Raw genomic sequence first — 112,203 nt, 5'->3', positions numbered from 1 at the left:
TACTTTCGGTTGCGCGTGAAGAATCATCGGCGCGCGGTGCAGGGTGGCCGCAATCACGGCTTTTTCACCGTCTGGAGGCGGAAGTTCCGTCTTTGTTCGTGGTTGGGGCGAGAGATTGAGGGTTTTGGCCCTATCTACCTGGCCCACATTGGAGTAGCACGACGGAAACATCACTGGAGAGCGACCCATGACCCCCGACGAGAAGAACCAGATCATCGTCAATGCTTTCCACAATCCGCGCTACGGAATTTCCCCGACTGCCACGCGCGGTGCCGTCGAAAGCCATTCCAAGAAGCACGGCCTTGCCGGCCAGGAATACAAGGACGCCCTGGCCGCCGCCATGGAAGCCGGGCTGATTGCCCAGATGGCCGACTCGGCCCTGTCCATCCGCAATGCCGGTCGCGCCATGCTGCCGAGACGATAGTCGACAGACGAGACAGCATACGACCTTTCGGCTGGTCCTATTTCAGGAAAGCCGCGCCCTCGGTGCGGGCGAAATAGATCAGGTCCAGCGTAATGCTTGGGCCGCCGACCGCCGTCAGCATGCCATGACACTGACCCCGATGGTGGGTCTGGTGGTTGAAGAGATGCGCCAGCGCCGGGCCGAGCGGATGGCGAACGATCGCCGGGTTGGTGAGCGGGCTGTAGGTGAAATCGGCCGCGATCCTTTCCTCCGTCAGCGAATCGGCAAAGGCTGACAGCCGCGCATCCTCCACCTGCCGCGCCGCCTGCAGGCCCGCGAAATCCTCGTGCAGGATGGTGTCGAGGCTGCTGGGCGCATCGCCTTCCCCGGTAAAACGCTTCATCCAGATACGGTCTGCGGTCAGCAGATGGTTCAGCGTACGGTGCAGCGAGCCGAAGAACGCGCCGAGATTCTGGCGATAGGCGGCATCGTCGAGCTTGCCGACTTCTTCGTAGAGGACGCGGTTGGCCCAGGCATTGTAGGCGGCAAGCAGGCGGTAGTGGTCGCGCATTGAGGTCTCCCTGATCGCTGGACCATAGCGGAAACCCGCATCGGCGGCGTGAATGTCATCCATGAAATTATCTGATTTGCACAGTCGGCCGCGCTGCTTTTCAATAGACGAAAGCAAATGAAGAGGCCCTGATGACCCGACTGCTCTATGCGCTCTCCGGCGCCGACAGGACACGCCAGTTTTCACCCCATGTCTGGAAGACGGTGATGTCGCTTGCGCACAAGGGCCTCGACTACGAGACAGTGCCGGTCTGCTTCACCGAGATCCCGGCCATCGAGGGCGGCGGCGCGGCGACGGTGCCGCTGCTGCGCGACGGCGAGCGGCTGGTACACGACAGTTTTGCCATCGCGCTCTATCTCGACGAGGCCTATCCCGACCGGCCGTCGCTGTTCGGCGGTGAAGGCGGCAAGGCGATGGCCCGTTTCATCGAGAACTGGTCGCAATCGACCCTGCACATGGCCATCACCCGCATCGCCATCCTCGACATCCACAATCTGCTCGGCCCGACGGACCAGGCGTACTTCCGTCGGAGCCGGGAGGAGCGCCTCGGCGCCTCGCTCGAGGACATCGCCGCTGCCGGCAAGGCGGAGATCGCGGATTTTGCCAAAAAACTCCAACCATTGCGCAACATGCTGAAGATCCAGCCCTTCATCGGTGGCGAAAGCCCGCTTTTCCCGGACTACATCGTCTTTGGCGCGCTGCAATGGCTGCGCACCACGGCAGGCACCAGCGTGCTCGCCGAGGATGACCCGGTGGCGGACTGGTTCCGCCGCTGCCTCGATCTGCACGATGGCGTCGGCCATCGTGTGACGGCTGCGTGAAACTTTACCCCTGACATTGCCAATCACCGCTCCCCCCTTGTTTTGCCGGGCGTTGGCGGCTATGGAACCGCCACTTTCACCGGACAAAACCAAGGGAAATGTGAAAATGGCGATTGAACGCACCTTTTCGATGATCAAGCCGGACGCAACGAAGCGCAACCTGACCGGCGCCATCACCAAGATGCTCGAAGATGCAGGCCTCCGCGTCGTTGCTTCCAAGCGCGTCTGGATGAGCACGCGCGAAGCCGAAGGTTTCTACGCCGTTCACAAGGAACGCCCGTTCTTCGGCGAACTGGTTGAAGGCATGACCTCCGGCCCGACGATCGTCCAGGTTCTCGAAGGCGAGAACGCGATCCTCAAGAACCGCGAAATCATGGGCGCCACCAACCCGGCCAACGCCGACGAAGGCACGATCCGCAAGACGCATGCGCTGTCGATCGGCGAAAACTCGGTTCACGGTTCCGACGCTCCGGAAACCGCTGCCCAGGAAATCAAGTACTGGTTCTCCGACACCGAAATCGTCGGCTGAATCGGATTGTCCGGCCACGGTCGGAACGCATTGAAATGATTCTGGAGCCGGGGCCGCAAGGCTCCGGTTTTTCATTGTGCGGGATCGAACTTGAAGATCGGTTGGCCGGACAGCAGCATCGCCTCCGCCGGATGATGCAGGACGCTCGCGCAGGTTCGATCGAGCCGCATGGCAAGATCCGTTGCCAACGCCAGCCTGATCTCCACCGGCTCCGTGGTGAGAACGAAATCGGCAAGCCGCGCAGGATCGCCGGCTGCAAACAGCAGTTCGGCGACGACGGGCGCCTTGCCGGCGTCCTTTGCGAAAGCTGCCAGCGGTGCGGTTTTCAAGGCCCCGGCCAGTTCCAGCCAGAGTGGCCATTCCGTTCGAAATTTCGCGCTCAGCTCTGCCGGCATATCCGGTACGGCGTCGGCGTCACCCTTTACAAAGGGGGTGAGCGTCTCGATCGCAATCAGCCGGTCGATCATGTCACGCACCGAAACATCACCGGACGGACGCTGGGAGCGCACGCCATAAAAGGGGATGCTCGCGAGCCCCTCATCGAGCGCGTCGGTGTTTTCCGAGGCTGCCCGGAGTGCGCGGTATGCCGTCAGCCAGGCCGCATCGAGCGTGTCGTCCGGCTTGATGCGCCCGGTATCGATGTCCGCGATAAGAGCTTGTGCCGCTTTCACCGTGGCGGCGACGTCGCCGGACTGGTTGAGATGGGTCATGAGGAAATCGCGTTCCGGTTCCCGGGCCGCGGCGATCGATATGATATGGATGTTTCGCCGCATGGCTTCGGATGCTGCATCCAGCACCGGAACGCGCGGCAAGGCCATGTTACCCACCAAGGCAGGCGCCCAGCTCCATACCTGCGTCAGATCCCGCAGTTTCGCCGGTTGCGCGAAGCCGGCCACGAAGGTGGACCAGGCGGTGCGGTCGCGCTGCATCGCAACGAGCCCGGCCTGGAGGAAGAACAGGCCATGGCGACCCGCCGATGCGGCAAGGGCGGCCTTCTGTTCATCCGGCCAGTCCACGATCGCCGGTACGATCGGCTGGCTGATGCGGATTTGCCTCTCGGCCGGTAGGGCGGCAATCATGGCCAGCAGTTTCTCCCCGTCGCCATGCTGGAGGATCGCGCGCAGGGTCGAGATCTGCGCCCCGAGTTGGGCGGGGTCGCCGGCATCCTTCGATACCGCATCGAAACCGCCCCGCACGGCATCGATGGCGCCGGCGAGATCGGCCGCCTCGCGCACACCGGCATCGCTGAGGCCATGGGCGAGTTTAGCTGCCGCGTCCATGGCAAGGCCGCCATAGCGGATCTTGAGGTAGGCTGCCTCGGCCCCCACGCCTCGTGCTTTCAGCCGCGACAGTTTCTGCCGGTCGATGAGCACCGTGTCCGCAAGCATCAGGATTGCGGCTCTTGCCGGGCAGGCGGGCGGTTCTTCGGCCCGGACACCCAGTGGCAGCAAGAAGAGACCGATCGCCAGAGCAGGCAGCAACCTCATGCGTGTATCCTCCCGGTCGGAACCGTTTCAGACGGGACGCGTGAGCTTTGCCGAATATTCGTCAGGCCCAATATTCATTAGGTTGGGCAGGTAGACATTTCAAAATGCTCCGGCGCCCTGCCGTCCTTGAAGACCTCCGGATTTTTCTCGTAGCCGGGGCCGACGACGAGCGCCTTGGCTGGCAGGATGCTCTGGTCGGCGCTGGAGGTCACCTGCGTCTCCAGCGATTGCAGGCTGCCGCCGTCGGGACCGATAACGGCGATAGTGACCTTATAGGGCGGGCCTTTTTTCACACAGGTGATGTCCGGGCTTTCCAGCACGACCCTTGGCAGGTTGGGGAAAATCTTGCGCTCCAGTGTCAGCGGCGCACCGCCGGCCGGGTTCTCGAATTCGGCCTTCACGACGGAGCCTTCCGGCAGGGGTTCGGTCTGTTCCAGGGTGACGAGATAAGTCGCATAGGCGAGACGGTAGTTGAAGACGAACATCTTTCCGGTGAGCTTCAGCGGATCCGGCCCCGTCTCGCGCTGGCAAGCCGCGAGAAGAAGAACGAGCGGCAGCGCGATCAGCAAAGACTTTCTCATAACCGTGGCTCCTCGCGGTTGCGGTGATAATGGCGGCTGGCCTTCGCCCGGTTGCCGCAGACCGCCATGTCGCACCAAGCGCGCGAACGGTTGCGGCTGCGGTCGAGAAAGAGCCATTGGCAGTTCGGGCAGATTTTCAGCCGCTCCGGCTCGGGCCGCGCGACCAGCATAAGCGCGGAGCGGGCGGTCGCGGTGTCGAGCGCCTGCGGGCGCATGCCGGATAGCCGTATGGACGCCGAAATAGCATCCAGCAGATCGGCCAGCAATGTGGGCGTACCGCTCTCCAGAATCTCGGCGCGAAAATGCCGGTCGATCGCTTCGCGCAGGTCGATCAGCCCCGTGCGGGCGTGCGCGCTGACCGGCTCAAGCGCGCCGAAGACATCGCGCTCACCCCCATGCCTGTTTGCCCCGGCGGGAAAGGCGTCCATCACGGCGGGATCGGCAAAACGATCGATCCGCCGCTCGGGATCGGCGCGCAGCACGACGGAGTTCGCCACATCCAGCGCAAGTGCACCGCCGGAAAAACGATGCGGGGTCCAGGAAAAGGTCATAAGCATATTCTAACTGGTAAAAGGCGTTTTGTCAGTTATATTTCATCGCATGAAAGAGACGCAAAGTTCGCTCTCTTCGAAATTGCGCGAACGCGGAAGGCATCCGGACCCGATGGCCTATTTCCTGCAGCAGATCGCCAATGCCGTGCCTGTCGCCGCGCTCTATGCGGCGCTTGCCTTCGGCTACTCGATCGCCTTTGCCGTGACGCGCCGGGCGGATATCGCCTACGGCGCGCTCTTCGCTTTTGCCGCGCAGATGTTCGTGCTGTTTGCCGGTTTCGGCTGGACGCAGTTGTGGCTCGTTCTGCCCGCCGCGTTGGCCTTTGGTGCAGCAGTCGCCTTGTCTTACGGTGTCGGCGCCGGCCTCGTCATCGGGCGCCACGTCATGCGACCGCTCGCGTTCTCTTCCGACAACACTGTTGTGGTGGCCGCGCTTGGCGTCGTGCTGGTGTTGATGGAGACGGCGCGGCTCGCCTCCGACACACGCAGCCTCTGGCTACCCCCGCTGCTCGCGACGCCGGTGGTGTTCTGGAACGATCCCGCCTTTCCCGTCGTCTTGACCGTGTTGCAACTGGCAAACACGCTGGCCATGGCGGCAATCGTCGTCATCGGCCACATGTTTCTCGCCCGCTCCGCCTGGGGTCGCCGCTGGCGGGCGGTTTCGGAAGACCGGCTGGCGGCAGAGCTGTGCGGCGTCGATGCCGCGGGTGTCTACCTCTCCGCCTATGCGGGGGCGGCGCTGATCGCCAGCCTCACCGGCATTCTCGCCGTCTCCTACTATGGCAACATGGATTTCGGCGCCGGTCTGGTCTTCGGCGTGAAAGTGCTGTTCATCGCCGCGATTGGCGGGGCAGGGGCGCCGCTCTTGTCAGCGCTCGGTGGTGCGGCGATGGGGCTCGCGGAAACGCTCTGGGGCGCCTATGGCGATTTTCTCTGGCGGGACCTAGTGATCTTTTCCGCGCTCGTGCTGCTGCTGGTGATCTTTCGGCGCGAAAGGCCGCTGCCGTAAGGTCCTAAGACCACTTCGCCCGCGCCCGGTCGTCGCTGTCCTTGGCGTCGACCCAGCCGCCGGTGCGGCCGTCGGCAAAATGCTCTTTCTTCCAGAACGGCGCAGACGTCTTCAGGTAATCCATGACGAAAGATGCGCCGTCGAAGGCAGCGTGACGATGGGGGGCGAGCGCGATGACGAGCACGATGTTTTCGCCAGGCCGGATCTTGCCGACCCGGTGGATGGCAGTGAGCCCGAGAAGTGAAAAACGCGCCACGGCCTCTTGGCAAATCTGGCCGATCTCGGCCTCGGCCATGCCGGGATAGTGTTCCAATTCCAGTGCAGCAAGCCGGCCGCCTTCGTCGCGGCAAAGCCCGGTGAAGGTGACGATCGCACCGGCATCCGCCCGCCCGGCCGTAAGACGCGCGGTTTCAGCTACCACGTCGAAATCGTCGTGCTGAACGCGGACGATGACCGGTGCCGCGGTGGCCACGGGTCAGCCCCCCGTCATCGGCGGGAAGAGGGCGATCTCGCGCGCACCGGCGATCGGTTCGTCGTGCTCGACATGTTCCTGGTTGATCGCAATGCGGATGACGTTCTCATGCTCCAGCGCATGGGCATAGTCGTCGCCGAGCGTCTTCAGGTGCCGGAGAAGGTCGCTGCCGGTCTTGACGGAGGCGGGAAGGTCGATCTCTTCTTCGCCCTTGCCGATCCGTTCCCGCACCCAGGCGAAATAGACGAGCTTCGTCATCTCAGTCGTCCACGATGTGCTTCAGGCCGGCACGGAAATAATCATAGCCGGTATACATGGTGATGAGCGCTGCGATCCACAGCATACCGATGCCGATTTCGGTCGTGTAGGGCAGCACCTTGTCGCCGGCGGGGCCGGCAAGCAGGAAACCGATCGCCAGCATCTGGATCGTCGTCTTCCACTTGGCAATGCGCGTCACCGGCACGCTGACCTTCAGGTCGGCGAGATATTCGCGCAGGCCCGAAACGAGAATCTCGCGGCACAGGATGATGATCGCAGCCCAGATCGTCCAGCCGGCAATCGTGCCGTCGGCGGCCACCAGCAGCAGCACGGAAGCGACCAGCAGCTTGTCGGCGATCGGGTCGAGCATGCGGCCGATATTCGACGTCTGGTTCCAGATCCGGGCGAGATAGCCGTCGAGGTAATCCGTGATCGACGCCACAGCAAACAGGCCGAGCGCCGTCCAGCGTGCAAAGTCCGACGATTGCAGCCGGCCTTCGATGAAGAAGCAGAGCACGATCAGCGGAACCGCCAGGATACGGGCGTAGGTGAGGAGATTCGGGATGTTGTATGCGCGGGAGGCCATGGATTCTTCAGTCTCGACTGTGTTGCCGGCTAGATGAGGTCTTTGTGACAGCGCCGTCAACCTTGTTTCCGGCAATTCTTGGCGAATTTACGGTGGCAGCCTTACTATCCCGCCGCATCGTCGTGGAAGTGGTTGTAGACGAGGCGGGCGACGCTTTCGGAAATGCCTTCGACGGCCATCATATCGGTCATCGCGGCGCGGGAAACGGCCTTGGCGGTGCCGAAATGCTGGAGCAGGGCGCGCTTGCGCGTCGGGCCGATGCCGGCGATCTCGTCGAGGGGGTTTTTGACCATTTCCTTCTTGCGCCGTGCGCGGTGCGAGCCAATGGCGAAGCGGTGCGCCTCGTCGCGCAGGCGCTGCACGAAATAGAGCACGGGATCGCGGGGCGGCAGCGAGAAATCCGGGGTACCGCGCATGAAGAAGCGCTCGCGCCCGGCCTCGCGGTCAGCGCCCTTGGCGACGCCGATGGCGATCACCTGGTCGGTGATGCCGAGGTCTTCGAGGATGGCGCGCACCGCTGTCATCTGGCCCTGGCCGCCGTCGATGAGGATGACATCCGGCCAGGCGGGGAAGGGCAGGTCGGCAGCTTCCGCGCCGGTATCGGCAGCGCTGCGGTCCGGCAGGCCCTCTTCCTTGATCAGGCGGGCGAAGCGCCGGGTCATCACTTCCTTCATCATGCCGAAATCGTCACCGGGCGTGATGTCGGTCGATTTGATGTTGAATTTTCGGTACTGCCCCTTCACGAAGCCTTCCTGCCCCGCCACCACCATGCCGCCGACGGCATTGGTGCCCATGATGTGCGAGTTGTCGTAGATCTCGACGCGGCGCGGCACGGTGGGCAGCTTGAAGGTCGCGGCAAAACCTTCCAGCAGGCGCGATTGCGAGGCGGTTTCCGCCAGCTTGCGGCCATGCGCTTCACGGGCATTGGCCACCACATGGTCGACGAGGTCCTTCTTCTCGCCGCGCTGCGGCACGGAGATCGTCACCTTGTAGTTCGAGCGTTCGGAGAGCGCCTGCGCCAGCAGCTCCATCTCCTCGACCGTCTCCGACAGCAGGATTTGCCGGGGACAGGGCTTGTCGTCGTAGAACTGCGCGAGGAATGCGTTGAGCACTTCAGCGCCCGTCAGTTGCGGGTCGGCCTTCGGGAAATAGGCGCGGTTGCCCCAGTTCTGTCCGGTGCGGAAGAAGAAGACCTGGATGCAGGACACGCCGCCCTCATGATGGATGGCGAAGATATCCGCCTCCTCGACGCCCGCGGGATTGATGCCCTGGTGGCTCTGCACGTGGCTGAGTGCGGCCAGACGGTCGCGATAGACGGCGGCGCGTTCAAAATCGAGGTCCTCGGCGGCAGCGTTCATGGCCTCCGCCATATGCGCCTTGACCTTCTGGCTCTTGCCGGAAAGAAAGTCCTTCGCCTCCTGCACCAGTTCGCCATAGTCCGCGTCGCGGATCTCGTGCGTGCAGGGACCGGAACAGCGTTTGATCTGGTAGAGCAGGCAGGGGCGCGTGCGGCTTTCGAAGACGCTGTCGGTGCAGGTGCGCAGCAGGAAGGCGCGTTGCAGCGAGTTGATCGTGCGCCCCACCGCACCGGCGGAGGCGAAGGGACCGAAATAATCGCCCTTGCGGCTGCGCGCGCCGCGATGTTTGAAGATCGCCGGTGCCCGGCTGTCGCCGGTGAGAAGAATATAGGGAAACGACTTGTCGTCGCGCAGAAGCACGTTGAAGCGCGGGCGCAGGCGCTTGATGAGGTTGGCTTCGAGCAGCAGCGCCTCGGTTTCGGTGCGCGTGGTGACGAACTCCATGTTCGCCGTCTGGCGCACCATCTGGGCGATGCGGTTGGAATGGACGCGGCCCTGCGCATAGTTCGTCACGCGCTTCTTCAGGCTGCGCGCCTTGCCGACATAGAGCACGTCGCCGTCGGCATTGAACATGCGGTAGACGCCGGGGCTGTTCGGCAGGCGCTTGACGAAAAACTCGATCAGCTCGGCGCCGAGAACACCTTCCGGCACGTCGCCGCCTTCGTTCCAGTCGATGCCGGGGGTGGCGATGACGGGCGCGACGGCAGCTGCCGCCGGGCTTTCTAGAAGCTCGTCCTCGTCGTCTGTTTCGTTCTCGTCATAGAGGATGCCGCCATCCTCCACCTTCCGGCCAGTCATTCCGCGATCTCCGCGACATCGGGGGTTTCCCAGGCGAGATGCTGCCCGCCATCGAGGGCTATCATTTGCCCCGTTATGGATGGCGTGTCGAACAAAAAGCGAACTGTGCGGCCGAATTCCGAGAGATCCGGCCCGCGGCGCAGAATGAGGCCCTCCACCTGCGCCTGGAAATCGGCGTCGTCCTGGCGCTCGTTGGGGAGGGAAGGGCCAGGACCGATGGCGTTGACGCGCACGCGCGGCGCAAAGCTCTGCGCCATGGTGCGCGTCGCCATCCACAGCGCCGATTTGGAAAGCGTATAGGAGTAGTAGCGCGGCGTCGGGTTCCAGACCCGCTGGTCGATGATGTTGACGATCGAGCCGGCCATGCCCTCCGGAAGCTGGCGCACGAAGTCGCGTGCAAGAATCGACGGCGCCTTCACATGCACGGCGAAATGCCGGTCCCACAGTGCGTCGTCGAAGGCCGTGACCGTATCGGGCTTGAAGAGGGAGGCATTGTTGACGAGAAGGTCGAGCGGGCCGATTGCTGCAATGGCCGCCGCAATAAGCCTGCCCGTTGCCGCGCCGTCCGAAAGGTCGCATTGCACGACAGCGGTCGTCACGCCCTGCGCGCGCAGGTTGCGGGCCAGTGCCTCGGCGTCCTCGAGGGATTCGTTTGCATGGATGGCGACGGCAAAGCCGTTCGCCGCCAGATCGTCCACGATGGCTTTGCCGATGCGTTTTGCGCCGCCCGTCACCAGGGCCGTCTTCAAGGGCTTTTTCAACAAAAATCCATCCTGCCGATTCATTTGATTAACCGGCCAAAGATATAGCCATCCTTGCGCAGGCTTAAACTCCCCCGGACAATTGATTGCGGAAAAATTAACCGCAAAGGCGACTTCAAAGTAATTTGAAGTACATTTTACTGAATTTCCGACTAGTTGAAATCATGGTTAACGAATGCCCTGTTGTGCAAAAGGCACATCCAAATTGTGCCGTGGCCATGCCACAATGATTTCACATTTTGGCTCTTTCAATTCCTCAATCTTTATTCAATTTCACCTCAACCGGGCGGGACTGAATTAGAAATGACGATGCCCGAACGCCTCCCAAGGGAGGGCGTCGTTTAGTATAGGAGAATATCATGCGTACACTCATCGCCACCCTCATTGCTTCGACCGTTTCGATGGTCGCTTTCCAGGCAGCTCACGCTGCTGATGCCATCGATGATATTCCGCAGGCTCCGGCTGCTGAATATTCCGAGCCGGTTGCAACCGGCAACTGGGCCGGCGCCTATGCCGGTGGTACGGCCAGCTGGCAGCGCGGTGACTTCAGCCACCAGGGCAAGGCCAAGGCCAACGGTTTTGGCGGTGGCGTCTATGGCGGCTACAACATGCAGCAGGGCCAGCTGGTTTACGGCGGCGAAGCCGACCTGAACTATTCGGGTGTTGACTCCAAGCACGGCGGCACGACTGCCAAGCAGGGCGCCAACGGTTCGATCCGCGCTCGCGTCGGTATCGACTTGAACCCGGTCCTGCTCTACGGCACCGCCGGTATTGCCGGCACGAATGCCGAGATGAAGAACGCTGCCGGCAAGGACGACCGCAGCATGGTTGGCTGGACGGCCGGCGTCGGTGCCGAAGCCTTCGTGACCAACAACATCACGGCACGCGTCGAATACCGCTACAGCGACTACCAGAAGAAGAACTTCAACCTCGGCGGCACCAAGGTGAAGTCCGGCTTCGACGACCAGAGCGTTCGCGTCGGTCTCGGCGTGAAGTTCTAAGCCAGACAGCTTTGAAATTGGAAAGGCCGGGCGAAAGCCCGGCCTTTTTTGTGCTCAATCCTTGAACTGCGCGTAGTCCGGAAACACCGCTTCGAAGCGTGCGAGATAGCGTTTCAGCTTCGGGCGGCCGCGCTGCCACTTTCCGGCAAAACGCAGTTCGATGTAGCGCAGCAGGGCGGCGAGGGCGAAGTGGCCGGCATTCGGCTTCTTGCCGAGCCGTGGCATGTTGGCTTCCAGGTGATCGAGCCCGCGCTCCGCCTTCTGCCACTGCCGGTCGATCCACGGCTGATGGACCTTTTCTTCCGGCCGCGAGCGCCGCTCGTAGACGATGGCGAGCAGGCAGTCGCAGATACCGTCCGCCGCCGCCTCCAGCACATCCACCTCGGTGCGCTTGGCCGCATTGCGCGGATAGAGCGAGCCGCGCGTCTGGCGGTCGATATAGTTCATGATCGCCCGGCTGTCATAGACGGCGAGGCCGTCATCCGTCAGCAGCGCCGGGATCTTTCCGAGCGGGTTGGCGGCCAGCAGTTCGGCCGGGTCCGCGTTGGTGTCGACGGCCACCAGTTCCGCGGGCAATCCGGCAAAGTGCGCGGCCATGCGCACCTTGGTGGAGTAGGGCGACGTGGTGGAATAGAAAATCTTCATGGCATGGTCCTGTGTTCTTTGGATTTAAGGGGTCACGCTAGCGGATGGGCGGTTGTTCGATGGACTTGGCGCGGCAGGATGCGCGGTCGACTTCGGGGCAGGGGCGGAGCGACAGGTCCGGGTTCATGCAGATGCGGACCTCTTCGAGCTGCCCGTCCTCGCATGTAACGGCAATGCCCTTGCGCTCGAGGCCCGGATTGGCCGCGATGAAGGCCTGCTCCACCGCATCGGGTGTGAGGCGGTTGCCGTCTCGGCGGGACTCCAGTTCGGCCGGAACCGCAATTCGCTGCCGGGCTGCACGAACGACAGCGAAATAATCCTTCTGGCTGAGACCCGAACAACTGCCGTGTTTACGCCACTGGTGGCCGATCAGGCCCATCGACGGGATGATGTCGAGCACGCTGCGGCCGAGCCCTTCGGGCACGCGGTCAGGCTCGCGGGTCGGACAGAAGTCCGGGTAGCCCCGGTCGTTCTGCGGCCAGAGACCGTGCACGATGAAGCCGTTGTTCTCGCCCCGGCGGCATTGCTGCGTCCGCCCGCCGGCGTCGTTTCCGGCACACCAGGTCGGCGACCATGAGAGGGAAAGCACGTAGAAATCAAAACCCTTGCCGACCGGAATGTGCGCCGGCGTCTCCGGCACCTTGCTGCTGGCTTCCGTCCTGCTTTTTTCCGCTGGCTTGTCGTCGCTGCAGCCGGCGACAGCCAGAGCCGCCATCCCGGCGCAGAGAAGCGCTATCGTTCGAAGTCCCGAGGGTTTTGCGGAGGGCATCATCACTCAACGCAGCGAGCGGCAGTCGGCGCCATAGACATGCCAGGGGTCAAGGCCGGAAATGCAGAAGTCGATCTTGTAGCCGCTGCCGGCAAATCCCAGGCCCCATTGCACGACATACCAGAGATCGCGCTGCTGGCCGTCGGTCAGCGAGACCTTGGCGTGGCAATATTCCCGCTCGACGGAGGAGATGTCTGCGGTGCGCGGCTGGTAGCGGCTCATGCGCGTGCTGTGGATTCTGGCAATATCTGTATCGGTTTGCAGGAAGGGGGCCGTCTTGTCCCGGAAGGTCTTGGTGATGTGGTTCAAGGTCGAGGGGCGCCGGCAGGCATCATGTGGGCTTGCCGCGGCATGGCCGGCCAGCAGCGCCGAAAACGTCACCCCGAGCGCGACTGCAAGAAAAGGCTTCATCATGGTCTCCCGATTCCCGGCGAGATTGTTGCCGCCGGCAGGCAAAGGTCAAGAGGTCTTCGCTTCGCCGGAAAGCCAGAAAGCGCGTGCCGAGGCAAACCGGTCCTGCGCCAGCCGCTCCTTCAGGAAGGGCAAGAGCACGTCGAGTTCCTGCTTCAGCGTGAAGGGCGGATTGACGACGATGAGGCCGGAGCCGGTCAGGCCCGTCGTTTCCCGGTCGCTGCGGACCGTGAGTTCCGCACAGAGCATCTTGGCGATGCCCGTCTCCTTCAGCGCCTTGTGGAAGGCCGCGATGGGGGCGTTCTTCTTCAGTGGATACCACAGGCAATAGACCCCGCCGGCAAAACGCCGCACGGCCTTTTCCAGCCCGTCCACCAGCCGCTCGTATTCCCCCTCGATCTCGAAGGGCGGATCGACCAGCACGATGCCGCGTTTTTCCTTTGGCGGCAGGTGCGCGCCGAGCGACAACCAGCCGTCGAGATGGGTGATGCGGCTCTGAAAGTCGCCGTCGAACAGGCGATGCAGCGTCTCGTAATCGTCCGGGTGCAGTTCCATCGCGGACAACCGGTCCTGCGGGCGAAAGAGCATGCGCGCCAGTTTTGGCGAGCCGGGATAATAGGTTAGCCCGCCGTGCGGATTCAATTCGTGAACGGCCTTCAGGTAAGGCGCGAGGATGTCGGCGACCGCAGGCGGCATGTCGGTGTCGAGCAGCCGGCCGATGCCGTCAAGCCATTCACCCGTCTTCTGCGCCTCTTCGCTGGAAAGATCGTAGAGCCCGATGCCGGCATGCGTGTCGAGCACGCGGAACGCCTTGTCCTTCGCCTGCATATAGGTGACGAGGCGGGCGAGCACGGCGTGTTTCAGCACGTCTGCGAAATTGCCGGCATGGTAGATGTGGCGATAGTTCATGCGGGTCCCCGCGGCGATCAAACGCCCTTATGCGACGATGAATTGTTGCGATGATAGAATGATTTGCCTTTAGGCCATCCAAGCTCTGCAATATAGAAAAGCCATGAACGTTGCGACCCCCCATCTCGGAAAACCGCGCATCGGCCATTCGGCCTGTCCGCATGACTGTCCCTCCACCTGCGCGCTCGATGTCGAGATCGGCGCCGACGGCCGCATCGGCCGCGTCAAGGGGAGTGCCGACAACAGCTATACGGCCGGTGTCATCTGTGCCAAGGTGGCGCGTTATGCCGAGCGCCTCTACCATCCCGACCGGCTGATGAAACCGCTGGTGCGCAAGGGCGAAAAGGGCAGCGGGGAGTGGGGCGACATTTCCTGGGATGCCGCGCTCGACGCCATCGCGGAAAATTTCGTCAGGGCCGAGCAGGCGAATGGCGTCGAAGCCGTCTGGCCCTACTACTATGCCGGCACGATGGGCCTTGTGCAGCGCGATTCCATCGAGCGCCTGCGCCACGCGAAACGCTATTCCGGCTTCTTCGATTCCATCTGCACCAATCCGGCGTGGACCGGCTTCACCATGGGCGCCGGCACCTTGCGCGGTCCCGATCCACGCGAAATGGCGAAGTCCGACTGCGTGGTCATCTGGGGCACCAATGCGGTCTCCACGCAGGTCAACGTGATGACCCACGCGGTCAAGGCCCGCAAGGAGCGCGGCGCCAAGATCGTCGTCATCGATATCTACGACAATCCGACGATGAAGCAGGCCGACCTCGCGCTGAAGCTGAGGCCCGGCACCGACGCGGCCCTTGCCTGCGCCGTCATGCATGTCGCCTTTCGCGATGGTCATGCGGACCGCGCCTACATGGCGAAATTCGCCGACGACCCGGCTGGCCTCGAAGCCCATCTGGCGACCCGCACTCCGCAGTGGGCGGCTGATATCACCGGCCTCACCGTCGAGGAGATCGAGACCTTCGCTGCCCTCGTCGGGCGCACGAAGAAGAGTTACTTCCGTCTCGGCTACGGCTTTACCCGCAGCCGCAACGGCGCGGTGTCCATGCATGCAGCACTTTCCATCGCCACGGTGCTCGGCTCCTGGCAATATGAAGGCGGCGGCGCCTTCCACAGCAATTCCGGCATCTTTCACCTGCGCAAGAGCGAGTTGATGGGCATGAAGCTCATCGATCCGGACATCCGCATGCTCGACCAGTCGCAGATCGGCCGGATTCTCACCGGTGACGCCGTGGCGTTGCGCGATCGCGGCCCCGTCACGGCCATGCTCATCCAGAACACCAACCCGGTCAACGTCGCGCCCGAACAGCGCCTCGTGAAACAGGGTTTTCTCCGCGATGATCTCTTCGTCGCCGTGCACGAGCAGTTCATGACCGACACGGCGAAGCTCGCCGACATCGTGCTGCCGGCCACCATGTTCGTCGAGCACGACGACGTCTATCGCGGCGGCGGACACCAGCACATCCTACTCGGCCCGAAGCTCGTCGAGCCGCCGACTACGGTGCGAACCAACCTCTTTGTCATCGAGGAACTGGCAAAGCGTCTCGGCGTCGCCGACCTGCCGGGCTTCGGCCTGTCGGAGCAGGAGCACATCACCCGCATGCTGCCCTATTACGACACGGACTTCGACGGTCTGAAGGAAGACAAGTGGATCGATTGCCAGCCGGATTTCGACACCGCGCACTTCTCGAAGGGTTTCGGTTTCCCGGACGGAAAATTCCGCTTCAGCCCGAACTGGACGAACACGCCCGCGCCCAACAAGCCGCCGAAAGTGCTCGGCGCCTTCGGGCCGCACGAGGCGCTGCCGGCCTTCCCGGATCATGTCGACCTCATCGAAGCGGCGGATGAGGAGCACCCGTTCCGGCTCGCCACGTCACCGGCCCGCATGTTCCTCAACTCGACGTTCACCGAGACAAAAGGTTCGCGCGATCGCGAGGGCCGGCCGGAAGTGATGATCCATCCGCAGGATGCGGCGGCGAACGGGCTTGAGGAAGGCGATATCGTTCGCCTCGGCAATGTCCGCGGCGATATCCGCCTGCATGCAAAGATCACCGACAGTGTGAAGCCCGGCGTGCTGATCGCCGAAGGCATCTGGCCGAACTCCGCCCATCTCGACGGCGAGGGCATCAATGTCCTGACGGGGGCCGACCCCGTCGCCCCCTATGGCGGCGCCGCCTTCCACGACAACCACGTCTGGCTGCGCAAGGCCTGACCCCGAAGGATCGATCTTTCATGCTTGCAGAAGCCCCGTCGCCCATCCGCATCCTCGACCAGACGACGGTGTGGAAGCATTTCATCCACCTGCGCACGCTCGTCATCGAGCAGACCCGCGCAGACGGCCGTGTCGAGCGGCTCGACCGCGAGGTGCACGACCACGGTGCCGCCGCGACCGTGCTGCTCGTCGATCCCGCCCGGCAGTCCGTCATTCTCGTGCGCCAGTTCCGCCCCGGCGCCTTCCTCGGTGGTCACCCGGACGGTTTTCTGCTCGAAGTTCCGGCGGGCCTCCTCGACGACGACAGCCCGGAAGAAGCCGTCAGCCGCGAGGCGATGGAGGAAACCGGCTACACGGTCCGCGACGTCCGCCACCTCTTCGACATGTATTCCAGCCCGGGCACCCTGACTGAACGCGTCAGCTGCTTCGCCGCTCATATCGACGCCTCCAAACGCGATGGCAATGGCGGCGGCGTGGAAGGCGAGGGGGAGGACATCGAGATCATCGAAATGCCGATCGACGAAGCCTACGGCCTCATCGCGACCGGCGGCATCGTCGATGGCAAGACAATCATGCTGCTGCAATGGCTGATGCTGAACAGGGCCGCGTTCGGCGGCTGACCGTCGCTCTGTGGGTCACGACGACGAATGCGCCACGGATGCCGGCGCAAGGCCGGCATAATGGGCGAAAAGGCTGCCTTAGATCGCGGCAGGCGAAATCAGGTGTGCGCCGTCCAGCTGTGGCAGGTCGCCGGCGGAAATGGTCTTGCCACCCTCCATCCGCACCTTGCCTTCCGCGACAAGCCGCAGCGCCAGCGGATAACTCCTATGCTCGACCGTCAGCACCCGTGCCGCCAGCGTGTCGCTGGTATCGCCCGGCACGACGGGCACCGCGGCCTGCACCACGACCGGACCCTCATCCATGCCCTCGGTCACGAAATGCACCGTGCAGCCGGCAATGCGCATGCCGGCGTCGATGGCGCGCTGGTGCGTGTGCAGGCCGGGGAAGAGCGGCAGCAGGGAAGGGTGGATGTTGAGGATGCGGCCTTCATAGCGGTTGATGAAGGTGCCGGAGAGCAGGCGCATGTAGCCGGCAAGGCAGAGAAGGTCGGGGGCAAGCGCATCGAGCGCGTCGAGGATTGCGGCCTCGTGCGCGTCCTTGTCGGCAAAATCCTTGCGCAGGAAGCTGCGGGTCGGAATGCCGAGCGCTTCGGCCTTGGCAAGCCCGCCGGCATCCGCCTTGTCGGAGAAGACCGCGACGATTTCTGCCGGGAAATCCGGTGCTTCGCAGGCCTTCGCCAGTGCCAGCATGTTGGAGCCGCCGCCGGAGATGAAGGCGACGACGCGCTTGCGCCCAGATTGGCTCATAGGGCGAGCGTACCCTTGTAGATCGTGCCGGCGGCGCCTTCGTCGCGGGCGACCATGCGGCCGAGGCGGAAGGCGGTCTCGCCTTCACGCGACAGAACCGCAATAACCGCGTCGGCCTTGTCGGCCGGTACGACCGCGATCATGCCGACGCCGCAGTTGAAGGTGCGCAGCATTTCCTTGGCTTCCACGCCGCCGGTGTGGGCGAGCCAGGAGAACACGGCCGGCGCCTTGACGGCATCGAGGTCGATTTCGGCGGCGAGATGTTTTGGCAGCACGCGCGGAATGTTTTCCGGGAAACCGCCGCCGGTAATGTGCGCGAGTGCCTTGATCGAACCCGTCTCGCGGATCGCCTTGAGCAGCGGCTTCACGTAAATTTTCGTCGGCGTCAGCAGCGCTTCGCCGAGGCTCTTTTCAGCATCGAACGGTGCTTCGGCATCCCAGGCGAGGCCGGAAAGCGAAACGATCTTGCGCACCAGCGAATAGCCGTTGGAATGCACGCCGGAGGAGGAGAGGCCGAGAATGATGTCGCCTTCCGCAAGGTCACCGGCCGGCAACAGCTTGCCGCGCTCGGCGGCACCGACGGCAAAGCCCGCGAGGTCATAATCGCCATGCGAATACATGCCGGGCATTTCGGCGGTCTCGCCGCCGATCAGTGCGCAGCCGGCTTGGCGGCAGCCTTCGGCAATGCCTTCGACGATGGCCGCACCCTGATCCGGATCGAGCTTGCCGGTTGCGAAATAGTCGAGGAAGAAGAGCGGCTCTGCGCCCTGCACCACGAGATCGTTGACGCACATGGCGACGAGGTCGATGCCGACCGTGTCGTGGCGGTTGGCGTCGATGGCAATCTTGAGCTTGGTGCCGACGCCGTCATTGGCGGCGACCAGCACCGGATCGGTGAAGCCTGCAGCCTTGAGGTCGAAGAGGCCGCCGAAGCCGCCGATCTCGCCATCCGCACCCGGACGGCGCGTCGAGCGCACGGCCGGCTTGATCTTTTCCACCATCAGGTTGCCCGCGTCGATGTCGACGCCCGCATCGCTGTAGGTCAGGCCGTTCTTTTCCGACTGGCTCATGCTCTCGTCTCCGGCGTTAGAGCATCTTGCAGGCAGGTGGGTTCCCCTGCCGTCGCACAAATGCGGCAAAACAAATAGGCAGAGCAGATGAGCGAACGAATGTGAGCCCATATGCTCTACGCTGATCGCGCCCGATTGGCATGCCGGGGCGGCAAGTGCAAGACGAATGCCGGAAAAGCCGGGGTTTTTTCACCGATTTACCCGTGATGCCTGCGCATGGGCCCGTCGAGCCTTGACCTCTCTCTGCCACGCATCCTATCTCCATCGGGTAACGGCGGCGGCCCTTCTTCGGGTCAGAACACGGGAAAGAGCACGATGGCAGCCCATATCAGCGGCGCGGGATTGAAGCGGCAGGTGGTCTTCTGGCTCATCGCGCTCGTCTTCTTCGTGCTCTTCCTCATGGTGTTCAGCGATATCCTGCTGCCCTTCATCGCCGGCATGGCGCTGGCCTATTTCCTCGATCCGGTGGCCGACCGTCTGGAGCGCTGGGGCTTGAGCCGCATGATGGCGACGGTGGTGATCCTGATCGCCTTCGTCATCCTCTTTGCGCTCTCGCTGATGATCGTCATTCCGCTGCTAGCCACCCAGGCCGCAGATTTCCTGCAAAAGCTGCCGGGCTACGTCACGCAGCTCCAGGAGCTGGTGGCAAACTTCAACCCGAACCTGCTGCCGACCTGGATCAGCAGCCAGATGGGCACGATCAAGCAGAGTTTCTCGACCATTCTTGCCGAGGGGGCGGGCTTCCTCGGCACGGTGTTCAAGCAGGTCTGGAACTCCGGCATGGCGCTGGTCAACATCGTCTCGCTGTTCGTCATCACGCCGGTCGTCGCCTTCTATCTGCTGCTCGACTGGGACCGCATGATCGCCAAGGTGGACAGCTGGGTGCCGCGCGATCACGTCGCCAATGTCCGTCAGATCGCCGCGGAAATGGATGCGGCGATTGCCGGCTTCGTGCGCGGGCAGGGCTCGATCTGCATCATCCTCGGCCTGTTCTACGGTATCGGGCTGTCTTTTGCCGGCCTGAATTTTGGCCTGCTGATCGGCCTTTTCGCCGGACTTATCAGCTTCATTCCCTATGTCGGCTCGCTGGTCGGCCTCGTGCTCGCCGTCGGCGTGGCGATCGTGCAGTTCTGGCCGGAATACTGGATGGTCGTGCTCATCGCCGCCATCTTCTTCGCCGGCCAGTTCGTCGAGGGCAACATTCTGCAGCCGAAGCTTGTCGGCTCGCGCGTCGGCCTGCACCCGGTCTGGCTGATGTTCGCGCTGGTCGCCTTCGGTGCGCTGTTCGGCTTTGTTGGTCTGATGATTGCCGTACCGGCAGCCGCAGCGGTTGGCGTCCTTGCCCGCTTCGGCATCAAGCGGTATCTTGATAGCGACCTGTATTACGGGGCGAGCAAGCCCGTTCTGCTCGAAGAGAGCACGCCGAACGACGAATAGACGGCGGTGCAATTCCAGGAAGAACGTGCGCGGTTTTCCGTTCGGAATTGCGTTAAACAACGAGATAGTACCTGAGTAAAAACATGACATCGCGCAAGACCGCCGAACAGCTGCCGCTGGCCTTCGGGCACGACCCCGCGACGGGACGCGACGACCTTTTGCTCGCGGAACCTGTCAATGCCGCGGTCGCGATGATCGACGCCTGGCCGCATTGGCCGTCGCCCGTGGTCATTATCGCGGGGCCGGTCGGTTCGGGAAAGTCGCACCTCGCGGCCATCTGGCGTGAGAAGGCTGCTGCCGAGACCATCGAGGCGAAGGCGGGGCAGGGCGCGGAAGAGGCCGCCGAACACGGTCCCGTGCTCATCGAGGACGCGGACCGCAACGGTTTCGACGACCGCACGCTCTTCCACATCATCAACAATGTCCGCCAGAACGGCCATACGTTGCTCATCACCAGCCGGCTCTGGCCGATGTCCTGGCCGGTCGACCTGCCGGACCTGCGCTCTCGTCTCAAGGCCGCAACCGTGGTCGAGATTGGCGAACCGGACGACGAACTGCTGTCACAGGTCATCGTTAAGCTCTTCGCCGATCGCCAGCTTTTCGTGGATGATCGGCTGGTCGCCTATATCGTGGCGCGCATGGAGCGTTCGCTGGAAGCGGCGCAGACGCTTGTCGAGCGTCTCGACCGTCTGGCGCTCGCCCGTGGCAGCCGCATCACGCGGGCGCTGGCGCAGGAGGTGCTTGGCGAAATGGTCGGCGGGGACGATTCCGCCAGCTAGTTTTGCGGCAAGGATTGACTGTCACAGTTCTGTCGTCAAACTAGGCTAAGCGCTTCGAGGAAAAGTGAAAATCGGTTTTCCGTTCGGGCCAGCGTCAGGCATGCGGCCGATCCGGCGACAAAGTGGGGCGGACTATCCAATGGATACAGCGACTTCGGACCTTTCTCAGGAAAAACCAGTCGAGACCGCGCTGCCCGAGGGGGCGACGGTCAATGTCGAAGCTCTGATGGCGAGCCCGGAACGTTTCATCAATCGCGAATTTTCCTGGCTCCAGTTCAATCGTCGCGTGTTGGAAGAGACGCTGAACACCGCCCACCCGCTGCTTGAGCGCGTGCGCTTCCTGTCGATTTCGGCGGCGAACCTAGACGAGTTCTTCATGGTGCGCGTCGCCGGCCTCGAAGGCCAGGTGCGCCAGGGCGTCGGTATCCGCAGCCCGGACGGCAAGACGTCTGCCGAGCAGCTCAACGACATTCTGAAAGAGATCGACAATCTCCAGATGGAGCAGCAGGCCTCGCTTGCCGTGCTCCAGCAATATCTCGCCAAGGAAGACATCGTCATCATCCGCCCCTCGGCCCTGTCGAGCAATGACAAGGTCTGGCTGCAGCAGGAATTCACCCAGTCGATCTTCCCGGTGCTGACGCCGCTTTCCATCGACCCGGCGCATCCGTTCCCGTTCATCCCGAACCTCGGCTTCTCGATCGGCCTCCAGCTCGACAGCACGCTGGGCAAGGAGCCGATGACGGCACTGCTCCGCCTGCCGGTGGCGCTCGACCGTTTCATCCGTCTGCCGGATGCCGATGGCACGATCCGCTACATCACGCTGGAAGACGCGGTCGGCCTGTTCATCGGCAAGCTTTTCCCGGGCTATATCGTGCGCGGCTCCGGTACGTTCCGCATCATCCGAGACAGCGATATCGAAGTGGAGGAAGAGGCCGAAGATCTGGTTCGCTTCTTCGAGACCGCGCTGAAGCGCCGCCGCCGTGGCTCGGTGATCCGCATCGAGACCGATTCGGAAATGCCGGAATCGCTCCGCCGCTTCGTCGTCGGCGAACTGGGCGTACCGGATAACCGCGTCGCCATTCTGCCGGGCTTGCTCGCGCTCAACATGCTCTCCGAGATTACAAAGGCGCCCCGCGACGACCTGCGGTTCGAGCCGTACAATGCGCGATTTCCCGAACGCGTTCGCGAGCACGCCGGCGACTGCTTCGCCGCCATCCGCGAAAAGGACATGGTCGTCCACCATCCGTACGAAAGCTTCGACGTGGTGGTCCAGTTTCTTCTCCAGGCTGCGCGCGATCCTGACGTTCTGGCGATAAAGCAGACGCTCTACCGCACCTCGAACGACAGCCCGATCGTGCGTGCGCTGATCGACGCGGCCGAGGCCGGCAAGTCGGTGACGGCGCTGGTCGAACTCAAGGCCCGCTTTGACGAAGAGGCCAACATCCGCTGGGCGCGCGACCTGGAACGTGCCGGCGTGCAGGTCGTCTTCGGCTTCATCGAATTGAAGACCCACGCCAAGATGTCGATGGTGGTACGTCGCGAGGAGGGCAGGCTTCGCACCTATTGCCACCTCGGCACCGGCAACTACCACCCGATCACCGCGAAGATCTACACCGACCTGTCCTTCTTCACCTGCAACCCGACGATCGCCAGCGACATGGCGAACATCTTCAACTTCATTACCGGCTATGGCGAACCGGAAGCCGGCATGAAGCTCGCCTTCTCGCCCTACACGATGCGCCCGCGAATCATCCGCCACATCGAGGAGGAGATCGCGCATGCCAAGAACGGCGCGCCGGGCGCGATCTGGATGAAGATGAACTCGCTCGTCGATCCGGACATCATCGACGCGCTCTACCGCGCCAGCCAGGCCGGTGTGGAGGTCGATCTTGTGGTGCGCGGCATCTGCTGCCTGCGCCCGCAGGTGCCGGGCCTGTCCGACAATATCCACGTCAAGTCGATCGTCGGCCGCTTCCTCGAGCACTCCCGCATCTTCTGTTTCGGCAATGGCCACGGGCTTCCATCCGACAAGGCGCTGGTCTATATAGGCTCCGCGGATCTGATGCCGCGAAACCTGGACCGGCGGGTCGAGACACTTGTGCCTCTGATCAACCGGACTGTGCATGAGCAGGTTCTCTCGCAGATCATGTTGGGCAATCTCATCGATAACCAGCAGAGCTACGAGATTCTTGCGGACGGAACGTCCCGGCGCATGGAAGTGCAGCCCGGTGCCGAGCCGTTCAACGCTCAGCACTACTTCATGACCAACCCCAGCCTGTCCGGCCGGGGCGAAGCCCTGAAGTCCAGCGCACCGAAGGCGATCGCCGGCTGGCAAGGCCGCCGGAAGAAGTAAAACTGGATATGCATGGTTGAATCTGAAGCCCAGGGGCGTTTGCCTGGAATTGCCCCGGTGTCAGTCGTGGATATCGGTTCGAACTCGATTCGCCTCGTCATCTACGAGGGAATGAGCCGTTCGCCGGCCATGCTGTTCAACGAGAAGGTCATGTGCGGTCTCGGAAAGGGGCTCGCCAGAACCGGCCGCATGGACCAGGCGAGCGTCGATCGTGCGCTCGCATCGCTGCACCGTTTCAAGGCGCTTTCCAAACAGGCCCGCGCCTCCACCATGTTCGCGCTCGCGACGGCGGCTGCGCGCGAGGCGGAAAACGGTCCCGATTTCATCCACCAGGCGGAAATGATCCTCGGCCAGAAGGTCCGGGTGCTGACCGGCGAGGAGGAAGCCTATTTCTCCGCACTCGGCATCGTCAGCGGCTTTCATGATCCCGACGGCATCGTCGGTGACCTCGGCGGCGGCTCGCTCGAACTGATCGACGTGGCCGGCGGCATGATCGGCAAGGGCATTACCCTGCCGCTCGGCGGCATCCGCCTGTCGGAAGCCTCCGGTGGTTCCGCCGCACAGGCCCGCATCGTCGCCCGCAAGTACCTGCGCACCGCCAACCTCCTGAAAAACGGCACCGGCCGCGCCTTCTACGCCGTCGGCGGCACCTGGCGCTCCATCGGCAAGCTGCACATGGAAGTGCAGAACTATCCGCTGCACATGATGCAGGGCTACGAACTCGGCTTCGCCGACGCGATGGATTTCCTCACCGATATCGTCACGGCCAAGGATCCGAAGGATCCGGCCTATGCGGCGATCTCCAAGGGCCGTCGCAACCTCTTGCCCTTCGGCGCCGTCGCCATGCAGGAGACGATCGCCATCATGAAACCCTCGCGGGTCTTCTTCTCCGCGCAGGGTGTGCGCGAAGGCTATCTCTATTCCCTGCTGCCCGACCGGGAAAAGGCGCGCGACCCGCTGCTCGCCGCGGCCAGCGAACTCGCCATCCTGCGCGCCCGTTCGCCGGAGCACGCCCGCGAGCTTGCCGAATGGACCGGCCGCATGATGCCGCTGTTCGGCATTACCGAAAACGACGAGGAGCGCCGCTACCGTGAAGCTGCCTGCCTGCTGGCCGATATCAGCTGGCGCGCGCATCCGGATTACCGGGGCCTGCAGGCGCTGAACCTCATCGCGCACGGCACCTTTATCGGCATCACCCATCCTGGCCGCGCCTTCATCGCGCTCACCAACTACTACCGCTTCGAGGGCCTCAATGACGACGCCGTCAGCAGTTCGCTGGCGGGCATTGCAACACCGCGCCTGCGCGAACTCGCAAAGCTCGTCGGTGGCCTGCTGCGTATCCTCTATCTCTTCTCCGCCTCGATGCCCGGCGTCGTGCCGCATCTCGTTTTCCGCAAGGCGAGCGGATCGGAGACGGATCTCGAACTGATCGTGCCGTCGGATTATTCCGAACTTGCCGGTGAACGCCTCGACGGGCGCCTCCAGCAGCTTGCCAAGCTGACCGGCAAGAAACTCGCCTTCCGTTACCAGTGAGGCCGATGATGCGGACAGTCTCCTTCCTCGCCGCCGTCTTTCTTGCGACAGGTGCCGGGGCACAGGATTGGCAGGCTGTCGAGCGAGTTGTGCCCTATTCCGTGCAGGGCGCGACGGGCCTGGAAATCTATCAGTCGATCGGCGCGCGCGGCCCGCAGCTCGGTATCGCCCGCGTCATCGCCCATACCGGTTTCAAGCTGACCTGGACGCGCAAATACGAGCGCCAGGGCGATGCCTGCACCATCACGGTCAACAAGCCGAAACTCATCATCACCTACACGCTGCCCAAGCTGAAATCGAAGCTTTCCGGGCCGCTGAAGGATCGCTGGGATACTTTCATCTCCGGTGTAAGCGCGCATGAAAAGGTGCATGGCGACTTCATCAAGGACATGGTGAAGCAGATCGAGGCGATGAGCGTCGGCATGACGGTGGAGAACGATCCGAACTGCCAGAAAATCCGCCCCCAGCTCCAGGCCCGCCTCGGCGAACTCTCGCAGGCCCAACGCGCCCGCAGCCGCGATTTCGATCAGGTCGAACTGAACGACGGCGGCAATGTACACCAACTGATTCTGCAGTTGGTTGACCCGAGATAATCCGGTCGAACGGCGCTTCAACGGGCGAATTTACTTGTTATTTAACACCGCTTCTTGTCTTATTCCTGACAGCAGGGCCAAGTGTTGCTGGCCTCTATTAAGGGAGAGATCGCATGGCTATTTTGAAGATTCAGCCCTTGGGGAATAAGGGCCTCGATGTAAACGACATCGATATCAGGCTGCTTGGTGACTATGATTTTGCGAGTACATCCGCGACGAGCGCAAGGTTCTTCGCCGATGACGACAACTATGCCCTCTTCCAGGGCCGCGGCTTCACATACAAGAAAGCGGGCTCTACAGTCCTCGATATCACAGGCGGCACAGTTGAGAAGTTCTATCTTTCCATCAGCGGGGTGAAAGTATTCGCGCTCACCGGGCTTTCGCTCTCCGCATCCAAGCTTTTCGACTTCTTCGTCGCCGCTGATCCCGTTGGAGCATTCAACTACATCTTTGCTGGCAATGACACGATCTACGCGACGAAGTTTGCCGACATTCTCGCCGCCGCAGGCGGTGACGACACGATTTATGCGGGCGCCGGCAACGACAAGGTTCTCGGCGGCTCCGGTAATGACCTGCTGCAGGGAGAGGCCGGCAACGACGTGCTTTCCGGTGGCTCGGGCAATGACAAGGTCTTTGGCGGTGACGGGGCCGATTCGCTTACGGGCGAAAGCGGCAACGACATGCTCGAAGGCGGTGCCGGGGTTGACAAGCTTTCCGGTGGAGCAGGCGCCGATAAACTCTATGGTGGCGACGGCAACGACATACTGAAGGGCGATGCCGACAATGATCAGCTCTTTGGCCGCCTTGGCAATGACGTGCTCGAAGGCGGTGCGGGCAACGACACGCTGAACGGCGATAGCGGCAACGACAGCGTGAACGGTGGGGCCGGCAGCGACAAGCTCTCCGGCGGCGCCGGTGCGGACATCTTCGTCTTCAAGTCCGCTTCGGACTCCACGGTCGCTGCGACTGGTCGCGACATAATCCTCGACTTCAAGCAGGCGGATGGCGACCGCATCGATCTTAAGGCGATCGACGCCAACGCCACGCTCGGCGGCGATCAGGCCTTCAAATTCATTGGAACGGCGGCGTTCCACAAGACGGCCGGCGAACTGCGCTACATCAACTCGAATGGCGACACTTTCGTTCAAGGCGATATCAATGGTGACGGCAAGTCCGACTTCATGATCGCCATCGACGCGAACCTTGCGCTGAAATTGGCCGATTTCATCCTCTGAGCAGCATTACTGTATAGTGAAAAGGGGGGCGGCTGCCCCCCTTTTTGTGGGCACGACCTGGCTATGTGGTTCGCAAATTCCAGACCGGCTAAAATTGGGACATGTGCCATATCCGCACGCGTGCGGCTCTGCTTGCTTGTGGCAAGTATGTGCCGTTCTGGCGTGCGTTAACCATGTCTTTGAGTTAAGGAAGTACTAAAGCACCCATCGCTTGCTTTCCTCATATTCAGAAGGCTCATTCCTGCCACTACGACGCATTGACACGTCGATGAACAGGAGAGATCAGGCATGGCAACCGTTAAGACGCAGCCGGTGGGAAATCAGGGTGTAAACCTTTCGCTGCTCGATATTCGCGCGCTTGCCGCATATGACCATTGGCAGTTGACTCCCTCGAGCATCAAACTGCATGACGCGAGCGGCGCAAACTATGCGCTCTTCAGCGGCTCGAATTTTTCCTTCAAGACGAACGGCAACACGATCGAGGATGTCCTGAGTGGCACGGTCACGAAGCTCGATATCGGCCTTGGCGGTGTCGACCAGATCGCTTTCAGCAACCTCAATCTTTCGGCCAAGACGTTCTTCGACTACTTCATGGCTGCCGACACGAAGGGCGCTTGGGACTACCTGTTTTCCGGCAATGATTCGATCGTCGGCACGCAATATGCAGACTATCTCTTTGGCGGCGCCGGCAATGACACCATTTCGGGCGGCACCGGAAACGACGCCATCGAAGGCAATGCCGGCAATGATAAACTTTACGGCGGCAAGGGCGCAGACACGCTTGCCGGCGGCACCGGTGCCGACACATTCGTCTTCAAGTCGACATCCGACTCGACGGTCAGTGCGTCCGGCCGCGATACGCTCTCCGACTTCAGCCGCGCACAAAAGGACCAGATCAGTCTGTCCGCAATCGATGCGAACACCAAGATTGCAGGCAACCAAGCCTTCAGCTTCATCGGGACGGACAAATTCCACAGCGTCGCCGGTGAACTGCGCTACGAGAAGGTTAGCGGCGATACGCTCATCCATGGCGATGTGAACGGCGACGGCAAGGCCGACTTCTCACTTCTCGTCGATGCCGCCATCGACTTCAGCGTGGGTGATTTCATTCTCTGAAACCGGCGTGCCGGGCGGAAAAAGGGGGCGACACTGGTCGCCCTCTTTTTCATTTCAGCGGATCACTCGGCCCTCAGAAACTCGCTCACGTCCAGCAGCACGAACTCGTTGTCGTCCGCCTTGTCGAGTGCGCGGCCGGCGGAGAAGGGCAGGTTGTTGTCGTTGCCGACGATGATATGGGTCTCGTCCACGCGGTCGACATTCTCGATCGTCACGAACGGCATGTCGTAGAAGCCTTCCCCGCCGCCCTGGCGCTTCTTGTTGTCCGGGTCGGCGATCTTCAGGAGGTCGATATAGCCGATCTTGCGGACGGCCTTGCCGACGTTTTCGTCGGTCATGGCGATCTTGTAGATGCGCTTGACCTTGGATGCGGTGGCAAAGCAATCCGGCTTGGGATCCTTCGGGTCGGCGCAGGCCTTGTCGGCCGTGCCGACGCCGTTGTCGCGCTCGATCACCAGGGCGGTGGTGGCGTCCAGCATGTTGAAGTCGCCGATCGCCTCGCCGCCTTCGGCAAGCGGATAGAGCCAGCTTCGGCCCGTCCAGGCCTTGGACGCGACGTCGAGTTCGATGATGCGCAGCGCCGGGCGGCCGTCCGCCTGTTCGACCGATTCGCTGTCGACCCAGAGCGGGCCTTCCAGCAGGCCATAGAGCTTCGCGCCGTCCTTCGACATGGCAAGGCCCTCATAACCGCCGGAGCGTTTCACGTTGAAGGCCGGCATCTTCTTGGAGGGATCGGCCTGTACGGCGAGCGTCGGGTTGTCCGGCGAGGTGACCGGCTTGCCATCGACCTGCGTCGCGATCACGTCCGTCAGCTTGCCGTCGAGATCGAACTTCAGGATGTAAGGACCGAATTCCTCGCCGATCCAGAAACCATCGGCCGTTGGCTGGATGGATTCGACGTCGAAGTCGCCGCCCGTGAGATAGCGTTTTTCCGCGCCTTCCATGACGATCGGGAAGGGCGCCTTCTTGTCCGGGTCGGAGAGGAACACGGTCTTCACCGGTTCAAGCGTGCCCTTGTCCCAGTCGAAGCGCACATTGTGGATCATCAGCATGGCGTCGGTAGAGTTTAGCTTGTTGCCGAAGCCGTTGTCGGAGAGCGTCCAGAACGTGCCGTCTTCCATCGTTTTGATACCCGAAAAACCCTGCATCGGCTGGCCGTCGAAGGGCAGCGCAAGGCCGGTCTCGCGCACGCCATCCTTGCCCATGACGGTACCCAGCGCATCGACGCGCTTGCGGTCTGCGGTCGAAAACTTGCCGGAGGTCTTCAGGTAGTCGGCAGCGTCGGCCGGGGCGGCGATGATCGTGTTGGCCGGAAGGATCGCGTGGGCCTTCAGCGTGGCGGGAAATTCCTTGTCGGCGGCGAGTGCCGCGGTCGTCATCAGAAGCGAAAGAGCGGCGGTGGTGAAAAGATGTTTGGTCATAATTCTTCCTATGGTTAGGTAAAACGACGCGTGTTGATAGGCGCCGCGCATGACCGCTGCTTGACAGTTCCTTATCGCTTTCGTGACGGTGAGGGTTAGCCTTCGCGACCGCCGGCAAGCGCCGCAAAGCGTCCCGGCGTCATGCCGAGCGCCTTCTTGAAATGGCGGTTGAGATGCGCCTGGTCGGCGAAGCCACTGGCAAAGGCGGCCTCGGCAAGGCTTTCGCCCGTAGCGATCAGGCCCTTCGCCCGCTCCAGGCGGCGCATGACGAGGTAGCGGTGCGGGCTGGTGCCGAGCAACTGGCGGAACTGCCGGGCGAGGGTGAAACGGTCCAGTCCCGTCACCGCCTCCAGTTCCGTGGAACCCACCTGCTGCGAAAGGTTCTCCCGCAGGAAATCGCAGGCCCGCAGCACCTCCGCGCGGGCGAGCCTTCCTGGATGGGCTTGCGGTAGACCGGCATGGTCGAGCAACGCGGCGGCGATCTCTTCGACGATCTCGTCCAGCTTGAGTGGCTCGATCGCCGCGTCAATGCTGCCGATGGCTTCGAGCAACAGCCGGGCCAATCGCGGATCAGCGACGACCGGCGAAGCGACAAAGGGCAATGTGCGGCCGCGCTCTGCCGTCACCGGCAAGAAACGCTCGGGCGGGATGTACATCATGCGATAGGTCAACCCGTCATCAGTGCCGGCGCCGCCGTCATGCATCTCGTCCGGGTGGAGAACGATGACATTGCCGGGGAGACTGAAGCGCGCTTCGCCGCGATAGCGAAAGGTCTGGATGCCGGCCATGGTGACGCCGAGCGCATAGGTATCATGCCGGTGTGGCTCGAAGCCCTTGCCGCGGAACCGCGCCTCGATGCGCTCGATGCCGGCACGCTCCGGCGCGATGACGATGCGGTCCTTCTCCACGCACGAACGTTCAAGCGGCGCATCGACGGCGCCTGCTACCGCATTGGCCGCGGAGTGGTCCGCAACCATTTTTCGGGAGTATACCTGCATGTTCGATACCAAGTTCGCCGTCATCCTGCGCGAGGATCTGGAAGTCTGGCAGAAGTTGAATGTCACCGCGTTCCTGTCGAGCGGTATCATCGGCCAGAAGCCGGAGTTGATCGGCGAAGCCTACCGCGATGCCGCCGGCAATGTCTACAACGCCTTGAGCGCCCAGCCGATCATCGTGCTCGCGTCGGACGGCGCGACGCTGTCGAAGATCCATGCACGGGCGCTGGAGCGCGAGGTCCCTGCCGCCGTCTACATCGAAGAGATGTTTTCCACCGGCCACGACGCGGCCAACCGCGCCGTCTTCGCCACGTTCGGCCCGAGTGACGCCAAGATCGTCGGTATCGCGCTGCATTCCGACAAGAAGACGGTGGATCGCATCACAAAGGGGGCGAAACTGCACGCGTGAGTTCGACGATGGAAGAAGCTTGATTTTTCAGCAAAAGCTTGTTCAATCCATGATGGAATAAAAACGGAGTTGTCGGCCGGAAACCGGCTCAACTGGGTAGTCGTCAAGCGAGTGAACAGGCGTTGGGGCCGGCTGCATGTTTCGCTCGCGCGGACAGCCGCGAATTGGCCCGACGCTAAATCAGAGTTTCAGAACCAGCCCCAGGGCAGAGGGCCTTCGGCGCGATCTTGAACCATCAGGACAAAAGGGGAAACGAACGTGAGCACCATTACTTCGAATATCAGCAGGACGCTTAACGGTTCGACGGCGTTCACGGTGGGCACCGACACCTACACGTGGTCTGGTCGCCGGCTGGAAACGCTGAACATAACGGCGCCGGATGACGCTCCACTCCGCACGGTGAACCTGACGCTCAGCAGCAAGTCATGGGGGGCAGACTTGCTGCAATTTCGTGGAAACGCCAACGTCACCATAAACGACACAACGACCGGAGTAAGCGATACTGATCGGGTCAGCATCGACTTCATTTCCTTCGGCAGCACGGGTTCGAATTCGCTCACTCTCGTGAATGCGGAAGCAGCCGTCATAAAAGGCTTCGGAGGCAAGGAAACCATTAAAATCGGCTATTTTGCCGAGGCGGTGCTGCTCGGCCGGGGCGATGATACGTTGATTTTGACCGGCGACGGCGAAGTCGATCAGGTGAATCTCGGCCGTGGCAATGATAAGTTGACGACGACCAACGGGGGAGTCGGGACGGTTGATATGGCGCGTGGCAACGATATCGTCACCCTCGGCATGGGCGGTGCCCAGTTTATCAATCTCGGGCGCGACGCAGACACCATTAAATTCAATGCTCTGACATCGAGTGCCATCGTCGAGGGTGGCGAAGGCATTTCCGACGATCTGCCGGGGGCAAAGGATTCCGATACGGTAGATTTTTCTGCGTTCTCGAGCGCATTGACCATCGACCTGAATGGGCGATCCTATGTGGACGGCGCCGCCGGCTCCATTCTCATCAACAACTTCGAGAACGCGACGGGCGGCAAAGGCAAGGATACGATCATCGCCGACGTTGAGGTCAATGTCCTCAAGGGTGGCACCGCTGCCGACACCTTCGTTTTCGAAAGCAAGACGGCTGCCCATGGCGACAAGATCCTCGACTTCAGCCAGACGGAAAAGGACAAGATCAGCCTCTCGGCCATCGACGCCAACACGGTATTGAGCGGCAACCAGGCCTTCACCTTCATCGGCACCGCGGCCTTCAGCGACAAGGCAGGCCAGTTGCGCTACGAGCTGACATCCGGCGACACCATCATCCAGGGCGATATCAATGGCGATGGCGTCAGGGATTTCTCCATCATCCTCGACGCCAGCGTCGCTCTCAAGGTGGGTGATTTCATTCTCTAAGGAGAGGCATCACGAGAGGGCTGAGAGTCTCAGCCCTCTTACAGTTCCACCGCTTCGATCTTCTTGTCGACGAAGCGCAGCGCCACCTTGCCGCCGATCAGGTTGAGGGCGGTATCGCCGAAAAGCTCCCGGCGCCAGCCATGCAGCGCCGCGACGTCGGCGGCCTCGCCCTCGGCGGCGATCTTTTCGAGATCGTCGGTGTTGGCGATGATCTTTGCGGCGACGCCCTCGCGCTCGGAGACGATCTTCAACAGCACCTTCAGCATTTCGCTGGCGGCGGCGGCACCCTCCGGTACATGGTTCTGGCGCGGCAGGCGCGGCAGGTCGGTCTTCGGGATGGCCAGCGCCTCGCCGATCGCTTCCAGGAGCGCGCCGCCAGACTGCGAGCGTTCCCACCCCTTCGGAATGGTGCGCAGGCGGGCGAGTGCCTCGGCATCGACCGGCTGCTGCTGGGCGATTTCGTAGATCGTGTCGTCCTTCAGGATGCGCGAGCGCGGCACGTTGCGGGCGCGTGCTTCGCGTTCGCGCCAGGCGGCGACCTTCTGCAACACGGCAAGCTCGATTGGCTTCTTGACGCGCATCTTGAGCCGCTTCCAGGCATCGTCCGGATGCAGGTCGTAGGTTTCGCGCGATTCAAGAACCGCCATTTCCTCGGTCAGCCACAACGAGCGGCCGGCCTCTTCCAGCTTTTCCTTGAGGGTCAGGTAGACGTCCCGCAGATGCGTCACGTCGGCCAGCGCATATTCGAGCTGCTTGTCGGTCAGCGGCCGGCGGCTCCAGTCGGTGAAGCGCGAGGACTTGTCGATATGCACGCCCTTGATCTTCTGCACGAGCTGGTCATAGGAGACGCTGTCGCCGAAGCCGCAGACCATGGCCGCGACCTGGGTGTCGAAGATCGGGTGCGGAATGAGATTGCCGCGGTTGAAGATGATTTCGATATCCTGCCGCGCGGCATGGAAGACCTTCAGCACCGCCGTGTTGGCCATCAGCTCGAAGAACGGTGCTAGGTCCAGGCCCTTGGCGAGCGGATCGACGATGACCTCAAGCTCGGGGCCGGCCAGCTGAACCAGGCAGAGTTCCGGCCAGAAGGTCGTCTCCCGCAGGAATTCCGTGTCGATCGTCAGATACTCGGAACGGGCGAGTGTCTCACAGGCTTCGGTTAGGGCTGCGGTGGTCTCGATGATCTGCATGGGCTCGGGCGGACTTTTCTCGAATTTTGGATCGGGCAGCTTTAGACGTTCCACGGTTTTGCCACAATCGAAAACTTGGCCGCTGAAATCTCAGGTTACACGCACATAACTCGTCATGCCGGTCTTCTGGTGTTCGATGATGTGGCAATGGAACACCCAGTCGCCCGGATTGTCGGCGACGAGCGCCAGCTGCACCTTTTCGTCCGGCAGGATGAGGTAGGTATCGGAAAAATGTGGGCGGATCGGCTGCTTGTTCGACGTGAGCGGCCGGAAGGCCAGGCCATGCAGGTGGAGCGGATGCACCTGCGGCGTCGGGTTCTCGACATTGAAGATATAGGTCTTACCCACCTTCATCTCGGCGAGCGGTGCGGTCGGGTCGCCCGTATCGTCCGCCCACGGCACCTTGTTGATGGCCCAGAAATTGTAACCGAGCGAACCGCAGATACCGTCCTTCGGCCGCTCCTCCGCCGAGGCGCTGAGGATGAAGGGGATTTCTGTTGCCGTCGACAGGTCGGGCTCGGACAGGGGATTGGCGGCAAGTGTCGGCAGGTCGCCGATGGTGCGCTTCAGCGAGGCGCCGACCGCGCGGAACGTTGCGAGTGTGGCGGGCTTGGTGCCGCGCAGGTCCTTCAATTCGGCGATGGCGCCTTCCGTGTCTGGCATGCGCAGGGCGAGGTCGAGACGCTGGCCGGGGCCGATCATCAGGTGGTCGAGCACAAACCGTTCCGCCACTGGATTACCATCGAACGCGACCACCTGCGCTTCGGCGCCCTCGACCGAAAGCGCAAGGATGCGCGTGACGTCCGTCGCAGCAAGCCGCAGGCGCACGAGCCCGCCGGCCGGCGCGTCATATTGTGGCGACTGTCGCCAGTTGGCTGTGCGCACGGTGCCGAATGTGCCGGCACGCGCGGCATCGCGCGGCTTGAACTGCGCGATGAACTGACCGTCGCCGCCGAGGCGCCAGTCGCGCAGGTTGAGCACGATTTCGGCGTCGAAGACTGGATCCGCCGGATCTTCCACGATGATCACGCCGGTCAGCCCGCGGCCGATCTGCTCCAGCGTGTTGCAATGGGGGTGATACCAGAAGGTGCCGGCATCGGGGGGCGTGAAGGCATAGTCGAAGCTGTCGCCACCATAGACATAGGGCTGCGTCAGGAACGGCACGCCGTCCATTCTGTTCTCGATGCGCAGGCCGTGCCAGTGAATGGTCGTCGGCTCGTCGAGCCGGTTGTCGAGCCGGAGCGAAAAGGCCGCGCCGCGCTGCATGCGCAGCACCGGCGGCATCTCGCCGTCGCCATAGGTCATGACGCCCTTCGTCGGCCCCTTGTCGGTGATCATCGCTTCGCCCCTGCGTGACACTAGCGACGTCGCCGCCTGCGCGCTCGCCAGCCCGGCAAAGCGCCCCGCAAGACCGATGCCGCCCGCATAGGCCCCGGCGACGAGTGCGCCCTTCATCAGCGTGCGGCGTGTCAGCATGGCAGTCTCTCCGGATGCATTATCCGCTTCTAAACCTGAGGCCGCAGCTCAGCAATAAGCGCCCTGCGTCCAGATTGCCGCAGTGTCATCGTTCGCCGTTGCGGTCCTTCTCGGAGGCGGCGAGCTTGTTGAAGAAGAAGGAGGTGCGCAGCAGGTTGCGAAAGCGGCTGTGCCGTGCGCCGGCGGGCACCGCCGGCCGGGCGCTCATGCGCAGCGCCGTATACCCCATGAATGAGACGAGGATGACGGCCGTATAGAGGAAGAGCGCCTGCGGGCCGAAGAACTGCAGCAGCACCGAGGCGAAGAGCGGGCCGATGATCGCCCCGCACGACCAGAAGAACAGCATGCCGGCCGAAACCAGCGCATGTTCGCCTTCGCCCGCGTGGTCGTTGGCATGCGCCGAGCAGAGCGAATAGAGCGGCATGGCGAAGGCGCCGAAAACGAAGATGCCAACGAGGTTCTTCAGTTCGTTGCCGCCCGCGAAGAAGGCAAGGTAGAGCGCCGCGCAGGCCGAGCCCAGGGTCGCGAGCAGGATGATCAGCCGCCGGTCGAGCCGGTCGGAATAGATCCCGAGCGGATATTGCAGCACCACGCCGCCGACGATGCCGGCGCTCATGAAGTTCGCGATGGCCGTCACGGAGAGGCCGATATCATGCGCGTAGATCGGCCCAAGATTTCGGAAGGCCGCATTGGTGAGGCCGACGACGATGCAGCCGACGGTGGCGAGCGGCGAGATGTTCCAGAGTTTTCTGACGTCGAAGCGGATCGCTTCCGGCACGGTCGGGCTGGAGCGATCGGCCAGCGAAATCGGCACGAGCGACAGCGACAGCGCCATGGCGACGATGGCAAACAGCTCGAACCCGCCGATGCCGATGCCGGGAATGAGATATTGCGCCGCCGTCACCGAGCCGAGGTCAACGACGCGGTAGACGGAAAGCGTGCGAGCCCGGTTGGCATTGGTGACGGAGGCGTTCAGCCAGCTCTCGACGGTGGCAAACAGGCTCGCAAAACAGATGCCGGCGACAAGCCGCATCACGAACCAGAAGATCGGATCGATCACCAGCACCATGGCAATGGCCGACGCCGACGCGATCGCCGCCATGGCCGAAAACGTCCGGATATGCCCGATCGCTCGCAGCACGCGCGTCACATAGATACAGCCGATCGCAAACCCGATGCTGTAGCCCGCCCCGACAAAACCGATGACGGAGGTCGAAAACCCTTCCTGCGAGGCACGCAGCGCAATGAACGTGCCCTGAAGGCCATTGCCCCCGATGAGAATGCCGGCGGTGATGAGAAGGGGAATCAGGGGACGAATTGTGGACATGCGGGCACTATGGCGGAGGATTTGGGGAATGGCAGGGGGGAAGTTGGAAAGATACCGGGAGATTACTATACGATATCGACGATCATTTGAATTCCGCAAAAGCGCCGTTTCGGCTCCCGCGAAAGGGCATGCAAACCATCGCTCCCTGGAGGGTACTTGCGGGCTACGGCAAACGCATGGTTGCTGCTTCGGACAACAGCCACGCCCTGAAGCCACGGATCAAGGGATCTGCCATCGTCTCAAGCGGTGACACGACAAAGTAGGCGAAGCTTGGCGGGCCGCCAATCGACAGGTCGAATGGGCGCACGAGGCGACCGGCAGCCAGGTCATCGGCCACGAGGGCTTCATCGCCAAGGGCAATACCTTCGCCTTCGATCGCGGCTTGGACGGCGAGATGGGTGTCCGTGTAGTGAAGCCCCGGCTCGAAGTCGAAATCAAAGATCCCGGCCGCCTGCAGCCATTGCCGCCAATCCGGCCAGACAACGCCTCGTCCGCTCCAAGATTGATGAATCAGCTTGCGGCCTCGAAGGTCGCGGGGATCGACCATAGACCGCTCACCTTTTAGCAGACGGGGGCTGCATACCGGGAAAATGACGTGATCGAACAAACGATCCGTGTGGAGCCCGACGTCCTGGGGACCGAACCTGATCGCAAGGTCGATATCGTTCTGGCGAAAATCCTGTATCTGGCAGGTCACGTTCAGCCGGACTTCGACGTTTGGCTCGATTTGCTGGAACCGGTCGAGCCGAGGGACCAGCCATTTCGCTGCGATCGACGTCGAAACAGAAACATTGAGACGCGTGCGTTCCTGGCCGGAAAGCCGGCGGGCTTGCGCGACGGCATTGTCGAGGTTCGCCAACGCCTCCTGGGTTGACCGGTGGAGAACCTCACCGGCTGTTGTGAAGCGCAAGGATCGGTTCGCCCGAATGAACAATGCAAACCCGAGCTGCGCCTCCCATTCCTTGATCTGGTGGCTGACCGCCGCCGGCGTGAGATTGAGCTCCACGCTGGCCCGGGTGAAATTGAGATGTCTTCCGGCCGCCTCCAGCACCCTCAGAGATCTAACGCCTGGAGTTCGCGGTCGCATCGGCCACCTTCAAATTTTTCTATCAGATCGCCCGCAAGGCTATTTGCTTCCTAACCGGTGTACAATCGCGATGATGTTGGCGTGATCAAATATTCTTTGAAGTCCTGCTTCATGCCATATCCGTCAAATCAGCACTTTCCGCTTGCCTTTACCGCCGCCTGCGTCGCGATGACCAGCGTCACCTATGGAATGGGGCGGTATGCCTACGGGCTGTTCCTGCCGTCGATCGGAGCGCAGCTCGATCTCACGACGTTCGATCTGGCGCTCATCGCAAGCCTGAACGCGATCCTCTATCTGGTCGCAACCATTGTCGCGTCGGCCACGGCCATCCATTTTCGGCCGCGAACCTTCATCCTTCTTTCAGGCGTAACAACCACGGCCGGATTGCTGCTTGCAGGGATGGCGACGAGCGTTGCCGTGGCGACTGTGGGTATCGTACTGGCCGGAATAGGCGCGGGCATTCTCTCGCCGGCGATGTTCGAGGCAATCGAAGCCTGGTTGCCGGTCCAGTGGAAACCCCGGGCAATCGGAGCGGTCAATGCCGGCGCGGCACCGGGAATCGTTCTGACGGGTTTGGCGGCCTATTGGCTGCAATCATCCTGGCAGCAGGCATGGATCGTCATGGCCGGGATCGGGCTGGTCGTTACCCTCTGGCATTTCTGGCTTATACCGACGGCCCGGTTGCCGCGTCCTGCTTCGGGCGTGGCCCTGCCTCTCGGTTTCAGCCTGTTCACAAGACGCGCTTGCATGCCTCTTTATGTTTCCGTCTTCGTGTATGGCCTGCTTCTCAGCACCTATCTGACGTTCGCCGTCGATTTGGTCCTGTCCACCGGCGGCATGGCGTTTCCCATGGACCGGCTGTTCTGGGTTCTGCTTGGCCTTGCGGGCCTGCCTGCAATGCTGACGGGTGCGGCAGTCCTGCGGCTGGGCGTGAGGGGCCTGCTGGCGATCAGCATGCCGGCATGCGGGCTATCCTATGCCTTGCTCGCCCTGGCGCCAGGCAATCAGCTTGTCGTCATCACGTCGGCCATCCTGTTCGGCGCGGCGTCCATTGCGCCAGGAAACGGCTTTCTCGTCTGGGGTATCTCGCTCTTCAGGGAACGGCCTTCGATAGGCTCGGGAACCGTGTTCGTGGTGCTCTCGATCGCCATTATCATAGGCCCGATCCTGTTCGGCATCATAGCCACGCAGATAGGCTCCCAGGGGTTCTTTCTGGTCATGGCGGTGTTATCGGTTGCCATTGTCCCGCTGTTTCCTCGTGCAATCTTCAGCACGGGACATGCAGGCGATCAGGCTTTGTTGGACAATCCGACTGCTGATTTTTAAGGATGCGCACGAATCGCTGCTTCGAGCCCTTTTTCCACGCGGGGAAGGGGATACGCGACGTCCGTTTTCCGCTACCGTCGGGAAAGATGCGCCGAGCGCTCAGAAGCGGGTGAAGGGCGCCCTGTCGGTGCTTGCCACCCCGCAAGCCTTGACAAATCGGCCCCGCCATGCGCTTTTCCGCCCGATTTTTCTTGGTCGCCGCGCCGGGTTCTTCCCGCGCGGCCTTTCAGCATTTCAGGATACCACGATGCACCCTTACCGCAGCCACACCTGCGCCGCTCTCCGCAAGTCCGATGTCGGCGGCACTGTCCGCCTTTCCGGCTGGGTTCACCGCGTTCGAGATCATGGCGGCGTGCTCTTCATCGACCTGCGCGACCATTACGGCATCACCCAGGTCGTTGCCGATCCTGATTCTCCGGCCTTCAAGATGGCCGAGACGGTACGCGGCGAATGGGTGATCCGCATCGATGGCCGCGTCAAGGCGCGCACCGAGGATACGGTCAACAAGACCATGCCGACCGGCGAGATCGAGCTCTACGCGCTGGAAATCGAAGTGCTGTCCGCTGCCAAGGAACTGCCACTGCCTGTCTTCGGCGAGCCGGACTATCCGGAAGACGTGCGCCTGAAGTATCGCTTCCTCGACCTGCGCCGCGAGACGCTGCACAAGAACATCGTCAAGCGCACGCAGATCATCTCCTCCATGCGCAAGGGCATGGGCGAGGCGGGTTTTGCCGAATACACGACGCCGATCCTGACGGCTTCCTCGCCGGAAGGTGCGCGCGACTTCCTCGTGCCGTCGCGCATCCACGAGGGCAAGTTCTTCGCGCTGCCGCAGGCCCCGCAGCAGTACAAGCAGCTCCTTATGGTTGCCGGTTTCGACCGCTACTTCCAGATCGCGCCGTGCTTCCGCGATGAAGACCCGCGCGCCGATCGCCTGCCGGGCGAATTCTACCAGCTCGACGTCGAGATGAGCTTCGTCACCCAGGAAGACGTCTGGGACACGATGGAGCCGATGATGACGGCTGTCTTCGAGGAGTTTGCCGAAGGCAAGCCGGTCACCAAGAACTGGCCGCGCATTCCTTATGACGAAGCGATCCGCAAGTATGGCTCCGACAAGCCGGACCTGCGCAACCCGATCGTCATGCAGGCTGTGACCGATCACTTCGCCGGCTCCGGCTTCAAGGTTTTCGCGAACATGATCGCGTCGAACCCGAAGGTTCAGGTCTGGGCGATCCCGGCCAGGACCGGCGGCAGCCGCGCCTTCTGCGACCGCATGAACGCCTGGGCACAGAGCCAGGGCCAGCCGGGCCTCGGCTATATCTTCTGGCGCAAGGAAGCCGACAAGATCGAGGGCGCCGGCCCGCTGGCGAAAAACATCGGCGAGGAGCGCACGGAAGCCATCCGCACGCAGCTCGGCCTCGATGACGGTGACGCCTGCTTCTTCGTCGCCGGCGATCCGGCAAAGTTCTACAAGTTCGCCGGCGAAGCCCGCACGCGCGCTGGCGAAGAGCTGAACCTCGTCGACCGCGAGCGCTACGATTTCTGCTGGATCGTCGACTTCCCGTTCTACGAATACAACGAAGACGAAAAGAAGGTCGACTTCGCGCACAACCCCTTCTCCATGCCGCAGGGCGGCATCGACGCGCTCGACAACAAGGACCCGCTGGAGCTCAAGGCCTACCAGTACGACGCGGTCTGCAACGGTTTCGAAATCGCCTCGGGCTCGATCCGTAACCAGTCGCCGGAGCTGATGGTCAAGGCGTTCGAGAAGGTGGGCCTCAGCCAGGCCGACGTGGAAGAGCGTTTCGGCGGCCTCTACCGTGCCTTCCAGTACGGTGCACCGCCGCACGGCGGCTGCGCTTTCGGCATCGACCGCGTCGTCATGCTGCTCGTCGGCGCAAAGAACCTGCGCGAGATTTCGATCTTCCCGATGAACCAGCAGGCGCAGGATCTCCTGATGAACGCGCCGAGCCCGGCAACGCCGGCACAGCTGCGCGAACTGGCACTGCGCGTCGTGCCGACGCAGAAGAAAGACTGATCGTCTGACAGGGCGAAAGCCGCTTGCTGCTTTCGCCCGTCGGAACACTTGCCCGTCCGGGCCGTTCTCTTCCCGTCAAGCAGAGGAGAATGAACATGCGAAACACGCTTATTCTTGCCACGACAGCCCTTCTGACGCTGTCCGCATCGGCCTATGCCCAGAGCACGGTGATCGTCGAAGAGACCGATCCGGTCATGACCGAATCCACCGTCGTCGTGCCCGGCGAAGTCCGCACCTATGTGCTGGAACAGCAGGTTCCGTCCGTCGCCTATGAGGGCGATGTGCTGATCGGCAAGGTCATCCCCGATACCGTGGAAGTTCATCCGGTCGATGGTTATGGCGACTATGCCTACACGGTCGTCAATGAACGCCGGGTCATCGTGAACCCGCAGACGCGGACGGTTGTCCAGGTTCTGGAATAGCCCTGACATTCCGCGAGAACCCGGCGCGTCGCGTCGGGTTCAGCCGCGAACCCCGGGTTTCGCGAAAAGACGTCACAATGCCGTGAATTCGCCGCCAGTCGAGCCCAATTCCGCGCACAATCAGTCCAAATGCACCCCTAGCGTGAAGTTGCGCCCAGAAGAGGCGATTCATGACTGGAGGGACTTTTCATGACAGCGACCGAAACAGACGATCCCGTCCCGACGCGACCCCGGCATTCCCATTACCCAGAGCCACGCAGCAACGTCGCCACTTTCCTGCGCTCTCCCGGCGTCAAGTTCATCATGATCGGCATCATATCCGTGGCGCTGCTCGTGCCGCTGCTGCTCGTCTGGGGCCTGACGGAGGAGCGGGCACAAAGGGCTGCCGACGTGTCCCGCCGCATCGCCAACGGCTGGGGTGGCGACCAGGCGATCAACGGGCCTTATCTGGCCGTGCCGTTCGAGGTGCAGCGCAGCCGCGAAGTGGATGGCCGCACGATCGTCGAGCAGACGACCGAATGGGCGCTCGTCATGCCGGAAACGCTGGATGTCACGGCGGATCTGAAGGCGGAGGAGCGCAGGCTCTCGATCTATACGCTGCCGGTCTACAATGGCGCCCTGACATTGAAGGGTCGCTTCGCCAGCAACATCCTTCAGGATCTCGCGCAGTTCTCTGGTACGCCGCAGCTCGACCGCGCCATCCTCGTGCTCAACATTAACGACATTACCGGCATCCGCTCCGATGCCGGCGTGAAGATCGACAATGGCGCGGTGCGGCCGTTCGATCCCGGCATGCGGCAGATTTCCGCCATGACCGTTGTCGGTGCCGATGGGTATGCCACGCCGCAATCCAGCACCGGCGTGCACCGGCCGATCGAAAGGCCGCTCGTCGAAAGCGGTTTTGCCTTCGAGATTGCCCTGTCGCTCAACGGCTCACGCAGCTTCGCCGTTGCGCCCGCCGGCCAGACGACAAGTTTCGCGGCGAAGGCCAATTGGCCGCATCCGGGCTTCGAAGGTCTCTTCCTGCCGGAGCAGAAGACGATCACCGCATCGGATTTCTCGGCCAAGTGGACGATCCCCTATCTTGCCCGCGGCATCGACCGGGTCGCGGCCGGCTCGACGCTGCCCTTGTCGGGCAGCATGATGTCGATCAACCTCGTGGAACCCGTCCAGTTCTACCAGGTCATCTCCCGCACGCTGAAATACTCGATCGGCTTCATCTCGCTCGTCTTCCTCGCCGTCTTCGTCGTCGAGCTGAAGGGTGGGCGCATGGTGCACTGGATCCAGTATGTGCTGACGGGCCTGGCGCTGATCGTCTTCTACGTGCTGCTGCTGGCGCTGGCGGAGCATACCGGCTTCACCATTGCCTACGTCATTGCCGCTCTCGCGACGACACTCCTGATCGCTGCCTATCTCGGCAGCGCGACGGGCAGCCGCAAGAACGGGCTGTCGCTCGGTGCCGTGCTGCTCTCCGCCTACGGCGTGATGTATCTCGTGCTGCGGGAAGACGAATATGCGCTGCTCGCTGGCGCGCTGATTTCCTTCGTCACCATCGCGGCTACCATGTATGCGACGCGCCGCGTCGAGTGGTCGGCGCCGGTACCGGAGGCGGCAGACGCCCGCTGACGAGCGTCACCTCAAAAGCAGAAAGCCCGGAACGATGCTCCGGGCTTTCTTTTCAAACGAGTTGCCGAACGGCTTACATCTCGTCGTTGGCCGTGACGGTGACGCCCAGGACCTGCGGGATGGTCTGCGGTGCGCCCATGGCGGCACCCATGATCATCGGGAACGGAACGGGTTCCTTCGGCTGTGCGCTGATCGTCAGGCTCTTCGGGTCGTCAAGGTAGGTGTTGACGGCGGCCGAGATCTGGTTCTGCAGGTCAGGCATGTTGAGCTGGGCGATCATGATCGGAACCAGGCCCTTCAGCGACTGAGCCATCTGGTCGCCCGTGACGCCCTGTTCGCTGCCGGCGAAGTCGAGCAGCTTCTTGGTGATCGAGGCGTCTTCGAAGGAGATCGAGGCGCTGTTGAAGGTCAGCTGCTGGACGAGGCCCATCATGGACATGCCCATGGCGGCGTTGGCTTCTTCCTTGTTCGGGTTGGCTTCGGCGGCCTTCATGGCCTCCTGGATGCCCTTCACGAAATCAAGCGTGTAGCCGGAGATTTCCAGCCCGATGTTGAGCCGGCCGACATCCTTGAAGTCGAAGGCGTATTCATCGACGGCCATCTTGCCGCTCGCCAGCTCCCAGCTGCCGGACATGGAGACCTTGCCTTCCAGCGTCTGCATGTTGAGCTTGGCCAGCGCGTCCTTGGCCTTCGGGTCCTCGACGGCGGTCAGGTCGGCCTTGAGGTCGGAAAGCGTCGCGTCGAATTCGAGGCCGGCATCAGCGTCCATGCGCGTGATGTTCGCCTCCATGCCGGACATGGAGAAGACTTCCTTGCCCTTGGCGGTAACGCTGACCGGGCCGGCCGTGGCCGATTCGTACATCATCAGCGATTCGAGCGTGCCGGAAACCACCGTGCCGGGAATGGACACGCCGTTGAGCGCGATATCCTTGGCGGAAACCGACGTTTCGCCTTCCGTTGCGTTGATGTCCTGGAAGGCGACGGTTTCGATCGTGTAGCCGCCTTCGCCGTCTTCTTCGACACCTTCCATGGTGACGGTGCCGAGCTTGATCGGTGCCTCAGCACCAGTCGCCTTCATTTCGGTGCCTTCGAGGGTGACGGTCGAACCGTCAACGGCGACGTTCGACGAAGTGACGGTCACGCCACTCGTGGCATAGGTGGCATTCAGCTTGGCCAGCAGATCCGCGCCATCAAGCGCGAATGCAGGGCTTGCCAGGGTGGCGAGCGCTGCGCCGGCGAGGAGGGTGCGGAAATGGGAGGTGCGCATCATGGATTGGCTCTCTTTCTGGATTTTTGGACGGCTGCCTTGCCGTTTACCGCTCATAGACGTGCGGCGCGGCGACTATATTCGGGCCGGCGCAACTTTCCATGGAATTCTCGATCCGCGGCGGTATTTTCGCGGAAGGCTTTACAAACTGCTATCCACAGCTGGATCGCCCGGATTCCTTGCCGCGAATCGGTAGGACCGCTAGTCAAGGGCCATGGGACAAAACACTTTGCCGCCGGATGGCGGAGACGACAACATCCTGCCGGTCGACCTCAAGGCGGCGCTGGAAGAGCGCTACCTTGCCTATGCGCTGTCGACCATCACGCAACGCGCGCTACCAGATGTCCGCGATGGCCTGAAGCCGGTGCATCGCCGCATCATCCACGCCATGAGCGAAATGGGCATTCGTGCCAATTCCTCGTTCAAGAAATGCGCGCGTATCGTCGGCGACGTCATCGGTAAGTTCCACCCGCACGGCGACCAGTCGGTCTACGATGCGCTGGTGCGCCTCGCACAGGATTTCTCGCAGCGTTATCCGATCGTCGACGGCCAGGGCAATTTCGGCAATATCGACGGCGACAATGCGGCCGCCTATCGATACACCGAAGCGCGCATGACGGATGTCGCGACGCTGCTGCTCGAAGGCATCGACCAGGATGCCGTCGACTTCCGCCCGACCTATAACGAGGAAGACGAGGAGCCGGTCGTCCTGCCGGGCGCCTTCCCGAACCTGCTCGCGAACGGTTCGTCCGGCATCGCCGTCGGCATGGCGACGTCCATTCCCTCGCACAACGTGCATGAACTCTGCGACGCGGCACTGCACCTGATCCGTCAGCCTGACGCGCCGGTGGAAAAGCTCGTCGAATTCGTGCAGGGCCCCGACCTGCCGACCGGCGGCATCATCATCGACAGCCGCGAGAGTATCCTTGAGGCCTACAGGACAGGGCGCGGTGGTTTCCGCGTGCGCTCCAAGTGGCAGACGGAGGATCTCGGACGCGGCGGCTACCAGATCGTCATCACCGAAATTCCCTACCAAGTGCAGAAGTCGAGGCTGATCGAGAAGATCGCCGAGCTGCTGATTGCCCGCAAGCTGCCGCTGCTCGAGGACATCCGCGACGAATCGGCGGAAGACGTGCGCATCGTGCTGGTCCCGAAGAGCCGTACCGTCGATCCGACGATCCTGATGGAATCGCTGTTCAAGCTTTCGGAGCTGGAAAGCCGCATTCCGCTCAACATGAACGTGCTGTCCATGGGGCGCGTGCCGCGCGTCATGGGTCTCCGTGACGTGCTCGTCGAGTGGCTCGCCCACCGGCGCGACGTGCTCCAGCGCCGTTCGCGCCACCGGTTGGCGGCGATCGACCGCCGGCTTGAAATTTTGGGCGGTTACCTTGTCGCTTATCTCAACCTCGACGAGGTGATCCGCATCATCCGCGAGGAGGATGAGCCGAAGGTTTCCTTGATGGAGACCTTCTCGCTGACGGACGTGCAGGCCGAAGCGATCCTCAACATGCGCCTGCGCTCCTTGCGCAAGCTGGAAGAGTTCGAGATCCGCACCGAATTCGACACCCTGTCGAAGGAGAAGGCGGAGATAGAGGCACTGCTCGCCTCCGATGAGAAGCAGTGGCAGACCGTCGCCTGGGAAATCGGCGAGGTTCGCAAGAAATTCGCCAAGGCGACCGAGCTCGGCCGTCGCCGCACCCAGTTCGCAAGTGCACCGGAGGCCGACGTCGAGGCGATCCAGCAGGCCATGATCGAGAAGGAGCCGGTCACGGTCGTCATCTCGGAGAAGGGCTGGATCCGCGCGCTGAAGGGTCATATGGCCGACACGTCCGGCCTGCAGTTCAAGGAAGGCGATGCGCTGAAAGTGGCCTTCCCGGCGCAGACCACGGACAAGGTTCTGATCGTGACGACGGGTGGCAAGGTCTTCACGCTCGGCGCCGACAAGCTGCCGGGCGGCCGCGGCCACGGCGAGCCTCTGCGCATCATGGTCGACATGGAAAACGACCAGGCCGTGTTGACCGCCTTCGTGCACGATGCGTCGCGCAAGGTCATCATCGCCTCGCAGGCGGGCAATGGCTTCATCGTTTCGGAAACCGAGATGGTCGCCAATACCCGCAAGGGCAAGCAGGTGATGAATGTCGGCATGCCGGATGAGGCGAAGCTCGTGGTGCCGGTGCGCGGCGATCATGTCGCCGTCGTTGGCGAGAACCGCAAGATGCTGGTCTTCCCGCTGGCGCAGATGCCGGAAATGTCGCGCGGCAAGGGCGTACGCCTGCAGCGCTACAAGGACGGCGGCATTTCCGACCTGCGCTGCTTTGCGCTCGCGGACGGCCTGACCTGGGACGACAGCGCCGGCCGCAACTTCGTGCGCACCAAGGACGAACTCGCCGAATGGCTCGCCGACCGCGCGACGGCCGGCCGTACCGTGCCGAAAGGCTTCCCGAGAAGCGGCAAGTTCAGCGGGTGATCAACCAGAATAGGGAACGTTGACGTCGCGCAGGAAGCGAGTCGCCCCCTCTTCGTCGATTTCCCCGGCGGCGACGGCGAGCACGAAAGTGTAAAGCGTCGCGTCGTCTGTTGCGATCTCGTAGCCGTTGTCCATCAGAAAGACGGCCGCAGCGACGATCGCGATGCGTTTGTTGCCATCGACGAAGGGGTGGTTCCTTGCCAGCCCGAAGACATAGGCTGCGGCGAGTTCAAATATGTCCTCGCAGCCGTAGTATGCCTTGTTGACGGGCCGGGCTAGCGCCGATTCAAAGGCGTTTTCGTCCCGTAGACCAGTTGCTCCGTCGAACCGCTGGATCTGAATGGCCTGCAACCGTTCAACGAGAGGACGTTCGAGAAAGATGATGCTCATTCAGCGAGCTTCTTGAGCGCCACCTTGTAGCGGTCCATGAACTTCTCAGCGTGCCCGAGCTGCCGGTCGAACTCGCCGTCGGCCGCAGTGAGAATGAGCTTTCCGCCCTCGCTCGTCATCGTAATCTCGTCACCCGCCTTGACCCCCATGCGTTCAAGGACGTCTTTCGGGATAATGATGCCTTCGGAATTGCCGATCTTGCGGATGGTAATGTTCATGGTTCTCACCTCAGTTATAACTAAGTTATAACATCCGCTGTCATCTGCCACAAGCTTACCCCGTGAACGGAAATTCCGCCGCCGCATCGCCAGTCCTGGCGGCGCGGGCTTTTGAGCGCATCTGCCAGAAGGAATGGGCAAGCAGCGCGAGGATGAGGATGGAGCCGCCGATCAGGGTTTGCGTGGTAGGGGTTTCGGCGAAGACGATCCAGACCCAGATGGGAGCGAGCACGGTTTCGACCAGGTAGAACATGCCGACTTCCGGTGCTGAGAGGTAGCGCGGGCCGGTGGCGAGACACCAGAAGGCGAGGGGCAGCAGCACGAGGCCGTTGAAGAGGATGTAGACGGGTTCGGCGACCGTCAGGCCGGCGGAGGGAAGACAGAACAGCGCGACGACGCCCGAGAGCACGGCGGCAACGAGCGGCACGAAGCCCATGTCGGCGCCGCTTCTGCGGCTGAGCGTCAGGGCGATCGCCAGCAGAAAAGCCGAACAGGCGGCCATCGCGTCGCCGAAGACGTTTCCACTCGAAAGCCCGTCATGCACGATCAGCAGCACGCCGGCGACCATGGCGGCCATGGTCAGGAGTGTCGCGTTGCTCGGCCGCTCGCCCAGAAAGATCCAGGAGAGGATGGCAGCGAACATCGAGGTGAAGGCGAGGATGAAGACGACATTGGCCGTCGTCGTGTTGAACACCGCCAGCATGAAGGTCAGCCCGTTTATGCCATAGACCAGGCCGATCAGCAGGCCGATGCGGCCGGGAATGAGCACCGTCTTGCGGCGGAAAACGAAATTCAGGACGGCCCACAGAGCGAGCGCCATCACGAAGACCGAAATATTGCGCAGGACGACCATCGACCAGACGTCACCGTCGGCGGAGCGGATCAGCGGGATATCGAAGGAGAGGGCAAGACCACCGATGGCGGTGATGAGAAGCCCTTTGCGATGAAGGGCGGGGTCATTCTTCTGGGACAAGGCGGGAATCGATTCTACGGCTGGGTTTCGGTATTTTCCCCATCATAGCGTTCCCAACCCCGCGGCATCAGGTGTTCCTGCGGCAAAAATTTTGTTTTGTAATCCATTTTGCGCGATCCCTTGACCCAGTAGCCGAGATAGACGTGCGGCAGGCCGAGCGCCTTGGCGCGACGGATATGGTCGAGGATCATGAAGGTGCCGAAAGAGCGATCGGCGCGCTCCGGATTATAGAAGGAATAGACCATCGACAGGCCATCGCCCATGCGGTCGGTGAGCGCCACGGCCAGAAGCTCGCCCTGCGGACGCTCCTGGAGGCCGGCACCCTCCTCGCGCAGGCGGTATTCGATGATCTTCGTGTTGACGTGGGTGTCTTCCACCATCATCGCATAGTCGAGCACCGACATATCCGACATGCCGCCCTTCTGGTGGCGGGCATCGAGATAGTGGCGGAAGAGGGAGTACTGCTCGCTCGACGGCTCGGCCGGATATTCGTATGCGATGAGATCGGCATTCGTTGCAAGCACCCGGCGCATGGAGCGGCGCGGTTTGAACTCGTTGACCAGGATGCGCACGGAAATGCAGGCGCGGCAGGTTTCGCAGGCCGGGCGATAGGCAATGTTCTGCGAGCGGCGGAAGCCGCCCTGGGTCAGAAGATCGTTCAGCTCCGGCGCGCGTTCACCCACCAGGTGGGTGAACACCTTCCTCTCCATCTCCTGCGGCAGATAGGGGCAAGCCGCCGGCGCGGTGAGATAGAACTGCGGGGAGGATGTTGCCTGCGTATTCATAGGCCGTGAGGCGACTCCGTCGTGTGACACTTCTATGCCAATACCATGGCCTAGTTCAAAAAAAGGTCAACCGGAGGATTTCGCCTGCCCGTTTTGGCTGTTGTCAATAACGGTCGCGGCGAACCACCACGGTGCCGAGCAAAAGGTCATGCAACAGGCGGCCGCGATCGGTGAAGAGGCCGACGAGCACGACGAACGGTGTCAGAAGCGCATTGCCGATCCAGAACAGCACGAGGTGCACGATCGCCGTCAGGAAATCGACGGGGCGCCCATCGACGCGGGCAAGTGCAAGACCCATGACATTCATGCCGGCGCTCGCCTGGCTGGGGCCGCCCATGGTCAGGCCGAAATAGAGCATGGCGACGATGGCGAAAAGCGCGGGATAAAGGAAGAAACCGAGGCCAAGCGTCAGGATGCCGAGGAAGAAGACCACGACGGCGGCTGGAATCCAGAGCAGCGCGACGATTGCATAGTCGATCAGAAACGCGAAGATACGGCGTGACAGCACGCCACGATAGGCCTGCCAGTCCGTCGTCGGAACCCGCGTTTCATTGAAATCGGCACTCATCTCGTTGTCTCCCGAATGGAACATGCCACTGATATGGGGATGCTCTGATGGAAAACAACGGGTGAGTCAAAGGCAGAAACGTTCCCCGTCACGGCGGCCCGGGGGCTCGCATGACGGGGGAGGAGGGCGTTTGGAGTTCAGCCCTTGCGGGCGAGATGCCGTGCGACGTCCATCGCGAAGTAGGTCAGGATACCATCACAGCCCGCGCGCTTGAACGCGAGCAGGGTTTCGAGCATGACGCGCTCGCCGTCGATCCAGCCATTCATCGCGGCGGCCTTGATCTGGCTGTACTCGCCAGAGACCTGATAGGCGAAGACCGGCAGGCTGAAGGCCTCTTTCATGCGCCAACAGATGTCGAGATAGGGCAGGCCGGGCTTGACCATCAGCATGTCGGCGCCTTCCTCGACGTCGAGTGCTGCATCACGGATGGCCTCGGTGCCGTTGGCCGGATCGATGTAATAGGTCTTCTTGTCGCCCTTCAGCAGGCCGCCGGTGCCGATCGCATCGCGATAGGGGCCGTAGAAGGCAGAGGCGAACTTCGTCGCATAGGACATGATGCCGACATTCTGGTGCCCGGCCTCATCAAGGGCGCGGCGGATCGCGCCGACGCGGCCGTCCATCATTTCCGAAGGGGAGATGATGTCGGAGCCGGCATCAGCCTGAATGACGGCCGCCTTCGCCACGAGTTCGACCGTCTCGTCATTGACGATGACATCGCCGCGCAGCACGCCGTCATGGCCATGGCTGGTGAAGGGATCGAGCGCCACATCGGTGATGATGCCGATGTTCGGCACGGCCTTCTTGATGGCGCGTGTGGCTTCATTGATGAGGTTGTCGGCGGCGAGGCAGTGGGAGCCGGTCTCGTCGCGCAGCGACATCTCGATATTCGGGAAGGTGGCGAGCGCGGGAATGCCGAGGTCGGCGGCCTCTTTCGCCGCTTCGACGAGCTTGTCGATGCTCATGCGGTTGACGCCCGGCATGGCGGCGACCGGATCGACCACGTTGGTGCCCGGCACGACGAAGACCGGCCAGATCAGATCGTCGACCGTCAGGCGGTTTTCCTGCACGAGGCGACGCGTCCAGTCGGCCTTCCGGTTGCGCCGCATGCGGCGGCTGCCGGTGATGTCGTCGACAATGGTTCTGCCGGTCATGTTGCCTTTTCCTCTGCACGATCCGATTGACGCCTCCTTATCACGCTGGGTCCGGCAATCAAATCACCAGCACAGGGGAGGCCTGCGGCATATGGCCGTGCGGACGTTCCGACGCATTATGTGTGCGAGGCCATATGCTCCCGTCTTGCTGCTAAATGCACGGGCGGGCTTTATGCCGGCCGGCCTTGCCCTTAGTGTCCGCGCCATGGTTGCTGATTCTGCCAAGGGCCCCAGGCCGAGCCTGACCGAAACGCTGTTTATGCTGTTCCTGCGCCTGGTGGCGGTGGGCTCGCTGTGGTTCGCGCTGCAATATTGGGCAATGCTGACGGGCTTCACCTTCAACGGGCAGGGGCGGTTCGATCTGCTGCCGCCGGCATGGAAGGCAGCCTATACGGCGCTTGCCGTGCTCTACCCCGTGGCCGCCGTCGGCCTCTGGCTTCTTGTCTCCTGGGGACCGGTAATCTGGCTGCTGGCGGCAGCGACCGAAGTCGCCATGCACGAGGTCTATCCGTCCATTTTCGGCATCGACCGACTGCTTGTTTTTGCGCATGGCGCGGTGGCCATCGTCTTCGTTCTTTTCCAGGCGGTGCTCTTCATTCAGCGGCGCCGGCAAACCCGCCCGGTAAGAACTGATTCACCCTGAGACAGGGTCGCCTTCCGGTAAGGCGCTGTTAAGCCTGCAGTTTAAGTAGAATTTTAGATGCATTCGTTAGGTTCTCACTCAAGGCGGGAAAACAAACCACACCGCCAAACAAAACAGTGAGGCAGTAACCATGAACACCAAGATGAAGCCGCAGCAGGCCCCCGTCGTCGACCCGCAGGAAGACGCGATCCGCAACCTCTATCTGGAATCCCTCCACCTCGTCGAGCGTCTGCACCGTCGCCTACTCGATGTCATCAAGGACGAGTTCGACCGCGCTGGTCGTTCCGACGTCAACGCCGTCCAGGCGCTGCTCCTTTTCAACATCGGCAATTCCGAACTCACCGCCGGCGAACTTCGCTCCCGCGGCTACTACCTCGGCTCGAACGTTTCCTACAACGTCAAGAAGCTGGTCGATCTCGGCTTCATCAACCACCAGCGCTCGCGCATCGACCGTCGCTCCGTCCGCATCAGCCTGACGGAAAGCGGCCAGGAGATCGCGGAAACCGTCGCCAAGCTCTACGAGCGCCACACGGGCTCGATCCAGAAGGTCGGCGGCATCGGCGAAGGCGAGTTCAACCAGATGAACAAGCTGCTCCAGCGCCTCGACCGCTTCTGGAACGACTCGATCCTCTACCGCCTGTAATTTCGGGCGCAATTTCCGACCTCCTCCTTAAAAGCCGGCCGCGTTCCCTGCGCGTCCGGCTTTTCGATTCGTCTTTGGCCCCTCCGCGCGGGCGGTGCGTAAGGCCCCGAGACACGAATTGGCCATATTGCTGTGACACCCGAACGTGGGGCTTAAGGTATGCGCGAGTGGCAAGGCCGGTTTGCGTTTGTTAACCCTGTTCGTGATAGCTGCATCGGGTATGGACCTTTGGTCGATGTGCCGCGTGCACTTCGCCGCCCGTTGCGGCGCTCAGGAGATGGTAGGATAAATGTCTCGCAAACCCGGATTTGATGTGTTCTCGCGCCGCGCCTTCCTGCGCTCCGCCGCAACCTTCGGTGCCGCCGCCCTGGCTGGCCCCGCGCTCGCCCAGACAGCGCTCGACGACATCCTCAATACTCCGCGCCGCGGCAACTGGGACGACCAGTTCGATGCCGAGGCCTCGCGTACCGCCACCGCCGTCGTCTCCAACAACCCGATTTTCGGTTCCGGTACGTCAGGCTATCTCCAGCAGGCGATTGTCGATTACCAGAACATCGTCTCCACCGGCGGCTGGCCGTCGGTCAACACCCAGCAGAAGCTTGAAATGGGCGTCTCCGACCCGGCCGTGCAGCAGCTGCGTCAGCGCCTGATCATCTCCGGCGACCTGCCGCGCTCCGCCGGTACGAACGGCGCCTTCGATTCCTACGTGGACGGCGCCGTCAAGCGCTTCCAGGCGCGTCACGGCCTGCCGTCCGACGGTGCCGTCGGCGAATACACGCAGAAGGCCCTCAACGTCACCGCCGTCGTTCGTCTCGGCCAGCTCCAGACGAATCTCGTGCGCCTCCAGGCGATGTCCGGCGATCTCGGCCGCCGCTATGTCGTGGTCAACATTCCGGCCGCGTACATCGAGGCTGTCGAAAACGGCCGCGTCGCTTCGCGCCACACCGCCATCGTCGGCAAGATCGACCGCCAGTCGCCGGTGCTGAACTCCAAAATCTACGAAGTGATCCTCAATCCCTACTGGACCGCGCCGCGCTCGATCATCCAGAAGGACATCATGCCGCTGATGCGCAAGGATCCGACCTACCTTGCGCGCAACTCCATCCGCCTGTTCGACGGTTCGGGCGGTGAAGTTTCGCCGGAAACGGTCGACTGGAATGCCGAAAAGGCACCGAACCTGATGTTCCGTCAGGACCCGGGCAAGATCAACGCGATGTCGTCGACGAAGATCAACTTCCACAACGAGCATCAGGTCTACATGCACGACACGCCGCAGCAGGGCCTGTTCAATAAGCTGATGCGCTTCGAATCGTCGGGCTGCGTGCGCGTTCAGAACGTGCGCGATCTCTCGCTCTGGCTGCTCAAGGATACACCCGGCTGGTCGCGCTCGCAGATGGAAGCGACGATCAAGAGCGGCGTCAATACGCCGGTCAAGCTTGCCGAGGAAGTGCCGGTCTTCTTCACCTACATCACCGCCTGGTCGGCCAAGGACCGCGTCGTGCAGTTCCGCGACGACATCTACCAGAAGGACGGCGCAACCGAGCTTGCCCTCCAGACCGGTTACAACCAGGAAGGCGGTCAGGCCGTCGACAGCGACCTTCTGCCGCAATAAGGCAAATTGTCTGATTTTTTCAAAGGCCTCGCATTCCACGGGAATGCGGGGCCTTTGTCGTTTCGGCTTTTTGCGCCTTGTCGTTTTTATCGCATAAGGCGCGTGGAAATGGCGCAAACCGTGGAGCGGATATTGCCCTTGCCATGCGAGGACGTTAAACACCGTGCCACCCACCCTTAAGGAGCCTCGAGGATGAGCCAGTCTTCCGCCACCGAAGTTTTCTTCACGCGTTCCCTTGCCGATACCGATCCGGATATTTTCGGCTCCATCGAGAAGGAACTCGGTCGCCAGCGCCATGAAATCGAGCTGATCGCCTCCGAGAACATCGTTTCGCGCGCCGTGCTCGAGGCCCAGGGCTCGATCATGACGAACAAGTATGCCGAGGGTTATCCGGGCAAGCGCTATTATGGCGGCTGCCAGTTCGTCGACATCGCCGAAGAACTCGCCATCGAGCGCGCGAAAAAGCTGTTCGGCGTCGACTTCGCCAACGTCCAGCCGAACTCCGGTTCGCAGATGAACCAGGCTGTCTTCCTCGCGCTGCTGCAGCCGGGCGACACCTTCATGGGCCTCGACCTCAATTCGGGCGGCCACCTGACGCACGGTTCGCCGGTCAACATGTCCGGCAAATGGTTCAACGTCGTGTCCTACGGCGTGCGTGAAGGCGACCACCTTCTCGACATGGACGACGTTGCCGAAAAGGCGCGCAAGAACAAGCCGAAGCTCATCATCGCCGGCGGCACCGCCTATTCCCGTATCTGGGACTGGAAGCGTTTCCGCGAGATCGCCGATGAAGTCGGCGCCTACCTCATGGTCGACATGGCGCACATTGCCGGCCTCGTTGCCGGTGGCCAGCATCCGTCGCCGTTCCCGCATTGCCATGTTGCGACGACCACGACTCACAAGTCGCTGCGCGGCCCGCGCGGTGGTGTCGTTCTGACGAACGATGCGGATATCGCAAAGAAGATCAATTCGGCCGTCTTCCCGGGTCTCCAGGGCGGCCCGCTGATGCACATCATCGCCGCCAAGGCCGTTGCCTTCGGCGAAGCGCTGCAGCCGGAATTCCAGGACTACGCCGCGCAGGTCGTCAAGAACGCCAAGACGCTGGCCGAGACGCTGAAGGCCGGCGGCCTCGACATCGTTTCGGGCGGTACCGACAACCACCTGATGCTGGTCGACCTTCGCAAGAAGAACGCCACCGGCAAGCGGGCGGAAGCAGCACTCGGCCGCGCCTACGTCACCTGCAACAAGAACGGCATCCCGTTCGACCCTGAAAAGCCGTTCGTCACCTCCGGTGTCCGTCTCGGCACCCCGGCCGGCACGACCCGTGGCTTCAAGGAAGCGGAATTCACGGAAATCGGCAACCTGATCGTCGAAGTCCTCGACGGCCTGAAGGTCGCCAATTCCGATGAGGGCAATGCAGCGGTCGAGGCGGCCGTGCGGGAAAAGGTCGTCGCGCTGACGGGCCGTTTCCCGATGTACCCTTACATGTAAGGAACGAGAATGCGCTGCCCCTATTGTGGTTCGGAAGATTCGCAGGTGAAGGATTCCCGTCCGGCAGAGGACGGGGCCGCCATTCGCCGCAGGCGCATCTGCCCGGATTGCGGCGGTCGGTTCACGACCTTCGAACGGGTGCAGCTGCGCGAGCTGATGGTTGCCAAGAAGACGGGCCGCAAGGCCCCCTTCGACCGCAACAAGCTCGTGAAATCCTTCGAGATCGCGCTTCGCAAGCGGCCCGTCGACCGGGACCGCATCGAACGCGCGGTCTCGGGCATCGTCCGGCGCCTCGAAAGCTCCGGCGAGACGGAAATCTCGTCCGAAGAAATCGGCCTCCAGGTGCTCGAAGCCCTGAAAGCTCTCGATGACGTGGGCTTCGTGCGCTACGCCTCGGTCTACCGCGACTTTTCCCATGTCGACGATTTCGAGAAGATCCTCTCAGAAGTTGCCGCCAAGATCGCCCGGGATCCGGGCGCGGACGGCTAGATGTCCGGCCTGGCCGAAGACGAACGCTTCATGGCAGCGGCGATCCGCCTCTGCCGCCGCAATCTCGGGCTTACGTCCACCAATCCCTCCGTCGCCTGCTTGATCGTCAAGGACGGCGTGGTTCTCGGCTCGGCCGTCACGGCACCGGGTGGTCGGCCGCATGCGGAAACACAGGCGCTCGCCGAAGCGGGCGAAGCGGCTAGGGATGCTACCGCCTATGTCACACTCGAACCCTGCTCGCATCACGGCAAGACACCGCCCTGCGCCGATGCGCTGATTGCCTCCGGCGTGGCGCGCGTCGTCGTCTCGGTGACGGACCCGGATGAGCGGGTGGCGGGCAGGGGGCTTTCGATGCTGCGGGATGCCGGCATCGCGGTCGAGACGGGCGTGCTGGAGGCGGAAGGCCGCGCGGCACTCGCGGCGTACTTGAATCGCCAGACGAAGAAGCAGCCTTATGTAACTCTGAAACTTGCCGTTTCTGCCGATGGCATGCTCGGCCGGCTGGGGGCAGGGCAGGTGGCCATCACCGGTCCCGTTTCGCGCGGACAGGTGCATGTGCTGCGCGCCGAGACAGATGCCATCCTGATCGGCATCGGCACGGCACTTGCCGACGATCCCGAACTGACCTGCCGCCTGCCGGGGCTGGAAGCGCGCTCGCCGGTTCGCATCGTGCTCGATCCGCGCCTGGAACTGCCGCCGGCATCAAAACTCGCCGGGACGGCGCGTGCGGTGCCGGTCATCGTGGTGACGGCGAAGGAGAGCATGGATGACCCGGCTCTCGCTCTTCGCCGCGAGGCACTGGAGGCGCTCGGCGTCGAGGTGCTGATCTGCGACCCGCGCCGGCTCGATGCGCTGTTGACCGCACTCGCCACGCGCGGCATTTCCTCGTTGCTGGTCGAAGGTGGCGCACGGGCGGCGCGGTCTTTCCTCGACGCGGGCCTGGTCGATCGCGTCCTGCTGTTCAACGGCACCGGCACCATTGGCAAAGACGGCGTCGCATCCCCATTTGTGTCCGGGCGGATGCCGGACGGCTTTTCGCTCTGCCACACGGCCCGCTATGGTGCGGATGTTTTGCAAGATTACGAAAGAGACGAGTGATGTTTACCGGCATTGTCACGGATATCGGAACGGTCGAGAAGGTCGAACCCATGAACGAAGGCGTTCGCCTTCGCGTGCGTACCAATTATGACCCGGCCACCATCGACATGGGGGCGTCGATTGCCCATTCCGGCACCTGCCTCACCGTCACCGCGCTTCCAGAAGAGGGGGCGAATGCCCGCTGGTTCGAGGTCGAAGCCTGGGAAGAGGCGCTGCGGCTGACGACGATCGCCGGCTGGAAGGCCGGCACCAAGATCAATCTGGAACGCTCGCTCAAGATCGGCGACGAACTCGGCGGCCACATCGTCTCCGGCCATGTCGATGGCAAGGCGGAAATTCTCTCGGTCGAAGCCGAGGGTGATGCCACGCGCTACCGCATCCGCGCGCCGGAAGGCTTGGAGCGCTTCGTCGCGCCCAAGGGCTCCATCGCGCTGGACGGCACCTCGCTCACCGTCAACGCGGTCGATGGCGCGGTCTTCGACGTACTGCTCATCCGCCACACGCTGGAAGTGACCACCTGGGGCGAGCGCAAGGCGGGTGACTTCGTCAACTTCGAGGTCGACACCATGGCGCGCTATGCAGCGCGGCTTGCGGAGTTTCCCGCACCCAAGGCGTGACGTCGGCGTGACAGTCGCCGGCGTTGTCGCGGAGCGGGACAAGCGTCGATAAAAAACCAACGGTTGCGGTAACGATATCGATACCTCTCCCTCCCTAGGGTGCGCGCATCGGATCGCTGGAGACCGTTGCCGCATGGCGCCTCACTACCACACTCTTTTGCTGGCGATCGGCCTTGCAGGCTTCTGCCTGTCGGCGACGCTGTTTGCTTCGTGGATGTCGGCGCGGGTCGAACGTTTTCTCCTGTCCTGGTCGATCGGCATCGGCTTCATCGTGCCGGCCGTCATCGTCTATAGCGTCTATGTCGAGCGCCCGACCGTCGCGGTCGCTTGCCTCGCTTTCGTGCTGCAGTTCCTGGGATTCGCCTTCATCTATGGCGCCGCTTACAGGTTCCGCTCCGGCAAGAGCGGGCGCCAGCGCATCGCTGTTGTGGTCCTCGCCTGCTCGGCCATTGCACTGCCGCTGCTGGCCGCAGGTTATGACGGCCTCGGCTTCATCGCGCTCAATCTGCTGCTGGCCGGCTGCCTCGCTGCAACGGCACGCGAATACTGGCAGGGCCGTGCGGAAGCGCCGCTGCCGCTGACCGGCATCGTCATGCTCTACCTGCTGACGGCTGTTTCATTCCTGCTTTGCGCCGGCGTGCTGATCCATGACGGGCAGTGGGTGATGGGGCACGCACCGGAAAACTGGGCGGAAAATCTCAACCTGATTGCCGCGATCATCGGCATTACCGGCATCGGCGCCATGTCGCTCGCCCTCAACCAATGGCGTGTGGCCGGCAACCACCAGCGTGCCGCCATGACCGACGCATTGACAGGCCTCCTGAACCGTCGCGCCCTCTTCGACACCTATGGCGGGGAGCCGGTCAGGACGCACACCGCGGCCATCGCCTTCGACCTCGACAGTTTCAAGTCGGTCAACGACCGCCACGGCCATGCCGCGGGTGACGCTGTGCTGAAAGCTTTCGCCGATGTCCTGCGCGATGTTTGCGGCGCGGGCGCTTGCGTCGCCCGTCTCGGGGGCGAGGAGTTCATCGTCGTGCTCGACCGCACTGTGCCGGATCGCGCCCAGCACATCGCCGAACGCGTCCGTATGGATTTTGCAGCAAAGCTCATCCCAATCGGTGGCCGCTCCATCACCTGCACCGTCAGCGCCGGCATCGCCTTGGGCGGTGAGGACTGTGTGAACTTCGATTCCCTGCTGAGCAATGCCGACAAGGCGCTCTACATATCCAAGCGGAACGGCCGGAACCGCGTCTCGCTGGCGGCCTGACCGGCCCTACGCGCCGGGTTCGCCCTCCCAGTAGTCGATCTCTTCGCCCATTCGCCGCATGGCGCTGTACTCCGTCCTGCCGCCTGTCGCGATCCGTGTCTTGGCAAGGAGCTTGCCGGAATCTGGATATTCGCAGATTTCCGTGGCCGCCATCGAGGAGATCGAGAGATATTTGAGCGGGACCGTACCGGTGTTGATGATCTGATGCGCGGTTTCCGTGCCGCCGGCCGGTGCGCCCAGCACATCGCCGGGTCCGACGAGATACCGCTCAGAGCCAAAGCGGTAGGTGCCATGGCCCTCCAGGATGACGAAAAGCTCATCTTCGACGTGATGATTGTGGAAGGGACAGCCGGATTTTCCCGGCGGCACCTCGCCATAACCGATGCCGAGGTCCTTGAGGCCGAGACGGGCGCCAAAGGATGTGTCGCGGGATTCGTAGAGCGTGCCTTGGCTCCAGTGTTCGAGTTCCAATCCGGCAATGCTGACGACCGGGGATTGCTGTTCACTCATGTCGGTTTCCTCCTACCGGGAATTGACATATCGTTCTTATTTTGTTCCGATATGTCAATCCTGTTTCAGGCGGTGGGCCTTTGCCGGGGGCCGAAATCGCCGCACGGGGCGGAAAATGCTTGCCAAGCACCGTCGGGCGTGGTTTGACCGCCGCCTCTGCCCGCAGATGCGTGGCTTGCTTCCAATTTTCAGGTGATTTATGGCCAACACCGATAATCCCCATCTCCTCATCGTTGAAGCCCGCTTCTACGACGACATGGCCGATGCGATGCTCGACGGCGCCAAACATGCGCTCGACGCCGCCGGTGCCACCTATGATATCGTGACCGTCATGGGCGCGCTCGAAATCCCCGCGGCCGTCGCCATGGCGCTCGACGGTGCGGAAAACGGCGGCACCTGGTATGACGGTTTCGTCGCACTCGGCATGGTCATCCGGGGCGAGACCTATCATTTCGACATCGTCGCCAACGAATCCAGCCGCGCGTTGATGGACCTCGCCGTCAGCGAGAGCCTGCCGATCGGCAACGGCATCCTGACCGTCGAGAACGACGCGCAGGCGTGGGCGCGCGCGCGCCGCTCCGAAGGCGACAAGGGCGGTTTTGCCGCCCGCGCGGCACTCACCATGATCGAGCTGAAGAAGAAACTGGGCGGCGAACAGTGACGACGGACAAGGACCAGCAGCCGGTAAAGCCGGCCAACCAGCGCGGCGCGGCGCGGCTTGCGGCCGTGCAGGCGCTCTACCAGATGGACGTCGGCGGCGCTGGCGTGCTTGAGGTCGTGGCGGAGTACGAGGCGCACCGCCTTGGCCAGGAACTCGACGGCGACACCTATCTCAAGGCGGACGCCTCGTGGTTCCGCTCGATCGTTTCGGGGGTCGTGCGCGATCAGCGCCTGCTCGACCCGATGATCGGCGCAGCCCTTCAGGATGACTGGGCGCTTTCGCGGGTTGATTCCACCGTGCGCGCCATCCTGCGCGCCGGCACGTTCGAGCTGAAGGAACGCAAGGACGTGCCGATCGCCGTGATCGTCACGGAATATGTCGAGATCGCCAAGGCGTTCTTCGAAGACGAGGAACCGAAGCTGGTGAACGCGGTGCTCGACCGTATCGCCAAGCAGGTCCGGACGGATATCCGCAAGTAGATTGGTAGAATGGCATGAGCACGGGCACGGTCGAAGGTCTTGAACGGGAACTTTCGGCCGCGCGCCGCAACGTGTTCCTACTGACATTTGCGCAGGCCTTGCTTGCCTCGGCCGGCCCCATTGCCTTCTCGATCGGTGGTCTTGCCGGCTACAACCTGCTCGGCGAGGACAAATCCCTTGCCACCGCCCCGCTGACCGGCTTCAACATCGGTATCGCGCTTGGCGCGGTTCTGGTCGCCATCGCGGCGCGCCTGCTCGGCCGAACCCATGGTTTCATTGTCGGCGCGCTGCTGGGGGCCTCGGGGGGGCTTATCGCAGCCATCGCGCTTTTCCGCGGCGATTTCTGGCTCTTTGCCTTCGGCTTCGTGTTCATCGGCATATCGGGTGGTTTTGCGCAAAAAATCCGCTTTGCGGCCGCCGATGCGTCGCCCTCGTTCTACAAGCCGCGTGCCATTTCCTGGATTCTGGCCGGCGGCGTGATTTCGGCCGTGCTCGGCCCGCAAGTGGTCATCTTCACCAAGGATCTGTTCGAGCCGGTGCTGTTTGCCGGCGCCTTCGTGGCGCTGCTGCCGCTCTGCCTTGCTGCCATCCCGCTCTTCCTGTTCCTGCGCCTGCCCGATCACAAGGCCGCGGGAACCGCGAGCGGCCAGGCCGCGCGGCCGCTGAAGGAAATCGTGCTGACCCAGCGTTTCCTGACGGGTATGTTTTGCGGCATTTCCTCCTACGCGCTGATGACCTTCATGATGACCGGCGCACCGCTCGCCATGGTCATCGGCTGCGGCTTCTCGCCGGAACTCGCGACGCTCGGTATTCAGTGGCATGTGCTTGCAATGTTTGCGCCGAGCTTCTTCACCGGCATCCTGATCCAGCGTTTCGGTACGGAAAAGGTGGTAGCTGCCGGCCTCATCATTCTTATGGCCTGCGCGGGTGTTGCCCATGCCGGCATCGAGCTCTGGAACTTCTGGGGTGCGCTGATCCTGCTCGGCCTTGGATGGAACCTCGGTTTCATCGGGGCCACTGCCATTGTCGCCTCCAGCTACCGGCCGCACGAGGCCGACAAGGTGCAGGGTTTTCACGATATCGTGCTCTTCGGTGCGGTGGCGCTCGCCTCCTTCTCCTCCGGCAAGGTGTTCAACGCCTATGGCTGGCAGGCGATCAACCTGATGTTCTGGCCGATCACCGGTGTGAGCCTCATCCTCGTTCTCCTTCTCATTTTGCGCACCCGCCGCGCCACGGCCTGAGCACCTCCAACGGTCGACGCCGAAAAATCCAGCGCTCAGCACGGCTTGCCGCAGTGCGGCGGCTTGACGCAGCCGATTCGCAAACGCACTCTGGCCCCGCGCCGGCCCCCGCCTTGTGAGGAGGCAAACGGGAGCGGGCGCGTATTCGGCTGCGGGGAGAGGACCCCGTGGTCTTCAAGGAGGACAGAGCGAAATGACCATATTGCTGGGCGTTATCGCATGCGGGTTGCTCTCGGTGGTTTATGCCATCTGGGCGACGAGGTCGGTGCTTGCCGCCGATCAGGGGAATGCCCGCATGCAGGAAATTGCAGGTTATATCCGGGAAGGGGCGCAGGCCTATCTCACCCGGCAGTACAAGACCATTGCCATTGTCGGGGTCGTCGTCTTCGTCGGCACCTGGCTTCTGCTTTCCGCAACGGCTGCCATCGGCTTCCTGATCGGCGCCGTGCTTTCTGGCGCCGCCGGCTTCATCGGCATGCACGTCTCCGTCCGCGCCAATGTGCGCACGGCGCAGGCCGCGTCCGTCAGCCTGTCCTCCGGCCTCGACATCGCCTTCAAGTCGGGCGCGATTACCGGCATGCTGGTTGCCGGTCTCGCGCTGCTGGGCGTTTCGATCTACTACGGCTATCTCACCGGCGTTCTCGGCCTGGATCCTGCCTCGCGCGAGGTCATTGATTCGCTCGTCGCGCTCGGCTTCGGCGCTTCGCTGATTTCCATCTTCGCCCGTCTCGGCGGCGGTATCTTCACCAAGGGTGCGGATGTCGGCGGCGATCTGGTCGGCAAGGTCGAAGCCGGCATTCCGGAAGACGACCCGCGCAACCCGGCAACCATTGCGGACAATGTGGGCGACAATGTCGGCGACTGCGCCGGCATGGCCGCCGACCTGTTCGAGACCTATGCGGTGACCGTCGTCGCCACCATGGTTCTTGCCGCGATCTTCTTTGCCGGCACGCCGGTTCTTGCGAGCACCATGATCTATCCGCTGGCCATCTGCGGCGCCTGCATCATCACCTCGATCATCGGCACTTTCTTCGTGAAGCTCGGCTCGAACGGCTCGATCATGGGCGCCCTCTACAGGGGCCTGATCGTCACCGGCGCTTTGTCGATCCTCGGACTTGGGGCTGCAACCTCGCTCACGGTCGGATGGGGCCCCATCGGCATCGTGGCAGGCAAGGAGATCACCGGTACGAACCTGTTCATCTGCGGCCTGCTCGGCCTCGTGGTGACGGCGCTTATCGTGGTGATCACCGAGTACTACACGGGCACCAACAAGCGCCCGGTAAACTCGATCGCCCAGGCCTCCGTCACCGGCCACGGCACGAACGTCATCCAGGGCCTTGCCGTTTCGCTGGAATCGACGGCGCTGCCGGCGATTGTCATCGTCGGCGGCATCATCGCGACTTACCAGCTTGCCGGTCTGTTCGGTACCGGTATTGCCGTCACCGGCATGCTCGGCATTGCCGGCATGATCGTCGCGCTCGACGCCTTCGGCCCGGTCACCGACAATGCCGGCGGCATCGCCGAGATGTCGCACCTGCCGCCGGAAGTGCGCAAGTCAACCGACGCGCTCGACGCCGTCGGCAACACGACCAAGGCCGTCACCAAGGGCTATGCGATCGGTTCGGCCGGTCTCGGCGCGCTGGTGCTGTTCGCCGCCTATTCGAACGACCTTGCCTACTTCGCGGCAAATGGCGACAAATATCCGTACTTTGCGGATATGGGGCCGGTCTCCTTCGACCTCTCCAACCCCTATGTCGTCGCCGGCCTCATCTTCGGCGGCCTCATCCCGTATCTCTTCGGAGGCATCGCAATGACGGCCGTCGGCCGTGCGGCAGGGGCCATCGTGGAAGAAGTGCGCCGGCAGTTCCGCGAAAAACCCGGCATCATGGCGGGCACGGAGCGCCCGGACTACGGGCGTGCCGTCGACCTGCTCACCAAGGCGGCGATCCGTGAAATGATCGTGCCGTCGCTGCTGCCGGTCCTGGCGCCGCTCGTCGTCTATTTCGGCGTGCTGCTGATTTCCGGCTCCAAGGCCTCGGCCTTTGCGGCGCTCGGTGCGTCGCTGCTCGGCGTCATCGTCAACGGCCTCTTCGTGGCGATTTCCATGACCTCCGGTGGCGGTGCGTGGGATAATGCCAAGAAGAGCTTTGAAGACGGCTTCGTCGACAAGGACGGCCAGCGTCACATGAAGGGCTCCGACGCTCACAAGGCGTCCGTCACCGGCGACACCGTCGGCGATCCCTACAAGGACACGGCGGGCCCGGCGGTGAATCCGGCGATCAAGATCACCAACATCGTGGCGCTCTTGTTGCTCGCCGTTCTCGCCTGATCGGAAGACCGGCAAAAAGAAACCGCGGGGATCGCTCCCCGCGGTTTTTTTATTAGGATTATTTGGATCGACCTACCGCGGATTGTTGCCGAAAACATTCTGCAGCGCCGATCCGGGATTGGCGCCGCCGCCGCGCAGCAGCTGTCCGAGGAAGGTGAGCTCCTTGCCGCCGGTCGGCGTGACGCGGTTAATCATGTCGAAGACCCTGCCGTCCTTCAGCGTATAATGCGCAAGACGTTCGACCACGCCGTCCTTGTCGAAATAGACGGCGAGCACGCTCTGTTCGATGAGCTTCGGTTTCATGAAGGCTGCGGAGCGCTTGCGCGTCTGCGAGACGTAGTAGAAGACCTCGTTGTCGAAGGTCGCGGTTGCGGACGGCGAGCCGAGGGAAAGCAGAACCTGTTCGCGCGACGAGCCGACGGGGGCGAGGGCCAGTGTTTCCTGGTCGACGACATAACCCTGGTGCAGAATTTCGCTCGGGCCCTGGCAGGCGGCGAGAACAGACGCGGAGAGGGTGACGGCAACGGCGGCGTTACGCAACAGTTTCATGTTCAGGGCATCTCTCTTCAACGACATCCACAGGACTGTGATGGCCGCGCAGCCATTGCAATTCATGCCTGCTTCGGTAAACCAGCTTCGACCGTCATGCAACATGACTTGCGACGGCACCATGGTTTGAATCGGGCAAAACTAGGCTTTATGATGATTTTCGGCCTGTTCGGCAAAAAAAACGGCAACCGGCGTATCGTCGAAAAGCAGTATGCTACGCTCACAACGGCGGCGCGGCGTCCCTATCTCTATGAAGTGCTTGATGTTCCTGACACGGTGATGGGCCGTTTCGAGATGCTCTCGGCGATTTTGATCCTCTACTTCCGGCGCACCCGCAAAAGCGACACGTCGGGTCAGGAGATCGCCCAGGAGATCGTCGACGCCTTCTTCGAAGACGTCGACCATTCGATTCGCGAGCTTGGCGTGGGCGATGTCGGCGTGCCGAAGCGCATGAAGAAATTCGCAGGCATGTTCTACGGCCGGCTCGAATCCTATGCGGCGGCGCTCGATTCCGCTGATCGGGAAGCCTTGGCTGCGGCATTGCGGCGCAATATCTATCCGGAGGGGGGCGAGGCTGCCCCAACCATGGATGGGCTTGCCGGCTATATCTTTGCGGCCGAGGCAGCACTGATCGCCGCCAACGAGGATGACATCAGGATCGGCGCGCTCACCATAGCGGAACCCGATCGCGAAGGACGCGCTGCCTGAGGGCAGGGAAGGCAAGACGATGAAAAACGATGACGACATTCCGTTCTCCTACGCGGTCAAGGTGGGGCGCATTTCGGCCAATCCGGTCGAGGTGACGATCAGCGCCGACGCAGAGGAACGGTCAGGGCTGGCAAAGCTTTGGTCCGTGCTGGAGGTGAAGGCGCTTTCCGCGACATTCACGGTGCAGCGCTGGAAACGCGACGGCGTGCGCCTCAGGGGCCGCGTCACGGCGGATATCGTGCAGGCCTGCGTCGTCACGCTGGACCCGGTCGCCGCCCATATCGACGAGCCGGTCGAGGTCGTCTTCGTGCCGGAGGGCTCGAAACTCGCCCGGCCTGTGGTTGCGACGGAGAGCGGCGAAATGCTGCTTGACCCCGAAGGTCCCGATGCGCCGGAAATCTTCACCGGCGATACGATCGATGCCGGCGTGGTCGCGGCCGAACATGTGGCACTCGCCATCGATCCCTATTCGCGCAGGGCCGATGTCGCCTTTTCGGGTCATATTGAGAGCACGGACGAGGACGACAAAAAACCGTCGCCTTTTGCCGTTCTGAAGGACTGGAAAAAAGACTGAACCGGCTCGCAAGCGTCGGATAATTCAGTTGTGCACCCCGCGAAAAGCGGTATTTTGGCCGAATTCGGCCACGGTGGCTTCTCCGCCGCTGGAAAACAAGAATTAAGGCAAGACACGCGTGGTCAGAATTTCCATCGATGTCATGGGAGGCGATTTCGGTCCGAAAGTCGCTATCCCTGGCGCAGCCAAGGCTCTCGAGCGCCATCCCGACATCCGCTTCGTGCTTTTCGGCAATGCCGCCGAATGCGAGCCGATTCTGGCGCAACACCCGAAACTGAAGGCTGCAAGCACCTTCCATCATTGCGACGTCGCCGTCGCCATGGACGAAAAGCCGAGCCAGGCGCTGCGCCGCGGCCGTGGCAAGTCGTCCATGTGGCAGGCGATCGACGCGGTGGCGAAGAACAACGCCGACGTGGCCGTTTCGGCTGGCAATACCGGCGCGCTGATGGCGATGTCGAAGTTCTGCCTGCGCATGATGGCCAATATCGAGCGCCCGGCGATCGCCGGCATCTGGCCGACCCTGAAGGGGGAGAGCATCGTGCTCGATATCGGTGCGACGATCGGCGCCGATGCCAACCAGCTCTTCGATTTTGCGCTGATGGGCGGCGCGATGGCACGCGCGCTGTTCGAGATCGACAAGCCGACGCTCGGCCTGCTGAATGTCGGCGTCGAGGAAATCAAGGGCCAGGAAGAGGTCAAGGCCGCCGGCCAGCTCATCCGCGAGGCCAATTTCGACACGATTGACTATTATGGCTTCGTCGAAGGCGACGATATCGGTCGCGGTACGGTGGACGTCGTGGTCACGGAAGGTTTTGCCGGCAACATTGCGCTCAAGGCGGCCGAGGGCACGGCGCGGCAGATCGCGGAATATCTGCGCGCCGCCATGACACGCACCTGGCTTGCCAAACTCGGCTACATTCTCGCCAAGAGCGCGTTCGACCGGGTGCGCGAAAAGATGGATCCGCGCAAGGTGAACGGTGGGGTGTTCCTCGGTCTCAACGGCATTGTCATCAAGAGCCATGGCGGCACGGATGCCGAAGGGTTCGCGGCCGCGGTGGATGTCGGTTACGACATGGTCCGCAACGGCCTCAAGGAAAAGATCGAAAGCGATTTGCAAAAATATCATGCCGGCCGCCCCGTCGAGGGCGCCGTACAAGGCATGACTGACGAGGTATAGAATGATCCGATCAGTGGTCCGCGGTTTCGGAACGGCGCTTCCGAAGCGGGTACTCACCAATGCCGAACTCGAAAGCATGGTCGACACGTCCGATGAGTGGATCGTGCAGCGGACCGGCATCCGCCAGCGCTACATCGCCGGCGAGGGTGAAACGACCGCCTCGCTGGGCGAGGCTGCGGCACGCGCCGCGCTCGACAAGGCCGGCCTGACGGCCGACGACATCGACCTGATCATCGTTGCGACCTCGACACCGGACAACACGTTCCCGGCGACCGCCGTCAACATCCAGAACCGTCTCGGCATGCATCACGGCTTTGCCTTCGACGTGCAGGCCGTGTGTTCGGGCTTCGTCTATGCGGTGACGACGGCGGATACCTATATCCGTGGCGGTCTCGCCAAACGTGTCCTCGTCATCGGTGCGGAAACCTTCTCGCGCATCCTCGACTGGACGGACCGCACGACCTGCGTGCTGTTCGGTGATGGCGCGGGTGCTATCGTGCTGGAAGCCCAGGAAGGGACTGGCACCGTTGCGGACCGCGGCGTGCTGACGACGCAGCTTCGTTCCGACGGCGCGCATCGCGAAAAACTCTATGTCGATGGCGGCCCGTCTACGACGGGTACGGTCGGTCATTTGCGCATGGAGGGCCGCGAGGTCTTCAAGCATGCGGTGGGCATGATCACCGACGTGGTCGTCTCCGCCTTCGATGCGACCGGCTTCACCGCCGAAGACATCGACTGGCTGGTGCCACACCAGGCCAACAAGCGCATTATCGACGGTTCGGCCAAGAAACTCGGCATTCCGCTCGAAAAGGTCGTCGTGACCGTCGATCTGCACGGCAACACCTCTGCCGCCTCCATCCCGCTCGCGCTGGCCACTGCGGCGCGTGACGGGCGAATCAAGGAAGGCGATATCGTTCTGCTGGAAGCCATGGGTGGCGGCTTCACCTGGGGCGCGGTCCTTCTGCGCTGGTAGAACCTCTTCGTTTGAACGCTTCTTGCGAGATGGCTTGTTCGGCGCCCGCATCGGAATATGCGGGCTCCCGTCTCGCTGTCCTTGTGGGGCAGTTTCTGGCGGAGTGAGTGGGGAACGGTTAGGGTTGGCCCTCAGGGCCGCTTGACCGCGCGGGGGAAGGGCAATAGTCTCCCACCACTTAACCATGCGCTTTCAATAAGAAATTGGTGAGGGACGATGAGCGGGAAGACGGTGACACGCGCAGATTTGGCCGAATCGGTTTTCCGGAAGGTCGGCCTTTCCAGGACCGAATCCGCAGAGCTTGTCGAAACCGTCATTGACGAGATCTGCAATGCCATCGTCCGGGGCGAGAGCGTCAAGCTTTCTTCCTTCGCCACCTTCCAGGTGCGCGACAAGAACGAACGCATCGGCCGCAATCCGAAGACCGGCGAGGAAGTACCGATCTCGCCGCGCCGCGTGATGACCTTCAAGGCATCGAACGTATTGAAGCAGCGGGTGCTGAAGTCGCATCTCTCGCGCAAGGCGAAACAGAAGCCGGCTTCGCCCGCTTCCTGAGCGATTTTCACATCATTGTCGCTCCATCAGCAATTTGAAACTTGAATATCGTCCGACAACTCGCTGAAATGAATACGAATCGGTGGCGTTTATCGTATGCTGCCGTCGTGAGCTTTCATCGAGGATAGAATGGACAAGAGTCCGGACGCTTTCCGTACCATCAGCGAAGTCGCAGACGATCTCGACCTGCCGCAGCACGTGCTGCGCTTCTGGGAGACGCGCTTCGTCCAGATCAAGCCGATGAAACGTGGCGGCGGGCGCCGCTATTACCGCCCGGAAGACGTGGATCTCCTGAAGGGCATCCGCCATCTGCTCTATGACCATGGTTATACGATCAAGGGCGTGCAGAAGCTGTTGAAGGTCAACGGCAACAAGTTTGTCGCGGCGATCGCGAGCGGAGACCTCGCCACGGTGGAGGCGCTTGCCGCTGCAAACCATGAGGATCCGACGCCGCCCAAGGCAGGCAGCGATGACGACCAGATCGTCGGCCGCGCCAAGGCCCCGGCCAGCCGCCGCTTCTTCTCCTTCGTCGGTGGTACTGACGATCCGCCGGAAATCTCGATCGGCAAGACCAGCGTCGGCAAGGAAGATCGCGCACTGCTTCAGGAAGCGCTCTATGATCTTCTGGAGTGCAAGCGCCTGCTCGACCAGGTGCGTTGAGCCAACCGACGGGTGGCTGTAGAGGGCGGGGCCATGCCTTGTGCCACCCATAGCAGGTCGCTAGCCCGCTTCCGGTGTCGTCTGTGAGTGCAGGAAGCGCATCGGCCTTTGCTCTCCTGCGGAAAGAAGGCTTTCTCTTCGCGCATACCCTTCCCATCAGTCGCGTTGCGGCATGGGTTCCCAGCCTCGCACGAAGCCGTGTCCCATCGCCGCTCGGGTCAGGTCGAGTTGACGCCGGAGGTGGGCGCAGTCGGCCAGCAGCGTCGCGATCGTCGCCTGTGCATCTCCGTCATGCCAGGCAAGGGCGGCGCGTACGGCATCCCCCTGATCGTCTGCCGGCCCAGCCGGCGCTTCGTACTCGGGAAGCGGTCGCACGTCAGCATTCTCCTGTGGGGACACAGTCGTCTCTGAGAGTAAGGAACAAGGAAATCCGTTTGGATTCGTTCTTATTATGTTCCGTTTTGGCGAGGAGTCAACAGTGCGCTGGTGGCCGCAAAACAAGAAAAAGCCCCGCACGGTGGCGGGGCAAACAGGCGTCACGCTTGGCTCTCCGTGACGCGGGGGAGTGCTCGCAAATGACAAGCGAGCGAAGCAACTCTACGACTTTCGTCTAATGCCGGGGAAGGTCTGAATCGGCGATTCCGGTACGGTTGTGAAAAGAAAATGACGGGCAGTGGACATGCGGGTAGCAGCTCAAGAGCATGTCATTGAACTAAAACCAATAGCAGCCGAGACGTGGCGCTCGAAACTCGCGAGCGTTGGGCTTGATGTTACCGGGCTTGCCCCAAGTCCCTTGGTGTGAACCTTCAGGGGGTCTTCTAACGGAAAAATTGCGGAACAGATTTTGTTAACGATTGTCAAATAGCGCGTTTACAATTGGTTGCATTCGATGAGAGACTCTCATATGCGGTGTAATATTTCATCGGTTATTAATAAGTATTGCCGAAAGTCAGCCGTGGAGTACCGTCTGAGTTGCAACCAGCAATCGATTAAGCGGGGATAACTGACATGGCAATCAAGCATCTTCCCAAGGTGAAACCGGGATTCACGCAGGGCTCGGAAGCGGACGAAACAGTCGCCTACATCAGACAGATGCTGAAGGAACTCCATAAGGCCGCGGCGGACGTCGATTGGTATCTCGCCTACTTGACTGAAATGGCCTTGTTGGACGCGGGCGATATTCTGGCAGGGCTGCGGCCTATGAAAAGGGACCGGGGATAGGCCTGAGGTCGCCAGTTACTCCGACAACCGTCGCGAGTGGGTCGCGGCTTCCAAGCCCGTGTCCTGATTTTCTCGGGATGTCTGCGAGTGTTCTAAAGCGTCAACCGTCGCCATATGCTGGTGGAACGCACGCAGGCCTTCCTGACCATCGCCGCCTTGAAGCGCCGCGACGCGCACCACTCTCATAGCCATTCGCATTTGGGCTTCATGCTTGCTACGGTGAGGCATCTGGGTACCGTCTTGTCACAGATTAAGGCTCCCTAACGTTGGGTTAGATTCTAAATTTAGTCAAGTATGTTTACTTATCAATCAATCTTGATGATCACGCAGTCTATCGGCAGCAACCAATCTCTCAGCGGTCTGTCGGGGAGCCGGTTGACTGCGTTCACTGGCCCTTCCCAAACCAACCGCTCGTTGCTCTTTGCTGAAAAACACTCGAGGAGCACTTGGTGGGACCTTTGGTGGGGCTTTTGGTTCCGACTCTCTCATTTCGGCTCCTTTTGTTCCTTTTTTGCGATTGCCGTGATTTTCCCCCTTGCATCGAAAACCTTGAGACTATAGGGGTTTCGGCGGTCCGGAATGTAGCGCAGCCCGGTAGCGCACTTGACTGGGGGTCAAGGGGTCGTGGGTTCGAATCCCGCCATTCCGACCAATTTTTCCTCACTGTTACAAGCGTATTCGCAAGTCCCCTCGGAACTTTGTGGGCGTTTCCGCGTTTCCCTGCCGCCGGTCTTTTGCCGGTGTGTCAGGAGCTTGAGGAGACGCGCATGGAAGACGCAGGTATCGGCTGGATCGCAGCCATCATTGTCGGCGGGATTGCCGGCTGGCTCGCCGAGATGTTCATGAAGAGCAATATGGGCGTGCTGATGAACATCGTTCTCGGCATTGTCGGCGCGGCCGTGGCCAATCTTCTGCTCGGGCTGATCGGTGTTTCGCTCGGAGGCTGGATCGGTTATCTGGTCGCGGGCTTTATCGGTGCCTGCATACTGATCGCCCTGGCGCGCGCGATCAGGCGCTAAAACAACTATCAGGCTTCAGGGCCGCGTCAGGCGACCAGGCCGCGGTAGATCGCTTCCGTTTCGCCGATCATGCGTTCCAGGCTGTAGTCACCGCTGCGGGCGCGGGCGGCGGCCGTGTGGCGGGCGAGGCGATCGGGGTCGCTGAGGCGGATCATGGCGTCGGCGAGGCGTTTTGGATCGTCGTCGTTTTCGACGAGCACGCCATTGATGCCATCCTTCAGCACCATGGAGGCGCCACCGACGTCGGTCAGCACCATCGGTTTTCCGGCCGCCGCAGCCTCCAGCATGACATAGGACATGGCCTCGTAGCGGCTCGGCATGACGAGCACGTCGATCGCCGCCATGGCTTGCGGGCCGCTGAAGCGTGTCGTGAGGTGGATGCGGTCTGCGTGTCCGCTGGCCGAGATCTGGCGGTTGACGGCGTCCTGCATCTCGCCGGTACCGATCATCACGAGATGGGCGTTCGGGACCCGTTCAGCCACGCGCTGGAAGGCCGCGAGCAGCCGCTCGGGCGCCTTCTGGTGGCAGAGCCGGCCGACAAAGCCATAGAGCAGGGCATCGGCCGGGATGGCGAGTGCTGCACGCACTGTTGCGCGCGAATCCGACGGCGGTGTTTCGACGCCATTGACGACGATCGACAGCTTGTTGCGCGGCATGCCGAGCGCCCGGGCATGGGCGTATTCATCGGCGGAGACGCAAATCAGGCGTTCGGTAAACCCGCGGGCGAGCAGCTTTTCGATTGCGCCATAAATCTTGTGGCCGAGCGCGCCGAGACCGGGATCCATCGTGCGGAAGGCGTGTGGGGTGTACACGCGGGGCACATGGTGGCCGGGAAGGCGCAGGCGGGAAAGGGCGCCAGCCTTGGAACTATGCCCGTGAATGACATCGAAGGGACCCGCCTTGCGGATGACCGCGCGCAGCGCATGCCAGGCGGGCAGGTCCGACGGGCCGGGCGAACGGGCCATGGCGACGATGTGCACGCCTGCCAGATCCAGCGACGTCAGTTCTTCGACGAAACGACTTTCCGCGCGCACCGGCGAGTAGACGGCGTGCACTTCGTGGCCCCGCGCCTTCATGCCCTGGCAAAGATCGATGAAATGCCGGCCCGAGCCGCCGCCGCTCGGTTCCAGCACCTGAAGAAGACGCATTCGTCGTGGGTTCTTTTCCGGGGAGGGGGTCATGATGGGGTGCGGCCCGATGCGGTCTGCCGGTTGTGGCGCCGTTCGAGCGCGATGCAGCCCCAGACGATCCCCAGCAAGAGATAGAAATGGCGCCAATGATCCGTATCGATGACGAAGCCGATCGCGGTATGGCCGACAAGCATGATGAAGGAGATCATCAGGAAGGGCTGCCAGGTCCGATTGCGCAGCAGCGCCTTGAAACCGGCGAGGAGCGTCCAGATGATGAGGGCGAAGTAGCAGGCAAAGCCGAGCCAGCCATAGCTGGTCAGCGATTTCAGCCAGATATTGTGCTCGTCTTCCGGGAAGATCGTGCTGAACACCATGGGGCCGATGCCGAACGGTTTTTCCATGGCCATCAGGAAGCCGATGCGGTGGCGCTCGAAGCGGCCGAGATGCCCACCGTCATATTCCTGCACCAGCTGAGTTCGGCTGGAGAACAGATCGGCCACCTTGTCGAATTGCAGCGCGATGATCAGCGCGACGATCAACAGGGCGGCGGCCGACAGGCTGAGCACGAGGATTTTCAGCCGGAACGCGCCCGTGCGCTCCTTGAGCAGCATGACGAAGACGAGTGCCACCACCGAAAACAGATAGAGCGCCCAGGCGGCGCGCGAGAAGGACAGGAACAGGCCGAGCGCCAGGATGAGCACACCGATGACCTTCAGCGGGGCGCCGAGAATGCGGCCGGCAAGCAGCCCGTGCATCAGGTAGAGCGAGGGGGCGACGAGGAACGGGCCGAAGACGTTCGGATCCTGGAAGGCGCCCTTGGCGCGGTCATAGAGCGTGAAGGCCTCGGCGCCCGGAAAGGCGTGGAAGTAGCCGAGGATGCCGAGGATGGAGGTGATGAGGGCGCTCGCCACCCAGGCGCGGAAGATCAGTTCGAGCCGTGCGGGCTTGGCCTCGATGATGGCGGCGAAGAACACGCTGGAGAGTGCCAGGAACAGCGAGACGGCGATGTACATCGGGCCGACGGAGAAGTCGTCGAGCACGGTGAGCGACAGCATGCCGCCGACGTTGAAGAGCACGAGCAGGATCAGCAGTGGCGCGATGCCCCGCGAGATGCGCAGGCCGATGATTGCCCAGAGGCCGATGAGGCCAGCCATGAAGACTTCGTAAGGTGCTGGCTCGCTGATGACGAAGCCCGACAGGAAGACACCGACGGCCACGAGCATGGAACCGATAATGCCAACGGCCGCAAGACGCGGCCGGAATGGCGGAGCATAGGGGAGAGCCGCGTCGCTCAATACGCGTTTTCCGTATTGAGCAGGCGGAAGGGCGTCAGGAACAGGATTTTCAGATCCAGCCAGAGCGACCAGTTCTCGATGTAGTAGAGATCGAATTCGGTGCGGAAGCGGATCTTGTCGTCGTGGTCGATCTCGCCGCGCCAGCCATTGATCTGCGCCCAGCCGGTGACGCCGGGCTTGACGCGATGGCGGGCGAAGTAGCCCTCGACGACGTCGACATATTTGCGGTCGTGCGACTGGGCCTGGATGGCGTGCGGGCGAGGGCCGACGAGGGAAAGCTCGCCCTTCAGCACGTTGAAGAGCTGCGGCAGTTCGTCGATCGAGGACTTGCGCAGGAAGCGACCGACGGGGGTGACGCGCGGGTCGCCCTTCGTCACCGCGGCCTTGGCCGTCGGGTCGGACATGTTGGTGAACATCGAGCGGAACTTGTAGACCTCGATGACCTCGTTGTTGAAGCCGTGGCGCTTCTGCTTGAAGATGATCGGGCCGGCCGAGGTGAACTTTACCGCAATGGCGGCGCCGATCAGCACCGGCCAGAGCAGCACGAGCGCGAGGACGCTGAAGAAGATGTCGAAGATGCGCTTGGCGACATTGTCCCAGTCGGCGATCGGCTTGTCGAAGATATCGAGCATCGGCAGGCTGCCGATCTGCGAATAGCTGCGCGGCCGGAAGCGCAGGCCCTTGGCGTGCGCGGCAAGGCGAATATCGACCGGCAGCACCCAGAGCTTCTTGAGGAGCGACAGGATGCGCGCCTCCGCCGACAGCGGCAGCGAGATGATGAGCATGTCGATGCGGGCAAGCCGGGCGAATTCGACGAGTTCGGCGACCGTGCCGAGCTTCGGATAGCCGGCGACGATCGAGGGCGAACGGCGTTCGTCGCGATCATCGAAGATGCCACAGATGCGGATATCGTTTTCCGGCTGCTGCTCGAGCGTGCGGATGAGTTCCTTTGCCGGCTCGCCGCCGCCGACGATGACGGCGCGCCGCTCCATCGTGCCGTTGCGGGCCCAGCGGCGGATCGAGTAGGCGATTACCTGACGCTCGATGACGAGGTAGACCGCGCCGGTGGCAAACCAGGACGCAAACCAGACGCGGGAATATTCCTCGCCGGATTTGAAGAAGAACACGACGAGCGCCATCGCGCCGAAGGCGATCGCCCAGGCCGCAAGGATTCTCGGCGTCATGCGCCAGGGCGACCGCAGGGCCGGCACCTGATAGGCATCGGCAAGCTGAAGCAGCAGGACGCCCATCGCCGCGCCGCCGACAAGCACCGACAGGTAGAACACGGTCACGCTCATGCCGGGCGTGCTGACATAGAGGAGATGAATGCCGTAGCCGATCGCCAGCAGCGCCACGAATTCGAAAAGGCGCAGCAGCCCGATGATCATGCTCGGGGAATAGGTATCGGCGCGGAACTGCTGCGCGATCTTCTGGGCAAGCGGGTTGAGGTCGACCGTCTTGCCGCCGTCGTATTCTTCCGACGGCGAACCGGCTGTGATCGTACGGATCTCGGAAGCTTTTCGTCTCAGAGCTTCAGGATCGAAGGAGTCGGGCTTGTCGACATGGTTCATGGCACGCACCTGCAGAGGCTTTGCACCGGAGATAGCACGAAGCCCCTAAGAAACGTTTACGTGGTGGGTATTCGTCGGATCAGGAAGCGTGCCGATTTCCGCCATTCTGCTTGGCGAGAATATCGCGGTAGAGGCGCAGCAGCGACGAGGACATGACCGAGGCGGAAAAGGTTTGCTTGAAGGTGGCGGAGTCCGGCATCACCTTGGCGAACCACGCGGGATCGCTGACAGCGTCGACCATCACCCTGGCAAGCGCGTCCGCATCGCCGGGGTCGGCAAGCGCGATGCTGTTTCGCCCGAGCACTTCGGGAATGCCGCCGACGCGGCTTGCAATGACGGGCTTGCGGGCGGCAAGCGCTTCCAGGACGATATAGGGCATCGCCTCGGCGCGCGACGGCACGACGACGTTGCGGGTCATTGCGAAAGCATCATGCGCCTTCATGGCGGGCAGCAGGCCGATACGGCGGCCAAGCCCCCAGCGCAGCATCATCTTTTGGTATTTTTCCCTGTCCGGCCCATCGCCGATCATCAGGGCGGAGAGCGGCCGGCCGACGAAGCGTTCGGTGCGGGCGAAGGCGTCGACGAAGACGTCGGGTCCCTTCAGGTCGCGCAGCATGCCGATATAGAGGAAGTCGACCGCGTCTTCCCGGGCGTAGACGGTCTCGAAGTCGCGATCGTGGATACCGTTATAGATGCGTTCGGCGCGAATGCGCGGCTTGCCTACGCGGGCGAGATAGGCGTCGCGCTCGAAATCGCAGACGAAGACAAGCGCATCGCCCAAGCGTTCGAGCATCCGCTCGGCGGCGAGGATCGAGAAACCGGCCATGGTCTTTCGATCATAGTGCAGGCTGCCGCCGTGCGGCGAATAGAGGCGGGCTACGCAATACCTGTTCACCCGCAGGGCTGAGCCGATGAGACGGGCAATGGCGCCACCCTTGGCGCCGTGCCCGTGCAGGACATCCGGCTGCAAACTTTTTATTTCACCGTAACATTTCCAGAAGGCGCCGATATCCCGCGGGCCGACGGCGCGGCTGATCGGCACGCGAATGAGGCCGAGCGAAAGATAGGGACGGATTTCATCGAACAGCGAATCCTCGAACGAGCCCCCGGTGAGGCTGTCGCAGACGATGCCGACTTCATGGCCCGCCTTCGCATGGAACTCGGCAAGATCGCGCACATGGCGGAAGATTCCACCGATGGGCGACCGGAAACAATGAATGATGCGCAGAGGACGTTCGTCCGTCATGTTTTTCAGAACAGCCGTTCGCGGACATAAATCGTGTCGCCGGCCAGGACCGGATCGGAAATCGATACACGGCCCGTAATGATCTTTCCGTTAATCTTGCGCGTCACATCGACATCGCCCTGGTTGGCGCGCGGCGAGAAGCCGCCGGCGACGGCAATGGCGTTCTGGATGGTCATGCCCGCAACATAGCTGTACTGCCCGGCCTGGCCGACTTCACCCATGAGATAGATGGAACGGTAGCGATCGACCTCGATGGAGACGTCGGGATCGCGCAGATAGCCCTGGCGCAGTTTTGCCGCGATGATGCTTTCCAGTTCCTGGAGCGTCTGGCCGCGCGCCGGCACCCCGCCGATGAGCGGGAAGGCGACATAGCCGGCCTGGTCGATCGTATAGGTGTTGCTGAGCCCTGGCTGTTCGAACACGGTGACGCGCAAGCGATCGCCGCTGTCGAGGCGATAGGGCTGGATGGTCGCCTCGTGGAAGGCCTTGGGGGCAGGGCGGTAGCCGCTGCAGCTCGAAACGGCCGGCACGATGAGTGCCAGCGCGAGCAGCATGCCCTTGTTGATCGTTGCGAACGCCATTCGCTTTCCCAATCCCGGAAATCTGAAGTCTGGCCTTCGTTATCGATCCGTTAGGGTTAATGGCTGGTAAAGGACGAGGGTGGATAAGAGCGGGAAATGCAGATTTTTTCACGCCGCGCGCGTGAATTGGTGTCTGCTCTACTCGTGGTGGTTAACGCTTAGGTTACCATGTTTGTTTACGGTGCGGGCAATTCGTCGCGTTCGGAGTAGGGATATGTCAGGCGTTCAGGGAAGCCAGCAGGATGTCGATATCGACCTTGGCGGTCTTTTCGGCGCAATCTGGCGCAACCGTATGCGTGTGCTCATGGCGACCGTGGTCGGCGCGGGGATCGCGTTTGCGGGCGCGAGCCTGATCACGCCCAAATACAAGAGTGAAGCCCGGCTCCTCATCGAAACGCGCGAACCCGCCTTTACGACGGGCACGGACCGGACGCAGAGCCGGGAGCAGCCGCCCTTCGACGAACTTGGCATTGCCAGCCAGGTCCAGCTCCTGAAATCCGCCGACCTCATGAAACAGGTCGCGCGGAACTTGAAGCTGTCGGAGCTGGAGGAATTCGACCCGACCGCACAGCCATCCGCTGTCTCCGACCTGCTCGTCGTCTTCGGCCTGAAGAAGAACCCGCTCGATCTCGCGCCGGAAGACCGCGTGCTGAAGGAATTTGCCGAAAAGCTCACTGTCTACCAGGTGGAACGCTCGCGCGTTGTCGCCATCGAGTTCAGCTCGAAGGATCCGCGCCTTGCGGCTGCGATTCCAAACGAGATGGCAAAGGTCTTCCTGTCGCTGCAGAGCGGCGCCAAGCTGGACACCAATTCCGAGGCGACGCGCTGGCTGGAGCCGGAAATCGCCAACCTGCGCGAAAAGGTGCGGGAAGCCGAACAGAAGGTTGCCGAATACCGTTCGCAATCCGACCTTCTGCCGACAGGGGAGAACGGTACGTTCGCGGTGCGGCAGCTGACGGACATTTCGGCCGAAGTCACCCGTGTGCGCGCCGAGCGTGCCAATGCGGAAGCGCGGGCGGAAAGCGTGCGCGCCGTGCTGAAGAACGGTGGTGCGCCGGACACGCTGGCGGATGTCGTCGGCTCGCAGATGATCCAGCGGCTCAAGGAAAGCGAATCGCAGATCCAGGGCCAGATTTCCGATCTTTCGACGTCACTTCTCGACGGACATCCGCGTCTCAAGGGGTTGCGTTCGCAGCTCGTGGGCATTCGCACGCAGATCAAGGCCGAAACCCAGAAAATCCTGGCCAGTCTCGAAAACGAGGCCAACACGGCGCGGCTGCGCGAAGCCCAGCTTGTCCAGCAACTCAACACGCTGAAGGCCGACAGTGCGCGCGCCGGCGAGGACGAAGTCGGGCTCAAGGCGCTGGAGCGCGAGGCAACGGCCCAGCGCCAGCTGCTTGAAACCTATCTCGCCCGCTACCGCGAGGCGACATCGCGCACCGACAGCGGCTCGACCCCGGCCGATGCACGCATCATTTCCGCTGCCGCGGAGCCCACGGAAGCCGCCTTCCCGAAGGTCCTGCCGATCACCATCGTCGGCGGCGTCGTCGGTTTCACCTTGAGTTCTATCGCCATCCTGCTCTCCGAGCTTTTCAGCGGCCGCGCGCTGAAGCCGGTCGGCGCGGCGGCCGTCGTGGCGCATCGGCGCGAGGAAGAGATCGACGAGGATGTGGCGGAGACCGTCGTGGTCGAGCCCGTCGCCAAGCGGGTGCCGTTGGTGCGCGAGGATCTCGGCGTCGTGAAAGACATCCATGCCCCGGCAAAATCCCTGCTGTCGAGCATTGAACCTGAAGACGAAGACGAAGACGAAGACGAGGAAGAAGAGGAGCAGAGCATGCGTCCTTCCCTGATTGATATGCCCGCCTTCGAAGACGAAGGCGATTTTTCGGTCGCAGCCGTTGCCCGGCACATGATCGAGAACAATGTTTCCGTTGCGATTTCCGTCTCGCCTTCCGGTGACCGCGGCTCGACGGCGACGGTGATGCTGGCCCGCCGGATTGCCGAAGATCATCGCAAGACGCTTCTGATCGACCTGACCGGTTCGGCCTGCCCGACGCGGCTGATGGCGCAATCGACCCAGGTGCCGGGTATCACGGACCTTCTCGTCGGCGATGCCGCCTTCGGCGACATCATCCATGGTGACCGTCTTTCCAGCGCGCATATCATTCCGCGTGGCAATGCCAACATCAAGCGCGCAATGCGCGGCATCGACCGGTTGGCCATGGTGATCGATTCGCTCGCCGACGCCTATGACACGGTGATCGTGGAGTGCGGCCCGGCCGAGGTCGAGGGCGTGCGTCGCCTGACGCGGGGAGAGGAGACGGATATCATCCTCTCCATTCCGGGCGCCGAAGAAGATGAGATCGTCGACCTGATCAGCGCCTTCGGTGAGGCCGGTTACAGCGAGATCGTGCTGATGACGGGTGAGGGGGCAGAGCCGCCCCGGCGTCCCCGCCGCCGCGCTGCCTGATGGTTCAGTCCGCGCCTTCGCCGGCGCGGACGAATTCTGTCTTGCCGGAGCGCATGCGCTGCAGGAAGGCATAGACCTGCGGGTTCTGCTTGATGAGGCGCTTTGCACCCGCCTTTGCCCGATGCACGGCGGCAACCACGCTGCCGGCTGCCGTCGTCGGCCAGAGCAGGTCGTGCTGCGGCGTCTCGATCGTGCACCAGGAGCGCTTGTACGCCTGGTCGCCGATGCCGAAATCGAACAGGCGAACACCTTCACCGCACAGCTTGTGGATTGCCAGATAGAACAGGAATTCACCGGGGCTGGCATCCGCCGCGATGCTCTCGTCGATCGAGCCGAACTGGCAGATCACATGGTCGCCCTTACGCGATAGGCCGGCAATCGCCACGATATGTCCTTCATGCTCGCCCTTGAGGCGCACGGCATGAAGCTGCAGCGGATAGGTGTCCGCGTCGCTTTCGACGGCGACCAGCTTGCGGAAGAAGTTTCGCGTTTCCTCGTCGCGAAAGACGTCCGGCAGGCGCATCGTGTCGAAACGCGCGGCTTTCTGGAGGAAGAAGGTTTCCAGCAGGAGGCGGCCCTCTTCGGGCGTATCGGCGACAACGTGTTCGTAACCGCCAAGCGCCTCGACGCGACGTTCGGAATTGCGGAATTTTTTGCGGCGACGCTTGGCATTGACCTGCGCCAGCGTGCGTTCGAAACTCTCGAACAGTTCGAGCTGGAAGGCGGCGTTCTGGTTCAGCACCGACGGCAGGTCGGCAAAGGAATTCGTCTGGCCGCGCCAGTCGAGCGGCACCTTTTCCAAAAGGAAGAGGTCGAAGTAGCGGGCGAACTGCGCGCGCGCCTGCTCGAAAGCCTGGCGCAGCCGCGGCGGTGCAGCAAGAAAACGGAATTCTTCGGTATAGAGGCCCGTATTGATGTTGCTGAACGGGGTGGCGAGGAAGCGTGCCGTGCGTACGGGGCCATGGCGCACGATTTCCAGCGGCAGGATGAGGTGCGTCTTCCCGCCGGAAAAACCTTCGACGATCAAGAGCTTGCAGGCATGGGTTTCGGCCCAGGCGCGGCACCAGTCATAGCTCTGGTGAAGCGAGAGATTGTTATCGGCTTCAAGGGCACGCCAGCGGGTTTCCAGCGTTTCCATGCGGTCATGCAGGCGGATGGACAGAGGCACGACCGAGGGCGTGCGCCCCTCATCGGCAACCGACCCCAGATATCGGACCGCGAGTTCGCGCTCGGACGGCATGACCTGGAAATTGAGTTGCATCGCTCCCATGGGCTCGACCCTTATGCCTCTGGCTAGCGGCCGCACCGCCGCAAAAACACCATAGGCACGAGGTTTGGGAAAAGAGTTTAAATCCACTGACCGCGCCGGGCGTGCCCGGAGAAATTGGCCGGCGCGGTTAGCAATTTCATAACGAAATCCGACAAAAGCCGACGGGATAGGAGACAGACATGCAGACATGGCGTCCGCCGCAGAAAATTCATGTCAAAGTATTGGGCCTTGCCTGGCACCAGGATCGTCTGTTCGCGGCGGAAGTGACGCGCGACGACGGCACCGTGAAGGGTGTTCGCCCGCCCGGCGGCACCATTGAATTCGGCGAGACGCGCGAGGAGGCGCTGGTGCGGGAATTCCAGGAGGAATTCGGCTGCGGTATCGCGATCGAAGGGCCCTGGGCGACCTTCGAGAACCTGTTCCGGCACGAGGGTGCGCAGGGTCACGAATTCATCTTCGCAGCCAACATCCGCCTGCTCGACGAAAGCCTCTACCAGCGCTCCGAAATCACGCTTGTCGAACACGACCGTTCGGTCTGGACGGCACGCTGGTTCATGCCGCATGCGCTTCTGGATGGCGTGGAGCTCTACCCTAGCGGACTTTCCGCGCATCTGGTGCGAGCCGCTCGGCGATAGGTTTTAACGAAGCCAGCCGGTGGAAAGAGCACTCGCCCATTCATGCTGGCTGCGCCTCTCTGCAAGTTGGGCCATCGCCATGTGATCGTAGCTTACAAGATGGAAGGATGCGTCCCACGTGCCGCCGCGCTTTTCGATGATGGCATAGCGTGCATGCGGCGAACCTGTCTCCACCTTGTGCGGCAACGGCTCGTCATCGTCGTAGGCTGGCGAGCCCACGCTGCCAGGATTGACGACCAGCCGGCCATCACGCAGGCGGACCATGCGGGCGAGATGCGTGTGGCCGCAGAGCAGGACGGGATAGTCATTGCCTTCTGCCAGGGACTCGATGCGCTCGATCGATGAAAGTCGCATTCCGCCCTCGAATGCTTCGTCCAGCCAGTAGACCGTGTCTGTCTGCGGTGTTCCGTGGCAGAGGAAGATTTCGTTGTGAAGGACCGCCGTTGCCGGCAGCTGCTCCAGCCAGTTCAGGTGATGCGCCTCGAGTTGCGCATGCGCTATGCGGTCCCAGCTTCCCATCGCCGCCCGTTCTTTCTCGACGAGCCAGCGGTCATGATTGCCGCGAATGCAGACGATGTCCGGCCGTGAAAGCAGGATATCGGCCGTGCGGCTCGCATTCAGCGCGCCGCTCAGATGATCGCCGAGATTGACGATTTCGGTGATGCCCCGGCGCTCGATGTCCGCAAGGACAGCGTCCAGTGCGAGATCGTTGCCATGAATATCGGCGATGACGGCGATCCGCATGACGCCTACTCGTCGCGCGGCTTGCCCGGCTTTTCCATCCATTTGATGATGAACATGGCCGGCAGGATCCACAGCACACCGGTGACCGTGAAATAGAGCAGGTGGATGTACCAGGGCGATTGTCCCAGCGTGGCAACCGCGACGGTGGTCGCGACCAACGCATAGACGAGGACGAGGATGATGATCAGTACCGTGCCGATCAGTTTTCTGAGGCGAGGGGGCATTGTCGGTCTTTCAATTCTTTCATGCTGGCAAGGGCGCGACGGCATGCCGCAAAGCTTCGGGCCTTGTTTTGCACGGGCTGGTCAGGCAAATCAACGCCAGAGCAGGTCCGGTAAAAGCGTGCGAGCGGTTTTGCGTCCGGAACTGCGCAAATTTAGCCAAAGCGACAGCCGAACCGACGCTTTGGAAAAGGAGCCGATGGAATGAGCGCCATGACCGCGACTGCATATCGCAGCCAGAACGACACGGACAGGACCGACCGCAATCGTCGGCAGGTGCGCCGCTGGCTGGGCTTCGTGCTGTTCACGCTGTTCGTGCTGGTGCTCGTCGGCGGCGCGACGCGGCTTACCGAATCCGGTCTCTCCATCACCGAATGGAAGCCGATCCATGGTGTCATCCCGCCGATTACGGCTACGGAATGGCAGGAGGAATTCGACCTCTACAAGCGCATTCCGCAATATGAGCAGATCAACAAGGACATGACCGTCGAGGAGTTCAAGACGATCTTTTGGTGGGAATGGGCACACCGGCTGATCGCGCGCTCCATCGGCTTCGTCTTCGCCGTGCCGCTCGCCTTCTTCTGGCTGACCGGCCGCATCGAAAAGAAGCTCCGCTGGCCCTTGGTCGGCCTTTTGGCGCTCGGTGGTTTTCAGGGCTTCATCGGCTGGTGGATGGTGTCTTCCGGCCTGGCGGATCGCGTCTCGGTCAGCCAGTACCGGCTGGCAACCCACCTCACCATCGCCTGTCTGATCTTCGCCTGGACGACGTGGCTGATGCGCGCGCTCTCGCCGCACAGCGACGATCCGGCGCCGACCGCGACGTCCCGGCGCATGGCCGGTATTATCGCCTGCATGGCGATCTTCCAGATTTATCTCGGTGCGCTCGTCGCCGGCCTCGACGCCGGCCTCACCTACAATACCTGGCCGCTGATGGACGGTGCCGTGGTGCCGGGTGGCCTGTTCGTGCAGCAGCCCTGGTGGATCAATCTCTTCGAAAACCCGAAGACCGTGCAGTTCGTCCATCGCATCGGCGCCTATGTGCTCTTCGCGCTCGTCGTCATTCACATGATCTCGTCGCTTCGCGCCGCCCCCGAGACAACGCATGCCCGCCGCGCGCTCGTACTCTTCGGCCTCGTCTGTCTTCAGGCGACGATCGGCATTCTGACGCTGATCTGGCAGGTGCCGCTGGGTTGGGCGCTCGCGCACCAGGGCGGTGCGCTGGTCGTGCTCGGTTTTGCCATGGCGCATTGGCGCGGGTTTTATGGAGAATATCCGCGGGTCATGGCGGACGACTGATCGCGATCAGGTGCGCATGAGGACGTTGCGGACCGCCGCGGCAACGGCAAGTTCGTCGTCACGATCTTTTTCGTTTCCGTCTTCCTCATGCCATGCTGCCGACAGGCAGCCATAGGCAAAGCCGTAGCGCAGTATGGTGCGGACATCACGGCCGAGCGTTTCGGCGAAGATATCCGCCATCGCCGCGATTCTCTCCTCGTCGCGGGTGAGGTCGAAACGGTCGAGTGGGTTGGAAAACATGTTGGCGACATCGAGCGCCGGGTCGCCGATCAGTCCCGCCGGGTCGATGATGAGCCAGCCGCGCGGGCCGGACACGATGTTTTCGTGGTGAAGGTCGCCGTGTAGCGGCTTGATATCCCGCTGGCCGGCGATCAGCGCCTCGGCGATGGCCGCCGCCTCCGAATACGGACCTTTGACGCCCTCCCGGTGATCCCGTTCGGCCTTGTCGAACAGGCTCGAGAAATAGCGCGGGAGTGTAAGCAGGCTTGCCGGCGGCGGGGTGTCGGACGGACGATGATAGTCTCGCAACACCGCGGCGGCGATGCGCGTCGCGTCCGCGTCGCCGTGGGAAAACAAATGATCCCGCAGCGTCGTCGTGCCGGCATGTTCCATCAGCAGCATGTCGTCGGAGCGGGCAAGGAGCCTCACGCAGCCGACACCATCCCGCCAATCAAGGAAATCTGCACCACGTAGGCTGTCTTCCAGGACCTTCGGTTTCAGATGCTTGACGATCGCGCGCGTGCCATCGGCAAGCGTCGCTTCATAGACGCTGCCGGCGGGAGTGTCGGCGATAAGACCGGCACTTTCGATGCGCCACGCGATAGGGAAGACCGGATGTTTGCCCGTCATCCCTTCAGCATCAGATCCATGTTCTGCACGGCCGCACCCGAGGCGCCCTTGCCTAGATTGTCGAGCAGGGCGACGAGATTGACGTGGGGGCTACCAGCGGTGCCGAAGACGTAGAGCTTCATGCGATCCGTATCGGCGAGTTCCACGGCGTTGACACGGGCGAGGTTGGCGCTTTCCTTGAGATCGACGACCGCGACGATGTCCTGGCCGGCATAGTGCTCGGCCAGCGCCTCATGGATGGAGCCGAGCGAGGCGTGCTCGTTGAGGTCTGCCAGATAGAGCGGAACCTGTACGATCATGCCCTGCGCGAACTTGCCGACGGAGGGCGAGAAGAGCGGTGCGCGCGACAGCATGCCGTGCACCTGCATTTCTGGCACATGCTTGTGCTTCAGCGGCAGGCCGTAGAGGAAGTGCGGCGAATCGATATGCTCCGGGTGCCCGGCATCCTCCATCTGCGCGATCATCTGCTTGCCGCCACCCGTGTAGCCGGAAACGGCGTTGACCGTGACCGGGTAGTCTTCCGGCAGGATGCCGGCGAGCCGCAGCGGGCGCAGCAGGCCGATCGCACCGGTCGGGTAGCAGCCCGGATTGGCGACATAACGCGCATCCGCGATCTTCTTCGGCTGATCGTGGTCCATTTCGGCGAAGCCATAGGCCCAGTTCGGGTCGACGCGGTGCGCTGTCGAGGTGTCGATGATGCGGACGGAATTGTTGCCGGAAACCATGGCCACGGCTTCCTTGGCCGCATCGTCCGGCAGGCAGAGGATCGCGACGTCGGCGCTGTTGAGCAGGTCTTCGCGCAATTGCGCATTGCGGCGTTCGGCTTCCGGGATGGAGAGCAGCTCGACATCGTTGCGGCCGGCCATGCGCGTGCGGATCTGCAGGCCTGTCGTGCCGTGTTCGCCATCGATGAAGATCTTCGGTTTCATCTGCAATCCAATCCTGCCAGTGCTTCCAGCATTCCAGCAAAACTATGCAACGGTTTTGCGTCCGGACGTGCGGAAAAGAGATTTCGCGGCCCGATATAGACCCTCGACCAGTCGCATTCAATGCCGCGCCGTCAGCGTCGCTCCGCCAGCGTCTCGGCGTGAAGGCCCAGCATGTACATGGCGATGTTGGAGGCGGCGATGGCGGTGATATCCGCGTGGTCGTAGGCGGGCGCGACCTCGACGACGTCCGAGCCGACGATGTTCAGCGCGCCGAGCTTACGCAGGACCGAGAGGATGCGGGCGCTCGAGGGGCCGCCGGAGACCGGGGTGCCGGTGCCGGGCGCGAAAGCCGGGTCGAGGCAATCGATATCGAAGGTGAGGTAGGTCGCCCTGTCGCCGACATGGTGGACGATCGCATCGGCGATCTCGGCGGCGCTCATCTCTTCGACATCGTAGCCATAGAGAATGCGGATGCCGCAATCCTCCGGCGCATGGGTGCGGATACCGATCTGGATCGACGTTTCGGCATCGATCAGGCCCTCGCGCACGGCAGTACCGACGAAGGAGCCGTGGTCGATACGGCCCTTTTCATCGGCCCAGGTATCCTGGTGGGCATCGAACTGCACGAGCGAGAGAGGGCCGTATTTTTCCGCGTGCGCGCGCAAAAGCGGCAGCGTGATGAAATGGTCGCCGCCGAGCGTCAGCATATAGGCGCCGGATTTCAGGATCTTCTTCGCCTCGCGCTCGATCGTTGCCGGCGTCTTCTGGTGGTTGCCGTAGTCGAGCAGGCAATCGCCGTAGTCGATGACGGCCATGTCCTCGAAGAGGTCGCGCTCGAAGGGATATTGTGGATCGTTGTCCATGATCGCCGAGGCGCGGCGGATCGCCTGTGGCCCGAATCGCGTGCCCGGGCGGTTGGACGTTGCGGCATCGAAGGGAATGCCCCAGACGACCGCATCGACATCCTTCAAGACCTTGCTGTAGCGCCGGCGCATGAAGGAGAGAATGCCTGCATGGGTGGGGTCCGAGGCAGCGCTCTTCAGCGTCTTGGCGGTGATGGCATGATCGATCGTCTTGTTGGCCACGATGAGGTTCCCGTTTGCTGTCGCCCTTGGAGGGATATGCTGTTTCAGCAAAATGCCGGCACGACGGCAAGCCCCGTCACTGAAAAGAAAAGAGGGTGGCCATGGTCACAGGGGTGGCAGGCGCCTGGCGACGGATGTTCCCTTGATAACGGCCGTGCTGGTCACGGCATGGTCCGAAAGAGCCTCCAGGACGTCATCCATCTCCTCTATCGAATGCACGACGAGGCGAGCGAGAAACGGGTCGTCGCCGGTGATCTTGTCGCATTCTATGAATTGCGGGGTGTCCTGGATCAGTTTCTCCACCACGTGCAGCTTTCCAGGCAGCGGCCGGATGCGCACCATGGCCCGGATCTGATAACCGAGGGCGCGCACGTCCACGTCGAGTGTGAAGGACCGTATGGCGCCGCTGGCCTCCAGCTTGCGCACCCGTTCCGACACGGCGGGCGCCGACATGCCGATGAGCCGGGCCAGCTCGCTCATGGACAGCCGCGAATCGGCGTCGAGCGCAGTCAGTATGCGAGAATCGGCCCCATCAATCTGAGACTTTCCGGATTGAAGGCCGTGAGGGGTTTTTGAGCTGGACATGATGCCAGGATAGCCATTTCACCTTTGCTTATCCATGGAATTCGTACCTTTCACCCTCCATGATCGTGCGTCATAGGAGTGACCCATGCTGATTGGTATTCTTGCCGGCCTCACAACATGCGCGTTGTGGGGATTGACGTTCATTGCGCCTCGCGCCGTGGATCCCTTTTCCACCTTCGACCTGACGGTCGCACGGTACGGGATTTTCGGCATGGCTTCCGTGCTGTTCATGCTTCACCCGCGCTTCCGGCCTCGCGGTCTCGCGGCGAGGCGCTGGCTGGTCGGCCTGCTTCTGGGCGGTGTGGGATATGTGGGATATTTCGTCGCCGCTGCCTATGCGGTGAAACTGGCGGGGGCGGCTGTTCCACCGCTCGTCATCGGCACCATGCCGGTGCTGTTGGCGCTCATTGCGAACTGGCGGGATCGCTCCGTCCCGTGGCGCTCGCTCGCTTCTCCCCTGGGGTTGATCGTCGCGGGCGTGGCCGTCGTCAATATGTCGGTGATCGAGGCGGCCGGGCAGGAGGGGCGCGAGGCCGTCCTGCTCGGCGTCCTTGCCGCATCAATCGCGCTTGTGGTCTGGATCATCTACGGCCTCGCCAATGCGGCCGTCATGTCCGCCCCGGATGCGCCCGATGGTGTGCACTGGACGGGTGTGCAGGGGATTGGAGCTGCGATCGGCAGCATGATGCTCCTGCCTTTGACGTCGTTCTCGACGCAGGACATCGCAAGTGCCGAGATGGCAAACTTTCTCGCCTGGGCTTTGCTGATGGGCCTTGCGGGATCGTGGGTCGCCACGTTTTGTTGGGTCATCGCTTCAGGCCGATTGCCGCTAGCACTGGCTGCGCAACTCATCGTCGCGGAAACCGTGTTCGGTCTGGCTTATGGCTTTCTGTTCGAAATGCGCTGGCCCGATGCTGCCGAATGGACAGGAGCGCTGCTGCAGCTCGCTGGTGTCACGGCGGCAATTCTTCTCTTCAGCAGGCCGTGCGTTGCTTGCCCGTAGCGCCGGGAAACCAGGCCGAAAAACGAAAAGGCCGGGGCGAACCCCGGCCTTTCCTGAAGAACAAGTCTTCCGAGCGATTAACGCTTGGAGAACTGGAACGAACGGCGTGCCTTCGCACGGCCGTACTTCTTGCGCTCGACGACGCGCGAGTCGCGGGTCAGGAAGCCGCCCTTCTTGAGGACCGGACGCAGGCCCGGCTCGAAGTAGGTCAGTGCCTTGGAGATGCCGTGACGAACGGCACCGGCCTGGCCGGACAGACCGCCGCCAGCGACGGTCGCGTCGATGTCGAACTGGCCATCACGGGCAGCCGCGATGATCGGCTGCTGCAGGATCATCTGCAGAACCGGACGGGCGAAGTAAGCTTCGAACGACTTGCCGTTGACGGTGATCTTGCCGGAACCCGGCTTGACCCACACGCGGGCAACAGCGTCCTTGCGCTTGCCGGTGGCGTAGGAACGGCCCTGGGCGTCAACCTTCTTGACGTGAACCGGGGCGGAGGCAGCGGGAGCTGCGGCAGCGACGCCGAGGTCCTTGAGCGAGGAGAGGTCGGCCATTATCAGGCGCTCCTTGTGTTCTTGCTGTTCAGCTTGGCGACGTCGAGGGTGACGGGCTGCTGGGCTTCATGCGGGTGGTTGGAGCCGGCGTAGACACGCAGGTTCTTCATCTGGCGACGGCCGAGCGGGCCGCGCGGAACCATGCGCTCAACAGCCTTCTCGAGAACGCGCTCCGGGAAGCGGCCTTCGATGATCTGGCGAGCCGTGCGCTCCTTGATGCCGCCCGGGTAACCGGTGTGCCAGTAGTACGTCTTGTCGGAGTACTTCTTGCCGGTGAAGACGACCTTGTCGGCGTTGATAACGATGATGTTGTCACCGTCGTCGACGTGGGGCGTGAAGGTGGCCTTATGCTTGCCGCGCAGGCGGTTTGCGATGAGGGTAGCGAGGCGACCGACAACGAGGCCTTCGGCGTCGATGAGGATCCACTTCTTCTCTACCTCGGCGGGCTTCTGTACGAAGGTTCCCATGGGAGTAGCTCTTTCTTTAGAGTCCCGAAGCCTTGTGGGGCTTGGGCGTTTCTTGTTGCTTGGTTTGGCCCCTTGCGGATGCCAAAAATCGAACGCGGCCCCTGAGGACCGCGATCTGGAGCGGCTTATAAGCGAGAGCCGATAGTGCGTCAAGGGATGCGATTTGGCTGGCACTAAAGATAAATAAGCAAAAACAATGCGTTACGAAAGAGGTATTTTGATACCACACATTATCGCGGCGGAATCGAATAGGTCGCGGTGGCATGGGCCACCAGATCGTCGCCATTTTCGTCGAAAATGGACGCCTCCACCACTGCCAGCCGTTTGCCAAGCTTGAGAATCCGGCAGGTGCAGGAGAGGGGGCCGGGTTTGGGTTTGCGCAGGAAGTTGATGTTGAGGTTGGTGGTGACGGCAAGCGCCACCGGGCCGATATGGGCGAGCACCACGCAATAGGCCGCCACGTCGGCAAGCGCGAACAGGGTGGGGCCGGAGATCGTGCCGCCGGGACGCAGGTGCCGCTCGTTTGGAACGAGCCGCATGACGACCATGCCGGGGCCGACCGTGTTGACGTCGAAGACCTTGCCGTCGGTATGAATTTGCGGAAAATCGGTTTCAAGGAAGCGGTTTAGCGCTTCCGCATCCATGACCGGCGTCAGTTTCATTGGCTCTCGTCTCCTGTCGTGGGTGTTACAGACCGATTTGCTGGCCGCGGCAAGCCCTCTCAAAGTCTATGCCGCCGCGCTTGAAACCATTTGCGGCCGGGCGTAGGACCAAGGGAAAGAGAGCAGCGAAGGAGGCCGGTCATGGCGGATGTGGTATCGTTCAGGAAAGAGGAGCCCGCAGGGCTGTTGCGGGTCGAGCGCTACGAGCCGATCCTGCGGATCACACTCAACAACCCGCCCGCCAACGCCCTCTCCATCGCCGTCATGGAGGCGCTGGGGGAGGCGCTGGACGCCGTCGCCAATGACGAGGCCATTCGCATCGTCGTGCTGGCCTCGACGGGAAAAGTCTTCTCCGCCGGCCACGACCTCAAGGAAATGACCGCACGCCGTAACGACGCAGATGGCGGCCGCGCCTTCTTCGAGAAGACCATGCGCATGGCGGCGGATATCATGCTGAAAATCGCCGCGCTGCCGCAGCCCGTGGTGGCGGAGATCGACGGCCTTGCGACGGCTGCGGGCTGCCAGCTCGTTGCAAGCTGCGATCTTGCCATCTGCACCGACACCTCGACCTTCTGTACGCCGGGCGTCAATATCGGCCTGTTCTGCTCGACGCCGATGGTTGCCGTCACCCGCGCCGCCCGCCCCAAGCAGGCGATGGAGATGCTGCTCACTGGCGAGACCATAGACGCCTCGACCGCCAAGGATTTCGGTCTCGTCAACCGCATCGTGCCGCAGCAATATCTCCGCCAGGTCGTCGACAAATACGCCGCCGTCATTGCCTCGAAGTCACCGCAGGCGCTGCGCATCGGCAAGGCCGCCTTCCGCGCCCAGGCCGGCCTGCCGCCGGCAGAGGCCTACGACATCGCCGTCGCGACGATGGTGGACAACATGTTCGCCGATGATGCGCGGGAGGGCATTGGCGCCTTTCTTGGCAAGCGCATGCCGGAATGGGGGCAGACATAATGGCGAGGATTGCACGTTTCCAACGAGATCAAATGGACCGTCTTCAGCTTCACGATGAGGTTGAGGCCAAACTCTTTGTCCAAGACGGTGAGGGAGGAAAGTTGATGCAGATATCGACCTATGGCCGACCCGGTCGCCAGGAAGCGGGCAAACCGAGCCAGGTGATCCAGTTGGACGAAGATGGCGCGCGTCAGCTTTTCGAAATCATGAAGACAGAATTCGGCTTCAAGTAACCGCTCACGCCAGCTTCAGCACCAGCACGCCCACCGCAATCACCGCACCGGCAATATAGCGCCAGATGCTGGCCTTCTCCTTGAGAATGAAGACCGAGATAAGGAGGGCGAAGAGGATGGCGGTTTCGCGCAGCGCGGCGACGGTCGCGACGGGCGCTTTGGTCATCGCCCAGAGCGCGAGGCCATAGGAAGCGATGGAACCGGCGCCGCCGAACAGGCCGCGTGCCCAGTTGTGACGGACATGGTTCCAGACCGGGCGGCTGCCGCGCCGAAGGATTGCCCAGCTGAAAAGCAGGATAGGGGGCAGCAGCGACATCCACAGCGTATAGGAGACAGCGTTGCCGGAGACGCGCGCGCCCGCGCCGTCCACGAAGGTATAGGTGGCGATGACGGCGGCGTTCGCCAGCGCATAGACGATGGCGCGCCGGCTGCCATGTCGGGACTCGAAGGCCAGCGTCAAGACACCCGCGGAGATGACCAGGACGCCAGCCATGGCGGTGGGCGTGAGATGTTCGCCAAGAATGAAACCGCTCGTGGTGGCGACCAATAGCGGTGCAGCGCCACGCATCAGCGGATAGACGAGGCCGATGTCGCCCGCCCGGTAGGCGGCCGCGACGAGCTGGAAATAGGCGAACTGCAGGACGGCCGACGTCAGGATGAACGGCCAGGTATCCGGATGGGGCAGCGGCACGAAGGCAAGGAAGGCGAGGCCCACCATGCCGCCGCCGAGCGAGACCATCGCGGCATCGAGCGACTTGTCCGTGCCGGATTTGACGAGGGCATTCCAGGTCGCATGCAAGGCCGCGCCGAACAGCACGAGAAAGAGAACGTCTAGCGGCAATCTGGAACCTCGAGGAGGAAGGCACAGGCGGAAGAAGCGCCCTTCATCTGCCCAACGGCCGGGATTTGCAATCGGGATTTCCAGCAAATCTTGTGATCCGGACGGCAAATTCCGTGATAACTGGCCCGAAACGGAACAGTTTCTCCCCGGGGCCGCGTATAAACACAGTCGTCTTCTTTAAGGTTCTGCGCTAGACTACAACTTGCAAGACAAGTGAGAGACGGTCGCGAACGCCGGAGGAGGCAGCGATGAACCACGATCACTATGCCGACAGCTACATCCGCCACATCCTGAAATCGGTTCACACGATCGCCGTACTCGGCGCATCGCCGAACGACGGGCGCCCGAGCCACGGCGTGATGGGCTTCCTGCTCGGCAAGGGCTACCGCGTCATTCCGGTCAATCCGGGCCATGCCGGCAAAACCATCCTCGGGCAGACCGTCTATGCCCATCTCGCCGATATTCCCGAACCGATCGATATGGTCGATGTCTTCCGGGCTGCGAACCAGCTGGGTGCGGTGGTCGACGAGGTTTTGGCCCTTCGCCCGCTGCCCTCCGTGCTCTGGGGCCAGTTCACCGTGCGCGACGATGCGGCTGCCGCCCGCGCGGAGGCTGCCGGCCTGCAGGTCGTGATGGATCGCTGCCCGGTGACGGAGTATCCGGTGCTGATGCTCAAGGCGTCCTGACGGTCGTCAAACATTGACTTCACGTTGCGTTACCCCAATTCTCCCACGAGAAACGGGAAAGCACCATGAATCACGATTCCTATCCGGACTATTATATCGCCGACATCCTGCGCTCGACGAAGGTCATCGCGCTTGTCGGTGCGTCACCGAACCCGGAACGGCCCAGCCATCGCGTCATGGCTTTCCTGTTGCGAAAGGGCTACCGCGTCATTCCGGTCAATCCCGGTCAGGCCGGCAAGGAAATCCTTGGCCAGCCCGTCGTCGCGCGCCTTGCTGATATCGTCGAGCCGATCGATCTGGTCGACGTTTTTCGCGCGGCGGATGCGCTGCCGTCGGTTGTCGCGGAGGCGTTGGCGCTGGACCCGCTGCCAAAGGCGATATGGGGGCAGCTCTCCGTGCGTCACGATGCGGCTGCCGCAACAGCGGAGGCGGCGGGCATCAAGGTGGTGATGGATCGCTGCCCGGCCATCGAATATCCGCGCCTCGTCGCGTGAAGTTTTCCGGCGCGCAAGACGGATTGTCGCTGCTGTCCTTTTCCAGAAAATCTTTCTTTGACCGGCTCTTATCGCTCTGAAATAGTGCGCCGACTTTAGCCAGGGAGGCCATTTCATGACGAAGAATAAACCCGGATTTTCCACGCTCGCCGTCCACGCCGGCGCACAGCCGGACCCGACGACCGGTGCGCGCGCGACGCCGATCTACCAGACCACCAGCTTCGTTTTCAACGACACGGACCACGCCGCCTCGCTGTTCGGCCTGCAGGCTTTCGGCAATATCTACACGCGCATTATGAACCCCACGCAGGCCGTGCTCGAAGAGCGCGTCGCGGCGCTGGAAGGCGGCACGGCAGCACTCGCCGTCGCCTCCGGCCATGCCGCACAGCTCCTGGTCTTCCACACGATCATGCGTCCAGGCGACAATTTCATTTCGGCCCGCCAGCTCTATGGCGGCTCGATCAACCAGTTCGGCAATGCCTTCAAGAGTTTCGACTGGCAGGTGCGCTGGGCCGATACCAGTGACCTTTCCTCCTTCGAAAGCCAGATCGACGACCGGACCAAGGCGATCTTCATCGAGAGCCTGGCCAATCCCGGCGGCACCTTCGTCGACATCGCCGGCATCGCTGAAGTGGCGCACCGCCACGGCCTGCCGCTCATCGTCGACAACACGATGGCGACGCCCTATCTCGTTCGCCCGCTGGAACACGGCGCCGATATCGTCGTGCATTCGCTGACGAAATTCATGGGCGGCCACGGCAATTCCATGGGCGGTGTCATTGTCGATGGCGGCACGTTCGATTGGACGGCTTCCGGCAAATACCCCGCGCTGTCGGAGCCGCGGCCGGAATATGGCGGCGTGGTGCTGCATGCGACCTTCGGCAACTTCGCTTTTGCCATCGCCTGCCGCGTGCTTGGCCTGCGTGACTTCGGTCCCGCCATCTCGCCGTTCAATGCCTTCCAGATCCTGACCGGTATCGAGACTTTGCCGCTCAGGATGCAACGCCATTGCGACAATGCGCTCGCCGTCGCCAAATGGCTGAAGGCGCATGACAAGATCTCCTGGGTCACCTATGCCGGCCTCGACGACGATCCGAACCACGCCCAGCAGCAGCGCTATTCGCCGAAGGGCGCGGGCGCCGTCTTTACCTTCGGCCTGAAGGGTGGCTACGAATCGGGCAAGCGCTTCGTCGAGGGGCTGGAAATGCTTTCGCACCTGGCAAATATCGGCGACACGCGCTCGCTGGTCATCCACCCGGCCTCCACGACCCATCGCCAGCTCACGGAAGAGCAGCAGGTGGCAGCCGGTGCCGGCCCGGATGTCGTGCGGCTGTCGATCGGCATCGAGGACGTCGCCGACATCATCGCCGATATCGAACAGGCGCTGGCCAAGGCCTGATCCTTCCCGGGCGGCCGTAGCGGCCGCCCGTTTTTCCTTCACTGAACGGACAAAATCATGAGCAAGGCGCAACCCTTCGACATTGCCGGCATCGAACCTGAAGTGGGCAAACCGGCCGCGGACCGGTTGATTTCCGGCGACCCCGTCTTCACCAGCTGGAACATCGAGGAGGCCGATGGCGGCATCTATTCCGGCATCTGGCAGTCGTCGCCCGGCAAATGGCGCATCCAATATGACGAGTGGGAGTATTTCCACATCCTCGAAGGCCACTCGATCGTCACCTCCGACGAAGGCGAGGTCTTCACTCTCAAGGCCGGCGACCGCCTGATCCTGAGACCTGGCTTCAAGGGGAGCTGGGAAGTCGTTGAAACGACTCGCAAGGATTACGTTATTATATCGTAGTCGTTGGCGGGCGGCGTAATTGCTCAAGCTCGTCATTGACAACGGTCCAGAGGTACCCGTCAATTCGTTGTCGCTTATTCTCTATCTCTTTGATGGTATCTTTAACTTCTTCGCTATCATTGGTGCCCTTAAGTCGTGCAAGCCTGATTTTATGAATATATGACTCTGCCAAGAAATTTTGATATATGGTTGTAGGTTGTGCGAAAGATATCTGTGAGTATATTCTTCTGCGATACACCTCGGCTTCTTCGTAGCATAATATTGCTTCGTTTTTCTGCGATAGGTATTCGTAGCATTTAGCTTTGCTTGAAAGGATTCCTGATATCCAAAGATTTCTTGTGTTTTCATTTATCTTTATCTGTTTAAATATATTTAAAGATTTGTTAAAGCGATCGAGCGCATAATGTATTAATCTTTCTCCTTCAGCTGAATTTTTCGATTCTTGCTCGAGAAATCCTTCATTCCGTAGGCAGAGACCCATGAAATTTAGCGCGACCGCGCTTAAAAACCGCTCTTTATGATTGGAGAGCTATGCCGCTTCAAGTCATTGAAGTCTCCACGATTAAACGGTGGAGATCTGCGCCTGCTAAGCTTCATGTATTGGGCGATATTGTGGGCTAATATCAAATACGGATCAACTTGCTCTCGGCTACTGTTAAGTATTGAAAGTATTTTTTCATAAAATTCTATATCTTCAGAGTAGTATGCAGGAAGGTAAGATGTAAGAAGAGCTCTCTTGAATAGGTTTGGCCTGGGAGATTCCGTGTTGTTTATCTGATTATAAAAAAATGCCCGCCATGATGGCCAATTTATTAGCAAATCAAAAGCTGAGAAGTTTTCATCGATAATTTTATTGGACTTGTAGTCTTTGCAAATCCAAGAGGCGAGCTTCGGAATGCCTTTTATTAGGGTTGGGCAAACTTCTGTGTTGGCTCCTTGGAGATCGGAAGGGAGGGAATTCCTGTCCGCTCCGATAATATATACCGTAATTGCTCCTTTTGGTAATCTGTTTATAAGGTATCCCCACTCAAACATGAGGTTTTCGCGAAAATAATATCGCCCGGTAATATCCTGAGCCGGTTCTGCCAGAATTATTGCGCGGCTGGCAGAATTCATCTGTTCTATTACACGCGGGCCAAGGAAATAATTATCATCTATGCTCTGGGAATTGCCGCCAACGATCGTATCTATAGATGATCCACTAAGCCTTCTGGCAACGCTTTTAGCGAGTTCCTGATTTCCGCCCCAGACAATGAAGATTTTCTCATTTAAGTGATACATCTATATCCTGCAGCGCGATTAATTTTTGCGTGAGGAATATTCAGTATTTTTTCTGTTTATGACAATAAATATTTTCACAAATTCGAGTTTTTGGGCTGAGCTTGGGTGGGCATATGTTTACGCACTGCTCCCAAAGCCTGTAAGCGTCGTCACCATTCTAGCTTCAGCGTCTCGAGCCCGTGGAAATGGTAGACATCCTTGACCACGGGCTTTTTCGCGATCTTGAGCCGCGGCAGGCGCTGGAAGAGGATCGGCAGCGCGATGTTCAGCTCCAGCCGGGCAAGCGGCGCGCCGATGCAGAAATGGATGCCGGCACCGAAGGAGAGGTTGACACCCTCGTTGCGAGCCGGTTTGAAGACGAGCGGATCGGAAAACTTCTTCGGATCGAGATTGGCGGCGGCGAGGATCATCGCCACCTTGTCGCCACGCCGGAACTGGATGCCGTCGAGCTCGACGTCCTCCAGCGCGAAACGATCGAAGATGTGCACCGGGGCGGAAATGCGCAGGCATTCCTCCACCGTTCGTTCCGTCGACTTTTCGTCGGCAAAGAGCAAAGCCGGGTCGGCATTGTTTTCGAGGATGGTGCGCACGGCATTGCCGATCTGGTGCACCGTCGCCTCGTGGCCGGCGTTGAGCAGCACGATGGTGGTGGAGATCAGCTCGTCCTCGGTCAAAAGCTGGCCGCGGTGCTCGGTGTGCACCATGTGCGAGAGCAGGTCGTCGCGTGGCTCTGCCCGGCGCTCGGCGATCACGCTGCGCACATAGTCGGAAAACTCCTGCGCCGCCTTGTCGGCGTTAAGTTCGTCCTCCGGCGTGCGGCCGAACATGTACATGCGCACATAGGCATGCGACCATTTCAGCAGCTGCGGCCCCATCTCGTCCGGAATCCCGATCATGCGGGCAATCATCGTCACCGGCAGGATATCGGCGAAGGCGGATAGCAGTTCGACCTTGCCGTCCTTCTCGAAACGGTCGATCGCCTGGTGGCAGAGGTCGGTGATTTCCGGCGTCAGCCGGTCGATTATGCGCGAGACGAAGGCGCGGTTGACGAGCGTGCGCAGCCGCGTGTGTTCCGGCGGTTCAAGCTCCAGCAGCGACCAGGCTTCCGCCGCATCGAAATGCGCGAGATGCGCCTGTGGCTCGGGCATACCGAGTTCTTCGCGCGTCGCCACATGCAGGATCTGCCGGCCAAAGCGGCGGTCGCGCAGCAGGCCGTTTACATGGTCGTAGCCGGTGAAATACCACATCTTCTGCTCTTCCCACCAGAAGGTGGGACAGTGCGCATGCAGCGCCGCATAGACCGGGTTCGGATCGCGGTAGAAATCAGGATTGCGGCCGTCGAGGGAGACGCGGCGGCTCGCGGGATCGATGGAGAGGAAGGGAAAATCTGTCGTCGTCATGGAGATGACCTAGCGGATTTCGTCGCGCCGTGAAAGCGCGACGATCTCGTGGTCAACAGCCGCATCATTTTCCGATGGCGATACCTTCGCGGCGCGGATCGGCGGCCCCCTTGAGGCCATCTGCGGAAAGTTCGATGGCGTGCAGGCCCGAATTCATCTCGCCCACCTTCACCTCATAACCGAGGGCCTTCAGCGGTTCGGCGAGTTTTTCGGCGTCGGTGCCGGCTTCGAGGTCGTAGGGGCCGAAACGGTTGATGAGGTGCGGCATGGCGACAATCTCTCCGACATCCATGCCCCAGTCGATATGGGCGATCAGTGCCTGCGCGACATAGCCGATGATCTGGCTGCCACCGGGCGAGCCGATGGCCAAAAGCGGTTTGCCGTCCTTCAGCACGATCGTCGGCGACATGGAGGAGCGCGGGCGTTTTCCCGGCTCGACACGGTTGGCAACGGGCACGCCGTCGTCATGGGTCTTGAAGGAGAAGTCGGTGAGTTCGTTGTTGAGCAGGAAACCACCGGTCATCAGCCGTGAGCCAAAACCGTTTTCGATGGTCGTGGTCATCGAGACGACGTTGCCGTCCTTGTCGACGATGACGAAATGGCTGGTGGAGGGCAGTTCGATGGCCGCGTCGCGGCCGAAGTTGAAGGCGTGGTCCCATTCCGGTTTGCCTGATGTCACCGCATCGTCGCCAAGCGCCTTGTCGCCATCGAGCAGCTTGGCCCGTTCGCCGAGATAGGTTTTGTCGATGAGCCCCTTGACCGGGATGGGCACGAAATCCGTGTCGGCGAGGTAGCGTTCGCGGTCGGCGAAGGCCAGGCGCTGGGCATCGCCGATCAGCCGCCAGCTTTCCGGATTGTCCCTGCCGAGCGCCTTCAGGTCGAAATTCTCCAACATGCCGAGCATCTGGCCGATGGCGACTGCACCGGAGGAGGGCGGTCCCATGCCGCAGATGTCGAGCGCGCGATAGTCGATGCAGACGGGGCGCCGTTCCTCGACGCGGTAATTGGCGAGGTCGGCGAGCGAGAGCACGCCGGCATTCTTGCCGGACATGCGCACGGTATCGACGATCGCATCGGCAATCGGGCCGGTGTAGAACGCCGAAGCCCCGCCTTGCGCAATTGCAGAGAGCGTTTCGGCATAGGCGGGGTTCTTGAGGATGGTGCCGGCCTTCAATGGCGCGCCGTCGGCGCCGAAGAAATAGGAGGTCGTCGTTTCGAAGGTCTTCAGCTTGTCGCCTTCCGCGGCGATCAGTTTGGCAAGGCGCGGCGAGACGGCAAAGCCATCGCGGGCAAGCCCCTCTGCCGATGCGAAGAGACTTTTCCACGCCTTGCGGCCCCAGCGGTTGTGCGCCTCCTGCATCAGCATGACGGTGCCGGGCGTACCGACCGAACGCCCGCCGACGACGGCATCGAAGAATTTGAGGGGCTGGCCCGTCTCATACAGGAAGAGTTTCGGTGTCGCCTCCATCGGCGCGGTCTCGCGGCCATCGAGTGTAGTGATGCGCTTGGCGCCGGCATCGTAATAGAGAAGGAAGGCCCCGCCGCCGAGGCCGGAGGACTGCGGCTCGACGAGGCCGAGCACGGTCTGGACGGCAATCATGGCGTCGATCGCGCTGCCGCCTTCGGCAAGGACCTTTTCGCCGGCCTCCGCCGCCAGCGGATGGGCGGCCGCCACCATATGCTCCTTCGCCGTCACGACTTTGGCGGCGGCGAGGCCGGTTGCGCGCTCGGGTGCAACGCTATCCGAGGCCTGCTGGGCTGAAGCGCCCGTCGCGGTCAGGAAAACAAGCCCGAGGGCTGCAAGAGTTCGTAGTGTCATGGTTGCCTCCGATAGGTGGAGAATATAGTGCGGGCATTCGAAAACGGCAGATGCGGGGCAGCGCGGGATTCACGCTTTCTTTACCGTGCCGGCAGCGCGGTTGTGGAAATCATGGCTCCACGTCGCACCGATTAACCGCATTCTGGCATAGAGCGCCGCAAAACGCGCGTCCGTCTTGAAGTCCGCTACCCTGACACTCTATGTAGGGAAGATGAAACTTGCTGATTCCCAACGCTTGGCGAAGGGGTTCAGGGCCACACCGATGAAGGATTGATATGAGAAATCCCGTAGATACCGCCATGGCTCTGGTGCCGATGGTCGTCGAGCAGACCAACCGCGGCGAGCGTTCCTACGACATTTATTCGCGTCTCCTCAAGGAACGTATCATCTTCTTGACGGGTCCCGTCGAAGATCACATCGCGACACTCGTCTGCGCACAGCTGCTTTTCCTCGAGGCCGAAAACCCGAAGAAGGAAATCGCGCTCTACATCAACTCGCCGGGCGGCGTCGTCACGTCGGGCATGGCGATCTATGACACGATGCAGTTCATCAAGCCGGCCGTGTCGACGCTCTGCATCGGCCAGGCCGCATCGATGGGTTCGCTGCTGCTCGCCGCCGGCCACAAGGACATGCGCTTTGCCACGCCGAACGCCCGCATCATGGTGCACCAGCCGTCCGGCGGGTTCTCCGGTCAGGCGTCCGACATCGAGCGCCATGCCCGCGACATCATCAAGATGAAGCGCAAGCTGAACGAGATTTACGTCAAGCATTGCGGCCGCACCTATGAGGAAGTCGAGCAGACGCTTGATCGCGACCACTTCATGAGCGCTGACGAGGCGAAGGACTGGGGTCTGGTCGACCGCGTCATCACGAGCCGCGAGGCGATCGAGGGCGCGGAAGGGGCGTAAGCATCGCGGTTCGATGCAACGCTCCACGCTTCGGGATGCCATGACGCTCGACGAATACAACGCTTTCTGCGCTTCGCTCCCTGCCACGTCACATGTCGTGCAATGGGGCGGGGCGCATGTCTGGAAGGTCGGCGACAAGGTTTTCGCCGTCGCCGGATGGAGCGAAAAGGAGTTGCTGGGGGTCACCTTCAAGGTATCGGAGCTTGCGTTCGATATCCTGCGCGAGCAGCCGGGGTGCCGTCCGGCACCCTATCTCGCTTCGCGCGGAATGAAGTGGATTCAGCGGCAAACGGGCGAATCAGTGGACGACGCGGCCTTGTGTGACTATCTAAGAGAAAGTCACGGTTTGGTTGCGGCCAAGTTGACGCGCAAGGCGCGCGCTGATCTTGGCTTAAAGCGCGAATGAACGCAATCGTGTGATTTGTAATGATCGCGGGGCTTTATCAGCGCCATAAAGCCGGTAATATTGGCCGTTAATGCTATGTTGATTTGTGACAGTCTAGCATTCGGTGTTTAAGCGGGGAATGCGTTGCGACCGGTTTCACGGGCTTGGTCCCGGTCCGGTCAGTGCCCCTGGAGCCTTTGAAGAGCGCGCAAGCGCTATCTGTAAGGGCGGTTTGAGTGGTCCGGCCATCTTCCGGGAGATGAGCGGCGTGCTGGAAGGAAAGTGATATGAGCAAGGTCAGCGGCAGCAACGGCGGCGACTCCAAGAATACCCTGTATTGCTCTTTCTGCGGAAAGAGCCAGCACGAAGTCCGGAAACTCATCGCCGGACCGACCGTATTCATCTGCGATGAATGCGTCGAATTGTGCATGGACATCATCCGCGAAGAGAACAAGACCTCGATGGTCAAGTCCCGTGATGGCGTTCCCACGCCCCAGGACATCATCAAGGTCCTCGACGAATATGTCATCGGCCAGCAGCAGGCGAAGCGCATCCTGTCGGTCGCGGTGCACAACCACTACAAGCGCCTGGCGCATTCCGCCAAGGGCTCGGACGTGGAGCTGGCGAAGTCCAACATCATGCTGGTCGGCCCGACCGGCTGCGGCAAGACCTATCTTGCGCAGACGCTCGCCCGCATCATCGACGTGCCCTTCACCATGGCCGACGCCACGACGCTGACCGAAGCCGGTTACGTCGGCGAGGACGTCGAAAACATCATCCTGAAGCTCCTGCAGTCGGCCGACTACAATGTCGAGCGCGCGCAGCGCGGCATCGTCTATATCGACGAAGTCGACAAGATCTCGCGCAAGTCCGACAACCCGTCCATCACCCGTGACGTTTCGGGCGAGGGCGTGCAGCAGGCGCTGCTGAAGATCATGGAAGGCACGGTCGCTTCTGTACCGCCGCAGGGCGGCCGCAAGCACCCGCAGCAGGAATTCCTGCAGGTCGACACGACGAACATCCTGTTCATCTGCGGCGGTGCGTTTGCCGGCCTCGACAAGATCATCTCGGCGCGCGGCGAAAAGACCTCGATCGGTTTTGGCGCACAGGTTCGTTCGCCGGAAGATCGCCGCGTCGGCGAAGTCCTGCGCGAACTGGAGCCGGAAGATCTGGTGAAGTTCGGCCTCATCCCGGAATTCATCGGCCGTCTGCCGGTTCTGGCGACGCTGGAAGACCTCGACGAGGATGCACTGATCCAGATCCTGTCCGAGCCGAAGAACGCGTTGATCAAGCAGTACCAGCGCCTGTTCGAGATGGAAGACGTGGAACTGACCTTCCACGAGGACGCGCTGCGCGAGATCGCCAAGCGCGCCATCATCCGCAAGACTGGTGCGCGCGGCCTGCGCTCGATCATGGAGAAGATCCTGCTCGACACGATGTTCGAGCTTCCGACGCTCGAAGGCGTGCGGGAAGTCGTCATCTCGGATGAAGTGGTCAAGGGCTCTGCCCGCCCGCTGTACATCTACTCGGAGCGCTCCGACGAGAAGGCCAACGTCTCGGCCTGATCGTGTCGCCTCTGTCGCTTCAGGAAGGACCCGCCCCGGCGGGTCTTTTCGTTTGTGGTCAACTCGCGACATTTCGTGACTGGCCGCTGGCGGGTGAAGGAGGCATGATGCCGAACCTGCCGTGTATGTAAGACGTTGCGAAACGATGCGTTGCGGGCGAAGATGGAAGACTTCGATTCTGTTTTGCGTATGCTCCGGCGACAGGCCGGGGGAAGGCCGCAAGTTCCGCAACAGCGCGGAAGACTACACTTCCTTCCGTTGGTTCGTCTGGCCCGACACGGGGTGGGGCACTCCGTTGCCGGGCTTGAAAAAGTGTTAACCGCACGCCACTTGTGGATGGAAAAGATCGCCGGCCCGTTATGCTTTTAGCGCCGACAGGACCGGTTCCCGGAAACGGGACGTTTGAAAGGAAATGACATGACGAAAAAGACGTCTGCGCCGCACGATTCCACGGCCTTCCCGGTCCTGCCCCTGCGCGACATCGTGGTGTTCCCGCACATGATCGTTCCGCTGTTCGTCGGCCGCGAGAAGTCGATCCGCGCGCTCGAGGAAGTCATGGGCACCGACAAGCAGATCATGCTTGCGACCCAGATCAACGCTTCCGACGACGACCCGGAAACCGACGCCATCTACCGCATCGGCACCGTCGCCAACGTTCTCCAGCTCCTGAAGCTGCCCGACGGTACCGTCAAGGTGCTGGTCGAAGGCCGCGCGCGTGCCGAGATCGACGGCTACACCGAACGCGAAGAGTTCTACGAGGCGCTGGCCCATGTGCTGGCCGAGCCTGAAGAGGACCCGGTCGAGATCGAGGCGCTGTCGCGCTCCGTCGTCTCCGAGTTCGAGAACTATGTGAAGCTCAACAAGAAGATTTCGCCGGAAGTCGTCGGTGCCGCGAGCCAGATCGAGGATTACTCGAAGCTCGCCGACACGGTCGCCTCGCACCTCTCCATCAAGATCGTCGAGAAGCAGGAAATGCTCGAGACGACGAGCGTCAAGCTTCGGCTTGAAAAGGCGCTCGGCTTCATGGAAGGCGAAATCTCGGTTCTGCAGGTCGAAAAGCGCATCCGCTCGCGCGTCAAGCGCCAGATGGAGAAGACCCAGCGCGAGTACTACCTGAACGAACAGATGAAGGCGATCCAGAAGGAACTCGGCGACGGCGAAGACGGCCGCGACGAGATGGCCGAACTGGAAGAGAAGATCGTCAAGGCCAAGCTCTCCAAGGAGGCCCGCGAAAAGGCGGATGCCGAGATGAAGAAGCTGCGCCAGATGAGCCCGATGTCGGCGGAAGCCACCGTCGTGCGCAACTATCTCGACTGGCTGACCGGCATTCCGTGGGGCAAGAAGTCGAAGATCAAGACCGACCTCAACGCCGCGGAGAAGATCCTCGACGAGGATCATTTCGGCCTCGACAAGGTCAAGGAGCGCATCGTCGAATATCTCGCCGTGCAGGCCCGCTCGACCAAGATCAAGGGGCCGATCCTGTGCCTCGTCGGCCCTCCGGGCGTCGGCAAGACCTCGCTCGCCAAGTCGATCGCCAAGGCGACCGGCCGCGAATACATCCGCATGGCGCTTGGCGGCGTGCGTGACGAGGCCGAGATCCGCGGTCACCGCCGCACCTATATCGGCTCGATGCCCGGCAAGGTCATCCAGTCGATGAAGAAGGCGAAGAAGTCCAACCCGCTCTTCCTGCTCGACGAGATCGACAAGATGGGCATGGATTTCCGTGGTGACCCGTCGTCTGCTTTGCTCGAGGTGCTCGATCCGGAACAGAACTCGACCTTCATGGATCACTACCTGGAAGTCGAATACGACCTGTCCAACGTCATGTTCGTGACGACGGCAAACACGCTGAACATTCCTGCACCCCTGATGGACCGCATGGAAGTGATCCGCATTGCCGGCTACACGGAAGAGGAAAAGCTGGAAATCGCCAAGCGGCACCTGCTGCCGAAGGCGATCCGCGACCACGCGCTGCAGCCGAAGGAATTTTCGGTCACCGACGGCGCGTTGATGGCGGTCGTCCAGCAGTACACCCGCGAGGCGGGCGTGCGTAACCTCGAGCGTGAACTGATGAAGCTCGCCCGCAAGGCGGTGACCGAGATCATCAAGGGCAAGTCGAAGAATGTTGAAGTCACGGCGGAGAACATCCACGACTTCCTCGGCGTCCCGCGCTATCGCCACGGCGAAGCCGAGGGCGAGGATCAGGTCGGTGTCGTCACCGGTCTTGCCTGGACGGAAGTCGGCGGCGTGCTGCTGACCATCGAAGGCGTCAGCCTGCCGGGTGGCAAGGGCCGTATGACGGTGACCGGCAACCTGAAGGACGTGATGAAGGAATCGATTTCGGCGGCGGCCTCGTATGTCCGCTCGCGCGCCGTCGATTTCGGCATCGAGCCGCCGCGCTTCGACAAGACCGACATCCACGTCCACCTTCCCGAAGGTGCGACGCCGAAGGACGGCCCATCGGCTGGTATCGCCATGGCAACCGCCATCGTCTCCATCATGACCGGTATCCCGGTCTCGAAGGATGTGGCGATGACCGGTGAAGTGACGCTGCGCGGCCGGGTCCTGCCGATCGGCGGCCTGAAGGAAAAGCTGCTTGCAGCGCTTCGCGGTGGCATCAAGAAGGTGCTGATCCCGGAAGAGAACGCCAAGGATCTGGCGGACATTCCGGACAACGTGAAGAACAGCATGGAGATCGTCCCGGTCTCGCGCATGGGCGAGGTCATCAAGCATGCGCTCGTGCGTCGGCCCGAGCCGATCGAATGGGACGGAACTGCCGAAGCGGCCAAGGTTCCGGCGGTCGAATCGACCGAAGATGCCAACGGCGCGATCGCGCATTGAGCCTTAATGCCGGCTAAGCAATCCGGCGTTTTGGAGTGAAACTGGAAAAGACCGGCCTTCGTGCCGGTCTTTTTCGTTGAAAAACGTGTGTAAACCCCGGATTCTCAGGGGATTGCGACGAAATTTTCTTGCGAGGCGAAGGCCGATGCGTATTCTGCCCCCGACTTGTATGAGTCGTTTCAAACCGTAAGAAAGGGGTGGAAACATGAACAAGAATGAACTCGTATCCTCGGTCGCTGAGAAGTCGGGCCTGTCGAAGACGGACGCAGCATCTGCTGTAGACGCCATTTTCGAGACGATCCAGGGCGAACTCAAGAGCGGCGGCGACGTTCGTCTCGTCGGTTTCGGCAATTTCTCCGTGTCGCGCCGTGAAGCTTCGAAGGGCCGCAACCTTTCGACCGGCGCCGAGATCGAGATCCCGGCCCGCAACGTGCCGAAGTTCTCGGCCGGCAAGGGTCTGAAGGACGCCGTTAACAGCTGATCCGCTGCTGCTGCATCCGTCCTTTGGCCGGTTCGGCTCAAGGGCGCATTCGGCTTTCAAAAGCCTGCAGGGTCCTTGCGTGTCATGCGCGACGCTATGGGGGAGGGCGGTTACCCACTCCGCCGCCAATCCTGAATTTCAGGGTCGGGGTCCGGTTCATCCGGGCCCCCTTTTATTTGCGGGGAATGGTCCGCGGCTGTAGTCGAATTGTCATCGGCCTGTAACACGAAAGCCTCAGAACCGCCGGGTTCCTTTTGACCCGGAGGCTTTCATGAAAACCCGTTCGCTCACTGCTGCCCTGGCAGCGGTCCTCGCCGCATCGGTGGCCCCTGCCGCCAGCGCCGAGCCTGTATTCAATCGCATTGCATCCTTTGCCGTTGCCGACAACCTGCCGGAAGGCAAGGACAAGGCAACACCGACCTCCTCCGAAATTATTGCTGCGTCCGAGGATGGCAACACGCTTGTCTATTCCGACAGCCCGAACAAGGCGATCGGCTTCATCGACATTACCGATGCGAAGGCCCCGAAGGCTGGCGGCACCGTCGCCTTCGAAGGCGAGCCCACCTCGGTAACGATTGCCGGCGGCAAGGCGCTCGTCGCGATCAACACCCGCGAAAGCTTCGTCAAGCCGTCCGGCGTCCTCGCTCAGGTCGATATGGCCTCGAAGGCCATCGACACGACCTGCGACCTTGGCGGCCAGCCGGACTCGATTGCCCTCAACAAGGACAAGACGATCGCCGCGATCGCCATCGAAAACGAGCGCGACGAAGAGGTCAATGATGGCGCCATTCCGCAGATGCCGGCCGGCGATCTGGTGATCCTGTCGCTCAAGGACGGAATCGTCGATTGCGGTTCGATCAAGCACGTCACGCTGACCGGCCTTGCCGACGTCGCCGGCGACGACCCGGAGCCCGAATTCGTCGCCTTCAACGGCCTGGACGAGATTGCGCTGACGCTGCAGGAAAACAACTACATCGTCATCATCGATGGCAAGACGGGTGACGTGAAAAGCCACTTCTCGGCTGGCACCGTCAGCCTCGAAGGCATCGACACCAAGAAGGACGGCGCGCTGAAGTTCACCGGCGAGATGAAGGATGTCGCCCGCGAGCCCGACGCCGTGAAGTGGCTGGACGACAACCGCTTCGTTGTTGCCAACGAAGGCGACTGGAAGGGCGGCGCACGCGGCTTCACGATCTTCGACAAGACCGGCAAGGTTGTCTACGAGAACGGTGCCGGCTTCGAGCGCGAGATCGCTAAGATCGGTCACTACCCGGACAAGCGCAACAAGAAGGGCGTCGAACCGGAAGGCTTGGAAGCAGCCAAGTTCGGTGACGACAACCTGTTCTTCGTGCTCGCCGAGCGCGCCTCCATCGTTGGCGTCTACAAGGACACCGGTGCCGAGCCTGAGCTTCTCCAGCTCCTGCCGTCGGGTGTCGGTCCGGAAGGCGCCGTCGCCATTCCGAGCCGCAACCTCTTCGTGACCGCCAACGAAACCGACCTCGTCGAAGACGGCGGCGCCCGTTCGCACGTCATGATCTATGAGCGCGCGGAAGGGGAAGCCGCCTATCCGCAGATCGTCTCCACCGAGAAGGACGGCGAACTGATCGGTTTTGGCGCACTGTCCGGCCTCGCTCCGGTCAAGGACAAGCCGGGCATGCTTTATGCCGTCAACGATTCCTTCTACGCTTCGCAGCCGACGGTCTTCACGATCGATGCAACCGCCAAGCCGGCGAAGATCGTCGATGCCCTGCGCATCACGCGCAATGGTGCTGCCGCGCAGAAGCTCGACAGCGAAGGCCTGACGCCGGACGGCGAAGGCGGTTTCTGGCTCGCCAATGAAGGCGATGCTGACAAGCTGTACAGCCACGCCATCATCCACGTGAACAAGAAGGGCGAGATCGAGAAGGAAATCGCCATTCCCTCCGAGCTGCGCGCCGGCGAGAAGCGCTTTGGCTTCGAAGGCATCACCAGCGTTGGCGAAGGCGATGACCAGGTTCTCTGGATGGCCATGCAGCGCGAATGGGGTGATGACGAGAAGGGCTTCGTGAAGCTCGTTTCCTACAAGCCGTCGTCGGAAGAGTGGGGCGCCGTGCGCTATCCGCTCGAAAAGACCGAAGCCGGCTGGGTCGGCCTTTCCGAAATCACGGCGAGCGGTGACTACGCCTACATCATCGAGCGTGACAACCTGATCGGTCAGGCTGCCAAGCTGAAGAAGCTCTACCGCGTGGCGCTTGCCGACCTGAAGCCGGCCAAGCTCGGCGGTGACCTGCCGGTCGTCAAGAAAGAAGAGGTCCGCGACCTCATTCCCGACCTGAAGGGCGCCACCAACGGCTTCGTCGTCGACAAGGTCGAAGGCTTCACCATCGACGCTGCCGGCAACGGCTTTGTCGTGACCGACAATGACGGCGTCGACGACTCGTCCGGTGAGACGCTGTTCTTCGGTATCGGCCCGATGAACGCGATGTAATGAACACCGGAGCGCGGCGTCTCTTCCTCTTGGGGGAGACACTGCATCTGGCACATTGCCAAACTGAAAAGGCCGGGATCTCGCGATCCCGGCCTTTTGTCATTCATGGTGTCGGCGGGCTTAGCCGACGGCTTGCAAAGGGCGAACGGGCGCCGCGTCGGCACCACCTTCGGTCTTGTCTCTTTCCCGCTGCAGCGCGTCTGTCTTCTCGCTGAGACAGCCGATAATGCCCTTGAGCTGCTGCTTCTGTTCCTCGGTGAGGACGTTGAAGATCGCCTCGATCATTTTGTGCTGAGGCTGCTGGGCGGCGGAGATCACCGTCCGGCCGGTATCCGTAATCGAAACGATCTTGGCGCGACGGTCTTTCGGATCCGGCTCGCGCTTGACCAACTTGTCACGCTCGAGACCATCGATCGCTTCCGTCACCGTGCGGGGGGCGAAACCAAGTGCGCAGGCAATATCCGTCGACCGCTGCGGGCCCTGACATTCCAGAAGAAGCAGGAACTTGCTGCGGGCGAGCGATACACCTTCGTCCATCATGCACTCGTTCACCAGGCGGCTGACTTGATGGTAGAGTTTAAACATGCCCTGGGAGATTTCTATCGTGCTACTCATGAGGGGAAATATAGGTATTATGAGGGACCATGTCAAATGATTGTGAAGGTTTTCAGATAATTTGATCATAGATATTGAACGATGCGTGTAAATGCGAACGGTCAGGCAACGGGCTTTTTTCCTGTTTCTTCTCCGGCCTTTTCAGGGGGGATCGATTTCTTTCCTGCATAACCCGGCGGACATTACTGCAAGCATTGACCGGCGGGAGGGCTGAGGTGATTGTCCGGCCATGCCTTTCCGCTTCATCCACACCGCAGACCTGCACCTTGATTCGCCGCTCACCTCGCTCGCTTTGCGCAACGCCGAACTCGGCGATCTCGTGCGCGGCGCGACGCGCAAGGCGCTGGAGCGCATCGTTGATCTCGCCATTTCGGAGGAGGTCGACGCCGTCATCATCGCCGGCGACCTTTATGATGGCTCGCAGACCTCGATGGCGACGGCGCTCTTCCTGATGGGCCAGATGCGCCGGCTGGAGGCGGCCGGCATTCGCGTCTACCTCATTCGCGGCAACCACGATGCACAGTCGCAGATCACCCGCGAACTGACCTTTCCACCGAACGTGCACGTCTTCGACGGTCGCGGCAAACCGGTGAGAGCGGGCGCACTCGACAACGGCCGGGAGATTCACATCCACGGCGTCAGCTTCGCCCAGCCACATGCGCCCACCTCGCTGCTGCCGACCTATCGCGGGCCGGTGGCGGATGCCGTCAACATCGGCCTCATGCACACCAGCCTTGCGGGCGCGAGCAGCCACGATCCCTATGCGCCCACGAGCATCGCCGACCTCTCCGCCCACGGGTTCGACTACTGGGCGCTCGGCCATATCCACCAGCGCCGCGTGCACCTGGAAAAGCCGTGGATCGTCATGCCCGGCAATCCGCAGGGCCGTGACATCAATGAGGGTGGACCGAAGGGCATAACGCTTGCGACCATCGCGGAAGACGGCACGATCACCTGCGAGGAGCGCGGTGTTGCCGTCGCCGTGTTCGAGCGATTGACGTTGGATCTTGCCGGTATCGACGACTGGCGCGGCATGCTCGACCGTGCCGAGACCGTTCTGGCGCGGGCGAGGGAAGCGGCTGCCAGCGCGCATCTGGTGGCACGCCTACTCCTGACCGGCGCCACGCCGCTCGCCTGGCGCCTACGCCGCGATGAGGATCTGTTGCTGGGCGAGTTGCAAAACCTCGCCGCCTCGCTTGGCGAATGCTGGATGGAGGCGGTGGAACTTGCCGTGTCCCTGCCGCTGGTAGCGAGCAATGTCGATGCAGGGCCGGTCACCGAACTTTCGCGCCTGATGCATGAGGATGTGGTGCGGAGCCACGCATTTCGCGAGGAACTGCGCGAGACCGTGACCGACCTTCTGCGTCAACTGCCAAAGGAGGCGCGCAGCCTGCTGGCAGCTGATGAAATGGCGGAGGAAGCGTTGCTCTCTGAACTCGCCCTTCAGGGTTCCGATGCCGTGCTTGCCCGCCTTGGCGGCGACGGCGAGAGGACGTAGACGCCATGCGCCTCGATCGCCTCGACCTCGTCCGCTATGGAAAATTCACCGATCGCAGTCTCGATTTCGGCCCGGTGCGGCTGGGAAAACCGGATTTCCACCTCGTGCACGGCCCCAACGAGGCCGGCAAATCCACCCTGTTCTCCGCCTATCTCGACCTGCTCTTTGGTATCGAGAAATCGAGTGCCTACGGCTTTCTGCACCCCTACTCGCTGATGCGCGTCGGCGGCCGGCTTTCCATCGGCGGTGAGCGCCACGACGCCTATCGCCTCAAACGCAACCAGGCCTCGCTCGTATCCGTCGATGACCGGCCGTTACCGGATACGCTTTTCGCCTCCGTGCTCGGCGGCATGGACCGCAACGCCTACCGCACCATGTTCTCGCTGGATGACGAGAGCATCGAAAAGGGCGGAGAGGACATCCTGAAGAGTGAGGGCGAACTCGGCTCGATGCTGTTTTCCGCCAGCTCCGGCCTTTCGGACATGGCTACGGGGCTTGCCGCGCTGAAATTGGAAGCGGACGAATTCTATCGCCCCTCCGGGCGTAAACACGGGCTCTCGACGCTGAAGGCCGAGATCGAGGCGCTGGCAGCGGAGCGCAAGGTCTTGGACGTGGCGGCCCGGGACTACGGCATTCTGGTGCGCGAACGCGACGCCGCCGCCCATCGACATGAGGAGGTGACCGCCGCCCGTTCCGGCATGCGCACTGCCCTCGCGCAGGTGGAGCGCAGCCTCTCCGCGCTGCCCTATCTCCGTCGCTTGCGCGCCCTGCGGGCGGAACTCGGGGCCTTCGATCTGGGCGATTCCCCGCCAGCGACCTGGCGGTCTCTCACTGGCGAACTGGCGCGCGAGGAGGCCGAAATCGCGGCACGAGCCGCGCGCGTCGAAGCCGAGCGTGAACGCCATGTCGGGGAGCGTGCGGCGCTTTCCGAAGACGACGCAGTCCTCGCCGCCGAGGCGGACATTGCAGCCCTTACCGGCTCCGCTCTCGAAGCCCGCTTCCGGACGGCGGCGATGGACCTGTCCTCCCGCGAGGCGGAGCGCGACCGCGTCGTCGCGACGATCGGCGCGGGCATCGTCGCGCTCGGCCTTTCGCCCGATGCCGATCCCGCGGAAACCCTGCTGCCGCCCGGTCTCGGCGAAAAGCTCGCGGCCCTCCTGTCGCGGCGAACGGCCCTTGCCGAACGCTCCGAAGCCGCACGTCGGGAGCATGCCGAGGCGGAGAAGGTGCTGGCTACAACCGGCAGCAAGGCCGGTTCGGCTTTGGACGAGGATGCGGACAAGGAAGAGGCGCTTCTATCCACTCTCGGCGCGGTCTTGCGCGCCGCCCGTTCCGGCGATCTCCTGGCACGCATGCGCGAAGCCCGCCGCCTCGTCGCTCTTGCACGGCAGGAGGCGGACGGCGCGATGGCGCGGCTTGCGCCCTGGTCCGGTACGGCGGCGACGCTGGAAGGCCTGTCAGTCCCGGCAGCGGCGGAACTGGAAACTCTGCGCAAGCGGTATGACGCGGCCGCCGAGGCCTTGCATCGGCAGAAGGAACAGGCCGCGGCACTTGAGCTTGATGCCACGTCCAGCAAAACCATGCTGACGGCTCTTCAACAGGAGACCGGTGTGGTTGGGCAGGATGCCGCTGGGCAACTGCGCTCGGAGCGTGAGTTGAAATGGCAGTCGCATCTGGCACAGCTTGATCGAGGGACGGCGGAGATTTTCGAGGAGAGCATGCGTCGGGATGACCATGCCAGAGATGTCCTCCTTCGCAATGCCGATCGCCTTTCGGAGATGCGTATCCTTGAACGCAGCCTGGTAGAGGGCATCGCGCGCGTTCATGCACTGGGTGCCGACGTCGCGCGGCTGGAGCAGGTCAGGGCGGAAATCGATGCAGAGGTGTCATCGCTCGCCAGTTCCATGGGGTTGCCTGAAGAAACGTCACTTGCGGAGATGAGCGGCTGGCTTGAGCGGCGGTCGATGACGCTGGAGAAGCTCGGCGGCGTTGCGCAGCAGAAGATCGAAGCCGATCTGGTCGAGACGGAGGCAGGCACCTTGTTCGCCCGGCTCCACGCGCTCCTTGACAGCAAGCCCGACGGGGATGCGACGCTCGACGAAACATTGTTCGTCGCCGAGGATCGTCTGGAGGCTTTGAAAGCGGCGCGTACGCAGCGGCTTGCTGCTGCCGAGCATCTGGCACGTGCGCAGGCGGATGTGGACATGCGCCGGAAGGCGGCAGAGGAGGCTGCCTCGGCGCTCGCAACGTGGCAGGAGGCCTGGAACGACGCGATTGCCGGCAGCTGGCTTGCAACCGAGAAGGCACCCGCCGAGCCGGAGCGCCTCCCCTCGCTTCTTCCGACCTTGCAGACGCTTGCCCAGAATGTCGAGCGGCGGCGAGACTTCGACCATCGCATCGCCGGAATGCGCCGTGACCAGCAGGAATACGGCAGTCATGCACGTCGTCTTGCCGAACGGCTTTCCGAGCCGTTCCAAGCGGACGACCCGCTGTCCACCGTTGCCGGCCTTGCCCTGCGGCTTGCCGCCGCCAAGATCGTCCGCGAACGGCGGGAGGCGATCGATAAGACATTGGTGCGGCTTGAAGAGGAGGAGAGGGGGCTGGACGAGCGCCGCGCCGTCCTGACGTCACGGCTTGCGGAAATCTTCA

Annotated in this window: 110 protein-coding genes and 1 tRNA gene (1 of these 111 running past the window's edge); 60 read left to right on the top strand and 51 right to left on the bottom strand. The window is 62.1% G+C overall.

The window, feature by feature from the left end; all coding sequences use genetic code 11:
• Positions 1-187 precede the first annotated feature (187 nt).
• Complete coding sequence (locus BSY16_RS08410) at positions 188-424, top strand: hypothetical protein (RefSeq protein WP_069059235.1); 237 nt, start codon at positions 188-190, stop codon at positions 422-424.
• A 37-nt stretch (positions 425-461) separates the two neighbouring features.
• On the opposite strand, the gene BSY16_RS08405 is transcribed toward BSY16_RS08410, so the two are convergent.
• A complete protein-coding gene (locus BSY16_RS08405) occupies positions 462-974 on the bottom strand; it encodes a DinB family protein (RefSeq protein WP_069061449.1) in 513 nt (170 codons plus the stop codon).
• Between the two features lie 131 nt (positions 975-1,105).
• Here BSY16_RS08405 and BSY16_RS08400 point away from each other — a divergent pair, with 131 nt between their 5' ends.
• Together BSY16_RS08400 and ndk are read left to right on the top strand one after the other, a co-directional pair.
• Positions 1,106-1,795, top strand: coding sequence for a glutathione S-transferase family protein (locus BSY16_RS08400; RefSeq protein WP_069059234.1), 690 nt, complete (start codon positions 1,106-1,108; stop codon positions 1,793-1,795).
• A gap of 106 nt (positions 1,796-1,901) precedes the next feature.
• Positions 1,902-2,324: a nucleoside-diphosphate kinase gene (gene ndk / locus BSY16_RS08395; protein WP_069059233.1), complete on the top strand. Its 423-nt coding sequence runs from the start codon at positions 1,902-1,904 to the stop codon at positions 2,322-2,324.
• A 71-nt stretch (positions 2,325-2,395) separates the two neighbouring features.
• Here ndk and BSY16_RS08390 read toward each other — a convergent pair whose 3' ends face one another.
• The 3 genes from BSY16_RS08390 to BSY16_RS08380 form a co-directional block, all read right to left on the bottom strand.
• Positions 2,396-3,811, bottom strand: a complete 1,416-nt coding sequence (locus tag BSY16_RS08390) for a hypothetical protein (protein ID WP_069059232.1) — start codon at positions 3,809-3,811, stop codon at positions 2,396-2,398.
• 77 nt (positions 3,812-3,888) lie between these two features.
• The gene (locus BSY16_RS08385; RefSeq protein WP_069059231.1) at positions 3,889-4,392 is read right to left on the bottom strand and encodes a hypothetical protein; all 504 of its coding nucleotides are present in this window, start codon (positions 4,390-4,392) and stop codon (positions 3,889-3,891) included.
• Positions 4,389-4,943: a CGNR zinc finger domain-containing protein gene (locus BSY16_RS08380; protein ID WP_069061448.1), complete on the bottom strand. Its 555-nt coding sequence runs from the start codon at positions 4,941-4,943 to the stop codon at positions 4,389-4,391. Before BSY16_RS08380 ends, BSY16_RS08385 begins: the two co-directional genes overlap by 4 nt.
• A 112-nt stretch (positions 4,944-5,055) precedes the next feature.
• On the opposite strand from BSY16_RS08380, the gene BSY16_RS08375 reads away from it, so the two are divergent.
• Complete coding sequence (locus tag BSY16_RS08375; RefSeq protein WP_069059230.1) at positions 5,056-5,952, top strand: branched-chain amino acid ABC transporter permease; 897 nt, start codon at positions 5,056-5,058, stop codon at positions 5,950-5,952.
• A gap of 4 nt (positions 5,953-5,956) precedes the next feature.
• Here the strand turns inward: BSY16_RS08375 and BSY16_RS08370 are convergent, their stop codons facing one another.
• The 5 genes from BSY16_RS08370 to BSY16_RS08350 form a co-directional block, all read right to left on the bottom strand.
• The gene (locus tag BSY16_RS08370; RefSeq protein WP_069059229.1) at positions 5,957-6,424 is read right to left on the bottom strand and encodes a molybdenum cofactor biosynthesis protein MoaE; all 468 of its coding nucleotides are present in this window, start codon (positions 6,422-6,424) and stop codon (positions 5,957-5,959) included.
• 3 nt (positions 6,425-6,427) lie between these two features.
• Positions 6,428-6,682, bottom strand: coding sequence for a molybdopterin converting factor subunit 1 (gene moaD, locus BSY16_RS08365; protein ID WP_069059228.1), 255 nt, complete (start codon positions 6,680-6,682; stop codon positions 6,428-6,430).
• A 1-nt stretch (position 6,683) separates the two neighbouring features.
• Positions 6,684-7,268: a CDP-diacylglycerol--glycerol-3-phosphate 3-phosphatidyltransferase gene (pgsA, locus tag BSY16_RS08360; RefSeq protein ID WP_069059227.1), complete on the bottom strand. Its 585-nt coding sequence runs from the start codon at positions 7,266-7,268 to the stop codon at positions 6,684-6,686.
• A gap of 104 nt (positions 7,269-7,372) precedes the next feature.
• On the bottom strand, positions 7,373-9,424 hold the full coding sequence (gene uvrC / locus BSY16_RS08355) for an excinuclease ABC subunit UvrC (protein WP_069059226.1): 2,052 nt from the start codon (positions 9,422-9,424) through the stop codon (positions 7,373-7,375).
• A complete protein-coding gene (locus tag BSY16_RS08350; protein WP_069061447.1) occupies positions 9,421-10,185 on the bottom strand; it encodes an SDR family oxidoreductase in 765 nt (254 codons plus the stop codon). The genes uvrC and BSY16_RS08350 overlap by 4 nt, the downstream gene beginning before the upstream one ends.
• A gap of 359 nt (positions 10,186-10,544) precedes the next feature.
• On the opposite strand from BSY16_RS08350, the gene BSY16_RS08345 reads away from it, so the two are divergent.
• Positions 10,545-11,186, top strand: a complete 642-nt coding sequence (locus tag BSY16_RS08345) for an outer membrane protein (RefSeq protein WP_069059225.1) — start codon at positions 10,545-10,547, stop codon at positions 11,184-11,186.
• Between the two features lie 54 nt (positions 11,187-11,240).
• Here the strand turns inward: BSY16_RS08345 and BSY16_RS08340 are convergent, their stop codons facing one another.
• From BSY16_RS08340 to BSY16_RS08325, 4 genes are read right to left on the bottom strand one after another with little or no spacing between them, the layout of a single operon-like run.
• Positions 11,241-11,831, bottom strand: coding sequence for a glutathione S-transferase family protein (locus tag BSY16_RS08340; protein WP_069059224.1), 591 nt, complete (start codon positions 11,829-11,831; stop codon positions 11,241-11,243).
• Between the two features lie 37 nt (positions 11,832-11,868).
• Positions 11,869-12,546 (bottom strand): ribonuclease T2 family protein, encoded by a 678-nt coding sequence (locus tag BSY16_RS08335; protein WP_286157195.1) that lies wholly within the window; start codon positions 12,544-12,546, stop codon positions 11,869-11,871.
• 60 nt (positions 12,547-12,606) lie between these two features.
• Positions 12,607-13,011, bottom strand: coding sequence for a hypothetical protein (locus BSY16_RS08330; protein ID WP_150129902.1), 405 nt, complete (start codon positions 13,009-13,011; stop codon positions 12,607-12,609).
• Positions 13,012-13,059: 48 nt separating this feature from the next.
• Positions 13,060-13,920 carry a 23S rRNA (adenine(2030)-N(6))-methyltransferase RlmJ gene (locus BSY16_RS08325; protein ID WP_069059222.1) on the bottom strand — a complete coding sequence of 287 codons (861 nt, stop codon included), beginning with the start codon at positions 13,918-13,920 and terminating at the stop codon, positions 13,060-13,062.
• 103 nt (positions 13,921-14,023) lie between these two features.
• On the opposite strand from BSY16_RS08325, the gene BSY16_RS08320 reads away from it, so the two are divergent.
• Both BSY16_RS08320 and BSY16_RS08315 read left to right on the top strand, forming a co-directional pair.
• The gene (locus BSY16_RS08320) at positions 14,024-16,138 is read left to right on the top strand and encodes a molybdopterin-containing oxidoreductase family protein (RefSeq protein ID WP_069059221.1); all 2,115 of its coding nucleotides are present in this window, start codon (positions 14,024-14,026) and stop codon (positions 16,136-16,138) included.
• A gap of 20 nt (positions 16,139-16,158) precedes the next feature.
• Entirely contained in the window at positions 16,159-16,758 is a 600-nt protein-coding gene (locus tag BSY16_RS08315) for an NUDIX domain-containing protein (protein WP_069059220.1), read from the top strand.
• 78 nt (positions 16,759-16,836) lie between these two features.
• On the opposite strand, the gene purN is transcribed toward BSY16_RS08315, so the two are convergent.
• The gene (purN, locus tag BSY16_RS08310; RefSeq protein ID WP_069059219.1) at positions 16,837-17,505 is read right to left on the bottom strand and encodes a phosphoribosylglycinamide formyltransferase; all 669 of its coding nucleotides are present in this window, start codon (positions 17,503-17,505) and stop codon (positions 16,837-16,839) included.
• Positions 17,502-18,575: a phosphoribosylformylglycinamidine cyclo-ligase gene (purM, locus tag BSY16_RS08305; protein WP_069059218.1), complete on the bottom strand. Its 1,074-nt coding sequence runs from the start codon at positions 18,573-18,575 to the stop codon at positions 17,502-17,504. The genes purN and purM overlap by 4 nt, the downstream gene beginning before the upstream one ends.
• A 315-nt stretch (positions 18,576-18,890) precedes the next feature.
• On the opposite strand from purM, the gene BSY16_RS08300 reads away from it, so the two are divergent.
• The 7 genes from BSY16_RS08300 (at position 18,891) to BSY16_RS08270 (ending at position 27,621) form a co-directional block, all read left to right on the top strand.
• Positions 18,891-20,012, top strand: a complete 1,122-nt coding sequence (locus tag BSY16_RS08300; protein ID WP_069059217.1) for an AI-2E family transporter — start codon at positions 18,891-18,893, stop codon at positions 20,010-20,012.
• An 83-nt stretch (positions 20,013-20,095) separates the two neighbouring features.
• On the top strand, positions 20,096-20,791 hold the full coding sequence (gene hdaA, locus BSY16_RS08295; RefSeq protein WP_069059216.1) for a DnaA regulatory inactivator HdaA: 696 nt from the start codon (positions 20,096-20,098) through the stop codon (positions 20,789-20,791).
• Positions 20,792-20,981: 190 nt separating this feature from the next.
• Entirely contained in the window at positions 20,982-23,144 is a 2,163-nt protein-coding gene (locus tag BSY16_RS08290; protein WP_493104012.1) for an RNA degradosome polyphosphate kinase, read from the top strand.
• A gap of 12 nt (positions 23,145-23,156) precedes the next feature.
• Positions 23,157-24,677, top strand: coding sequence for a Ppx/GppA family phosphatase (locus tag BSY16_RS08285; RefSeq protein WP_069059214.1), 1,521 nt, complete (start codon positions 23,157-23,159; stop codon positions 24,675-24,677).
• An 8-nt stretch (positions 24,678-24,685) separates the two neighbouring features.
• On the top strand, positions 24,686-25,270 hold the full coding sequence (locus tag BSY16_RS08280; RefSeq protein ID WP_502696003.1) for a DUF922 domain-containing Zn-dependent protease: 585 nt from the start codon (positions 24,686-24,688) through the stop codon (positions 25,268-25,270).
• A gap of 113 nt (positions 25,271-25,383) precedes the next feature.
• A complete protein-coding gene (locus BSY16_RS08275; protein WP_069059212.1) occupies positions 25,384-26,505 on the top strand; it encodes a calcium-binding protein in 1,122 nt (373 codons plus the stop codon).
• Between the two features lie 288 nt (positions 26,506-26,793).
• Positions 26,794-27,621 carry a calcium-binding protein gene (locus tag BSY16_RS08270; protein ID WP_069059211.1) on the top strand — a complete coding sequence of 276 codons (828 nt, stop codon included), beginning with the start codon at positions 26,794-26,796 and terminating at the stop codon, positions 27,619-27,621.
• Between the two features lie 62 nt (positions 27,622-27,683).
• Here the strand turns inward: BSY16_RS08270 and BSY16_RS08265 are convergent, their stop codons facing one another.
• Both BSY16_RS08265 and BSY16_RS08260 read right to left on the bottom strand, forming a co-directional pair.
• Positions 27,684-29,042 carry an esterase-like activity of phytase family protein gene (locus BSY16_RS08265; protein ID WP_069059210.1) on the bottom strand — a complete coding sequence of 453 codons (1,359 nt, stop codon included), beginning with the start codon at positions 29,040-29,042 and terminating at the stop codon, positions 27,684-27,686.
• A gap of 95 nt (positions 29,043-29,137) precedes the next feature.
• Positions 29,138-30,019, bottom strand: coding sequence for an AraC family transcriptional regulator (locus BSY16_RS08260; protein ID WP_069059209.1), 882 nt, complete (start codon positions 30,017-30,019; stop codon positions 29,138-29,140).
• A gap of 19 nt (positions 30,020-30,038) precedes the next feature.
• Between BSY16_RS08260 and BSY16_RS08255 the strand changes: the two genes are divergently transcribed.
• Both BSY16_RS08255 and BSY16_RS08250 read left to right on the top strand, forming a co-directional pair.
• Positions 30,039-30,446: a DUF2000 family protein gene (locus tag BSY16_RS08255; protein WP_069059208.1), complete on the top strand. Its 408-nt coding sequence runs from the start codon at positions 30,039-30,041 to the stop codon at positions 30,444-30,446.
• A gap of 258 nt (positions 30,447-30,704) precedes the next feature.
• Positions 30,705-31,853, top strand: coding sequence for a M10 family metallopeptidase C-terminal domain-containing protein (locus BSY16_RS08250; RefSeq protein ID WP_069059207.1), 1,149 nt, complete (start codon positions 30,705-30,707; stop codon positions 31,851-31,853).
• Positions 31,854-31,891: 38 nt separating this feature from the next.
• Here the strand turns inward: BSY16_RS08250 and rnd are convergent, their stop codons facing one another.
• The 4 genes from rnd to gcvA all read right to left on the bottom strand — a co-directional run bounded on the left by rnd (position 31,892) and on the right by gcvA (position 36,933).
• Entirely contained in the window at positions 31,892-33,037 is a 1,146-nt protein-coding gene (gene rnd, locus BSY16_RS08245; protein WP_069061445.1) for a ribonuclease D, read from the bottom strand.
• Positions 33,038-33,133: 96 nt separating this feature from the next.
• Positions 33,134-34,519 carry a multicopper oxidase family protein gene (locus BSY16_RS08240; protein WP_069059206.1) on the bottom strand — a complete coding sequence of 462 codons (1,386 nt, stop codon included), beginning with the start codon at positions 34,517-34,519 and terminating at the stop codon, positions 33,134-33,136.
• Between the two features lie 85 nt (positions 34,520-34,604).
• A complete protein-coding gene (locus BSY16_RS08235; protein ID WP_069059205.1) occupies positions 34,605-35,846 on the bottom strand; it encodes an MFS transporter in 1,242 nt (413 codons plus the stop codon).
• 163 nt (positions 35,847-36,009) lie between these two features.
• Positions 36,010-36,933 carry a transcriptional regulator GcvA gene (gcvA, locus tag BSY16_RS08230; RefSeq protein WP_069059204.1) on the bottom strand — a complete coding sequence of 308 codons (924 nt, stop codon included), beginning with the start codon at positions 36,931-36,933 and terminating at the stop codon, positions 36,010-36,012.
• Between the two features lie 81 nt (positions 36,934-37,014).
• Here gcvA and BSY16_RS08225 point away from each other — a divergent pair, with 81 nt between their 5' ends.
• From BSY16_RS08225 to creD, 4 genes are all read left to right on the top strand, one after another.
• Positions 37,015-38,259 (top strand): MFS transporter, encoded by a 1,245-nt coding sequence (locus BSY16_RS08225; protein ID WP_150129901.1) that lies wholly within the window; start codon positions 37,015-37,017, stop codon positions 38,257-38,259.
• A gap of 247 nt (positions 38,260-38,506) precedes the next feature.
• On the top strand, positions 38,507-40,297 hold the full coding sequence (gene aspS / locus BSY16_RS08220; protein WP_069061444.1) for an aspartate--tRNA ligase: 1,791 nt from the start codon (positions 38,507-38,509) through the stop codon (positions 40,295-40,297).
• Positions 40,298-40,392: 95 nt separating this feature from the next.
• Positions 40,393-40,719 carry a DUF1236 domain-containing protein gene (locus tag BSY16_RS08215; RefSeq protein ID WP_069059202.1) on the top strand — a complete coding sequence of 109 codons (327 nt, stop codon included), beginning with the start codon at positions 40,393-40,395 and terminating at the stop codon, positions 40,717-40,719.
• A gap of 189 nt (positions 40,720-40,908) precedes the next feature.
• Positions 40,909-42,345, top strand: coding sequence for a cell envelope integrity protein CreD (creD, locus tag BSY16_RS08210; protein ID WP_069059201.1), 1,437 nt, complete (start codon positions 40,909-40,911; stop codon positions 42,343-42,345).
• Positions 42,346-42,418: 73 nt separating this feature from the next.
• On the opposite strand, the gene BSY16_RS08205 is transcribed toward creD, so the two are convergent.
• Positions 42,419-43,615 (bottom strand): aq_1923 C-terminal domain, encoded by a 1,197-nt coding sequence (locus tag BSY16_RS08205; protein WP_069059200.1) that lies wholly within the window; start codon positions 43,613-43,615, stop codon positions 42,419-42,421.
• 211 nt (positions 43,616-43,826) lie between these two features.
• On the opposite strand from BSY16_RS08205, the gene parC reads away from it, so the two are divergent.
• Complete coding sequence (gene parC / locus BSY16_RS08200) at positions 43,827-46,079, top strand: DNA topoisomerase IV subunit A (protein ID WP_069059199.1); 2,253 nt, start codon at positions 43,827-43,829, stop codon at positions 46,077-46,079.
• Here the strand turns inward: parC and BSY16_RS08195 are convergent, their stop codons facing one another.
• The 6 genes from BSY16_RS08195 to hemB form a co-directional block, all read right to left on the bottom strand.
• Positions 46,080-46,469: a type II toxin-antitoxin system death-on-curing family toxin gene (locus tag BSY16_RS08195; protein ID WP_069059198.1), complete on the bottom strand. Its 390-nt coding sequence runs from the start codon at positions 46,467-46,469 to the stop codon at positions 46,080-46,082.
• On the bottom strand, positions 46,466-46,687 hold the full coding sequence (locus BSY16_RS08190) for an AbrB/MazE/SpoVT family DNA-binding domain-containing protein (RefSeq protein WP_069059197.1): 222 nt from the start codon (positions 46,685-46,687) through the stop codon (positions 46,466-46,468). The genes BSY16_RS08195 and BSY16_RS08190 overlap by 4 nt, the downstream gene beginning before the upstream one ends.
• A gap of 55 nt (positions 46,688-46,742) precedes the next feature.
• Positions 46,743-47,660, bottom strand: coding sequence for a DMT family transporter (locus BSY16_RS08185; protein WP_069059196.1), 918 nt, complete (start codon positions 47,658-47,660; stop codon positions 46,743-46,745).
• 14 nt (positions 47,661-47,674) lie between these two features.
• Positions 47,675-48,445 carry an arginyltransferase gene (locus BSY16_RS08180; protein WP_069059195.1) on the bottom strand — a complete coding sequence of 257 codons (771 nt, stop codon included), beginning with the start codon at positions 48,443-48,445 and terminating at the stop codon, positions 47,675-47,677.
• 103 nt (positions 48,446-48,548) lie between these two features.
• Positions 48,549-49,013, bottom strand: coding sequence for an RDD family protein (locus BSY16_RS08175; protein ID WP_069059194.1), 465 nt, complete (start codon positions 49,011-49,013; stop codon positions 48,549-48,551).
• 137 nt (positions 49,014-49,150) lie between these two features.
• Positions 49,151-50,164: a porphobilinogen synthase gene (hemB, locus tag BSY16_RS08170; protein ID WP_069059193.1), complete on the bottom strand. Its 1,014-nt coding sequence runs from the start codon at positions 50,162-50,164 to the stop codon at positions 49,151-49,153.
• Between the two features lie 172 nt (positions 50,165-50,336).
• Here hemB and BSY16_RS08165 point away from each other — a divergent pair, with 172 nt between their 5' ends.
• The 8 genes from BSY16_RS08165 (at position 50,337) to BSY16_RS08130 (ending at position 58,027) form a co-directional block, all read left to right on the top strand.
• Positions 50,337-50,807 carry a DUF6163 family protein gene (locus BSY16_RS08165; RefSeq protein WP_353652372.1) on the top strand — a complete coding sequence of 157 codons (471 nt, stop codon included), beginning with the start codon at positions 50,337-50,339 and terminating at the stop codon, positions 50,805-50,807.
• A gap of 130 nt (positions 50,808-50,937) precedes the next feature.
• Positions 50,938-51,450, top strand: coding sequence for a transcriptional regulator LdtR (ldtR, locus tag BSY16_RS08160; RefSeq protein WP_069059192.1), 513 nt, complete (start codon positions 50,938-50,940; stop codon positions 51,448-51,450).
• A 289-nt stretch (positions 51,451-51,739) separates the two neighbouring features.
• Positions 51,740-53,062, top strand: a complete 1,323-nt coding sequence (locus BSY16_RS08155; RefSeq protein ID WP_069059191.1) for a L,D-transpeptidase family protein — start codon at positions 51,740-51,742, stop codon at positions 53,060-53,062.
• A gap of 192 nt (positions 53,063-53,254) precedes the next feature.
• Positions 53,255-54,553: a serine hydroxymethyltransferase gene (glyA, locus tag BSY16_RS08150; protein WP_069059190.1), complete on the top strand. Its 1,299-nt coding sequence runs from the start codon at positions 53,255-53,257 to the stop codon at positions 54,551-54,553.
• Between the two features lie 9 nt (positions 54,554-54,562).
• The gene (nrdR, locus tag BSY16_RS08145) at positions 54,563-55,042 is read left to right on the top strand and encodes a transcriptional regulator NrdR (protein WP_069059189.1); all 480 of its coding nucleotides are present in this window, start codon (positions 54,563-54,565) and stop codon (positions 55,040-55,042) included.
• Positions 55,043-56,140 (top strand): bifunctional diaminohydroxyphosphoribosylaminopyrimidine deaminase/5-amino-6-(5-phosphoribosylamino)uracil reductase RibD, encoded by a 1,098-nt coding sequence (gene ribD, locus BSY16_RS08140; protein WP_069059188.1) that lies wholly within the window; start codon positions 55,043-55,045, stop codon positions 56,138-56,140.
• Positions 56,140-56,757: a riboflavin synthase gene (locus tag BSY16_RS08135; RefSeq protein ID WP_069059187.1), complete on the top strand. Its 618-nt coding sequence runs from the start codon at positions 56,140-56,142 to the stop codon at positions 56,755-56,757. Before ribD ends, BSY16_RS08135 begins: the two co-directional genes overlap by 1 nt.
• A 133-nt stretch (positions 56,758-56,890) precedes the next feature.
• Positions 56,891-58,027 carry a GGDEF domain-containing protein gene (locus tag BSY16_RS08130; RefSeq protein WP_069059186.1) on the top strand — a complete coding sequence of 379 codons (1,137 nt, stop codon included), beginning with the start codon at positions 56,891-56,893 and terminating at the stop codon, positions 58,025-58,027.
• A 6-nt stretch (positions 58,028-58,033) separates the two neighbouring features.
• Here the strand turns inward: BSY16_RS08130 and BSY16_RS08125 are convergent, their stop codons facing one another.
• Complete coding sequence (locus BSY16_RS08125) at positions 58,034-58,537, bottom strand: cupin domain-containing protein (protein ID WP_069059185.1); 504 nt, start codon at positions 58,535-58,537, stop codon at positions 58,034-58,036.
• A gap of 199 nt (positions 58,538-58,736) precedes the next feature.
• On the opposite strand from BSY16_RS08125, the gene ribH reads away from it, so the two are divergent.
• The 4 genes from ribH to BSY16_RS08105 all read left to right on the top strand — a co-directional run bounded on the left by ribH (position 58,737) and on the right by BSY16_RS08105 (position 63,247).
• Complete coding sequence (gene ribH, locus BSY16_RS08120) at positions 58,737-59,198, top strand: 6,7-dimethyl-8-ribityllumazine synthase (protein ID WP_069059184.1); 462 nt, start codon at positions 58,737-58,739, stop codon at positions 59,196-59,198.
• Positions 59,195-59,677 (top strand): transcription antitermination factor NusB, encoded by a 483-nt coding sequence (nusB, locus tag BSY16_RS08115; protein WP_069059183.1) that lies wholly within the window; start codon positions 59,195-59,197, stop codon positions 59,675-59,677. The genes ribH and nusB overlap by 4 nt, the downstream gene beginning before the upstream one ends.
• Positions 59,678-59,691: 14 nt before the next feature.
• A complete protein-coding gene (locus tag BSY16_RS08110) occupies positions 59,692-60,918 on the top strand; it encodes an MFS transporter (RefSeq protein ID WP_069059182.1) in 1,227 nt (408 codons plus the stop codon).
• A 193-nt stretch (positions 60,919-61,111) separates the two neighbouring features.
• Entirely contained in the window at positions 61,112-63,247 is a 2,136-nt protein-coding gene (locus BSY16_RS08105) for a sodium-translocating pyrophosphatase (RefSeq protein ID WP_069059181.1), read from the top strand.
• A 72-nt stretch (positions 63,248-63,319) separates the two neighbouring features.
• Here the strand turns inward: BSY16_RS08105 and BSY16_RS08100 are convergent, their stop codons facing one another.
• A complete protein-coding gene (locus BSY16_RS08100) occupies positions 63,320-63,823 on the bottom strand; it encodes an outer membrane protein assembly factor BamE (RefSeq protein ID WP_069061442.1) in 504 nt (167 codons plus the stop codon).
• A gap of 126 nt (positions 63,824-63,949) precedes the next feature.
• Between BSY16_RS08100 and BSY16_RS08095 the strand changes: the two genes are divergently transcribed.
• From BSY16_RS08095 to BSY16_RS08070, 6 genes are all read left to right on the top strand, one after another.
• On the top strand, positions 63,950-64,504 hold the full coding sequence (locus BSY16_RS08095) for a ubiquinol-cytochrome C chaperone family protein (RefSeq protein ID WP_069061441.1): 555 nt from the start codon (positions 63,950-63,952) through the stop codon (positions 64,502-64,504).
• Between the two features lie 19 nt (positions 64,505-64,523).
• Positions 64,524-65,078, top strand: coding sequence for a YceD family protein (locus tag BSY16_RS08090; RefSeq protein WP_069059180.1), 555 nt, complete (start codon positions 64,524-64,526; stop codon positions 65,076-65,078).
• A gap of 118 nt (positions 65,079-65,196) precedes the next feature.
• Positions 65,197-66,255, top strand: coding sequence for a phosphate acyltransferase PlsX (gene plsX / locus BSY16_RS08085; RefSeq protein WP_069059179.1), 1,059 nt, complete (start codon positions 65,197-65,199; stop codon positions 66,253-66,255).
• Position 66,256: 1 nt separating this feature from the next.
• Positions 66,257-67,228, top strand: a complete 972-nt coding sequence (locus BSY16_RS08080; protein ID WP_069059178.1) for a beta-ketoacyl-ACP synthase III — start codon at positions 66,257-66,259, stop codon at positions 67,226-67,228.
• A 216-nt stretch (positions 67,229-67,444) separates the two neighbouring features.
• The gene (locus tag BSY16_RS08075; RefSeq protein WP_023513396.1) at positions 67,445-67,783 is read left to right on the top strand and encodes an integration host factor subunit alpha; all 339 of its coding nucleotides are present in this window, start codon (positions 67,445-67,447) and stop codon (positions 67,781-67,783) included.
• 129 nt (positions 67,784-67,912) lie between these two features.
• Complete coding sequence (locus BSY16_RS08070) at positions 67,913-68,443, top strand: MerR family transcriptional regulator (protein ID WP_069059177.1); 531 nt, start codon at positions 67,913-67,915, stop codon at positions 68,441-68,443.
• A gap of 156 nt (positions 68,444-68,599) precedes the next feature.
• Here BSY16_RS08070 and BSY16_RS08065 read toward each other — a convergent pair whose 3' ends face one another.
• Positions 68,600-68,842 carry a hypothetical protein gene (locus BSY16_RS08065; protein ID WP_353652371.1) on the bottom strand — a complete coding sequence of 81 codons (243 nt, stop codon included), beginning with the start codon at positions 68,840-68,842 and terminating at the stop codon, positions 68,600-68,602.
• 609 nt (positions 68,843-69,451) lie between these two features.
• On the opposite strand from BSY16_RS08065, the gene BSY16_RS08060 reads away from it, so the two are divergent.
• From BSY16_RS08060 to BSY16_RS08045, 3 genes are all read left to right on the top strand, one after another.
• Entirely contained in the window at positions 69,452-69,664 is a 213-nt protein-coding gene (locus BSY16_RS08060; protein ID WP_069059175.1) for a hypothetical protein, read from the top strand.
• 575 nt (positions 69,665-70,239) lie between these two features.
• Positions 70,240-70,316: transfer RNA gene (locus BSY16_RS08050), tRNA-Pro, on the top strand.
• 115 nt (positions 70,317-70,431) lie between these two features.
• Positions 70,432-70,683: a GlsB/YeaQ/YmgE family stress response membrane protein gene (locus BSY16_RS08045; protein WP_069059173.1), complete on the top strand. Its 252-nt coding sequence runs from the start codon at positions 70,432-70,434 to the stop codon at positions 70,681-70,683.
• Positions 70,684-70,709: 26 nt separating this feature from the next.
• Here BSY16_RS08045 and BSY16_RS08040 read toward each other — a convergent pair whose 3' ends face one another.
• The 5 genes from BSY16_RS08040 to BSY16_RS08020 all read right to left on the bottom strand — a co-directional run bounded on the left by BSY16_RS08040 (position 70,710) and on the right by BSY16_RS08020 (position 76,479).
• Positions 70,710-71,831 carry a glycosyltransferase gene (locus BSY16_RS08040; protein ID WP_150129900.1) on the bottom strand — a complete coding sequence of 374 codons (1,122 nt, stop codon included), beginning with the start codon at positions 71,829-71,831 and terminating at the stop codon, positions 70,710-70,712.
• A 29-nt stretch (positions 71,832-71,860) separates the two neighbouring features.
• A complete protein-coding gene (locus tag BSY16_RS08035; RefSeq protein ID WP_069059171.1) occupies positions 71,861-73,108 on the bottom strand; it encodes an O-antigen ligase family protein in 1,248 nt (415 codons plus the stop codon).
• A complete protein-coding gene (locus BSY16_RS08030) occupies positions 73,105-74,679 on the bottom strand; it encodes an undecaprenyl-phosphate glucose phosphotransferase (protein WP_069059170.1) in 1,575 nt (524 codons plus the stop codon). Before BSY16_RS08030 ends, BSY16_RS08035 begins: the two co-directional genes overlap by 4 nt.
• Positions 74,680-74,758: 79 nt before the next feature.
• Positions 74,759-75,925, bottom strand: a complete 1,167-nt coding sequence (locus tag BSY16_RS08025; RefSeq protein WP_069059169.1) for a glycosyltransferase family 4 protein — start codon at positions 75,923-75,925, stop codon at positions 74,759-74,761.
• A 5-nt stretch (positions 75,926-75,930) separates the two neighbouring features.
• Complete coding sequence (locus BSY16_RS08020) at positions 75,931-76,479, bottom strand: polysaccharide biosynthesis/export family protein (RefSeq protein WP_493104006.1); 549 nt, start codon at positions 76,477-76,479, stop codon at positions 75,931-75,933.
• Positions 76,480-76,720: 241 nt separating this feature from the next.
• Between BSY16_RS08020 and BSY16_RS08015 the strand changes: the two genes are divergently transcribed.
• Positions 76,721-78,976: a GumC family protein gene (locus BSY16_RS08015; RefSeq protein WP_069059167.1), complete on the top strand. Its 2,256-nt coding sequence runs from the start codon at positions 76,721-76,723 to the stop codon at positions 78,974-78,976.
• Positions 78,977-78,980: 4 nt separating this feature from the next.
• Here the strand turns inward: BSY16_RS08015 and BSY16_RS08010 are convergent, their stop codons facing one another.
• Positions 78,981-80,246, bottom strand: a complete 1,266-nt coding sequence (locus BSY16_RS08010; protein WP_286157193.1) for a GNAT family N-acetyltransferase — start codon at positions 80,244-80,246, stop codon at positions 78,981-78,983.
• 179 nt (positions 80,247-80,425) lie between these two features.
• On the opposite strand from BSY16_RS08010, the gene BSY16_RS08005 reads away from it, so the two are divergent.
• Positions 80,426-80,881: an NUDIX hydrolase gene (locus BSY16_RS08005; protein WP_069059166.1), complete on the top strand. Its 456-nt coding sequence runs from the start codon at positions 80,426-80,428 to the stop codon at positions 80,879-80,881.
• A 3-nt stretch (positions 80,882-80,884) separates the two neighbouring features.
• On the opposite strand, the gene BSY16_RS08000 is transcribed toward BSY16_RS08005, so the two are convergent.
• Both BSY16_RS08000 and BSY16_RS07995 read right to left on the bottom strand, forming a co-directional pair.
• Positions 80,885-81,625 (bottom strand): metallophosphoesterase family protein, encoded by a 741-nt coding sequence (locus tag BSY16_RS08000; protein WP_069059165.1) that lies wholly within the window; start codon positions 81,623-81,625, stop codon positions 80,885-80,887.
• Positions 81,626-81,630: 5 nt separating this feature from the next.
• Positions 81,631-81,849 (bottom strand): DUF2842 domain-containing protein, encoded by a 219-nt coding sequence (locus BSY16_RS07995; RefSeq protein ID WP_069059164.1) that lies wholly within the window; start codon positions 81,847-81,849, stop codon positions 81,631-81,633.
• A gap of 201 nt (positions 81,850-82,050) precedes the next feature.
• Here BSY16_RS07995 and BSY16_RS07990 point away from each other — a divergent pair, with 201 nt between their 5' ends.
• Complete coding sequence (locus BSY16_RS07990; protein WP_069059163.1) at positions 82,051-83,142, top strand: COX15/CtaA family protein; 1,092 nt, start codon at positions 82,051-82,053, stop codon at positions 83,140-83,142.
• 6 nt (positions 83,143-83,148) lie between these two features.
• Here the strand turns inward: BSY16_RS07990 and BSY16_RS07985 are convergent, their stop codons facing one another.
• The 4 genes from BSY16_RS07985 to BSY16_RS07970 all read right to left on the bottom strand — a co-directional run bounded on the left by BSY16_RS07985 (position 83,149) and on the right by BSY16_RS07970 (position 86,590).
• Entirely contained in the window at positions 83,149-83,991 is an 843-nt protein-coding gene (locus BSY16_RS07985; RefSeq protein WP_069059162.1) for an aminoglycoside phosphotransferase family protein, read from the bottom strand.
• The gene (argC, locus tag BSY16_RS07980) at positions 83,988-84,920 is read right to left on the bottom strand and encodes an N-acetyl-gamma-glutamyl-phosphate reductase (protein ID WP_069059161.1); all 933 of its coding nucleotides are present in this window, start codon (positions 84,918-84,920) and stop codon (positions 83,988-83,990) included. Before argC ends, BSY16_RS07985 begins: the two co-directional genes overlap by 4 nt.
• A gap of 131 nt (positions 84,921-85,051) precedes the next feature.
• Complete coding sequence (gene speB / locus BSY16_RS07975) at positions 85,052-86,005, bottom strand: agmatinase (protein ID WP_069059160.1); 954 nt, start codon at positions 86,003-86,005, stop codon at positions 85,052-85,054.
• A gap of 105 nt (positions 86,006-86,110) precedes the next feature.
• Entirely contained in the window at positions 86,111-86,590 is a 480-nt protein-coding gene (locus BSY16_RS07970) for an Lrp/AsnC family transcriptional regulator (RefSeq protein ID WP_069059159.1), read from the bottom strand.
• A gap of 85 nt (positions 86,591-86,675) precedes the next feature.
• Between BSY16_RS07970 and BSY16_RS07965 the strand changes: the two genes are divergently transcribed.
• A complete protein-coding gene (locus tag BSY16_RS07965) occupies positions 86,676-87,593 on the top strand; it encodes a DMT family transporter (RefSeq protein WP_069059158.1) in 918 nt (305 codons plus the stop codon).
• Positions 87,594-87,670: 77 nt separating this feature from the next.
• Here BSY16_RS07965 and rpsI read toward each other — a convergent pair whose 3' ends face one another.
• The 3 genes from rpsI to BSY16_RS07950 all read right to left on the bottom strand — a co-directional run bounded on the left by rpsI (position 87,671) and on the right by BSY16_RS07950 (position 89,276).
• Positions 87,671-88,147 carry a 30S ribosomal protein S9 gene (gene rpsI, locus BSY16_RS07960; RefSeq protein WP_069059157.1) on the bottom strand — a complete coding sequence of 159 codons (477 nt, stop codon included), beginning with the start codon at positions 88,145-88,147 and terminating at the stop codon, positions 87,671-87,673.
• 2 nt (positions 88,148-88,149) lie between these two features.
• Positions 88,150-88,614 carry a 50S ribosomal protein L13 gene (gene rplM, locus BSY16_RS07955; RefSeq protein ID WP_069059156.1) on the bottom strand — a complete coding sequence of 155 codons (465 nt, stop codon included), beginning with the start codon at positions 88,612-88,614 and terminating at the stop codon, positions 88,150-88,152.
• Positions 88,615-88,844: 230 nt separating this feature from the next.
• Positions 88,845-89,276: a PaaI family thioesterase gene (locus BSY16_RS07950; RefSeq protein WP_069059155.1), complete on the bottom strand. Its 432-nt coding sequence runs from the start codon at positions 89,274-89,276 to the stop codon at positions 88,845-88,847.
• A gap of 141 nt (positions 89,277-89,417) precedes the next feature.
• Here BSY16_RS07950 and BSY16_RS07945 point away from each other — a divergent pair, with 141 nt between their 5' ends.
• Both BSY16_RS07945 and BSY16_RS07940 read left to right on the top strand, forming a co-directional pair.
• Positions 89,418-90,239 (top strand): enoyl-CoA hydratase, encoded by an 822-nt coding sequence (locus tag BSY16_RS07945; RefSeq protein WP_069059154.1) that lies wholly within the window; start codon positions 89,418-89,420, stop codon positions 90,237-90,239.
• Positions 90,240-90,271: 32 nt separating this feature from the next.
• On the top strand, positions 90,272-90,472 hold the full coding sequence (locus BSY16_RS07940; protein WP_069061439.1) for a hypothetical protein: 201 nt from the start codon (positions 90,272-90,274) through the stop codon (positions 90,470-90,472).
• Positions 90,473-90,476: 4 nt separating this feature from the next.
• Here the strand turns inward: BSY16_RS07940 and BSY16_RS07935 are convergent, their stop codons facing one another.
• Entirely contained in the window at positions 90,477-91,313 is an 837-nt protein-coding gene (locus BSY16_RS07935) for an EamA family transporter (RefSeq protein WP_069059153.1), read from the bottom strand.
• 248 nt (positions 91,314-91,561) lie between these two features.
• Between BSY16_RS07935 and BSY16_RS07930 the strand changes: the two genes are divergently transcribed.
• The 4 genes from BSY16_RS07930 (at position 91,562) to BSY16_RS07915 (ending at position 94,294) form a co-directional block, all read left to right on the top strand.
• Positions 91,562-91,999, top strand: a complete 438-nt coding sequence (locus tag BSY16_RS07930) for a CoA-binding protein (RefSeq protein WP_069059152.1) — start codon at positions 91,562-91,564, stop codon at positions 91,997-91,999.
• Between the two features lie 65 nt (positions 92,000-92,064).
• Entirely contained in the window at positions 92,065-92,493 is a 429-nt protein-coding gene (locus tag BSY16_RS07925; protein ID WP_069059151.1) for a CoA-binding protein, read from the top strand.
• A gap of 115 nt (positions 92,494-92,608) precedes the next feature.
• Positions 92,609-93,892, top strand: coding sequence for an O-acetylhomoserine aminocarboxypropyltransferase (locus tag BSY16_RS07920; RefSeq protein WP_069059150.1), 1,284 nt, complete (start codon positions 92,609-92,611; stop codon positions 93,890-93,892).
• Positions 93,893-93,949: 57 nt separating this feature from the next.
• On the top strand, positions 93,950-94,294 hold the full coding sequence (locus tag BSY16_RS07915; RefSeq protein ID WP_069059149.1) for a cupin domain-containing protein: 345 nt from the start codon (positions 93,950-93,952) through the stop codon (positions 94,292-94,294).
• A 501-nt stretch (positions 94,295-94,795) separates the two neighbouring features.
• On the opposite strand, the gene BSY16_RS31370 is transcribed toward BSY16_RS07915, so the two are convergent.
• From BSY16_RS31370 to ggt, 3 genes are all read right to left on the bottom strand, one after another.
• The gene (locus BSY16_RS31370) at positions 94,796-95,575 is read right to left on the bottom strand and encodes a TIR domain-containing protein (protein WP_083242856.1); all 780 of its coding nucleotides are present in this window, start codon (positions 95,573-95,575) and stop codon (positions 94,796-94,798) included.
• A 149-nt stretch (positions 95,576-95,724) separates the two neighbouring features.
• Entirely contained in the window at positions 95,725-96,975 is a 1,251-nt protein-coding gene (locus BSY16_RS07910; protein WP_069059148.1) for a cytochrome P450, read from the bottom strand.
• Positions 96,976-97,039: 64 nt separating this feature from the next.
• Positions 97,040-98,794 (bottom strand): gamma-glutamyltransferase, encoded by a 1,755-nt coding sequence (ggt, locus tag BSY16_RS07905; protein WP_069059147.1) that lies wholly within the window; start codon positions 98,792-98,794, stop codon positions 97,040-97,042.
• A 275-nt stretch (positions 98,795-99,069) separates the two neighbouring features.
• On the opposite strand from ggt, the gene BSY16_RS07900 reads away from it, so the two are divergent.
• The 6 genes from BSY16_RS07900 to BSY16_RS07875 all read left to right on the top strand — a co-directional run bounded on the left by BSY16_RS07900 (position 99,070) and on the right by BSY16_RS07875 (position 107,441).
• Complete coding sequence (locus BSY16_RS07900; RefSeq protein ID WP_069059146.1) at positions 99,070-99,702, top strand: ATP-dependent Clp protease proteolytic subunit; 633 nt, start codon at positions 99,070-99,072, stop codon at positions 99,700-99,702.
• Positions 99,703-99,742: 40 nt separating this feature from the next.
• Positions 99,743-100,108, top strand: coding sequence for an MmcQ/YjbR family DNA-binding protein (locus BSY16_RS07895; protein WP_069061438.1), 366 nt, complete (start codon positions 99,743-99,745; stop codon positions 100,106-100,108).
• A 266-nt stretch (positions 100,109-100,374) separates the two neighbouring features.
• A complete protein-coding gene (gene clpX / locus BSY16_RS07890) occupies positions 100,375-101,652 on the top strand; it encodes an ATP-dependent Clp protease ATP-binding subunit ClpX (protein WP_069059145.1) in 1,278 nt (425 codons plus the stop codon).
• 417 nt (positions 101,653-102,069) lie between these two features.
• Positions 102,070-104,493: an endopeptidase La gene (lon, locus tag BSY16_RS07885; protein ID WP_069059144.1), complete on the top strand. Its 2,424-nt coding sequence runs from the start codon at positions 102,070-102,072 to the stop codon at positions 104,491-104,493.
• 205 nt (positions 104,494-104,698) lie between these two features.
• Complete coding sequence (hupB, locus tag BSY16_RS07880; protein WP_069059143.1) at positions 104,699-104,974, top strand: DNA-binding protein HupB; 276 nt, start codon at positions 104,699-104,701, stop codon at positions 104,972-104,974.
• A 271-nt stretch (positions 104,975-105,245) separates the two neighbouring features.
• The gene (locus BSY16_RS07875) at positions 105,246-107,441 is read left to right on the top strand and encodes an esterase-like activity of phytase family protein (RefSeq protein ID WP_069059142.1); all 2,196 of its coding nucleotides are present in this window, start codon (positions 105,246-105,248) and stop codon (positions 107,439-107,441) included.
• Positions 107,442-107,561: 120 nt separating this feature from the next.
• On the opposite strand, the gene BSY16_RS07870 is transcribed toward BSY16_RS07875, so the two are convergent.
• A complete protein-coding gene (locus BSY16_RS07870; RefSeq protein WP_069059141.1) occupies positions 107,562-108,056 on the bottom strand; it encodes a MarR family winged helix-turn-helix transcriptional regulator in 495 nt (164 codons plus the stop codon).
• Between the two features lie 229 nt (positions 108,057-108,285).
• On the opposite strand from BSY16_RS07870, the gene BSY16_RS07865 reads away from it, so the two are divergent.
• Positions 108,286-109,554, top strand: coding sequence for a metallophosphoesterase family protein (locus tag BSY16_RS07865; protein ID WP_069059140.1), 1,269 nt, complete (start codon positions 108,286-108,288; stop codon positions 109,552-109,554).
• Positions 109,555-109,559: 5 nt separating this feature from the next.
• A protein-coding gene (locus tag BSY16_RS07860; protein ID WP_069059139.1) for an ATP-binding protein crosses the window boundary here: on the top strand, positions 109,560-112,203 show its 5' portion. The gene runs 827 nt beyond the window's last position; only the first 2,644 of its 3,471 coding nucleotides appear in the window; the start codon lies at positions 109,560-109,562; its stop codon lies off the right edge, out of view.

It is taken from the genome of Sinorhizobium sp. RAC02, from assembly GCF_001713395.1.
Taxonomy (GTDB): Bacteria; Pseudomonadota; Alphaproteobacteria; order Rhizobiales; family Rhizobiaceae; genus Shinella.
Note: the sequence above shows the minus strand (reverse complement) of the source record. Positions and strands in the feature narration are given on the sequence as shown.

Excerpts from the sequence above, each read along its gene's own strand:
- BSY16_RS08190 (WP_069059197.1), bottom strand. The coding sequence starts at position 46,687 with ATGAACATTACCATCCGCAAGATCGGCAATTCCGAAGGCATCATTATC.
- BSY16_RS08095 (WP_069061441.1), top strand. The coding sequence starts at position 63,950 with ATGATTTTCGGCCTGTTCGGCAAAAAAAACGGCAACCGGCGTATCGTC.
- BSY16_RS08400 (WP_069059234.1), top strand. The coding sequence starts at position 1,106 with ATGACCCGACTGCTCTATGCGCTCTCCGGCGCCGACAGGACACGCCAG.
- BSY16_RS08315 (WP_069059220.1), top strand. The coding sequence starts at position 16,159 with ATGCTTGCAGAAGCCCCGTCGCCCATCCGCATCCTCGACCAGACGACG.
- BSY16_RS07940 (WP_069061439.1), top strand. The coding sequence starts at position 90,272 with ATGGACCGTCTTCAGCTTCACGATGAGGTTGAGGCCAAACTCTTTGTC.
- BSY16_RS07995 (WP_069059164.1), bottom strand. The coding sequence starts at position 81,849 with ATGCCCCCTCGCCTCAGAAAACTGATCGGCACGGTACTGATCATCATC.
- rpsI (WP_069059157.1), bottom strand. The coding sequence starts at position 88,147 with ATGGCCGACCTCTCCTCGCTCAAGGACCTCGGCGTCGCTGCCGCAGCT.
- BSY16_RS08270 (WP_069059211.1), top strand. The coding sequence starts at position 26,794 with ATGGCAACCGTTAAGACGCAGCCGGTGGGAAATCAGGGTGTAAACCTT.
- BSY16_RS08025 (WP_069059169.1), bottom strand. The coding sequence starts at position 75,925 with ATGACGGACGAACGTCCTCTGCGCATCATTCATTGTTTCCGGTCGCCC.
- BSY16_RS08020 (WP_493104006.1), bottom strand. The coding sequence starts at position 76,479 with ATGCTGCTCGCGCTGGCACTCATCGTGCCGGCCGTTTCGAGCTGCAGC.
- BSY16_RS07920 (WP_069059150.1), top strand. The coding sequence starts at position 92,609 with ATGACGAAGAATAAACCCGGATTTTCCACGCTCGCCGTCCACGCCGGC.
- purN (WP_069059219.1), bottom strand. The coding sequence starts at position 17,505 with ATGAGCCAATCTGGGCGCAAGCGCGTCGTCGCCTTCATCTCCGGCGGC.
- BSY16_RS07910 (WP_069059148.1), bottom strand. The coding sequence starts at position 96,975 with ATGACGACGACAGATTTTCCCTTCCTCTCCATCGATCCCGCGAGCCGC.
- BSY16_RS07900 (WP_069059146.1), top strand. The coding sequence starts at position 99,070 with ATGAGAAATCCCGTAGATACCGCCATGGCTCTGGTGCCGATGGTCGTC.
- BSY16_RS08125 (WP_069059185.1), bottom strand. The coding sequence starts at position 58,537 with ATGAGTGAACAGCAATCCCCGGTCGTCAGCATTGCCGGATTGGAACTC.
- hemB (WP_069059193.1), bottom strand. The coding sequence starts at position 50,164 with ATGACCGGCAGAACCATTGTCGACGACATCACCGGCAGCCGCCGCATG.
- BSY16_RS08060 (WP_069059175.1), top strand. The coding sequence starts at position 69,452 with ATGGCAATCAAGCATCTTCCCAAGGTGAAACCGGGATTCACGCAGGGC.
- BSY16_RS08070 (WP_069059177.1), top strand. The coding sequence starts at position 67,913 with ATGGACAAGAGTCCGGACGCTTTCCGTACCATCAGCGAAGTCGCAGAC.
- pgsA (WP_069059227.1), bottom strand. The coding sequence starts at position 7,268 with ATGGCCTCCCGCGCATACAACATCCCGAATCTCCTCACCTACGCCCGT.
- BSY16_RS08335 (WP_286157195.1), bottom strand. The coding sequence starts at position 12,546 with ATGGCGGCTCTGGCTGTCGCCGGCTGCAGCGACGACAAGCCAGCGGAA.
- BSY16_RS08390 (WP_069059232.1), bottom strand. The coding sequence starts at position 3,811 with ATGAGGTTGCTGCCTGCTCTGGCGATCGGTCTCTTCTTGCTGCCACTG.
- BSY16_RS08165 (WP_353652372.1), top strand. The coding sequence starts at position 50,337 with ATGCCGGCCGGCCTTGCCCTTAGTGTCCGCGCCATGGTTGCTGATTCT.
- BSY16_RS08410 (WP_069059235.1), top strand. The coding sequence starts at position 188 with ATGACCCCCGACGAGAAGAACCAGATCATCGTCAATGCTTTCCACAAT.
- rplM (WP_069059156.1), bottom strand. The coding sequence starts at position 88,614 with ATGGGAACCTTCGTACAGAAGCCCGCCGAGGTAGAGAAGAAGTGGATC.
- ndk (WP_069059233.1), top strand. The coding sequence starts at position 1,902 with ATGGCGATTGAACGCACCTTTTCGATGATCAAGCCGGACGCAACGAAG.
- ribH (WP_069059184.1), top strand. The coding sequence starts at position 58,737 with ATGGCCAACACCGATAATCCCCATCTCCTCATCGTTGAAGCCCGCTTC.
- BSY16_RS08280 (WP_502696003.1), top strand. The coding sequence starts at position 24,686 with ATGCGGACAGTCTCCTTCCTCGCCGCCGTCTTTCTTGCGACAGGTGCC.
- BSY16_RS08265 (WP_069059210.1), bottom strand. The coding sequence starts at position 29,042 with ATGACCAAACATCTTTTCACCACCGCCGCTCTTTCGCTTCTGATGACG.
- BSY16_RS07915 (WP_069059149.1), top strand. The coding sequence starts at position 93,950 with ATGAGCAAGGCGCAACCCTTCGACATTGCCGGCATCGAACCTGAAGTG.
- BSY16_RS08240 (WP_069059206.1), bottom strand. The coding sequence starts at position 34,519 with ATGCTGACACGCCGCACGCTGATGAAGGGCGCACTCGTCGCCGGGGCC.
- BSY16_RS08205 (WP_069059200.1), bottom strand. The coding sequence starts at position 43,615 with ATGATGCGCACCTCCCATTTCCGCACCCTCCTCGCCGGCGCAGCGCTC.
- BSY16_RS07925 (WP_069059151.1), top strand. The coding sequence starts at position 92,065 with ATGAATCACGATTCCTATCCGGACTATTATATCGCCGACATCCTGCGC.
- gcvA (WP_069059204.1), bottom strand. The coding sequence starts at position 36,933 with ATGCGACCGCGAACTCCAGGCGTTAGATCTCTGAGGGTGCTGGAGGCG.
- BSY16_RS08010 (WP_286157193.1), bottom strand. The coding sequence starts at position 80,246 with ATGGGAGCGATGCAACTCAATTTCCAGGTCATGCCGTCCGAGCGCGAA.
- BSY16_RS08275 (WP_069059212.1), top strand. The coding sequence starts at position 25,384 with ATGGCTATTTTGAAGATTCAGCCCTTGGGGAATAAGGGCCTCGATGTA.
- BSY16_RS08405 (WP_069061449.1), bottom strand. The coding sequence starts at position 974 with ATGCGCGACCACTACCGCCTGCTTGCCGCCTACAATGCCTGGGCCAAC.
- BSY16_RS08110 (WP_069059182.1), top strand. The coding sequence starts at position 59,692 with ATGAGCACGGGCACGGTCGAAGGTCTTGAACGGGAACTTTCGGCCGCG.
- BSY16_RS08005 (WP_069059166.1), top strand. The coding sequence starts at position 80,426 with ATGCAGACATGGCGTCCGCCGCAGAAAATTCATGTCAAAGTATTGGGC.
- BSY16_RS08260 (WP_069059209.1), bottom strand. The coding sequence starts at position 30,019 with ATGGTTGCGGACCACTCCGCGGCCAATGCGGTAGCAGGCGCCGTCGAT.
- BSY16_RS08080 (WP_069059178.1), top strand. The coding sequence starts at position 66,257 with ATGATCCGATCAGTGGTCCGCGGTTTCGGAACGGCGCTTCCGAAGCGG.
- BSY16_RS08130 (WP_069059186.1), top strand. The coding sequence starts at position 56,891 with ATGGCGCCTCACTACCACACTCTTTTGCTGGCGATCGGCCTTGCAGGC.
- BSY16_RS08090 (WP_069059180.1), top strand. The coding sequence starts at position 64,524 with ATGAAAAACGATGACGACATTCCGTTCTCCTACGCGGTCAAGGTGGGG.
- parC (WP_069059199.1), top strand. The coding sequence starts at position 43,827 with ATGGGACAAAACACTTTGCCGCCGGATGGCGGAGACGACAACATCCTG.
- aspS (WP_069061444.1), top strand. The coding sequence starts at position 38,507 with ATGCACCCTTACCGCAGCCACACCTGCGCCGCTCTCCGCAAGTCCGAT.
- clpX (WP_069059145.1), top strand. The coding sequence starts at position 100,375 with ATGAGCAAGGTCAGCGGCAGCAACGGCGGCGACTCCAAGAATACCCTG.
- BSY16_RS08385 (WP_069059231.1), bottom strand. The coding sequence starts at position 4,392 with ATGAGAAAGTCTTTGCTGATCGCGCTGCCGCTCGTTCTTCTTCTCGCG.
- creD (WP_069059201.1), top strand. The coding sequence starts at position 40,909 with ATGACAGCGACCGAAACAGACGATCCCGTCCCGACGCGACCCCGGCAT.
- BSY16_RS08380 (WP_069061448.1), bottom strand. The coding sequence starts at position 4,943 with ATGACCTTTTCCTGGACCCCGCATCGTTTTTCCGGCGGTGCACTTGCG.
- BSY16_RS08215 (WP_069059202.1), top strand. The coding sequence starts at position 40,393 with ATGCGAAACACGCTTATTCTTGCCACGACAGCCCTTCTGACGCTGTCC.
- BSY16_RS07930 (WP_069059152.1), top strand. The coding sequence starts at position 91,562 with ATGAACCACGATCACTATGCCGACAGCTACATCCGCCACATCCTGAAA.
- BSY16_RS08075 (WP_023513396.1), top strand. The coding sequence starts at position 67,445 with ATGAGCGGGAAGACGGTGACACGCGCAGATTTGGCCGAATCGGTTTTC.
- BSY16_RS08040 (WP_150129900.1), bottom strand. The coding sequence starts at position 71,831 with ATGCGTCTTCTTCAGGTGCTGGAACCGAGCGGCGGCGGCTCGGGCCGG.
- BSY16_RS07970 (WP_069059159.1), bottom strand. The coding sequence starts at position 86,590 with ATGTCCAGCTCAAAAACCCCTCACGGCCTTCAATCCGGAAAGTCTCAG.
- hdaA (WP_069059216.1), top strand. The coding sequence starts at position 20,096 with ATGACATCGCGCAAGACCGCCGAACAGCTGCCGCTGGCCTTCGGGCAC.
- BSY16_RS08030 (WP_069059170.1), bottom strand. The coding sequence starts at position 74,679 with ATGAACCATGTCGACAAGCCCGACTCCTTCGATCCTGAAGCTCTGAGA.
- BSY16_RS08255 (WP_069059208.1), top strand. The coding sequence starts at position 30,039 with ATGTTCGATACCAAGTTCGCCGTCATCCTGCGCGAGGATCTGGAAGTC.
- BSY16_RS08180 (WP_069059195.1), bottom strand. The coding sequence starts at position 48,445 with ATGAATACGCAGGCAACATCCTCCCCGCAGTTCTATCTCACCGCGCCG.
- nrdR (WP_069059189.1), top strand. The coding sequence starts at position 54,563 with ATGCGCTGCCCCTATTGTGGTTCGGAAGATTCGCAGGTGAAGGATTCC.
- hupB (WP_069059143.1), top strand. The coding sequence starts at position 104,699 with ATGAACAAGAATGAACTCGTATCCTCGGTCGCTGAGAAGTCGGGCCTG.
- argC (WP_069059161.1), bottom strand. The coding sequence starts at position 84,920 with ATGAAACCGAAGATCTTCATCGATGGCGAACACGGCACGACAGGCCTG.
- BSY16_RS08375 (WP_069059230.1), top strand. The coding sequence starts at position 5,056 with ATGGCCTATTTCCTGCAGCAGATCGCCAATGCCGTGCCTGTCGCCGCG.
- BSY16_RS07990 (WP_069059163.1), top strand. The coding sequence starts at position 82,051 with ATGAGCGCCATGACCGCGACTGCATATCGCAGCCAGAACGACACGGAC.
- BSY16_RS08015 (WP_069059167.1), top strand. The coding sequence starts at position 76,721 with ATGTCAGGCGTTCAGGGAAGCCAGCAGGATGTCGATATCGACCTTGGC.
- ribD (WP_069059188.1), top strand. The coding sequence starts at position 55,043 with ATGTCCGGCCTGGCCGAAGACGAACGCTTCATGGCAGCGGCGATCCGC.
- BSY16_RS07950 (WP_069059155.1), bottom strand. The coding sequence starts at position 89,276 with ATGAAACTGACGCCGGTCATGGATGCGGAAGCGCTAAACCGCTTCCTT.
- glyA (WP_069059190.1), top strand. The coding sequence starts at position 53,255 with ATGAGCCAGTCTTCCGCCACCGAAGTTTTCTTCACGCGTTCCCTTGCC.
- BSY16_RS07965 (WP_069059158.1), top strand. The coding sequence starts at position 86,676 with ATGCTGATTGGTATTCTTGCCGGCCTCACAACATGCGCGTTGTGGGGA.
- BSY16_RS07865 (WP_069059140.1), top strand. The coding sequence starts at position 108,286 with ATGCCTTTCCGCTTCATCCACACCGCAGACCTGCACCTTGATTCGCCG.
- BSY16_RS08235 (WP_069059205.1), bottom strand. The coding sequence starts at position 35,846 with ATGTCCACAATTCGTCCCCTGATTCCCCTTCTCATCACCGCCGGCATT.
- BSY16_RS08330 (WP_150129902.1), bottom strand. The coding sequence starts at position 13,011 with ATGAAGCCTTTTCTTGCAGTCGCGCTCGGGGTGACGTTTTCGGCGCTG.
- BSY16_RS08175 (WP_069059194.1), bottom strand. The coding sequence starts at position 49,013 with ATGAGTGCCGATTTCAATGAAACGCGGGTTCCGACGACGGACTGGCAG.
- BSY16_RS08155 (WP_069059191.1), top strand. The coding sequence starts at position 51,740 with ATGTCTCGCAAACCCGGATTTGATGTGTTCTCGCGCCGCGCCTTCCTG.
- lon (WP_069059144.1), top strand. The coding sequence starts at position 102,070 with ATGACGAAAAAGACGTCTGCGCCGCACGATTCCACGGCCTTCCCGGTC.
- BSY16_RS08320 (WP_069059221.1), top strand. The coding sequence starts at position 14,024 with ATGAACGTTGCGACCCCCCATCTCGGAAAACCGCGCATCGGCCATTCG.
- BSY16_RS08045 (WP_069059173.1), top strand. The coding sequence starts at position 70,432 with ATGGAAGACGCAGGTATCGGCTGGATCGCAGCCATCATTGTCGGCGGG.
- BSY16_RS31370 (WP_083242856.1), bottom strand. The coding sequence starts at position 95,575 with ATGTATCACTTAAATGAGAAAATCTTCATTGTCTGGGGCGGAAATCAG.
- BSY16_RS07895 (WP_069061438.1), top strand. The coding sequence starts at position 99,743 with ATGACGCTCGACGAATACAACGCTTTCTGCGCTTCGCTCCCTGCCACG.
- BSY16_RS08300 (WP_069059217.1), top strand. The coding sequence starts at position 18,891 with ATGGCAGCCCATATCAGCGGCGCGGGATTGAAGCGGCAGGTGGTCTTC.
- BSY16_RS08325 (WP_069059222.1), bottom strand. The coding sequence starts at position 13,920 with ATGAACTATCGCCACATCTACCATGCCGGCAATTTCGCAGACGTGCTG.
- BSY16_RS08345 (WP_069059225.1), top strand. The coding sequence starts at position 10,545 with ATGCGTACACTCATCGCCACCCTCATTGCTTCGACCGTTTCGATGGTC.
- moaD (WP_069059228.1), bottom strand. The coding sequence starts at position 6,682 with ATGACGAAGCTCGTCTATTTCGCCTGGGTGCGGGAACGGATCGGCAAG.
- BSY16_RS08105 (WP_069059181.1), top strand. The coding sequence starts at position 61,112 with ATGACCATATTGCTGGGCGTTATCGCATGCGGGTTGCTCTCGGTGGTT.
- BSY16_RS08135 (WP_069059187.1), top strand. The coding sequence starts at position 56,140 with ATGTTTACCGGCATTGTCACGGATATCGGAACGGTCGAGAAGGTCGAA.
- BSY16_RS07985 (WP_069059162.1), bottom strand. The coding sequence starts at position 83,991 with ATGACGGGCAAACATCCGGTCTTCCCTATCGCGTGGCGCATCGAAAGT.
- uvrC (WP_069059226.1), bottom strand. The coding sequence starts at position 9,424 with ATGACTGGCCGGAAGGTGGAGGATGGCGGCATCCTCTATGACGAGAAC.
- purM (WP_069059218.1), bottom strand. The coding sequence starts at position 18,575 with ATGAGCCAGTCGGAAAAGAACGGCCTGACCTACAGCGATGCGGGCGTC.
- BSY16_RS08195 (WP_069059198.1), bottom strand. The coding sequence starts at position 46,469 with ATGAGCATCATCTTTCTCGAACGTCCTCTCGTTGAACGGTTGCAGGCC.
- BSY16_RS07870 (WP_069059141.1), bottom strand. The coding sequence starts at position 108,056 with ATGAGTAGCACGATAGAAATCTCCCAGGGCATGTTTAAACTCTACCAT.
- BSY16_RS08285 (WP_069059214.1), top strand. The coding sequence starts at position 23,157 with ATGGTTGAATCTGAAGCCCAGGGGCGTTTGCCTGGAATTGCCCCGGTG.
- BSY16_RS07945 (WP_069059154.1), top strand. The coding sequence starts at position 89,418 with ATGGCGGATGTGGTATCGTTCAGGAAAGAGGAGCCCGCAGGGCTGTTG.
- BSY16_RS07875 (WP_069059142.1), top strand. The coding sequence starts at position 105,246 with ATGAAAACCCGTTCGCTCACTGCTGCCCTGGCAGCGGTCCTCGCCGCA.
- BSY16_RS08340 (WP_069059224.1), bottom strand. The coding sequence starts at position 11,831 with ATGAAGATTTTCTATTCCACCACGTCGCCCTACTCCACCAAGGTGCGC.
- ldtR (WP_069059192.1), top strand. The coding sequence starts at position 50,938 with ATGAACACCAAGATGAAGCCGCAGCAGGCCCCCGTCGTCGACCCGCAG.
- BSY16_RS08100 (WP_069061442.1), bottom strand. The coding sequence starts at position 63,823 with ATGTCGTTGAAGAGAGATGCCCTGAACATGAAACTGTTGCGTAACGCC.
- ggt (WP_069059147.1), bottom strand. The coding sequence starts at position 98,794 with ATGACACTACGAACTCTTGCAGCCCTCGGGCTTGTTTTCCTGACCGCG.
- BSY16_RS08000 (WP_069059165.1), bottom strand. The coding sequence starts at position 81,625 with ATGCGGATCGCCGTCATCGCCGATATTCATGGCAACGATCTCGCACTG.